Below are 91,307 nucleotides of genomic sequence, written 5' to 3' on the forward strand. Positions count from 1 at the left end.
ATTTGCTGAAGCGCGGCCAGCTGGCCACGACTCGGTACCCGAATTTCTTGACGACCATAGAGCATTGGAACCACCTGATCCCATCCCGAACTCAGCAGTGAAACGATGCATCGCCGATGGTAGTGTGGGGTTTCCCCATGTGAGAGTAGGTCATCGTCAAGATTAAATTCCGAAACCCCTATCTGCGTATGCAGGTAGGGGTTTTGTTTTGGCCGCAGGAAAGTGACCTGCCGAAAAATATAGCCCGACATATGCAACCGCGCGGAGCATGGCTATCATGCGGGCCTCATTGTGAGGCGGGGCTTGCATGCTGACGTTGTTAAAGCTACTTAAAGATGGCCGATTCCATTCGGGCCAGACTCTGGGCGCTGCGTTGGGCGTCAGTCGCAGTGCTGTGTGGAAGCAACTTCAACATCTTGAGGCTGAGCTCGGTTTGTCTATCCATAAGGTTCGGGGGCGTGGTTATCAATTGGCTGCGCCGCTAACGCTACTCGACGCGGATGCGATAAGGCGCCAGTCGGCTTCCTGCGATTGGCCTATCCTGGTTTTCGATTCGATTGACTCCACAAATACTGAAGCGCTACGCGCAATACAGCGCGGGGAGGCTGCGCCTTTTTTGGTGCTTGCCGAGAGGCAAACTGCGGGGCGGGGCCGGCGCGGTCGCAAGTGGGTGAGTCCTTTTGCTGAAAATATCTATTACAGTCTCGTGCTGCGGATTCAAGGTGGCATGCGACAGCTCGAGGGCTTGAGCCTTGTTGTAGGGTTGGCCGTGCTGCAAGCGCTAAGAGAGTCGGGGGTTCAGAGTGCGGGCTTGAAGTGGCCCAACGATCTACTCGTCGGCCAAAAGAAGATTGCAGGGATTCTGCTTGAGTTGGTAGGCGATCCTGCTGATGTTTGTCACGTGGTCCTGGGTGTTGGTATCAATGTGAACATGCAGTCCGCAGATGAGGTTGATCAGCAGTGGACGTCAATGAAGCTGGAGTCTGGTCGGCTATTTGACCGCAACGCACTGGTCGCGCTCTTGGGAATCACGCTGCAGAAATATTTGGATCGACATCAGGTTGGCGGATTCACTGCGATCCAGCGCGAGTGGGAGCAGAATCATTTATGGCAAGGTCGTTTAGTCTCACTGACTGCCGGATCTAACCAGATAGATGGTGAGGTTTTGGGTATTGATAGTCAGGGTGCTCTTCGCCTGAAGGTGGGTGGTGTGGAAAAAGTATTTAGTGGCGGTGAGCTCAGTCTGAGGTTGCGCGATGATTCTTGAGCTCGACTGCGGAAATAGTTTTATCAAGTGGCGGGTGATCACAACCAGCGTCCGGCAAACGATTGGCGAGGGGGTCGTAGATTCCAATGCGGCCTTGCTGGAGAGCCTTCAGGCGCTTGCCGTGCTCTCACTGCGGTACTGTCGGTTAGTCAGTGTCAGAACAGAGGAAGAGACGAGTGCATTGATATCCCTTCTGGAGGAGACGTTTACCGTTTCCGTGGCGAGCGCGGTCCCCGCTCGTGAAATGGGTGGGGTTCGCAATGGCTATGAGGATTTTGAGCGTTTGGGGCTTGATCGCTGGCTCGCAATGCTTGGCGGGTACCATTTGGCTCGGGGCGCATGTCTCGTGCTTGATTTCGGTACTGCGGTAACGGCAGATTTCGTAAGTGGTGATGGTGAGCATCTGGGGGGATTCATCTGTCCCGGAATACCCTTGATGCGGAATCAACTGCGCACGCATACACGCAAGATACGTTACGGCGACCTCGCTGCCGAACGGGCTCTGGAAAGTCTCGTGCCTGGTCGAACTACCGTCGAGGCAGTCGAGCGTGGATGCTCATTGATGTTGCGAGGCTTTGTGCTGACACAGCTTGACTTGGCGCGCAGCTATTGGGGGGCGGACTATTCAGTGTTTCTGACTGGCGGAGATGCTGATCTTGTTTCTGGAATCGTGCCAGAGGCTAGAGTGGTTCCGGATCTCGTGTTTGTCGGCTTGGCTATGGCATGTCCTTTGTCCTGAGGTCTTTATGCGTTGGTTGTTCCTGCTGCTGCTTGTTCTCAACGTGTTCTACTACATCTGGCATCAGCAAGAGGCTCCTCTGCGTGCAAAAGATGTCACACCACTGAGCTTATACCGGGGTGGGCAGCAGGATATAAAGCTGCTTAGCGAGACGGTCGAGGCAAAGGCCGATACGGCCAAAACAGCACCGACTAATAACAGTTGTTTATACCTTGGTGGCTATGGCCGGGAAGAGGTCGCTCGGGCAGTGGAGCGACGTTTAAGCGGGATGGAGATCAACTTCCAGTCCCTGGCGAAAGACCTCCCAGAATTGAACGGATACTGGGTACGCGTAGCCCCCGAGAGTCGGCGCTGGTTGGGTGACGTGCAGTTGCAAAACCTTTCCAGAGAATTCAATGAGTTAAAACATAAAATAATGCCGTGTGAGGGGGTTGCACCTGCCCAATAGTTTGCATAGAATGGCGCCCGCTTCGCAGTGAAGACCTTTACAGGTTGACGCTGAGAAGCGGTGTCAACGCAGCTAAGCTCAGGTTTTTAATGAGAAAATGCTTGACAGAAGGTCGGCATGATATAGAATGCCGGCTCGCTTAGGAGGGGTTCCCGAGCGGCCAAAGGGATCAGACTGTAAATCTGACGTCTACGACTTCGAAGGTTCGAATCCTTCCCCCTCCACCATTTTTAGCGAGAGCTGCAAGCCTCGCGGGTATAGTTTAGTGGTAGAACCTCAGCCTTCCAAGCTGATGATGCGGGTTCGATTCCCGCTACCCGCTCCAAGTTTGCAGATCCTGCAAAGTGTTTCGCTCTTGTAGCTCAGTTGGTAGAGCACACCCTTGGTAAGGGTGAGGTCAGCGGTTCAAATCCGCTCAAGAGCTCCATATAACAAGGCAGATATGAAAATATCTGCCTTTGTTTTAATGGCTTGTTTGACCTGCTCAATTCTTCTCCTGAGGGTGATCTTGATGGCTAAGGAAAAGTTCGAACGTAACAAGCCGCACGTCAATGTGGGTACCATTGGTCACGTTGACCACGGTAAAACTACTTTGACTGCCGCCTTGACCCGTGTCTGCTCCGAAGTTTTCGGTTCGGCAAAGGTTGACTTCGACAAGATCGATAGCGCCCCTGAAGAAAAAGCTCGCGGTATTACCATCAACACCGCTCACGTTGAGTACGATTCGGCAGTGCGTCACTACGCACATGTCGACTGTCCTGGTCACGCCGACTACGTAAAAAACATGATTACCGGCGCGGCTCAGATGGATGGTGCGATTCTGGTTTGCTCGGCCGCTGATGGTCCGATGCCTCAAACCCGTGAGCACATTCTGCTCTCCCGTCAGGTTGGTGTTCCGTACATCGTTGTATTCCTTAACAAGGCTGACATGGTCGATGATGCTGAGCTGCTCGAGCTCGTAGAGATGGAAGTGCGCGATCTGTTGAGCACTTATGATTTCCCAGGTGATGACACTCCGATCATCATTGGTTCTGCGCTGATGGCGTTGAACGGTCAAGACGATAACGAGATGGGTACAACTGCCGTCAAGCGTTTGGTTGAGACTCTGGATAGCTACATTCCGCAGCCGGAACGCGCTATTGATAAGCCGTTCCTGATGCCGATCGAGGATGTTTTCTCGATTTCTGGTCGCGGTACTGTTGTAACGGGTCGTGTAGAGCGTGGCATTGTACGCATCCAGGAAGAAGTTGAGATTGTAGGTCTTCGTGACACTGTCAAAACGACTTGTACTGGCGTCGAAATGTTCCGCAAATTGCTCGACGAAGGTCGTGCTGGTGAGAATTGCGGGGTGTTGCTCCGCGGTACCAAGCGTGATGATGTTGAGCGTGGCCAGGTTCTGGTCAAGCCCGGTACCGTCAAGCCGCACACCAAATTTACTGCAGAAGTTTACGTTTTGAGCAAAGAGGAGGGTGGTCGTCATACGCCATTCTTCAAGGGCTACCGTCCACAGTTCTACTTCCGTACGACTGATGTGACCGGTAACTGTGAGTTGCCCGAAGGTGTTGAGATGGTGATGCCTGGGGATAACGTTCAGATGACCGTTACCCTGATCAAAACCATTGCGATGGAAGATGGTTTGCGCTTTGCAATCCGTGAGGGCGGTCGTACCGTCGGCGCTGGGGTTGTGGCAAAAGTCATCGAGTAAGTTGTTGTAATGTCTTTTTCGGGCCGGCATAATGGTCGGCCTGATTTTGTTTTAGGTCAGTAGCTCAATTGGCAGAGCGACGGTCTCCAAAACCGTAGGTTGGGGGTTCGATTCCCTCCTGACCTGCCAGATTCACTTGGTGGGTTTGGCTTTCTTTTCACAGGATCTTCATAGATGACTCCTAAAGCTGAAGCTCAAGGCTCTCGCTTCGATCTGCTCAAGTGGCTAGTAGTAGTCGCCTTGGTGGTTGTTGGCGTTGTTGGCAATCAGTATTACTCTGCTTCGCCGATCCTGTACCGCGTACTAGCTTTGCTTGCCATTGCTGCTGTAGCTGCCTTTGTAGGCCTGCAGACTGCCAAGGGCAAGTCTTTCTTTGTACTGGTTAAGGAAGCTCGCACCGAGATTCGTAAAGTCGTTTGGCCAACTCGCCAAGAAACCACGCAGACCACATTGATCGTAGTGGCTGTTGTTCTGGTTATGGCGTTGCTGTTGTGGGGTCTTGATTCCCTGCTCGGCTGGCTTGTTTCCTTGATTGTCGGCTAAGGGTGTCCCGTGGCTAAGCGTTGGTACGTTGTGCATGCTTACTCCGGTTACGAGAAGCATGTCATGCGCTCGTTGGTAGAGCGCGTAAAGCTGGCTGGCATGGAAGATGGCTTCGGCGAAATTCTGGTTCCCACTGAAGAAGTGGTTGAAATGCGTAATGGCCAGAAACGCAAAAGCGAGCGCAAGTTCTTCCCAGGTTATGTGCTGGTCCAGATGGACATGAATGAGGGTACCTGGCACTTGGTCAAGGATACTCCTCGGGTGATGGGTTTTATCGGTGGTACTGCTGATAAGCCTGCACCTATCACAGATAAAGAGGCAGAAGCGATTCTGCGTCGTGTTGCTGATGGTAGCGACAAGCCGAAGCCGAAGACGTTGTTCGAGCCAGGCGAGTCGGTGCGTGTCAACGACGGACCGTTTGCTGATTTTACCGGCACGGTTGAAGAGGTTAATTACGAAAAGAGTCGCATCCAAGTGGCAGTGCTCATTTTCGGTCGCTCTACTCCGGTAGAGTTAGAGTTCAGCCAGGTCGAAAAAGTCTAGCTGAGCAAGCATCCCAACCCCGCAGCCCTAGGCTGTGGGGTTTTGTCGTCACTGGGATAAACGCGCAAGTAACCGGGGAGCCTTTCGAGGCGTTCGAACCCGTAATTGGAGTGCCTCATGGCCAAGAAGATTACCGCTTACATCAAGCTGCAAGTGAAGGCCGCTCAGGCTAACCCAAGCCCACCTGTTGGTCCTGCACTGGGTCAGCACGGCGTGAACATCATGGAGTTCTGCAAAGCTTTCAACGCCCGTACTCAGGGTATTGAGCCAGGCCTGCCGACTCCAGTGATCATCACTGTCTACAGCGACCGTAGCTTCACTTTTGAAACCAAATCCACCCCTGCTTCGGTTCTGCTGAAGAAGGCGGCTGGTCTGACTAGCGGTTCCGCTCGTCCGAACACCGTTAAGGTTGGCACCGTGACCCGTGCTCAGCTGGAAGAAATCGCGAAAACCAAAAACGCGGATCTGACTGCAGCTGATATGGATGCAGCCGTGCGCACTATCGCCGGTTCTGCTCGTAGCATGGGCCTTAACGTGGAGGGTGTGTAATGGCTAAGTTGACCAAGCGTCAAAAGGCTATCGCCGACAAAATCGAAGCAGGCAAGTCCTACAACTTTGTAGACGCTGCTGCTCTGCTGGCTGAATTGTCGACTGTAAAGTTCAGCGAGTCGTTCGACGTAGCTGTGAACCTGGGTGTTGACCCGCGTAAATCCGACCAGGTCGTTCGTAGCGCTACTGTGCTGCCGCACGGCACTGGCAAGACTGTTCGCGTTGCAGTGTTCACCCAGGGTCCAGCTGCTGAGGCCGCTCTGGCTGCCGGCGCTGACCGTGTAGGTATGGACGATCTGGCTGCCGAAATGAAAGGCGGCGACCTGAACTATGACGTAGTTATCGCATCCCCGGATGCAATGCGCGTTGTTGGTCAGTTGGGTCAGATCCTCGGCCCACGTGGTCTGATGCCTAACCCTAAAGTCGGTACCGTAACTCCAGACGTAGCTACAGCGGTTAAAAACGCCAAGGCTGGTCAGGTTCGTTATCGCACAGACAAAAACGGCATCATCCACACTTCGGTTGGCAAGGTCGGTTTCGACGCTGTCAAGCTGAAGGAAAACGTTGAAGCCCTGATCGCTGATTTGAAGCGTATCAAGCCAGCTTCCTCGAAAGGCATTTACGTCAAGCGCGTTACCCTGAGCACTACCATGGGCCCAGGTCTGGTCATCGACCAAGGCTCGCTCGACGCGTGAGACACAGACTGGCGCGAGTGATCGCGTCAGTTGAAAAATTGGGGTCCCTGCCTGGCGGGGGCTATCCAAGACCGTAGGCGACGCAAGTCTTAAACCTCAAGCCTACGCAGATGGTGCTCCCGGTTCCTTACCGAATCAGACACCAAAACGACATCCGGCTCCGGCTGGATGAAACGGTAACAAGCAGGAGTTAAACCCGTGGCAATTAAACTCGAAGACAAGAAGGCCATCGTCGCTGAAGTCAACGAGGCTGCCAATGTTGCCCTGTCTGCTGTTGTGGCTGATGCCCGCGGCGTGACAGTGAGCGCTATGACCGGACTCCGTAAAGAGGCTCGTGAAGCTGGCGTTTACGTACGTGTTGTACGTAACACCCTGCTGAAGCGCGCCGTTGCTGGCACTCAATATGACGTGCTCAACGACGTGTTCACTGGCCCGACCTTGATTGCATTTTCGAAAGAACATCCGGGCGCTGCTGCTCGTATCTTCAAAGAATTCGCAAAAGGTCAGGATAAGTTCGAGATCAAGGCAGCTGCGTTCGAGGGCAAGTTCCTCGCAGCTAATCAGATCGACGTACTGGCAAGTCTGCCGACCCGTGACGAAGCAATTTCTCAGCTGATGAGCGTGATTCAAGGCGCAACCAGCAAATTGGCTCGTACTCTGGCGGCCCTTCGCGACCAGAAAGAAGCTGCCGCAGCCTAAGGCTACGCAACTACTTTCAGCGTTTATTGTTTATTTCGATGGCCGCGTAGGCTGTCACCCCAATACAGGAATTTATAGTCATGTCTCTGACTAACGACCAAATCATCGAAGCAATCGGCGAAAAATCCGTTCTGGAAATCGTTGAGCTGATCAAGGCCATGGAAGAGAAGTTCGGCGTATCTGCTGCCGCTGCTTCCGCTGGTCCAGCTGCTGTTGCTGCCGTTGTTGAAGAACAAACTGAATTCAACGTCATGCTGCTGGAAGCTGGCGAGAAGAAAGTTAACGTGATCAAGGCAGTACGTGAACTGACCGGTCTGGGCCTGAAAGAAGCCAAGGCTGTAGTTGACGGCGCTCCTGGCATGGTTCTGGAAGCTGTATCGAAAGACGCAGCTGACAAAGCCAAGGTCACTCTGGAAGAAGCAGGCGCTAAAGTCGAGCTGAAGTAAGCATCGACTTGCACCTCCAGCCCAAGCGTTAAGCAAAAGGCTGATGGCTGGTGGCTCTTGCCACCGGCCTTTTTCCGTTATTGGCAACCGACTGGGTCGATGCTGGTAGCGAGCTGTAACCACCCGATGCGGTGGCGCAAACCATGGGGTTTGCAAGATTTTCTGGCTGCTCCCGTCGGGAGGGGCCAAACAAGCAGGTGACCAAGCTGGGGAACGCTGATGGCTTACTCATATACTGAGAAAAAACGTATCCGCAAGGACTTTAGCAAGTTGCCGGACGTCATGGATGTGCCGTATCTCTTGGCAATCCAGCTGGATTCGTATCGTGAATTCTTGCAGGCGGGAGCGACTAAAGATCAGTTCCGCGACGTGGGCCTGCATGCGGCCTTCAAATCCGTTTTCCCGATCATCAGCTACTCCGGCAATGCTGCGCTGGAGTACGTCGGTTATCGCCTGGGCGAACCGGCATTTGATGTCAAAGAATGCGTGTTGCGCGGTGTGACTTACGCCGTACCTTTGCGGGTAAAAGTGCGCCTGATCATTTTCGACAAAGAATCGTCGAACAAAGCGATCAAGGACATCAAAGAGCAAGAAGTCTACATGGGTGAAATCCCCCTGATGACTGAAAACGGTACCTTCGTAATCAACGGTACCGAGCGTGTAATCGTTTCCCAGCTGCACCGTTCCCCGGGCGTGTTTTTTGACCACGACCGCGGCAAGACGCATAGCTCCGGCAAACTGCTTTACTCCGCGCGCATCATTCCATACCGCGGTTCGTGGCTGGACTTCGAGTTCGACCCGAAAGACTGCGTATTCGTGCGTATCGACCGTCGTCGCAAGCTGCCTGCATCGGTACTGCTGCGCGCGCTCGGCTATACCACTGAAGAAGTGCTCGACGCGTTCTACACCACCAATGTCTTCCATCTGAGCGGCGAAACCCTCAGCCTGGAACTGATTGCTTCGCGTCTGCGTGGTGAAATTGCAGTTCTTGATATTCAGGACGAGAAGGGCAAGGTCATCGTTGAGGCTGGTCGTCGCATTACTGCGCGCCACATCAACCAGATCGAAAAAGCCGGTCTCAAGACCCTGGAAGTGCCTCTGGACTACGTCCTGGGTCGCACTACTGCCAAGGCCATCGTGCATCCGGCAACCGGCGAAATCCTGGCTGAGTGCAACACCGAGCTGAACACCGAAATCCTGGCAAAAATCGCCAAGTCCCAGGTTGTTCGTATCGAAACTCTGTACACCAACGATATCGACTGCGGTCCGTTCGTCTCCGACACTCTGAAGATCGATTCCACCAGCAACCAATTGGAAGCGCTGGTCGAGATCTATCGCATGATGCGTCCAGGCGAGCCGCCAACCAAAGACGCTGCCGAGACTCTGTTCAACAACCTGTTCTTCAGCCCTGAGCGCTATGACCTGTCTGCGGTCGGCCGGATGAAGTTCAACCGTCGTATCGGTCGTACCGAGATCGAAGGTTCGGGCGTGCTGTGCAAAGAAGACATCGTCGCGGTTCTGAAGACTCTGGTCGACATCCGTAACGGTAAAGGCATCGTCGATGACATCGACCACCTGGGTAACCGTCGTGTTCGCTGTGTAGGCGAAATGGCCGAGAACCAGTTCCGCGTTGGCCTGGTACGTGTAGAGCGTGCGGTCAAAGAGCGTCTGTCGATGGCTGAAAGCGAAGGCCTGATGCCGCAAGACCTGATCAACGCCAAGCCAGTTGCTGCGGCGGTGAAAGAGTTCTTCGGTTCCAGCCAGCTCTCGCAGTTCATGGACCAGAACAACCCGCTGTCCGAGATCACCCACAAGCGTCGTGTGTCTGCACTCGGCCCTGGCGGTTTGACTCGTGAGCGTGCTGGCTTTGAAGTTCGTGACGTACACCCGACTCACTATGGTCGTGTATGCCCGATTGAAACGCCGGAAGGTCCGAACATCGGTCTGATCAACTCCCTGGCTGCCTATGCGCGCACCAACCAGTACGGCTTCCTTGAGAGCCCGTACCGTGTGGTGAAAGATGCTCTGGTCACCGACGAGATCGTTTTCCTGTCCGCCATTGAAGAAGCCGATCACGTGATCGCTCAGGCTTCGGCCACGATGAACGACAAGAAAGTCCTGATCGATGAGTTGGTAGCGGTTCGTCACTTGAACGAGTTCACCGTCAAGGCGCCGGAAGACGTCACCTTGATGGACGTGTCGCCGAAGCAGGTAGTTTCGGTCGCAGCGTCGCTGATCCCGTTCCTCGAGCACGATGACGCCAACCGTGCGTTGATGGGTTCGAACATGCAGCGTCAAGCTGTACCAACCCTGCGCGCTGACAAGCCGCTGGTCGGTACCGGCATGGAGCGTAACGTAGCTCGTGACTCCGGCGTTTGCGTCGTGGCTCGTCGTGGCGGCGTAATCGATTCCGTCGACGCCAGCCGTATCGTGGTTCGTGTTGCTGATGACGAAGTTGAAACCGGCGAAGCTGGTGTCGACATCTACAACCTGACCAAATACACCCGCTCCAACCAGAACACCTGCATCAACCAGCGTCCGCTGGTGCGTAAAGGTGATCGGGTTCAGCGTAGCGACATCATGGCCGACGGTCCGTCCACCGACATGGGTGAACTGGCTCTGGGTCAGAACATGCGCATCGCGTTCATGGCATGGAACGGTTTCAACTTCGAAGACTCCATCTGCCTGTCCGAGCGTGTGGTTCAGGAAGATCGCTTCACCACGATCCACATCCAGGAACTGACCTGTGTGGCGCGTGACACCAAGCTTGGGCCTGAGGAAATCACTGCAGACATCCCGAACGTGGGTGAAGCTGCACTGAACAAACTGGACGAAGCCGGTATCGTTTACGTAGGTGCTGAAGTAGGCGCAGGCGACATTCTGGTAGGTAAGGTCACTCCGAAAGGCGAGACCCAACTGACTCCGGAAGAGAAGCTGCTGCGTGCCATCTTCGGTGAAAAAGCCAGCGACGTTAAAGACACTTCCCTGCGTGTGCCTACCGGCACCAAAGGTACTGTGATCGACGTACAGGTCTTCACTCGTGACGGCGTTGAGCGTGATGCTCGTGCACTGTCGATCGAGAAGACTCAACTCGACGAGATCCGCAAGGACCTGAACGAAGAGTTCCGTATTGTTGAAGGCGCCACTTTCGAACGTCTGCGTTCCGCTCTGGTAGGCCACAAGGCTGAAGGCGGCGCCGGTCTGAAGAAAGGTCAGGAAATTACCGACGAAGTTCTCGACGGTCTTGAGCATGGTCAGTGGTTCAAACTGCGCATGGCTGAAGATGCTCTGAACGAGCAGCTCGAGAAGGCTCAGGCCTACATCGTTGATCGCCGCCGTCTGCTGGACGACAAGTTCGAAGACAAGAAGCGCAAACTGCAGCAGGGCGATGACCTGGCTCCAGGCGTGCTGAAAATCGTCAAGGTTTACCTGGCAATCCGTCGTCGCATCCAGCCGGGCGACAAGATGGCCGGTCGTCACGGTAACAAAGGTGTGGTCTCCGTGATCATGCCGGTTGAAGACATGCCGCATGATGCCAATGGCACACCGGTCGATGTCGTCCTCAACCCGTTGGGCGTACCTTCGCGTATGAACGTTGGTCAGATCCTCGAAACTCACCTCGGCCTCGCGGCTAAAGGTCTGGGCGAGAAGATCAACCGGATGATCGAAGAGCAGCGCAAAGTCGCCGAGCTTCGTAAATTCCTCGACGAGATCTACAACCAGATCGGCGGTCGTAACGAAGATCTGGATAGCTTCTCCGACCAGGAAATCCTGGACCTGGCGAAGAACCTGCGTGGCGGCGTTCCAATGGCCACTCCAGTGTTCGACGGTGCCAAGGAAAGCGAAATCAAGGCCATGCTGAAACTGGCAGACCTGCCGGAAAGCGGCCAGATGCAGCTGACTGACGGCCGTACCGGCAATAAGTTCGAGCGCCCGGTTACTGTTGGCTACATGTACATGCTGAAGCTGAACCACTTGGTAGACGACAAGATGCACGCTCGTTCTACCGGTTCGTACAGCCTGGTTACCCAGCAGCCGCTGGGTGGTAAGGCACAGTTCGGTGGTCAGCGTTTCGGGGAGATGGAGGTCTGGGCACTGGAAGCATACGGTGCTGCTTACACTCTGCAAGAAATGCTCACAGTGAAGTCGGACGATGTGAACGGCCGTACCAAGATGTACAAAAACATCGTGGATGGCGATCACCGTATGGAGCCGGGCATGCCCGAGTCTTTCAACGTGTTGATCAAGGAAATTCGTTCCCTCGGCATCGATATCGATCTGGAAACCGAATAACACGTGACGCGAATCGAGAGCGGGGCAGGATTGCCCGCTCTCTGCTCCGCCAGGAGGAAAGGCCTTGAAAGACCTACTGAATTTGCTGAAAAACCAGGGTCAAGTCGAAGAGTTCGACGCCATCCGTATTGGATTGGCATCGCCTGAGATGATCCGTTCGTGGTCGTTCGGTGAAGTTAAAAAGCCGGAAACGATCAACTACCGTACGTTCAAACCTGAGCGTGACGGCCTGTTCTGCGCCAAGATCTTTGGCCCGGTAAAGGATTACGAGTGCCTGTGCGGTAAGTACAAGCGCTTGAAGCATCGCGGCGTAATCTGCGAGAAGTGCGGCGTTGAAGTCGCGCTGGCCAAAGTTCGTCGTGAGCGCATGGCGCACATCGAACTGGCTTCGCCAGTTGCCCACATCTGGTTCCTGAAATCGCTGCCGTCCCGTATCGGCTTGCTGATGGACATGACCCTGCGTGATATCGAACGTGTTCTCTATTTCGAGAGCTATGTCGTTATCGATCCAGGTATGACCACCCTTGAGAAAGGGCAGCTGCTGAACGACGAGCAGTACTTCGAAGCGCTGGAAGAGTTCGGCGACGATTTCGATGCCCGTATGGGTGCTGAAGCTGTCCGTGAACTGCTGCACGCTATCGACCTGGAGCACGAGATTGGCCGTCTGCGTGAAGAAATTCCGCAAACCAATTCCGAAACCAAAATCAAGAAGCTGTCCAAGCGTCTGAAGTTGATGGAAGCCTTCCAGGGTTCCGGCAACCTTCCAGAATGGATGGTGCTGACCGTTCTGCCGGTTCTGCCGCCAGATCTGCGTCCACTGGTCCCGCTGGATGGCGGTCGCTTCGCGACTTCCGACCTCAACGATCTGTATCGTCGAGTGATCAACCGTAACAACCGCTTGAAGCGCCTGCTTGATCTGTCCGCTCCGGACATCATCGTGCGCAACGAAAAGCGTATGTTGCAGGAAGCTGTCGATGCACTGCTCGACAACGGTCGTCGTGGCCGCGCTATCACTGGTTCGAACAAGCGTCCTCTGAAGTCCCTGGCTGACATGATCAAGGGTAAGCAGGGTCGTTTCCGTCAGAACTTGCTCGGTAAGCGTGTTGACTACTCCGGTCGTTCGGTAATTACCGTAGGTCCGACCCTGCGTCTGCATCAGTGCGGTCTGCCGAAGAAAATGGCCCTCGAGTTGTTCAAGCCGTTCATTTTCGGCAAGCTGGAAATGCGTGGTCTTGCTACCACCATCAAAGCTGCCAAGAAGATGGTCGAGCGCGAGCTGCCGGAAGTCTGGGACGTTCTCGCTGAAGTAATTCGCGAACACCCGGTTCTCCTCAACCGTGCACCGACCCTTCACCGTCTGGGTATCCAGGCGTTTGAACCAGTACTGATCGAAGGCAAGGCTATCCAGCTGCACCCTCTGGTCTGTGCTGCGTACAACGCCGACTTCGACGGCGACCAAATGGCCGTGCACGTACCGCTGACACTGGAAGCCCAGTTGGAAGCGCGTGCGTTGATGATGTCGACCAACAACATTCTGTCGCCAGCCAACGGTGAGCCAATCATCGTTCCTTCGCAGGACGTTGTATTGGGTCTGTACTACATGACTCGTGAAGCGATCAACGCCAAGGGCGAAGGTCGTGTGTTCGCGGATCTGCAGGAAGTTGACCGTGTGTTCCGTGCCGGCGAAGCCGCACTGCACGCCAAAGTCAAAGTCCGCATCCACGAAACCGTAAACGATCGTGACGGTGGCAGCGTCAAGAACACCCGTATCGTCGACACAACCGTCGGTCGTGCGCTGTTGTTCCAGGTTGTTCCACCTGGCCTGTCGTACGACGTCGTCAACCAGCCGATGAAGAAAAAGGCGATCTCCAAGCTGATCAACCAGTGCTACCGCGTGGTTGGTTTGAAAGAGACCGTGATCTTCGCTGACCAGTTGATGTACACCGGTTTTGCTTATTCGACCATTTCCGGCGTTTCCATCGGTGTTAACGACTTTGTTATCCCGGACGAGAAAGCCCGCATCATCAATGCTGCAACTGATGAAGTGAAAGAGATCGAAAGTCAGTACGCCTCAGGCCTGGTAACTCAGGGCGAGAAGTACAACAAAGTGATCGACCTTTGGTCCAAGGCGAACGACGAAGTTTCCAAGGCGATGATGGCCAACCTCTCGAAAGAGAAAGTCATCGACCGTCACGGCGTCGAAGTCGACCAAGAGTCCTTTAACTCGATGTACATGATGGCCGACTCGGGCGCACGGGGTTCTGCTGCGCAGATCCGTCAGCTCGCCGGTATGCGCGGCCTGATGGCCAAGCCGGACGGTTCCATCATCGAAACGCCGATTACTGCGAACTTCCGTGAAGGTTTGAGCGTACTTCAGTACTTCATCTCCACTCACGGTGCTCGTAAAGGTTTGGCGGATACCGCATTGAAAACTGCGAACTCCGGTTACCTGACTCGTCGTCTTGTAGACGTGGCGCAGGATCTGGTTGTGACCGAGATCGATTGCGGCACCGAACATGGCCTGGTAATGACTCCGCACATTGAAGGCGGTGACGTTGTCGAGCCGCTGGGTGAGCGCGTGTTGGGTCGTGTCATTGCTCGTGACGTGTTCAAGCCGGGTACCGAAGAAGTCATCGTTCCTGGTGGCACTCTGGTAGACGAGAAGTGGGTCGAGTTCATCGAGCTGAACAGCATCGATGAAGTGATCGTGCGTTCGCCGATCAGCTGCGAAACCCGCTACGGCATTTGCGCTAAGTGCTACGGCCGTGATCTGGCTCGTGGTCACCAGGTGAACATCGGTGAAGCGGTCGGCGTTATCGCTGCCCAGTCCATCGGTGAGCCGGGTACCCAGCTGACCATGCGTACGTTCCACATCGGTGGTGCTGCAAGCCGGACCTCCGCAGCTGACAGCGTTCAGGTGAAGAATGGCGGTACTGTCCGTCTGCATAACCTGAAGCACGTTGAGCGAGTGGATGGTTGCCTGGTTGCTGTGTCCCGTTCCGGTGAGCTGGCAATCGCTGATGACTTCGGTCGTGAGCGTGAGCGTTACAAGCTGCCGTACGGTGCTGTGATTTCGGTTAAAGAAGGTGACAAGGTCGACGCTGGCGCAATCGTGGCCAAGTGGGATCCGCACACTCACCCAATCGTTACCGAAATGAAAGGTACCGTGACCTACGTGGGCATGGAAGAAGGCATCACGATCAAGCGTCAGACTGACGAATTGACCGGTATGACCAACATTGAAGTCCTCGACGCCAAAGACCGTCCAGCTGCCGGTAAAGATATCCGTCCTGCTGTGAAGATGGTTGATGACAATGGCAAGGATCTCTTGCTGCCGGGTACTGACGTAATTGCTCAGTACTTCCTGCCTGCTAACGCCCTGGTTGGTGTAGCGGACGGCGCGAAGATTGCGATCGGTGATGTTATCGCTCGTATCCCGCAAGAGACTTCGAAGACCCGTGATATCACCGGTGGTCTGCCGCGTGTTGCCGACTTGTTCGAAGCACGTCGTCCGAAAGAAGCCTCGATTCTGGCTGAAGTCAGCGGCACCATCGCGTTCGGTAAAGAGACCAAAGGCAAGCGCCGTCTGGTTATCACTCCGAACGACGGTACTGATCCGTACGAAGAGCTGATTCCGAAGTGGCGTCACCTGAACGTTTTCGAAGGCGAACAGGTAAACCGCGGCGAAGTTATCTCCGACGGTCCGAGCGATCCACACGACATCCTGCGTCTGCTGGGTGTGAGTGCGCTGGCCAAGTACATCGTGAACGAGATCCAGGACGTTTATCGTCTGCAAGGCGTGAAAATCAACGACAAGCACATCGAGACCATCTTGCGTCAGATGCTGCGTAAAGTTGAAATCGCTGAGTCCGGCGACTCGACTTTCATCAAGGGCGACCAGATGGAGTTGACTCACGTTCTGGTAGAGAACGAGCGTCTGGCTGGCGACGAGAAATTCGTATCCAAGTTCACCCGCGTGCTGTTGGGTATCACCAAGGCGTCGTTGTCCACCGAATCGTTCATCTCGGCGGCTTCCTTCCAGGAAACCACTCGTGTACTGACCGAAGCGGCGGTTACCGGCAAGCGCGATTACCTGCGCGGCTTGAAAGAAAACGTGGTTGTGGGTCGTTTGATCCCGGCCGGTACCGGTTTGGCTTATCACAGCGAACGTAAGCGTCGTCGTGAAGCAGACAAGCCGCTGCGCGTAAGCGCCAGTGAAGTGGAAGCTGCACTGACCGAAGCGCTGAACTCAAGCGGTAACTGAGTTCTGCACTAAATGAGCGTAAGGCCCTGGCCGCTCCGTTCATCGAATCGAGACAATTTGTCGAGGTTGGATGAGAGGAGACGTCGGGGCCTTGCCTTGACTGGGGGCAAGATCCTCTTTAGACTCTTGTACCCCTAAATTTGGCGGGAATTCGTTCCTGCCATTTTGCTTTTCTTGCAAGACAATAGCGTCGCAAGACAACAGTGGAGCTAGTAGATGGCAACTATCAACCAGCTGGTACGTCAGCCGCGTAAGCGTATCGTCGAGAAATCCGACGTGCCTGCGCTGCAGAACTGCCCGCAACGTCGTGGCGTATGCACTCGTGTGTATACCACCACGCCGAAAAAACCTAACTCGGCACTGCGTAAAGTATGCCGTGTGCGTCTGACCAACGGTTTCGAGGTTTCCTCGTACATCGGCGGTGAAGGCCACAACCTGCAAGAGCACAGCGTGGTACTGATCCGCGGCGGTCGTGTAAAAGACTTGCCAGGTGTTCGTTATCACACCGTTCGCGGTTCTTTGGATACTTCCGGCGTTAAAGGTCGTAACCAGGGTCGTTCGAAGTACGGTACCAAGAAGCCTAAGTAGTAGCGGCTTTTTGTAAAAACTGAATCATCTATTTTTCTGAGTCGATAAGAGTAAGGTCGGAGGCGTCCCGCAAGGGCACCGATTCCGAGCGAACCTGAAGACCGTTTGAGGGCTTATCCATGCCAAGAAGACGCGTAGCAGCCAAGCGCGAAGTGCTTGACGATCCAAAATACGGAAGCCAAATTCTGGCCAAGTTCATGAACCACGTGATGGAAAGCGGCAAGAAAGCCGTTGCCGAGCGTATCGTTTATGGCGCGCTGGAAAAGGTTAAAGAACGCAAGAACAGCGACCCCCTGGAAATCTTCGAGAAAGCTCTCGACGCCATCGCTCCGCTGGTCGAAGTAAAGTCGCGCCGTGTAGGCGGTGCTACTTACCAGGTTCCGGTTGAAGTTCGTCCGTCCCGTCGTAACGCCCTGGCAATGCGCTGGTTGGTAGACTTCGCCCGCAAGCGCGGCGAGAAGTCTATGGCTCTGCGTTTGGCTGGCGAACTGTTGGACGCTGCTGAAGGTAAAGGTGCTGCAGTTAAGAAGCGTGAAGACGTGCACCGTATGGCTGAAGCTAACAAAGCTTTCTCGCACTACCGCTTCTAATTTTAGCGTCACTAATTTTGCGAGGGCTTTATGGCTCGTACAACACCGATTAATCGCTACCGTAACATTGGTATCGTTGCTCACGTGGATGCTGGTAAAACCACCACCACAGAGCGCGTCCTTTTTTACACTGGCAAAAGTCACAAAATGGGCGAGGTGCATGACGGCGCCGCGACCACAGACTGGATGGTTCAGGAGCAGGAGCGTGGTATTACCATTACTTCTGCTGCCATTACCGCCTTCTGGCAGGGTTCCGAGAAGCAGCACAAGGACCAATACCGCTTTAACGTCATCGACACCCCGGGCCACGTTGACTTCACTATTGAAGTTGAGCGTTCCCTGCGTGTTCTCGACGGCGCGGTCGTTGTGTTCTGCGGCACCTCGGGTGTTGAGCCTCAGTCGGAAACCGTATGGCGTCAAGCCAACAAATACGGCGTTCCACGTCTTGTTTACGTAAACAAGATGGACCGTGCTGGTGCGAACTTCCTGCGCGTGATCGGTCAGATCAAGCAGCGTCTGGGTCACACTCCGGTTCCAATCCAGTTGGCTATCGGTTCCGAAGACAACTTCCAGGGTCAGATCGATCTGATGGCCATGGAAGCTGTTTACTGGAATGACTCCGACAAAGGCATGGTTCCAGTTCGCAAGCCTATCCCTGCTGAATTGCAGGAACTGGCTGACGAGTGGCGCGGCAACATGGTTGAGGCTGCGGCTGAAGCCAGCGAAGAGCTGATGAACAAGTACCTCGAAGGTGAAGAGCTCACCAACGCGGAAATCAAGGACGCACTGCGTCAGCGTACTATCGCTGGCGAAATCGTCCTGGCTGTTTGCGGTTCTTCCTTCAAGAACAAGGGTGTTCCCCTGGTTCTCGACGCCGTTATCGACTACCTGCCGGCTCCTTCCGACATTCCTGCCATCAAGGGTACTGACCCGGATGACGAGACCAAGGAAATGGAGCGTCATGCAGATGACAGCGAGCCGTTCTCGGCGCTTGCTTTCAAGATCGCTACCGACCCATTCGTGGGTACTTTGACCTTTGTTCGAGTTTACTCGGGCGTGTTGGCTTCCGGCGACGGTGTGATCAACTCGGTTAAAGGCAAGAAAGAGCGCGTGGGTCGTATGGTGCAAATGCACGCAAACGCTCGCGAAGAAATCAAGGAAGTGCGCGCTGGTGACATCGCGGCCTTGATCGGCATGAAGGATGTCACCACTGGCGAAACCTTGTGCAACGCTGACAAGCCAATCATCCTGGTTCGCATGGACTTCCCGGAGCCGGTTATTTCGGTTGCCGTTGAGCCTAAGACCAAGGACGACCAGGAAAAAATGGGTATCGCTCTGGGCAAGCTTGCTCAGGAAGATCCATCTTTCCGCGTCAAGACTGATGAAGAGACTGGTCAAACGATCATCTCTGGAATGGGCGAGTTGCACCTGGACATCCTGGTTGACCGGATGCGCCGTGAGTTCAACGTCGAAGCCAACATCGGTAAGCCTCAGGTTTCCTATCGTGAGCGCATCACGAAGAACTGTGAAATCGAAGGCAAGTTCGTTCGTCAGTCCGGCGGTCGTGGTCAGTTCGGCCACTGCTGGATCCGTTTTGCTCCTGCTGACGAAGGTCAGGAAGGTCTGCAATTCGTGAACGAAGTAGTGGGCGGTGTGGTTCCTAAGGAATACATCCCGGCTATCCAGAAGGGCATCGAAGAGCAGATGAAGAACGGCGTTGTTGCCGGCTATCCGCTGATCGGCCTGAAGGCTACTGTGTTTGATGGTTCCTACCACGACGTCGACTCCAACGAGATGGCGTTTAAGGTGGCTGCATCCATGGCGACCAAGCAGCTGGCCCAGAAGGGCGGTGGTGAGTTGCTTGAGCCGATCATGGCGGTAGAGGTTGTTACACCTGAAGACTATATGGGTGACGTGATGGGCGACCTTAACCGTCGTCGCGGCATGATCCTGGGTATGGAAGATACGGTTTCCGGCAAAGTGATTCGTGCCGAGGTTCCGTTGGGTGAGATGTTCGGTTACGCAACCGACGTTCGCTCCATGTCCCAAGGTCGCGCAAGCTACTCTATGGAATTCAAAAAATACAATACGGCTCCGTCGCACATCGTCGAAACCGTTACCAAAAAACAAGGCTGATTCAGCCCCTTTAGGCTAGGAGTTAATTGTCGTGGCTAAAGAAAAATTTGACCGTACCCTCCCGCACGTCAACGTTGGCACCATCGGTCACGTCGACCACGGTAAAACCACGCTGACCGCTGCTCTGACTCGCGTCTGCTCCGAAGTTTTCGGTTCGGCCGTTGTTGCTTTCGACAAAATCGACAGCGCTCCGGAAGAGAAGGCTCGTGGTATCACCATCAACACCGCTCACGTTGAATACAACTCGCTGATCCGTCACTACGCTCACGTTGACTGCCCAGGTCACGCTGACTATGTGAAGAACATGATCACCGGTGCTGCTCAAATGGACGGCGCTATTCTGGTTTGTTCGGCCGCTGATGGTCCGATGCCACAAACCCGTGAGCACATCCTGCTGTCCCGTCAGGTTGGCGTTCCGTACATCGTTGTCTTCCTGAACAAGGCTGACATGGTAGACGACGCTGAGCTGCTGGAACTGGTTGAGATGGAAGTGCGCGATCTGCTGAGCACTTACGACTTCCCAGGTGACGATACTCCGATCATCATCGGTTCGGCTCTGATGGCTCTGAACGGCCAAGACGACAACGAAATGGGCACCACTGCCGTTCGTAAACTGGTTGAGACTCTGGACAGCTACATTCCAGATCCAGTCCGTGTTATCGACAAACCGTTCCTGATGCCAATCGAAGACGTATTCTCGATCTCCGGTCGCGGTACTGTTGTTACCGGTCGTATCGAGCGCGGTATCGTCAAGGTTCAGGATCCACTGGAAATCGTTGGTCTGCGTGACACTACCGTCACCACCTGCACCGGTGTTGAAATGTTCCGTAAGCTGCTCGACGAAGGGCGTGCTGGCGAGAACTGTGGCGTGCTGCTGCGCGGCACCAAGCGTGACGACGTTGAGCGTGGCCAGGTTCTGGTCAAGCCAGGTTCGGTTAAGCCGCATACTACCTTCGAAGCTGAAGTGTACGTGTTGAGCAAAGAAGAAGGCGGTCGTCACACTCCGTTCTTCAAAGGCTACCGTCCACAGTTCTACTTCCGGACCACTGACGTGACCGGTAACTGCGAACTGCCGGAAGGCGTTGAAATGGTAATGCCGGGCGACAACATCAAAATGGTTGTCACCCTGATCAAAACCATCGCAATGGAAGACGGTCTGCGTTTCGCTATTCGTGAAGGCGGTCGTACCGTCGGCGCTGGCGTCGTAGCCAAAATCATCGCTTAATAAGTGATGGTCTGAAAAAGCCCCCGCTTAGCGGGGGCTTTTTTATTGGGTTGACACCTATATGGGGCGTCTATAGAATTGCGCCTCCTTTTAACGGGCGTATTGCGCTCGGTGGGAATAGCAGCCGGAGTCTGAAATCCAATGCAAAATCAGCAAATCCGTATCAGGTTGAAGGCTTTTGACCATCGCCTGATCGACCAATCCACCCAGGAAATCGTGGAAACCGCGAAACGTACTGGTGCTCAAGTGCGTGGTCCAATTCCACTGCCTACCCGTAAAGAGCGGTTCACCGTTCTGGTCTCCCCGCACGTCAACAAAGACGCGCGTGACCAGTACGAGATCCGTACTCATAAGCGCGTTCTGGACATCGTCCAGCCAACGGATAAAACCGTTGATGCTCTTATGAAGCTTGATCTTGCGGCCGGTGTGGAAGTACAGATCAGCCTCGGCTAAGACTCGGTCTTAGTCGTGTAACGCTCTGAAATGGGCGGCCATAGCGGGTGAAAGCCCCGTACACTCATGAGGTTTACAACATGACTATTGGTGTAGTCGGTCGTAAATGCGGTATGACCCGTATTTTCACCGAAGAAGGTGTCTCCATTCCGGTCACGGTCATTGAGATCGAGCCGAATCGCGTCACCCAGTTCAAAACTGAAGAGACCGATGGCTATCGTGCAGTGCAAGTCACTGTAGGCGAGCGTCGTGCTTCGCGTGTTACAGCTGCTCAGGCTGGCCACTTCGCTAAGGCGAACGTTGCCGCTGGTCGTACCGTAATGGAATTCCGCCTTGAAGAAGGCGAGTACCAGGCCGGCGATCTGATCAACGCTGAAATCTTCGCCGCTGGTCAACTGGTTGATGTAACCGGTCAGTCCAAGGGTAAAGGCTTCCAGGGTACGATCAAGCGTTGGAACTTCCGCGGGCAAGATAATACCCACGGTAACTCCGTGTCCCACCGCGTTCCAGGCTCTATCGGCCAGTGCCAGACTCCTGGTCGTGTATTCAAGGGCAAAAAAATGTCCGGTCATATGGGCGCTGAGCGCGTGACCGTGCAGTCTCTTGAAGTAGTGCGCGTGGACGCTGAACGCAATCTGTTGTTGGTCAAGGGCGCTGTTCCTGGCGCTACTGGCGGCAACTTGGTTGTACGTCCAGCAGCCAAGGCTCGCGGTTAAGGGGAAGCTGACATGCAATTAAATGTAAATGACGCTCAAGCGATCGAAGTTTCCGAACTGACATTTGGCGGCGAATTCAACGAGACGCTGGTTCACCAAGCAGTCGTGGCCTACATGGCAGGCGGCCGTCAAGGTAGCAAGCAGCAAAAGACCCGTTCCGACGTTCGTGGTGGCGGTAAGCGCCCTTGGCGTCAGAAAGGTACTGGCCGTGCTCGTGCCGGTACTATCCGTAGCCCAATCTGGCGTGGCGGCGGTACCACTTTCGCAGCTCGTCCTCAGGATCACACCCAGAAGCTGAACAAGAAGATGTATCGCGCAGCAATGCGTTCCATCCTTGCTGAGCTGGTGCGTACTGATCGTCTGGTTGTGGTTCAGGACTTCGCTGTTGATGCACCGAAGACCAAAGATCTGCTGAACAAACTGACTGGCATGGGCCTGACTGACGTCTTGATCGTGTCTGAAGTTGTTGATCAGAACCTGTACCTGGCTGCTCGCAACCTGCCACACGTCGATGTACGTGACGTGCAAGGTTCCGATCCAGTTAGTCTGATCGCATACGACAAGGTGTTGATCACCGTGTCGGCCGTGAAGAAATTCGAGGAGCTGCTGGGATGAACCAGGAACGCGTATTTAAAGTTCTGCTCGGCCCGCACGTTTCCGAGAAGGCTACGGTTCTGGCTGACAAAAAAGGCCAGTTCGTTTTCAAGGTTGCAACTGACGCAACCAAGCTGGAAATCAAGAAGGCCGTCGAAAGCCTGTTCAGCGTGAAAGTAGAGCGTGTTACTACCCTGAATGTTCTGGGTAAGAGCAAGCGCACTGCTCGCGGTCTGGGCAAGCGTAATGACTGGAAGAAGGCGGTTATCTCCCTTCAGCCAGGCCAAGATCTCGATTTCAGCAGCAGTGCTGAGTAAGGAAGGGGTGCATCATGGCAATCGTTAAATGCAAACCGACTTCCCCTGGCCGCCGTCATGTGGTCAAGGTGGTCAACCAGGAGCTGCATAAAGGCGCTCCTCACGCACCGCTGCTCGAGAAGAAATCGAAGTCTGGTGGTCGTAACAACAATGGTCGCATTACCACTCGTCACATCGGTGGTGGCCATAAGCAGCATTATCGTCTGGTCGATTTCCGTCGCAACGACAAAGATGGCATCCCAGCCACTGTCGAGCGTATCGAATACGATCCAAACCGTACTGCTCACATCGCTCTTATGTTGTACGCAGACGGTGAACGCCGTTACATCATCGCCCCTAAAGGCGTGAACGCTGGCGACCAGCTGATTTCGGGTGCTTTGGCTCCGATCAAGCCGGGCAACCAGTTGCAACTGCGCAGCATTCCAGTTGGTAGTACCGTACACGGCATCGAATTGAAGCCAGGTAAAGGCGCGCAAATCGCTCGTTCCGCTGGTGCTTCGGCTCAGCTGATCGCTCGTGAAGGTGTCTACGTGACCCTGCGTCTGCGTTCTGGTGAAATGCGTAAAGTGCTGGCTGAATGCCGCGCGACCCTGGGTGAAGTCTCGAACTCCGAGCACAGCCTGCGTTCGCTGGGTAAAGCTGGTGCCAAACGCTGGCGTGGCGTTCGCCCAACCGTTCGTGGTGTTGCCATGAACCCGGTTGACCACCCACATGGTGGTGGTGAAGGTCGTACCTCTGGTGGACGTCATCCGGTATCGCCATGGGGCTTCCCGACTAAGGGCGCGAAGACTCGTGGTAATAAGCGTACCGACAAAATGATCGTCCGTCGTCGCAAGTAAATAGAGGGATACGACAGTGCCACGTTCTCTGAAAAAAGGTCCTTTTATTGATCTTCACCTACTGAAGAAGATCGAAGTGGCGGCGGAAAAGAACGATCGCAAACCAGTTAAAACCTGGTCGCGTCGTTCTATGATCCTGCCACAAATGGTCGGTTTGACCATTGCAGTGCATAACGGTCGTCAACATGTCCCGGTTCTCGTGAACGAAGACATGGTCGGCCACAAACTAGGCGAGTTTGCCGGTACCCGCACATATCGTGGGCACGTGGCAGACAAGAAAGCCAAGCGTTAAGGGGTAAGGAACGATGGAAGTAGCCGCTAAGTTGTCGGGCGCTCGAATCTCCGCCCAGAAAGCCCGCTTGGTCGCCGACCAGATCCGCGGGAAGAAGGTGGGCGAAGCGCTCAACCTGTTGGCTTTCAGCAGTAAGAAAGCCGCCGAGATCATGAAGAAAGTGCTGGAGTCGGCCGTAGCCAACGCCGAGCATAACGAAGGCGCAGACGTTGATGACCTTAAAGTCAGCACCGTTTTCGTCAACGAAGGGCGTTCGCTGAAGCGAATCATGCCACGTGCCAAAGGCCGTGCTGATCGCATCGTCAAGCGGTCTTGCCATATCACTGTCAAGGTTGCTGACAAGTAACGGAGTCGAAGAGATGGGTCAGAAAGTACATCCCATTGGCATTCGCCTGGGAATCGTCAAGGAGCACACCTCCGTCTGGTACGCAGACGGTCGGACTTATGCGGACTATTTGTTCGCTGATCTGAAAGTGCGTGAGTATCTCCAAGACAAACTAAAAAGCGCGTCCGTAAGCCGTATCGATATCCATCGTCCGGCTCAAACAGCACGTATCACCATCCACACCGCTCGTCCGGGTATCGTTATCGGGAAGAAAGGTGAAGATGTTGAGAAACTGCGTCAGGACCTGACCAAACAAATGGGTGTGCCTGTGCACATCAATATCGAAGAAATCCGCAAGCCGGAACTCGACGGTATGTTGGTTGCGCAGAGCGTAGCTCAGCAGCTGGAGCGTCGCGTAATGTTCCGTCGCGCTATGAAGCGCGCTGTACAGAACGCCATGCGCATTGGTGCCAAAGGCATCAAAATCCAAGTGAGCGGTCGTCTCGGCGGTGCTGAAATCGCACGTACTGAATGGTATCGCGAAGGTCGTGTGCCTCTGCACACCCTGCGTGCCGACATCGACTATGCCAACTACGAAGCTCACACCACTTATGGTGTGATCGGTGTAAAGGTTTGGATCTTCAAAGGCGAAGTAATTGGTGGTCGCCAAGAAGAGCTGAAACCACAAGCACCAGCGCCTCGTAAAAAAGCTGCTAAGTAAGGGGTACGCCAAATGTTGCAACCAAAGCGTACGAAGTTCCGCAAGCAAATGACTGGTCACAACCGTGGCCTGGCATTGCGCGGTAGCAAAGTCAGCTTCGGCGAGTTCGCGCTGAAGTCTGTTGCTCGTGGTCGTCTCACCGCTCGTCAGATCGAGTCAGCGCGTCGTGCTCTGACCCGTCACGTAAAACGTGGCGGCAAGATCTGGATCCGTGTATTCCCGGACAAGCCTGTCACCAAAAAGCCACTCGAAGTTCGGATGGGTAAAGGTAAAGGTAGCGTGGAATACTGGGTTGCCCAGATTCAGCCAGGCAAAGTCCTGTATGAAATCGAGGGTGTTACTGAAGAGCTGGCGCGTGAGGCTTTTGCCTTGGCTGCTGCAAAGCTGCCGCTCGCCACCGCCTTTGTTAAACGGACGGTGATGTGATGAAAGCGAACGAACTTCGTGAAAAAGACGCGCCGCAGCTTAACGAGCAACTGCTCGGCCTGCTGCGCGACCAGTTCAATCTGCGTATGCAGAAAGCAACTGGCCAGTTGGGGCAGTCTCACCTGCTCCGGCAAGTTAAGCGTGACATCGCTCGCGTGAAGACTGTGCTCAAACAGCAGGCAGGTAAGTAATCATGGCTGAAGCCGAAAAAACCGTCCGTACGCTGACTGGCCGTGTTGTCAGCGACAAAATGGACAAGACCATCACCGTTCTGATCGAGCGTCGCGTTAAGCACCCGATCTACGGTAAATACGTTAAGCGTTCGACTAAGCTGCACGCGCACGACGAAACCAATCAGTGCCACATCGGCGACAAAGTCACTATTCGTGAAACTCGTCCTTTGGCCAAGACCAAGTCTTGGGCGCTGGTTGATGTTCTCGAACGCGCTGTGGAAGTCTAAGGACTAGGGGTCGGAGAAATTATATGATTCAGACTCAATCCATGCTCGATGTGGCCGATAACAGCGGCGCACGCCGCGTTATGTGCATCAAGGTGCTGGGTGGCTCCCATCGTCGTTACGCTGGTATCGGTGACATCATCAAAGTTACCGTGAAGGAAGCAATTCCGCGCGGTAAAGTGAAAAAAGGCCAAGTGATGACTGCTGTTGTAGTCCGCACTCGTCACGGCGTACGTCGTGCTGATGGCTCCATTATCCGCTTTGATGGCAACGCTGCTGTTCTTCTGAACAACAAGCAAGAGCCGATCGGCACCCGTATCTTTGGGCCAGTGACCCGTGAACTTCGTACTGAGAAGTTCATGAAGATCGTCTCGCTCGCCCCAGAAGTGCTGTAAGGAGATCCGACATGCAAAAGATTCGTCGTGACGACGAGATCATCGTGATCGCCGGCAAAGACAAAGGTAAGCGCGGTAAGGTGCTTAAGGTTCTCGCTAACAACCGTTTGGTTATTGGCGGTCTGAACCTGGTTAAGCGTCATACCAAGCCTAACCCGATGTCGGGCGTACAAGGCGGTATCGTCGAAAAAGAAGCTCCGCTGGATGCTTCTAACGTCGCCATCTTCAACGGCGAAACCAACAAGGCTGATCGCGTTGGTTTCAAAGTAGAAGACGGCAAGAAAATTCGTGTCTTCAAGTCGACCCAAAAAGCGGTTGATGCTTGAACACTGCTAGGTAGAAGACCATGGCACGACTAAAAGAGATTTACTGGAAGGAAATCGCACCGAAACTTAAGGAAGAACTTAAGCTTTCGAACGTGATGGAAGTTCCACGCGTTACCAAAATCACCCTGAACATGGGTCTGGGCGAAGCGGTCGGTGACAAGAAAGTCATCGAGCACGCTGTTGCCGACCTGGAAAAGATCACCGGTCAGAAAGTCATCGTGACTTACGCTCGGAAATCCATCGCTGGCTTTAAAGTCCGTGAAGGTTGGCCGATCGGCGTCAAGGTAACCCTGCGCCGTGAGCGTATGTATGAATTCCTGGATCGTCTGCTGTCGATCTCCCTGCCTAGGGTTCGCGACTTCCGCGGCCTGAATGCCAAGTCCTTCGATGGTCGTGGTAACTACAGCATGGGCGTTAAAGAGCAGATCATCTTCCCGGAAATCGACTACGACAAGATCGATGCTCTCCGCGGTCTGGACATTACCCTGACCACCACTGCCAAGAACGATGATGAAGGTCGCGCCTTGTTGCGTGCTTTCAAATTCCCGTTCCGCAACTGATTGGAGTAGGAAAATGGCCAAGACGAGCATGAAGAACCGTGAGCTGAAGCGTCAGCTCACTGTTGCCAAGTACGCCAAAAAGCGTGCAGCACTGAAAGCTATCATCGTGGATCTGAACGCAAGTCCAGAAGCGCGTTGGGAAGCAACAGTTGCTCTGCAGAAGCAGCCACGTGACGCAAGCGCTTCGCGCATGCGTAACCGCTGCCGCTTGACCGGTCGTCCGCACGGCGTTTACCGCAAGTTCGGCCTCGGCCGTAACATGCTGCGTCAAGCAGCAATGCGTGGCGACGTACCGGGTCTGGTTAAAGCCAGCTGGTAAGTAGCATCTCAAAGTCTCGGTGGAAGGGTTCGCAAGATCCTGACCGCCGGTGACCTTGAACTTGAATCAAGCCCCTTTTGGGGCTTGATTCATTTGTGGGGTGTGTCTAGAATACCCGGCTCGCCTGAGCCCGTGCTTTTTTCGCATGGATGTCCTCGGCGACACGTAGTAGCCGTAAGGCTAATTTTTTTGTATTAGGAGCGTCTAGCCCATGAGTATGCAGGACCCGTTAGCGGACATGCTAACTCGTATCCGTAATGCCCAGATGGCTGAAAAGTCCGTCGTAAGCATGCCATCTTCTACTTTGAAGGTAGCTGTTGCCAAAGTCCTGAAGGACGAAGGTTACATTGCGGGTTATCAGATCAGCAGCGAAATCAAACCACTGCTGTCCATCGAGCTGAAGTACTTCGAAGGCCGTCCGGTCATCGAGGAAGTGAAGCGCGTTAGCCGTCCAGGCCTGCGTCAGTACAAGTCCGTCGATGATCTGCCAAAAGTTCGTGGCGGTCTCGGTGTGTCTATCGTCTCCACCAACAAAGGTGTGATGACGGATCGTGCTGCGCGCGCTGCCGGTGTCGGCGGCGAAGTTCTTTGCACTGTGTTCTAAGGGGGGATAAGCATGTCACGCGTCGCTAAGAACCCCGTTAAGCTGCCAGCCGGTGTCGAAGTCAAATTCGCAGGCCAACAGCTTTCGGTGAAGGGTGCCAAGGGCACTCTCGAACTGAACATCCATTCGTCCGTTGAGATTGTTGAAGAAGCTGGTGAGCTGCGTTTCGCTGCTCGCAATGGCGATCAACAAACTCGCGCAATGGCTGGTACCACTCGTGCGTTGGTAAACAACATGGTCCAAGGCGTAAGCCAAGGCTTCGAGCGCAAGCTCCAGCTGGTCGGTGTTGGTTACAAAGCGCAAGCAAAAGGCACAGTGCTGAACCTGGCTCTTGGCTTCTCGCACCCAGTGGATTATGAACTGCCGGAAGGCATCACCGCTGAGACTCCTAGCCAGACCGATATCCTGATCAAGGGCATCGACAAGCAGCTGGTAGGTCAAGTGGCCGCCGAGATCCGCGACTTCCGTCCACCAGAGCCGTACAAAGGCAAAGGTGTGCGCTACGCGGACGAAGTCGTCCGTCGTAAAGAAGCCAAGAAGAAGTAGGGCATAGCAAATGACCGACAAAAAAGTTACTCGACTGCGTCGCGCTCGCAAAGCACGCCTGAAAATGCACGAACTCGAAGTCGTGCGTCTCTGCGTGTTCCGCTCGTCGCAGCACATCTACGCCCAGGTCATTTCGGCCGACGGCGCCAAAGTTCTGGCTTCTGCCTCGACTTTGGATAAAGAACTGCGTGATGGTGCCACTGGCAACATCGACGCGGCCACTAAAGTTGGCCAGCTGGTCGCTACGCGTGCTAAGGCCGCTGGCGTCTCGCAAGTGGCTTTCGACCGCTCTGGCTTCAAGTACCACGGCCGCGTTAAAGCGCTGGCTGATGCTGCTCGTGAAGCTGGGCTGGAGTTCTAAGTTATGTCAAATAACGACCAAAAGCGCGACGAAGGCTACATTGAGAAGCTGGTTCAAGTTAACCGCGTAGCCAAAACCGTTAAAGGCGGCCGTATCTTCACTTTCACCGCGTTGACCGTGGTTGGTGATGGTAAAGGGCGCGTTGGCTTCGGCCGTGGCAAGTCGCGTGAAGTGCCTGCTGCGATCCAGAAGGCAATGGAAGCTGCTCGCCGCAACATGATCCAAGTTGACCTGAACGGCACCACTCTGCAGTACGCAATGAAGTCCGCTCATGGCGCTTCGAAGGTGTACATGCAGCCTGCTTCTGAAGGTACCGGTATCATCGCTGGCGGCGCTATGCGTGCTGTCCTCGAAGTTGCTGGCGTTCAGAACGTTCTGGCCAAGTGCTACGGCTCGACTAACCCGGTAAACGTGGTTCACGCCACTTTCAAGGGTTTGAAGGCTATGCAGTCTCCTGAATCCATTGCCGCCAAGCGTGGCAAAAGCGTCAAGGAGATCTTCTGATCATGGCTACAGTTAAAGTTACGCTGATCAAAAGCATGACCGGCCGCATCCCTAACCACAAATTGTGCGTTAAGGGTCTGGGTCTGCGTCGCATCGGTCACACTGTAGAAGTAGTTGATACTCCCGAGAATCGCGGGATGATCAACAAGGCTTACTACATGCTGCGTGTCGAGGGTTAATCGATGAAACTCAATGATCTGAGTCCAGCGCCGGGTTCCCGTCGCGAAAAGCATCGTCCGGGCCGTGGTATCGGTAGTGGTTTGGGTAAGACCGGTGGCCGTGGCCACAAAGGTCAGTCCTCCCGCTCCGGTGGCACCATTGCTCCAGGCTTTGAAGGCGGCCAACAGCCGCTGCATCGTCGTCTGCCGAAGTTCGGTTTCGTTTCCCTGAAAGCCATGGATCGCGCAGAAGTGCGTTTGTCCGAGCTGGCTAAAGTGGAAGGCGACATCGTAACCGTGCAGTCCCTGAAAGATGCCAACGTGATCAACGTCAACGTACAGCGTGTGAAAATCATGCTGTCCGGCGAAGTTACTCGCGCTGTTACCATCGGAAAGGGAATCGGCGCCACCAAAGGTGCGCGTTCGGCTATCGAAGCAGCTGGCGGCAAGTTCGAGGAATAAATGGCTAAGCAAGGTGCTCTCTCTGCGCTCGGCAAAGGCGGTATGTCTGAACTCTGGGCTCGTCTGCGTTTTCTGTTCCTGGCGATTATCGTCTACCGAATAGGCGCACACATCCCGGTTCCAGGTATCAACCCGGACCGACTCGCGGACCTGTTTCGACAGAATGAGGGGACCATTCTTAGCTTGTTCAACATGTTTTCCGGCGGCGCGCTGGAGCGGATGAGCATCTTTGCACTGGGGATCATGCCGTACATTTCGGCATCGATCATCATGCAGCTGATGACCGCCGTCAGCCCGCAGCTGGAACAGTTGAAGAAGGAAGGTGAGTCTGGGCGTCGCAAGATTGCCCAGTACACCCGCTACGGCACTGTCGTTCTTGCTCTCGTTCAGGCTATTGGCATGTCCATTGGTCTGGCGGGGCAGGGCGTAGCGTTCACTGGTGACTTTGGCTTCCATTTCGTCGCGGTATCCACTTTTGTGGCTGGTGCGATGTTCATGATGTGGCTGGGTGAGCAGATTACTGAGCGTGGTGTTGGCAACGGTATCTCGATGTTGATTTTCGCAGGTATCGTCGCCGGTCTTCCGAGAGCGATCGGGCAGTCTTTCGAGTCTGCGCGTCAGGGTGACATCAACATTTTCGCCCTGGTTGCAATCGGTTTGCTGGCAGTAGCGATTATCGGTTTTGTGGTGTTCATTGAGCGTGGTCAGCGTCGTATTGCTGTTCACTACGCCAAGCGTCAGCAGGGCCGCAAGGTCTTTGCTGCGCAGACTAGCCACTTGCCGCTGAAGGTGAACATGGCCGGCGTTATTCCGGCCATTTTCGCGAGCAGCATTTTGCTGTTCCCGGCTTCGTTGGGTACCTGGTTTGGTCAGTCTGAAGGTATGGGCTGGCTGCAGGACATCTCGCAGTCGATCGCTCCTGGTCAGCCGTTGAATATTCTGCTGTTTAGTGCAGGGATTATTTTCTTCTGCTTCTTCTATACGGCGTTGATGTTCAATCCGAAAGACGTAGCGGAAAACCTGAAGAAGTCCGGTGCCTTTATTCCGGGCATCCGTCCAGGTGAGCAGTCGGCGCGCTACATTGATGGCGTTCTGACTCGTTTGACCCTGTTCGGTGCTCTATATATGACGGCCGTGTGCTTGTTGCCCCAGTTCTTGGTGGTAGCAGCAAACGTTCCGTTCTACCTTGGCGGGACCTCGTTGCTGATCGTCGTCGTGGTTGTGATGGACTTCATGTCCCAAGTACAATCGCACCTCGTTTCGCACCAGTACGAATCCCTGATGAAGAAAGCCAACCTGAAGGGTTACGGCAGCGGCATGTTGCGCTGAGTACCCATAAGGTTCGAGGAGTTGGTGATGAAAGTTCGTGCATCGGTGAAAAAGCTGTGCCGTAACTGCAAGATTATTCGCCGCGAAGGTGTTGTTCGAGTAATTTGCAGCGCGGAACCGCGTCACAAACAGCGCCAAGGCTGAGTGTGATTGTGCTTCAAGCCCGGCAGCTAGTGCGCTGCCGGGTTGATTATTTGTTATTACAGCGATATTATCTCGCGCCCTATTTCTTGGCTTCCGGGGCGTAGGTAGCTGTCAATTGGAGTCCCACTGAATGGCCCGTATTGCAGGCGTTAACATTCCAGATAACAAGCATACTGTTATCTCGCTGACCTACATCTATGGTGTTGGTCGCACTACTGCGCAGAAAATTTGCGCAGTGACTGGGGTAAACCCAGCCGCAAAGATCAAGGATCTGAGCGACGAGCAGATTGAACAGCTGCGTGGCGAAGTGGCGAAGTTCACCACTGAAGGTGACCTGCGTCGCGAAATCAACATGAAAATCAAGCGTTTGATGGACCTCGGTTGCTATCGCGGTCTGCGTCATCGTCGTGGTCTTCCAGTGCGCGGTCAGCGTACCAAGACTAACGCGCGTACCCGTAAAGGTCCGCGTAAGCCGATCCGCAAGTAATCGCCCCAGCGAATCGACAGGAAATTAATCATGGCAAAACCTGCTGCTCGTCCTCGTAAAAAAGTTAAAAAGACAGTGGTTGATGGCATCGCCCACATCCATGCTTCTTTTAACAACACAATCGTGACCATTACCGACCGTCAAGGTAACGCGCTTTCTTGGGCTACCTCCGGTGGTTCGGGTTTCCGCGGTTCCCGCAAGTCCACCCCGTTTGCTGCTCAAGTAGCTGCAGAACGTGCTGGTCAAGCTGCGCTGGAATATGGCCTGAAAAACCTCGACGTTAACGTCAAGGGTCCAGGTCCAGGTCGTGAGTCTGCTGTCCGTGCATTGAACGGCTGTGGCTATAAGATCGCCAGCATCACCGACGTGACGCCAATCCCGCACAACGGGTGCCGTCCGCCGAAGAAGCGCCGCGTGTAATCCAGGAGATTGTAAAGAATGGCTCGTTACATTGGTCCAAAATGCAAACTCGCTCGTCGCGAAGGCACCGATCTCTTTCTGAAGAGCGGCGTGCGCGCGATCGAATCGAAGTGCAACATCGAAGCAGCACCTGGTATCCACGGCCAACGCCGCGGTCGCCAGTCCGATTACGGCACCCAACTGCGTGAAAAGCAGAAGGTCCGTCGTATCTACGGCGTTCTCGAGCGTCAATTCAGCGGCTACTACAAGGAAGCTGCTGGAAAGAAAGGTGCAACCGGTGAAAACCTGCTGCAACTGCTCGAATGCCGTCTGGACAACGTTGTATACCGTATGGGCTTTGGTTCGACTCGTGCCGAATCCCGTCAGCTGGTATCGCACAAATCCGTCAGCGTTAACGGTCAGACCGTAAACGTGCCGTCGTACCAGGTTCGTGCTGGTGACGTGGTCGCGATTCGCGAGAAAGCAAAGAATCAACTTCGCATTGTCCAAGCTCTCGATCTGTGTGCCCAACGTGGCCGCGTAGAATGGGTAGAAGTAGACACTGAGAAGAAGTCGGGCGTTTTCAAGAACGTTCCTGCTCGCAGTGATCTGTCCGCCGACATCAACGAAAGCCTGATTGTCGAGCTCTACTCCAAGTAAGGGCTAGAAAATAGGTGCATCCATGCAGATTTCGGTAAATGAGTTCCTGACACCCCGCCATATTGATGTGCAGGTTGTCAGTCCAACCCGCGCCAAGATCACTCTCGAGCCTCTCGAGCGTGGTTTTGGCCACACCCTGGGCAACGCGCTGCGACGCATCCTGTTGTCCTCAATGCCCGGCTGTGCAGTGGTCGAGGCCGAGATTGACGGTGTACTCCATGAGTACAGCGCCATCGAAGGTGTACAGGAAGATGTAATTGAAATCCTGTTGAACCTTAAAGGTCTGGCTATCAAGCTGCACGGTCGTGACGAAGTTACGCTGACCTTGTCGAAGAAGGGTTCGGGGGTGGTTACCGCTGCCGATATTCAGCTGGATCATGATGTCGAGATCGTTAACCCCGATCACGTAATCGCTAACCTGGCGTCTAACGGCGCCCTGAACATGAAGCTCACCGTAGCTCGTGGTCGTGGTTATGAACCGGCCGACTCGCGTCAGAGCGATGAAGACGAAAGCCGCAGCATTGGTCGCTTGCAGCTTGACTCTTCGTTCAGCCCGGTTCGCCGTATCGCATACGTGGTGGAAAACGCCCGTGTCGAGCAGCGTACTAACCTGGATAAGCTGGTTATTGATCTGGAAACCAACGGTACTCTGGATCCTGAAGAGGCTATTCGCCGCGCTGCAACCATTCTGCAACAGCAGTTGGCTGCGTTCGTCGATCTCAAAGGTGACAGTGAGCCAGTGGTTGTCGAGCAGGAAGACGAGATCGATCCGATCCTGCTTCGCCCGGTTGACGATCTGGAACTGACTGTACGTTCGGCTAACTGCCTTAAGGCGGAAAACATCTACTACATCGGTGACCTGATTCAGCGTACCGAAGTAGAGCTGTTGAAGACTCCGAACCTTGGCAAGAAATCCTTGACTGAAATCAAGGACGTTCTGGCCTCCCGCGGTCTGTCCCTCGGCATGCGCCTCGACAACTGGCCGCCTGCAAGTCTTAAGAAGGACGACAAGGCGACTGCCTGATCGTCGTAATCACCGAACGTTGTGTTTGGTAAGGAATGAACCATGCGTCATCGTAAAAGTGGTCGTCACCTGAGCCGCACCAGCTCGCACCGCAAGGCCATGTTTCAAAACATGGCGGTGTCGCTGTTCGAGCACGAGCTGATCAAAACTACACTGCCGAAAGCTAAAGAACTGCGTCGCGTTGCTGAGCCGCTGATCACTTTGGCCAAGACAGACAGCCTGGCTAACCGCCGTTTGGCCTTCGACCGTACGCGTTCGAAAGCTATCGTTGGTAAGCTCTTCAACGACCTGGGCAAGCGTTACGCTACCCGTGAGGGTGGCTACCTGCGCATCCTCAAGTGCGGTTTCCGCACTGGCGACAACGCGCCTATGGCGTACGTCGAGTTGGTTGACCGTCCTGTCGGTGGTGAAGCTGTATCCGCTGAGTAAGACGTCAGTCTGAAAACATAAAACCGGGCCTAGTGCCCGGTTTTTTGTTTCCTGAAATAAACCTTTGTCCTGATTCAGGCGTTGGCAGGTCTACATTGTCGCGTTCGGAATGACCCCTCTATTAGTAATTATCTATTGATGTGCGCAAGTTAATGAATTTGTGTGTGGACCGCTGATCGTTAACAATCCTCTCAAGCCGATAGACGGTAGCTAGTGACTGACAGAGGAAGAAATTCATGAGCCAGAATAAAACGCTGACCACCGCCAGTGGTGCACCTGTCGCAGATAATCAGAACTCTCGTTCCGCCGGCCCGCGCGGCCCATTGTTGCTTGACGACTTCCACTTGCTCGAGAAGCTTGCGCATTTCAATCGCGAGAACATCCCTGAGCGTCGAGTGCACGCCAAGGGCTCGGGCGCATACGGAACATTCACCGTTACACGGGATATCAGCCAATACACCAGCGCAAAACTGTTCGAAGCCATCGGCAAACAAACCCCGACCTTCCTTAGATTTTCCACCGTGGGTGGTGAGCGTGGTTCGGCTGATACAGAACGCGATCCGCGTGGCTTTGCGCTCAAGTTTTATACCGAAGAAGGTAACTGGGACATCGTAGGCAACAACACGCCCGTGTTCTTCATTCGGGATCCGATGAAATTCCCGGATTTCATTCACACCCAGAAACGCCTGCCGCAAAGTAACCTCAAAAGTGCGCAGATGATGTGGGACTTCTGGTCTCATTCCCCTGAGGCTTTGCACCAGGTGACCATCCTGTTCTCCGATCGCGGCATTCCCGACGGCTATCGTCATATGCATGGTTTCGGGAGCCACACCTATAGCTTGATCAGTTCCAGCGGCGAACGTCACTGGGTCAAATGGCACTATAAAACCCAGCAGGGCATCAAGAACTTGAGACCGGCCGATGCCGCTCGTTTGGCCGGTACTGACCCGGATTACGCCCAGCGGGATCTGTTCGAGGCGATCGAGCGCGGGGATTTTCCCAAATGGCGTGTGTGCATTCAGATCATGAGCGAAGCGCAAGCAGCGGCTCACTATGAGAATCCGTTTGACGTGACCAAGACCTGGTCGCAGAAAGAATTCCCGTTGATTGAAGTGGGCGAGCTGGAGCTCAATCGCAATCCACAAAATTACTTCGCCGAAGTCGAGCAAGCTGCGTTTGGCCCCAGCAACATGGTGCCAGGTGTTGGCCTTTCGCCTGACCGCATGCTGCAAGGACGCGTTTTCGCCTATGCGGACGCTCATCGGTACCGCATTGGCACCAATCACCAGCAATTGCCGGTGAACGCACCGCGCAGCCCCGTTAACACTTACCAGCGCGACGGCTCCATGGCGTTCGGCAGCAATGGTGGCGCGATGCCGAACTACGAACCGAATAGCTACGTCGAATCGCCAAAACAAGCTCCTCGGTACGCGGAGCCCGCTCTTGCACTGAGCGGTGCGGCTAACCGATACGATCACCGCGAAGATACCGATTACTACAGTCACGCCGGTGCACTCTTCCGCCTGATGAGCGATGAGCAAAAAGCGCTGTTGGTTAGCAACATCGCAGGCGCCATGGCTGGAGTCTCAAGCGATGTGGTTGATCGCCAGCTGCAGCATTTCTTCCGGGCAGATCCGGCGTACGGAGAAGCAATCGCAACCGCGCTGAACGTACAGCTTAACGAAGTCTAAACGAGAAGCAGAACCGCTCACATTTGAGCGGTTTTTGCGTTATTTAAACTACTTTTCTCAGAATATCTTCTCTTTTATCGCGTAAGCAGGGTGACCAAACGGTCGCCTTGGTTCAAACTACAGACTTTCAAGCAGGGAGATGTAGGGCGATGCAAGGCCACCCAGACGTTATCGATTACCTCAACACGTTGCTGACCGGCGAACTGGCCGCGCGTGACCAGTATTTTGTTCACTCGCGGATGTATGAGGACTGGGGATTCACCAAGCTCTATGAACGGATCAACCACGAGATGGAAGAGGAAGCAGGGCACGCCGATGCTTTGATGCGTCGAATTCTGATGCTCGAAGGCACGCCGCGCATGCGTCCGGACGATCTCGATGTCGGCACTACAGTGCCGGACATGCTTGCGGCTGACCTGCGTCTGGAATACAAAGTCCGCGCCGCACTCTGCAAGGGCATTGAGCTCTGCGAGTTGCACCGGGACTACGTTAGTCGCGAGATGTTGCGTATTCAGCTGAACGACACTGAAGAAGATCACACCTACTGGCTCGAGAAGCAGTTGGGGCTGATCAAGCTGATTGGGCTGGAGAACTACCTGCAATCGCACGCCGAGTGATGCTATTGCAGGAGTAAGCTGCTGCAAGAAACGCAATAAAAAGCCCCTGTCACTGATCAAGTGACAGGGGCTTTTTCATGCCTGCAATTTAATCCCGATCTCTTGCCAACAGTGGCTTGAGATAGAACCCGGTATGAGATTGCTTCATCTCCGAGACTTCCTCCGGCGTGCCGACCGCGATGATCTGCCCACCTTTCGAGCCGCCCTCTGGCCCAAGATCCACCAGCCAGTCAGCGGTTTTGATCACGTCCAGGTTGTGTTCGATGACCACTACGGTGTTGCCGTGGTCGCGCAGCCTATGCAGCACGTCGAGCAACTGCTGGATATCCGCGAAGTGCAGACCGGTAGTCGGCTCGTCAAGGATGTACAGGGTCTTGCCCGTGTCGCGCTTGGACAGTTCGCGGGACAGCTTCACGCGTTGAGCTTCACCGCCCGACAGTGTGGTCGCTGACTGCCCGAGCTTGATGTACGAGAGCCCGACGTCCATCAGCGTTTGCAGTTTGCGCGCCAGCGCTGGAACGGCGTCGAAGAACACCCGGGCTTCCTCGATCGTCATCTCGAGGGTTTCGTGGATGCTCTTGCCCTTGTACTTGATCTCCAGCGTTTCGCGGTTGTAGCGCTTGCTCTTGCAGACATCGCAAGGGACATAGATGTCCGGCAGAAAGTGCATTTCCACTTTGATCAGGCCATCGCCCTGGCACGCTTCGCACCGTCCGCCTTTCACGTTGAAGGAGAAACGGCCCGGTCCATAACCGCGTGAGCGCGATTCCGGGACACCGGCGAACAGTTCGCGAATCGGCGTGAACAAACCGGTGTACGTCGCCGGGTTTGAGCGCGGTGTACGGCCGATCGGGCTCTGGTCGATGTCGACGACTTTATCCAGGTGCTCCAGCCCCTTGATGCTGTCGTGAGCGGCTGCTTCCAGCGTGGTCGCGCCGTTGAGGGCCGTGGCGCTCAGCGGAAACAGCGTGTTGTTGATCAGCGTCGATTTGCCTGAGCCGGACACGCCGGTGACACACGTCAGCAAACCGATCGGAATCTCCAGATCGACATTCCGCAGGTTGTTGCCGCGCGCACCCTTAAGCGACAGGGACAACTTCTTGTTGCGTGGCGTCCGCTTGGCTGGCACTGCAATCTTCACCCGGCCCGACAGGTACTTGCCTGTCAACGAATCGGGATGCGCCATGACTTCCGCCGGCGTGCCTTCGGCAACAATGTGCCCACCGTGTATGCCGGCACCCGGGCCGATATCCACTACGTAGTCGGCCAGGCGAATCGCATCTTCATCGTGCTCGACCACGATCACCGTGTTGCCGATGTCACGCAGATGCTTGAGCGTCCCGAGGAGACGGTCGTTGTCGCGCTGGTGCAAGCCGATCGACGGCTCATCGAGGATGTACAAAACCCCAACTAAACCCGCACCAATCTGGCTGGCCAGGCGGATTCGCTGGGCTTCACCGCCGGACAGGGTGTCTGCACTGCGATCCAGTGACAGATAATCCAGGCCGACGTTGACCAGAAACTGCAGACGCTCGCGGATTTCCTTGAGGATCTTGTCGGCAATCTCGCCGCGGCGGCCCGTCAGCTTGAGCACACCAAAATATTCGCACGCATCGCCAATTGGCAGGTTGGTGACTGCCGGCAGGGTTTTTTCGCCGACCCAGACATGCCTCGCTTCACGGCGCAGTCGCGTGCCACGGCAATCCGGGCACGGCTGGGTACTGAGGAACTTGGCCAGCTCTTCACGCACCGAGGCCGATTCGGTTTCGCGGTAGCGCCGATCGAGATTCGGCACGATACCTTCGAACGGATGCGAGCGTTTGACGATGTCGCCACGATCGTTCAGGTACTTGAAGTCGACTTTCTGCGAACCGCTGCCGTGCAGAATAAATTTCTGCTGGTCGGCGGGCAGTTCGTTGAAAGGGACGTCCAGGCTGAATTTGTAATGAGAGGCGAGGGACCCCAGCATCTGGAAGTAATAGACATTTCGCCTGTCCCATCCACGGATCGCCCCCTCGGCCAGTGTCAGATCGCCATTGACCAGGCGTTTGATGTCGAAGAACTGCTTCACACCCAAACCGTCGCAGGTTGGGCAGGCGCCGGCCGGGTTGTTGAAGGAAAACAGTTTCGGCTCAAGCTCGCTGATTGCGTGACCGCAAATCGGGCAGGCGAAACGCGCGGAGAAGATCATCTCTTCACCGGGCTCGTCATCCATTGAAGCGACCAGGGCAATGCCGTCCGCCAGCTTCAGCGCGGTCTCGAAAGACTCCGCCAGACGTTGTTGCAGATCGGCGCGGACCTTGAAGCGGTCAACCACGACATCAATCGAATGCTTCTTCTGTTTATCGAGCTTCGGCAATTCGTCCAGCTCGCACAGCCGTCCGTTGACCCGGGCCCGGACGAAGCCCTGGGCGCGCAGCTCTTCAAATACGGAAAGGTGTTCGCCTTTGCGCTCGCGGATAACCGGGGCCAGCAGCATGAGCCGGCTGCCCTCCGGTTGTGCGAGGACCAGGTCGACCATCTGGCTGACCGTTTGCGCTTCCAGCGGGATGTCATGATCCGGGCAGCGAGGAATACCCACGCGCGCATACAACAGGCGCAAGTAGTCGTAGATTTCGGTGATGGTGCCAACCGTCGAACGCGGGTTGTGCGAAGTCGACTTCTGTTCGATGGAAATGGCTGGCGACAAACCTTCAATGGTGTCGACATCCGGCTTTTCCATCATCGACAAAAACTGCCGGGCATAAGCCGACAGCGATTCGACGTAACGGCGCTGGCCTTCGGCGTACAGCGTGTCGAAGGCCAGGGACGATTTGCCGGATCCGGACAGGCCGGTGATAACGATCAGCTTGTCCCGTGGCAGGGTCAGGTCGATGTTCTTCAGGTTGTGGGTTCGGGCCCCACGAATCAGGATCTTGTCCAAAGTGGCCTCGCTTGGCGGGCGTCGAAAACGTAGCAGTATACGGCCAAATACTGGATGGATGCACACTATCGAATGACCGGGTCGCAGGCTTGCATGAAGACTCTGTCAGCGGAGCGCGTCAAAGCGTCGCGATGTACCCTGTCAATCGATGGGACTGGTAGAATCGCCGCCGGTTCACATGAGGTTTTTCCATGCACGATCCCCACAGCGAACGCATGAGTGGCAGTGAGACCCGCGCAGCAAGCGGTCTGGCCCTCGTGTTCGCCTTCCGAATGCTGGGCATGTTCATGGTGTTGCCGGTGTTGGCGACCTATGGGATGGATCTGGCAGGCGCGACCCCGGCCCTGATCGGTCTGGCGATTGGCGCGTATGGCCTGACGCAGGCACTTTTTCAGATTCCTTTCGGTTTCATTTCCGACCGGATCGGTCGTCGTCCGGTGATCTACCTCGGGCTGATTGTTTTTGCCCTGGGCAGCGTACTGGCGGCCAATGCCGATTCGATCTGGGGCGTGATCGCCGGACGGATCCTGCAGGGCGCCGGGGCCATTTCTGCGGCAGTCATGGCGTTGCTGTCGGACCTGACCCGCGAACAGCATCGGACCAAAGCCATGGCCATGATCGGCATGACGATCGGTCTGTCGTTCGCTGTCGCCATGGTTGTAGGACCCTTGCTGACCCGCGCATTCGGGCTGTCCGGGTTGTTTCTCGCCACGGGCGCTATGGCGCTGCTCGGCATTGTGATCGTGATGTTCATGGTGCCGCGTTCGACCGGGCCGTTGCAGCACCGCGAGTCGGGCGTAGCGCGTCAGGCGCTGATACCAACGTTGAAACATCCTGATCTGCTGCGCCTCGACCTGGGCATTTTTGTGTTGCACGCGATGTTGATGTCGAGCTTCGTCGCCTTGCCCCTGGCCCTGGTCGAAAAAGCCGGGTTACCCAAGGAGCAGCACTGGTGGGTCTACCTCACGGCACTGCTGATTTCTTTCTTCGCCATGATCCCGTTCATTATCTACGGCGAGAAGAAACGCAAAATGAAACGAGTTTTATTGGGCGCGGTGCTGGCGCTGATGCTCACTGAGCTATTCTTCTGGCAGTTCGGCGATAGCTTGCGGGCTCTGGTGATCGGTACGGTGGTGTTCTTCACCGCGTTCAATCTGCTGGAAGCTTCGTTGCCATCGCTGATCAGCAAGGTTTCACCGGCAGGCGGCAAGGGCACGGCAATGGGGGTTTATTCCACCAGCCAGTTCCTCGGTTCAGCGTTGGGCGGGATCATGGGCGGCTGGCTGTTCCAGCATGGCGGTCTGTCGGTTGTGTTCCTGGGATGCGCTGGCCTGGCTGCACTTTGGCTGGCCTTTGCTGTTACCATGCGCGAACCTCCCTACGTAACGAGTCTGCGCGTGCCGCTGTCGCCGGAGGCCATCCGCGAAGCGGGTCTGGTCGAGCGCCTCATGGCCGTTGTAGGGGTAACAGATGCAGTCGTGGTCGCTGATGAAGCGGCCATTTACATCAAATTGGACACCGAACTATTGGATCGCACCACCCTCGAGCGTCTGGTGAACAACCCGACCGCGACAGCGTGCGAAGCCTAGGAGAACGTTATGGCCCGTGGGGTTAACAAAGTCATATTGGTCGGCACTTGCGGCCAGGATCCCGAAGTTCGCTACCTGCCTAACGGTAACGCCGTGACCAACCTGAGTCTGGCGACCAGCGAACAGTGGACCGACAAGCAAACCGGTCAGAAAGTCGAGAAGACCGAGTGGCACCGTGTCTCGATGTTCGGCAAGGTGGCAGAGATTGCCGGCGAATACCTGCGTAAAGGTTCGCAGGTCTACATCGAAGGCAAGCTGCAGACCCGCGAGTGGGAAAAAGACGGTATCAAGCGTTACACCACCGAAATCGTGGTCGACATGCAGGGCACCATGCAATTGCTCGGCGGCCGTCCACAGCAGGGCGATCAGCAAGGCGGGGGCAACAACTATCAGCAGTCCGCCCCGGCCCCGCGCCAGCAGCAGGCTCCGCGTCCGCAGCAGTCGCCGCCCCAGCAGTCCGCACCACAGCAGTCGCGCCCGGCACCACAGCAGGCCGCACCGCAGCCGGCTCCGGATTTCGACAGCTTTGATGATGATATTCCGTTCTAGCGGTTACCTTAGACTTTTTTGTAAAGTTTAGCCCTGAAGCCCCCGCACTGCGGGGGCTTTGCATTTCTACGTGTGTAAAAAATATTTCGACTAGGCTCCTATGGTCAGATACCACGTAGAAACGTAAAGATGGGAGTCCGCCGTGAAGCCCTCAGCGCGCAGGATTAAGTCCTTAAATGGCGAGCGACTCATCGTTCTTGTCGACGAGTCCGGGATGCCTCTGTTCTACCCGGCGCTCTACGTCACAGTGCATATGCGCGGGCGCTCTTTGGCGCTGAACACCATTCAAAATGCGCTCGATGCGATCAAAGCTCTGTACGCCTGGCAGGGCTATTACAGCCATGATATCGAGTCGCAGTTTTCGCGTGGGGAGCTGCTCCAAGCTCACGACGTGCATTCCTTACGCGATTTTATGCAAAGACCGTTGAGCCGCGACAACGGTGGCAATATCGCTACGATCTCAGGTAGATCCAGAACGGTTAGCACAGACAATCAGTACGCGCGTATGTCGGTGATAGCCGACTACCTTGGCTTCCTCGCGGGTCAACTTCAAAGATCATCCACGCACGCTGGTGAAGATACCCAGCGGATGGTTTCGCAGATCAAAGCTAACCGCCCCAGAAAGTCGGCTAAGTCCAACAGAGACAGGGACGAAAAACACCTCGATAACATGCTTCTTGATGCGCTAGAGGACGCCTTGAAGCCAGGTTCGGGTAACAATCCCGCACATGAATATGCCGTTCAGGTGCGCAACGCGTTGATGTTCTCAATTCTGCGTGTCACGGGATTGCGACGCGGCGAATTGCTGAACCTGAAGGTCGAGGATATCGACTTTGCGAAAAATACGCTGAAAGTGGTCAGGCGTCCGGATTCAAATGATGACGCTAGAGCCTATCAGCCGGTGGCCAAAACAAGAGAGCGTACTTTTCCGTTGCTGCCCGAGCTGGTAGATAAAATTCAAGGTTATGTACTCAGTCAGCGCAACAAGGTGCCCGGTGCCAAGAAGCATGGCTATCTGTTTGTCACACATAAATCTGGGGCTTCGCAGGGGCGCCCTTTGTCGAATGCCGCGTTCGGCAAGTTCATGGGTGAATTGAGACTGGTTGTCGAAGGCTGCAACGGAATCCATGCCCACTCGCTACGCCATCACTGGAACTACACATTCTCGGCAATCTGTGAGGGGGTAAACATGTCACCCGAGCGCGAGGAAAAGATCCGTTCATACCTGATGGGCTGGAGTGAGACCTCTGGTACTGCGGCAACCTACAACCTTAGACACATCAAAGAACAAGCCGGTAAAGCGGTGCTGGAGCTTCAATACAGGCATCTTGGTACCGCGCGAAAAGGAGATGGGGCATGAATATGCTGACTTCTCAGGAAAATGCCCCCGAGGAGTTTTATTCAAGGGAGGGGTATAGGATCAGTCTTGATGACGAGCGATGGAAACTGAATAAGGATTTCAGCATCCCTGTATTTGTTCTGGCCAGCGTCATGAACGCCCAAATGTATCTGTCTTTCCGGCAGGTGCTCGCTTTTTATGCAAAGACTAGCGCTCCCGCTCACACAAGGAACCTATTTGAGCGTTGCAAGCACTACATCGAATCAACAGCCGGCCAACCCCTGTTCAGTGTCGAGTCCTTGATTTCGTATCGTTCAATGTTGGATAAAAAAACCGAATGGTATTTGGGGACATTGCGTGGACTTATTAGGCGATGGGCTGATCTTGGGTATATAGGTATCCCGAGCGACACTTTAAATTTAGTGGATCAATGGACTCTTAAAGGCAATGAAAAGGGCTATTCAGTTCAATCTATGTGCCCTGACAGCGGACCATTGACTGACATCGAAATGGAAGGCGTTGTAGCAGCAGTTATCGCGGCCTACGGTGATGATCGCCTAGAGCTCATCGACGCCTCTTACGCAATGACCCTAGCCATGACCGGGCGGCGTCCTGGGCAGATTACCGGATTGAAACTAAAAGACCTGATCCAGCAGTCGGATAGGTACTTCATCAGCTTTCCCCGTGCCAAGCAGCGTCATCAGGCTTGGCGTACGACGTTTAACAAATTCGCAGTCGTCGAAGATTTATGGCTGCTTTTACAACAGCAGGCATTGGCAGTTAAGCAGGCGTTTAGCGCCAGTCTGGGTTTTGACGTTCCAGCCGAGTTTGTTCCCGAACTGCCGCTGTTTCCTGCCTTAGGAGCTATCGACATTAGGTTAGAGCTGAGGACAGAACTCCGGGGGGATCGTCTGCACGCACCGAGCACTTCCGTATATAGCGCAATGGATCGGGTCGCTAAAACGATCAAGCTGGTCAGCGAGCGTACGGGCCTGCCTGTTCACCTTAATCCAACCCGTTTTCGCTATACGCTTGGTACTAATCTCGCTCGCGAAGGCAAAGGCGAATACGTCATCGCTGAAGCGCTGGATCATTCTGATACGCAAAATGCCGGCGTATATGTGAGAAATATTCCGGAAATTGTCGAGCGAATCGACAAGGCTGTTGCACTGCAGTTGGCACCTATTGCGCAAGCGTTCCAGGGTGTACTCGTGATATCCGAAAGTGACGCGAGGCGGGGCGATGATCGAAGTAGTCGAATTTCCAATGGCGCCGCGAACCTCGGCACCTGTGGCAGTTACGGATTTTGTGGCGCATTGGCTCCCATTGCTTGTTATACATGCAACCATTTCCAGCCTTGGCTAGATGGCCCTCATGAAGCAGTCCTGGATCGTTTGATTCAGGAGCGAGACAGCGTCCTGGAACAAACAGAGGACAGAAAAATTGCCTCTGTTAATGATCGCCTGATTCTGGCCGTCAGTGATGTAGTTAACAGATGCGACGCGATGAAAAAGGAAGTTTCCCATGAGTGATGTACATCTCTTCATGCCGGAGCAACAGCGCGACACTAAAGCCAATCTCACTGACTTCATTGAAATGTGTCGTGATCGCCTGACAGTCTTTGGAACTGATCTCGACTGGGGCAGCGACACATGGGCGGGAGTTTGTAATTTTACCGTCATAGGCGCTCCCTCTAGGGGGTTCACTTCCAGTCAAATGCTAGACCCTGAAATTGTTCCTTTCGCTAAATCCTATGTGCGCTACCAACACCAGTACTACTCCAACAGTGGCAGTCGCTGCAAAGAGATAAAGGGTATTCGCTGTGTTGAGAAAGCGCTATTGCAGGTCAAAGGAAAGGCAGATATCACGCTGACAGACCTCAATGTATTGGATGTGGCAGCGCAGGTTGCGCGTGAGTACAAGGCGTCCGCATACCAGGCAGGTTGCAGCCTAGTGAAACTCGTAGAGTTTCTTAACCGGGCGAAGATCATTCCGCACGCGCTTGTCTGGAAAAACCCAATCTTAAAGCCCAACGAGCTGAATCGAACTGATGCAGCAACAAAGGCCAAACGTAGCGCGAAGGTCCCGCCAGAGCATTGTATGGAATACATGGCGGAAATGTTTTCCAATGATTTGCAAGACGCACGTGACCGATTTACTACATCTATATTCGCGCTGCTGATGTGTGCACCGTCCCGTATTGCTGAAGTGCAGGATCTTCCGTTCCACTGCTTACATACTGAGAGCGACAGTCACGGTATTGAACGTCTGGGGCTACGATTTTATGCCGGTAAGGGTTATGGCTCGGATATTAAATGGGTTTCAACGCCGTTTAAGAGTATTGCCACTGAGGCCATACGGCGTTTAGTGGAACTTTCAAGTGAAGGACGTAAGTTAGCGTCTTGGTATGAACAGAATCCCCACCGATTCTATCGGCATCCTGGTTGTCCACGCGTGAAGGAGGATGCCGGTTTGTCTAACGAGCAAGCATGCAGAGCGTTGGGGATTTCAGAAGAAAATCCGGCGGGTTCTTTGTGGGCTTATTTCAAACGTTACTCACCGTTTGCTACTCTTAGGTTAAAGGGAGAACCGTTGACCCTGGCTTTTCTCAATGAATATTGCCACAGTAAACTACCAGATAACTGGCCCTGGTTTGATAAAAAGAAAAACATAAAATATTCCGAAGCTCTGTTGTGTTTTAGAAAACATGAACTACGTAAGGATATGAGAGCCAGTCCAGTTTTGCTTTGGAAGCCCGGCACCATTACGTTCACGAGTGACATGAATTATATCAATGGGCAAGAGAGAAATATCTGGATTCGGCACGGTTACAGGAATCTAGACGGAACTGAGATTTCGATGACGTCCCATCAAGTGCGTCATTATCTAAACACTGCCGCGCAGCGTGGCAGTCTCGCTCAGCTTGATATAGCAAAATGGTCAGGACGGGCGAATATTCATCAGAATGCTACGTACAATCACATGACGGATGATGAGTACGTTGATATGGCTCGACAGGTAGGAGTGGGGGGTGTACTTCAGAAAATCAAACTCAAAGTTCCTGTCACGTTTGCAGATCTGGATGCGATGGGCGAAGGCATTGCTCATGTAACTGAATATGGGTTCTGCGTACATGACTTTTCAATGTTGCCGTGCCAGAAGCATCGCGACTGCTTGAACTGCACTGAGCAAGTTTGCGTCAAGGGGGACGAGGAAAAGCTGGAGCGCTTAAAAAAACAGCGTGAGGGCATTCGCTTGCAGCTTAGAAAGGCAGTGAATGCGTCTGAAGAAAGTGTCTACGGTGCAGACCGCTGGAGCCAGCATCAAATTACTACGCTGGATAGAGTAGACCAGCTTATCGAGATCTTGGAATCGCCGACCACTGCGAATGGCTCGGTAATCCATTTAAGCGTTGATCAGGAGTTCAGCCCGCTCAAGCGTGAGATAGCTGCACACACAGTTGTTGCTGAAAACGGTGCTCCTTCTATATTGATCACTCCTGATATTGATGAGCTTCGCACACTCTTTGGAGTCTAACGATGGCAAAGCATCTAACCCGCAGAGACATCGCTATTCTAGTTAACCAGATTGACGCTTGGGAAGGTAAGTTAGGTTGGGATGCTCTGTGTGACGTGGCTGCGCCTCTAATCGGTGGGAGACCTACTCGACAGACCCTTAGTTCGCACGGTCAGATAAAAGCAGCATTTGGACAAAAAAAAATTCAGTTGAAAACCGGATTTGTTTCAACAAAGAGACCGCCAAGCTTGAATATCGCAGAACAGCGCATCAGGCGCTTAGAAAGCGAAAATGAACGCCTAAAAATGGAAAATTCTAAATTATTAGAGCAGTTTGTGAGATGGCAATACAATGCGTACAAACACGGAGTGACCAAAGATAAGCTTGATGTTGAGCTGCCCAAAATTGACAGATAGACATCTTAAACCGTTGGCTGATGAAACTGCGCTTAAGATTGGGTTGTCGAGGCCTGGAGCAATTCTGAGTCGGCGTTGACGTCCCCTCCGGCGAAGCTCGTTCGAAACCATAGCCCTTGAACTGGGCTAACCTTGTGCACGTAGATCGGTTTACGTCTTACCCGATCCTTAACGATACAGGATGAGGCTATGACTTGTGCTGAAGCTGTAGAGGTCGGGGCTGACTTGGCGTTTGAGGAATGGAATCGGCTCTGGATGATTCAAGGTCACGATGTGATGTGCCGCCTTTGCCTGAGACGTCAAAGGCTAGTCTCGGCTCGTGAAGCTTTTACGCACCGTCGACCTTGTATCTGGTCGATGGCCAAAAAAAAACATTACCCCTGGCAAGCATTGGCCAGCATTCTTCAGCCATTCGACCGGAATCATTGATGCGCCAGTGTGTTCAGTGGGAGGATGCCTAGCTTCAATTTTCGGGTAAGTACTACTGAACAGAGGTGAAATAAACGATGTGGGTGTAACTCAGCACCCTCAAACGCCGGAAGCTGCAACATAAAATATTTGATTCGGTCACATCCGAACGGCTCGACCGGATCGCTCTCATGGGCCAGCGAGCACTGGAGGTTTTTGAGAGTCGGGAAGCCGCTACCCGCTGGATGTCAGTACCCAACCGGTCGTTGGGACATTCAATACCGTTGATGCTGTGCTCGACCGGTCTTGGAGCCGTATAGGTTCGTCGTGTACTTCGCGCACTGTAGTGGGGCAGTCCATCCCGTAGCTGCATTCCATATGGTGCCTTAAGCGCAGCTTAATTTTACTAGCTATATGCCATACTCGCTTCTTGCCGCCCCGTCCATGCGAGGCCGAAAGCTCCTACTCGAGTGAGGCAAGTACTCCTGTGATGTTATCTCGTATTGGTATAGGGACATGCTAAAAAAACTCAGATTAAAAAGATCGGATAATTATGATTGCCATGTAGCTGTCTATCATATGTCTAAGATGGTGATAGCTTATATCCACGGTAATGAACATGAATTAAACTTGGGTAGCGAGCAAGGCCTTGATCAATGGGACGATCTTGTTATTGAGCGCAATGATGGTTCTTTGAAATACTTGCAGGTTAAACGTCAGGCCAAAGATTTTTGTGAGTATGGTATTCTCCGAGGAGTTAAAGCTAGAGGGGATAATAAAGGGGATCCTCATGAGTTATCAGCTTTAGACAAGGCTTTTGTAGGGTTGTCTTCTTTTTATAATAAGATTGACGATCATAAGGCATGTGCCAAAAGATTTTGTCTCACAGTGCCGGCGAATAGCATAAATATAAAGAAAGACTTGGAGTTACGAGTTCTCTCTGAACTTTGCCAGGAGTGTAGAAAAGATAGCGCAACGTCCAGTGGCCTTGAGCAAAGGCTTGATGGCGGGACTCAGGATATAATTACATGGCTTAAGAGTTGGTGCGGCTTCACTAGCGTAGAACAGATTTTATTTGTATTAAAAAAAGTCACTATCGAGGCTGTTGGAGATGAAAGTCAAATTCATGAGTGTACTAACACAATTCTGGCTCAGTGCTTCGATGAGGTAGATTTGGCTAGGGAAGCAATTTATAACTATCTTCATAGTGAAGCAACTGATATAGGGGTGGTTTCTCCGAAACATCTGATCCCTCGATTGGAAGGCTTTTTTAAAATAGATCAGAAGGTTTGGACATTTTACAAGCAAAGTGAAGGGGTGGCCGATTGGCATGTAGATGGACTTGTTGTCAATTCCGCTGCTGATCCACTTAACTATGTCGACTCGTTATGGGAGAACGGGCTGAATCAATCAACTTTAATTGTCAGTAACAGCATACCTTTCTCCATGAGTCCGACAAAAAATGATGCTTTAGTTAAGTCACTTTTTAGGTTGGCTATTCATCTTCCTCGTAACTCGCTTGCTTGCTTTACTGACTCTACTCAAGGGCTTGAAGTTGCTCGATTATCAGTGAATGGTACTCTTGGCACAGGGAAACAAGACGTTAGTGGAAATCAGCTTAACTGGAAAGATCATACCCAGCATCACAATATAGCAAGTGGGCGAAATTTAAAAGATAATCTAGAGCTAGAGCATGAGGCATCACATTTAAATAAAAAAATGGATGATCGGACTTGGCTAAAATTAACAGAAGTTATGCATGTAAATTTGAGAGAGCTCAACGGTGATCTGCGGCCTGCAGTACAAGAGTTATGGAGTAGTTGGCGCTCAATATTAAGCGCGTCGACGTTGGATAGAAATAAGTTCCTGTGCGATATGTTAGTGCTCAATGCCGAGAGAAAACATGTGATATCTGAAATGCGTGTCGGGTTGGCTACGGTTGAGCTTATGGCAGAAAGTATATTGTTTTTGCTTATCGTGGCTGCAGCTATAGGTGGCGCCGATGCGAAGTGGGATGCTATAAGTCCTGACCTTGAAGCTAAGCTAGTTGGACTCAGATATTGGGGAGGGACTGGTCGTGAAATTTTAGTGCGTGAACTTTTCTCTGAGGATGATGATGAGTCAGTAGAGTTAGTCATAGGCGGTGAGGTTAAACCTATTTTGTTGCTCCCCCACATTAAATCTTCCTCTAGTGAGTTCTACTCGGTTTCCCTCAGGGACGATAAGTTTAGCTCCGACTCTCTAATTAGTCCTAAGCGCCCTAAACTGTTAGTCACAAAAGGGAGGAAGCTGGATGGGCTAATCCGGGCTGGCGATCTCAACGCTATTCGTGAAGAATTACAAAAAGAGCTTTCTTTAAAGCAGGCGTCACGAGAAAGAAATATAACGAAGGTCAGTTCGGGTGAGATTATATGAATTGTGATAGCCTGCGGGCGGCCATTTTGGAGCTCGCTCAGAATAGGTTTTTTCTCGCAGAACAAGAGCGTTCTGATTATTTCTATTCCTTAGTTCAGGATGGCGTCTTTGCCAGATCTGTTGTTACATTAAAAAAACACACTGCGGGCTCCGGTGGGAATAAAACTTTATTGCTGGTATGTCTTAGCTCGACAGAGCAAATTGCCCTAGGAGCTAAATGGGCCGCTGATGTAAGAGATGAGTTACCCGAACCAGAAGCGTCGGATCTGTATCTATTTTTATCAGTAGATGGCATTTCTGATGGAGAATGTTCCCGACTAGAAGCTGATGAGCAATTTTGTCGAAAGTATGTGCTTCGACCATACGAAAGCTATTCGAGTTTAGTAATGCGTACATTTCTAGGTCCGCTAGAGGTAGGTGATGAGGCGGTTAGCGTTGCAGATCCTGTTGTTAGTGCGATGAGATCAACCGAGAAAGAACATAACTGGCTGGATTCCCCAATGCAGGAGCATTGGAAGCGGCTTTTTTTGTCGGATCACGAAAGTACAGTTATCGCTAGTCTTCTTATCGACGAAAGGAATCAAGAGGAATAACTATGCTAACTTTGAATTCAATAGAGCTGAGCAATATTCGGCGATTTTCAACTAATGTTAAAATTGAAGTAGGGCCTGGTGCAACGATCTTACTTGCACCGAACGGGACTGGTAAGACTGCTGTGTTTGAAGCTATTGAGCTGGCTCTTACGGGTAATGTTAATAGGCTGGGTGAGGACTTTATTCCTCTCATCAAGGACGGAGAGAACCTAGCGTCCGTCAGATTGAACTTCACTAAGTGGAGTCGCGAGGTTTCTGTTACCGAAAGGGGTATAGTAGAAGTTGTTCCAGGAGAGTTAGATGCGCTTTTTCCTGGTGTGGATCCTCAACACTATCCCTACCTTCTCAGATTAACCCATCTATTAGATCAGCGTGGCAAGCAGTGGTTTTTGCAGGGTACTTCAGAGGAAGCTGGTCAGCAGTTATCGCGGCTTCCTCTAGGTAGAGAGGCGAGCCAGATTTTTCAAAAAATGGTCCCAATTAAACGTGCTCTTACGCAAGAAAAAACAGATGCCTCTGCACAGTTAGATAAATTTTCAACTAGTTTGGGTCGATGGGAGAGCTTGGTATCATCAAGAACTGAATCATTGTCGTCGGTTAAGCCATTAAAGTCGCTTGAGGAGATTTTACTTCTCGTAGGTGCTAATGGCTCCGGACTAACTGGCACAACGTCTGCAGATATGGGCTATGTCCGAGAAGAACTAGGATCTATTAGAAATGCCGTTAATCAGAAATTAACAACTTCTCAACAGAAGCTGTCTAGATTAGTTGATTTTTTTCCGCAGTTAAATCGTCATAAAGAGCTGTTGGATAATAAGTCAAGTAGTGAGGTTGCGATTGGGCAGAAATTAGCCGCTCTTGCTTCATTAAAGCAAGATGTGGAGTTGCTTAATCAAAAGATTTCAACTAATGAAGCTTTGTTAATAAGGGTGGCGTCGGATTGCAGTAAAGCCATTAAGAGGAGCGAGAAAGTTGAGTTCTTAGGGCGAGAGCGTTCTAAAATAGTTGGGCTTAAGAGCTTGTTCGACGAGTTGGTTGTTTTAAAGGAATTAAACGAGGAGAAGAAGCTTTCTAAAAATACGGTTTTTCAAGAGCTTAAGGATGTAGTTGGTAAGCACTCGTATGTTTCTGTTACTTTTGAATATTTAACGCAGCAAGAATTAAAACTTTTAACTGCTCGTGAAGCTTTGGCTCAATTGAAGGGTGCGAGTCAGGATTTTCTCAGAATCTCAGAGCTTATAGAAGAACTACAATCGTCAGCTGCGAGTTCAGATTCGCGCCTGTCATCTATTGTTTTAGACGTTAAAGAGGCCGCGATTAAGCTTGGAGAAGCAAGAGCATTACTGGAAGATCTTGCAAGTTTAGAGGGTAAATTAAAGGCAGCGTTGGCCCAATTATCCACCTGCGTGGATCCGGACTCAGACGATTGCCCCGTATGCAAGTCTCATGTTGGAGCTGCACATATCAGGGATAGCCTTGCGGCTGCAAGTTTAGCGGTCGGACCTCAATATTTAATCGCATCAAAAAATCATGATGATTTGGCTTTAGACCTGGCCGCAAAACGTACGGCTATGGAACTCGAGGAAAGTTCTAGAGCTTTGCTGTCTGCAAAGCTCGATGCGGCGCTAAGAGAACAGTCTATTGCCCAATCTAAAATAGATCTCAGCTATAGTAATGAGCTAATACAGGGTCAGGATATAGCCGGTGCTACTCAGTTGCTTGAGCATCTGAGTGACGAGCTAGATCGTAAACGTTATGAGTTAGAAGCAGAGAAGAAGGCCTTGCCGGTAGTTTCACCACAAGATGTATTGCAATCATTGGAGAGTGAAATACAAAGTATTGAAATCGATGGCGATAGAATCGACTCAAGGCTGAAGGAAGCGGAGATACAGATAGCGTCTGGAACTACCAAAATCGTTGACTTGGAAATGGAACTTTCAGAAATTGAAGTCAGCGAAGAGCTTTCAATTCTTGAAGATAGGAGAGCCACTCTTGCTGCGCAGATAGTTGATGATATTGAACAGCAAACTATTTCTAGTCAAAAGCATAGTGTTGAAGAGAAGGGTTTGCAGTTGATTAAAGACTCTGTCTCAGAAAATAATAAAGCTATAACCAGAATAGAAGCTGAGTGGGACGACTTAGGATTCGACGGTCTGCCGGCACTGGAGGCTGCTACTGCCAGCCAGCTAATTCTAACTCAAGAAACTCACAATGCCGAGAACGAACTAATATCGATAGGTAGGAGTCAGGACGAACTCGCTCGTTGGGGCTGGCACGTTGAATCGGAGAAGCTACAAAATCAGATTGACAGTCTTCGAGGAGATTTATCTGAATCAGCATATCGTATAAAAACGCTTGGCGAGATAGAACATCACGCTAACAGAGTTAATAAGGTGGAGCGGGTTAGATCAGCCTTAGAGGATTTTTCGTCAAAGCTGAAAAGCGAGATTGAGACAGTCCAAGAAAAAATAGCGACTGTAGTTCCACTTTGGAGGACGCTACTTAACCGCATTGTGCGGGAGCCTCGATTTGGAAAGACCGACCTAACATATATTTCAGAGCGAAATAGGTCGAAAGCAAGGGTGCATGTTAAGTTGGGAACTCATGAGGTGGCAGTTGCGAACGTTGCCAGTGAGGCTCAAATGACTGATATACAGCTTGCATTCTTATTGTCAATGTCTCTAACTCACAGCTGGTCTCCTTGGAAGGCACTGTTATTAGATGATCCCACTCAACATCATGACTTAGTGCACTCGGCATCAGTCTTTGATCTTCTGAGAGATTTTATCTCTGATCACGGATACCAAGTCGTTATTGCTACGCATGATGCAGCTCAAGCTCGCTTCTTTTTAAGAAAACTTCTCAATGATGGAATCGAGGCGCGGATCGTAAATCTGCAGCCCTCTGATGAGGGTGTTATAGTAAAGTCCATGTAGTGGCATTCGCTTTCTAAATTAGCAGGGGTTATTAAGCGAAGAGATTATATTTTGAGGGCCATTCCTATGCGAACGATTTACGTCAGGTTATGGCCGTCATCTGCAAAGTCTTAGAATGGACGTCTTTTATTGCTCAAAGATTCTTCTGTCTTACAGAGGGGCGTGTAGCCCTCAGATTTAGTTTTGTAAAGTTTTAGCTTATAGATCTAAAATTTTACCGAAATTTTTGACGAAATATGAAATTTTTGAAGGATTCTTGGATTTAGGTCTGCTTTTAGGGCTCTAAACCGTCTGATTTCTTCAGAAGAATAAATTTCAGGTATTCACAAACGTTCGATTTACACCTGAGAACAAACTGTAAAGTATTGTCCTGAGCCCCCCGCCCTGCGGGGGGCATTTTCGTATAATGTAAAAGCTGATTGTTCGCCATCGACAAGTTTTCTACCATGCAAAAAAGTTAAGAGTGGAGGCTTTATGACGCTGTCGGTCAGAAAGTTTACAGGCAGTGATGGGGAACGCCACGCGATGTTGATGGACGAGGCGGGTATGCCTCTCTTCTATCCCGCACTCTGGGTAACAGTGATCCTCCGCGGAGGGGCACGGGCCGTCAACACGATCCATAACGCACTGAGTGCGATCAAATGCCTCTACGCCTGGCAGGATGTCTACGTTTTAGATGTCGAGGAGAGATTTTCCATAGGCGCACTTTTGAAGGGATCCAAACCCGCGGAAAATTTTTACCCTCATCGCGCCGAGAGATTTTAATTCTATTGGGTTTGCTAATGTAAGAACTTGGCGGCTATTTAAAAGTTTCGCGTATTTTTACTTGCGTCGAGGGATGTTGATTTTAATACCTATCTTCCCAGTTTGCTTAGTTCGTCTTTTATTTTGACACTTAACTTTCCTTTCTCTAGTCTTCGCGAAAATACAATCCATTAAGAAATTAGATAGCCTTGTGATTTGTCATCGAGATTTGCTTGGGCAAACTGTTCAATATGAAGCGCCATACTTTTCTCGCTTTTTTATTTGGTTATTGAGTGGTGTGCTTTTCATCAGTCAATATTATTAAGGTTTCTGGCCGGCCAAGCTGGCAGTAATTCATCGTCTCCATCATTGGATGGTGATTTTTTATCTGTTCGATAAAGTGGCTAGGGGGTAGTGAGGTCAGTTTGGCTAGCTTTTCAAGAATATCTTCGTGCCAATTCGGATTTAGTGAATTTATATTCTTACTTGCCTGAATGTGAATTTCATTATATTGGATGTCACTAATCAGTGCTAAGTCGTCTCTGAAATAATGGAGCATGTCTGTCGTATAGGACATTTTAAAAAATGTACTGATCATGCTTCTCCAGGAAATTGCATTAAAGTCTAGTGTCTTTAAGACTGGCAGGAAGCTGTCTATCCTAAACAAAATTCTAGCCATAAAGATTGCAGACGGCGTCGCTTCTACCGGTAGAAATGTTCCAATAACACTAAGTGCACCTGATCGAAGTAGCCCATTAGCTACAGATGCATGGGAGCCGCTTATTGGGCTGGTCAGACATGCACTGAGCATAACTATAGGAGGGATTCTTGCTTTTTCGTATAAGTCCCATGTGTTTAACTTCTCCGCCCCGATTGCAAGCCAACTAATACCCTCAGGACCGTCATGGTCACCATGACAGTCAAAAATCACAATCGCACCACTGTATCTATTCAATGCAGATATTGTTTCTTCGATTGTTTCGACGTCAATGAATTCTACGGTGAGGCCATGCTTGAACGGGAAAGTTTCAATTGCTACTTGAAGATGGCTTTTAATTGGGTCGCATGGTCGGAATGAACGTATTACTAATATATTCAGTAGTGAGTTTTTGTGTATGTATTTTTTCTGCCCTGCGAAGCTGAGTTGCATTAGCATGTTGCCCGGTGTTGCTGGTATCCTCGATACTTCGTGACTAATCATTAGCGGAAGCTTGTCGAAGTATAGCCACTCTATTGGGGCGTCGCTTATTATTTTGCAAGCACCGCTTTTCGTATTTATGTAATTGATTAGTTTTTTGTCTATGTCGCCGACGAAGTCTTCCAATATTTTTCTAAAGGATTGCTGAAGTTTTTGGCTTGAATTGGGGTTCTCTTTTTTCGAAAGCTGTTCAATTTCCTTAAGCTGTTTCGATCTGAGATTTACACTATTAGGTAACCGAATTGCGGGTAGAAACTCACTGGTGGCTATGATGGCCGCACAAAGGTTAGTTATAAAAAGCTCTTTTTGTCGTGTGGCTATTATTAAATGAACGATCGGGTCATGATATGGATTGTTTTCGTCAGCCCCTTCAACCGATATTCCAGAGTATTGGCGGTTTTTGAATATTCCATTCTTTATTAATTCGCGGTGCCACTTTAATTTTACTTTTCGTAAGATTTGATTCCAGTAAATGCCATTCATATCTTGGTGTTTTGTAAACACGGATGGTGCATATAACACGACTTCCTGGCGGCCGTCATATACTTTAGTGTTTATTATGTTGAATATTGAGTCCGCGTTCTCCAGCATTGCGTCTACATAAGAGTCAGGGTTGGATGCGACTAAGGTTTCTGATTCTGTAAATTCAAAGCCCAGGGCGTGGTGTGTTAGTTCTCCAGCTAGTGTGACGCCGGAAGAGCGATTAGGGAAAGGAGCCTTGAGATTGTAAGTGTTCCTGGTTTTTTTGGACGGGTGTTGAGCTGTTCTGTGTAAGTGAGCTGATATGTATTGATCGAGTAATTGGTATAAGGGTGTGGTTTGGTTTTGAAGGTTTATTACGTCATAGGTGTCATGATCGATGAGGCTTACAATGAGTGGAGGATGTTTAAATTTTTTACAGACTCGTATGACGGATTCTAAATCTATCGGGCGACAAAAGAAAATGCAAAAGCGCTCGCTATGTGTGTCAGGAACGGAATCTATATACGAGGCGCTTATAGGAGTTGCATTCTTGAAAGAAGATTCGCGCCTTGATTCAAGTAGTTGTTCATATGTGTAGAAAATTTCAAATGGAGTATTTGGTGCGCAGCACAGGGCGTGAAATAACAGTATTGATTCTGCTTCTGCTAACCCAGGATGGAACCCCTGAAAGGTAGTGAATTTTTCTTTCGTGAGGGCAGGGATTACAAAAAAATAGTGAATTTCTTCCATGATGACTCCGCTAAGCGTGTTGATCCAGCTATCGAAGCTTAGCTCGCGCAATGTCTATATGCTATTACACGCTCATAGGGAGAACCAAACAGCCAGTCCGATGTGGCTGCTGTCTATGGGCACAATGCCACCATTCAGATACCATTCGCATCAATCGGGATACAGGACAAGCCTAAGGGACTTAACTGTGTCTGAAGCTAGCACTGACAGCGTTTATTAAAAGCGAGCAGGAGCTGTGGCTGAGACGAGCTGGTTGCCAAGGAGGCACTATCCCTGGCCGCCGCTCCATGGGCTGCAGGTCGGCAACAGGGAAGCCACTATGCAAATCGTCGTTCGGGGCAATGGGTTGCACAAGAGCGAGACAAACGCTCTGGATCAGATGCAAAAGCACCTGCGTGAGAGCTGGTTCGGTTACGCATCGGTATTGGTTGCGGATAAGCAAGGTTCGATGGAGTTCGACCTCATTGTCGTGACGCATGACCGCGTGCTCGTGGTCGAACTTAAAGAATGGCACGGCAAGCTGACCAACTATGATGGTAACTGGATCATTACCACCCCGCGTGGCGAGCAGAACAGGGGAAAAAGTGCCTATCACCGCAAGCGAGACCAGGGGTATCGTCTGGCGGCCATTCTCAAAAGAGAAATTGGCCATAAGCTCTCCTACGATCCCTTCGTCGAAGCGCACGTGGTGCTCTGTGGTAGCGCGACACCTGAGCATCTGCCTGAAGGGGAGCGCAAGTACGTTCACACCCTTGAAAACTTTCTGAAGATCGCGGGCAAAGGCTACGAGAGCTTGGTTCAGCAAGTGCGAATGATTAAGTTCGACGAAATGGGCAGGCTAAGGCCCAACAAAGCCCAGCCCATTTTCGACAGCTTCTTTCGGGGTAACCGTGTAGAGCTTGCTGAATTCCAATACCTGGAATACACAGCTGCTCATGCCCCAGACCGCATGCATGATCAGCATCTGTTCAGTGAGTACCCCGCCACCAAAGCCGGCCCACCTGTTGGCAAGGCCATGATGCGTCGGTGGGACTTGGCAGCTTTAGGGCTGGCATTTCACGATGATGAGACATGGCGGCGTGTGGTGACGCGAGAAGACTTTGTCTTTCGCACCGCCAGCGCTGCGAACAGCCCGTTAGAAGATTTTCTTCTCAGGCCTTTGTCCCCGATGGTTGAGGACAACATCACCAGTGACTGCGTCGAATTGTTCGAGATTCGCAAGAACACTCTGCGTCTTGAGCAGCACCTGAATCTGCATGGCCACAAATGGTCGGTTGACGAACGTCTTGACCTGACCAAGGCTTTATTGGCGCCCTTTGCCGAAATGCACAGCATGGGTTTTGCGCATCGGGACATCGACACGCAGAACCTTTGGTACTCCCAGGATTCGCGCATCGTCTTAGCCTCCAGTTTCCATGCCGCCTTCGTGCCTGACAAAGGCACGGTCAAGGATCTGGCCGAACGCCTAAAAAGCAACACGACTCTCCTGCCCGAAGATGTTTATGCCTCACAGGGTGATGTACTCAGCCCGTTTGCCAAAGACGTCTACCTGCTGGCCCTGGTCGCCCACAAGATTTGTTTTCACGGCGCCAAGTTTGTCCTGGAAGAAGGCATTTGCGTATGGCGCTCAGTGGCCAGTGATTCCTTCGATGGCAAGCTGGACGGATTCTTCGCCAAGGCAATGGATCTTGAGCAGAAGAACCGCTTTGCTAATGCTTCTGAAATGCTTGCTGAATTTAACACCCTGGCGATCGGCAAACCGCTGCAATATGACGATACCCAGGAGGTCATGCAGGAGATTGCCAAGGGCGATTTCGTCAAGGCCGATTGGAACCCCTACATGCTGATGAGCTATTTCCCGCCAGCGCGAGGGATCGTTCCTATCAGCACTGCAGAGAAAATGGTTTATCGGTGTGTGTTCGACTCTGAAGAGGCACTATTTAAGTTCTGGCCGAAGGCCGTGGTCGACCTGAACAATCCTGGCACCAACCGCCGTATCCTGCGCATGAGAAAGCGCATCGAGCAGTCTCTTGAGGCCGAATTGCCACTGCCGGCGCTGCTGACTCATGGCATGTTTGCAGGCGGCAATGGACTATTTGTCGTCACGCGCTTCGAGCAGGGCACTGGCTGGCCTGAATTTGTTAAGACTTTGGACAACCTTGAGAAGAAGCTGGAGGCCGCTTCGGCACTCTGCAATCTGCTGATCAATGTGCATGGCCGAGATTTTGCGCACGGGGATCTGCATCCAGACAACATTCTGGTTCGTTCAAGCGGTGAGGGCGAGCCTCTTTCGCTGATGTTCATTGACGCGCTCGATTTTGGTGACACCTCTGATCCCTACAATGTTGAATACGGACCGGCCAACCCGGCCAGCACCGACAGCTTTGGTCGCGACTGCTATGCGCTCTACAAGATCGTAGGCGAGCTACTAGGAGCTGAAGCCCCTACATCTCTGGTCGCCGAGTTAGCTTTGGCTAAAGAGCAGCCGAACGGGATTCCCGTTGCCATTGATCCGCTGATCGAAAGCCTGAAGGCAGAGCTCGACGCTCTTCGAAAGCCTAAGGCAGAAGAATTACCCGCACTTAAATTTGTCGCTGATGTCTTCCGGTGGCCCACAGAAGAGACATTACTTCAGAGCAAGGAGTCCTCGTATTACCTGCAGGTCGAGCATGCTGACCGCAATCCAGAGCTGCTACACATCAGGCTGACCGCACTGGACAGGCGTCTGACATTCAATTTTGATCCCGTGCACCTGACGCTGTCATCGCCTCGGCTCTCCGATGTGTCGTTCAGCGATTACATTTCGGCAGGGCACAAAGCTCAGGCTACCTTCATCCATCCCGTCACCGTTCAAAAAGGTATTTCAACCAAGGCTACCGATGAGGCGTTCGTACGTTTTCTGCTGAGCCAAGAGCCCGTGCAGAGCTTCCTGAAGAAATCCGAGTCGGTGTCAGGCGAAGAGGAGGGCTGTGAGGAAAGTGATGAATTCGCCGATCAGAGCATCAGGCCATCGGCTATCTGGAAGGCAATGCTGGAAACCGAAGGTGACCAGCTCATGCGCGTCGAAATCGAGAATGCCGTTTTTGAAGAGAGCGCTAGTGGCGCGCTACTCATTCCCTATGTGCCGCAAAATGGCCAGGATCTGGACTTCAACGAAGATGCCGGTGATATCGGCATCTATCTGGAGGGCGAGAACCGCCCGTTTGGTGAGGTGGTGGCCGAAGAGTGCAGTTCAACACAAATGGCTGTGCGCATTTTTTCTGCCGGCATTCGCAGCGTCAAACAGAAGCTGACGCCGGGCACGGAGCTTATTTTTGAGTCCAAACTCAACAACGCCTCTCGCGAGCGCCGCAAGAAAGCCATGGAGCGTGTGCTCAACGGAGTGTCCCGAATTGCCCACCTCCCTGTCTACTTCGATCAAGCCGGGGCCCTGCAGTCCAAGGTGACTGGCAAGATCCCGGATGAAGTTGCAATCCGAGAGCGCTACGACTCGGATAAGGGGCAACTCAATCCACGCCAAGTCATCGCTTTCCAGCGGGTCATCTCCGAAGGGCCGATCGGTGTATTGCAGGGGCCGCCTGGCACGGGCAAAACCGCCTTCGTCACCAAGCTTATCCACTACCTATTTGAAAATGAGCTGGCAGGTAACATCCTGCTGGTGGGGCAATCACATGCCTCGGTGGACACGGTCGCGCTCAAGGCCCGCGAACTCTGCTCAGAGCTCGGCACAGACGTCAGCGTCATTCGCCTGGGCCACGAATCGGCCATCGACGATCAGATGCTCCAGTGCCATTCCAGCTCAATACAGCGCCAGATCCGCTTCAAGTTTCAACGTGAGTACGAAAAGCGGATCAATGCTCTGGCTTCCCGGCTTATGCTCAGCCAAGATCTGGTCGAGGAACTGGCCAAGCTACACCGCAGCATCAGTCCGCTTCTCGATCGTATGCGCACCTACATCAAGCAGAAGGACGATATCGCTTCTAAGCGCCAAATAAGCGAAGAAATCCGCATCGAAAGGGTGATGGACTATGACAGCAAGATCAAAAGCTGTGTCGAGTCACTGCAGCATCACATGGACAGCCGGGGCTATGAGTTCACCCTGCCATCGCCCACCGCGCCGGAGTTCTGGCGCGAATTGTCCAGCCAGGTGGCGCGCCAGCACGGTGTGACCAATCAGCTAGCCCTGCAGCGCCTGAACAACCTGATCAGCATCAGCCAGGACTGGATAGATGTTTTGGGCTCGGGAGCGGCCAACTACGACAAGTTTCTGGTCAAGACCTCCCAGCTGGTGTGCGGCACTCTGGTAGGCATCGGAGCGGGAGCCTTGCACATCGAAGAGATGGAGTTCGACTGGGTCATCGTCGACGAGGCAGGCCGCGCGCAAGCGTCGGAGCTAATGATTGCCATGCAATGCGGGCGCCGCGTTTTGCTGGTGGGCGACCACAAACAGTTGGCCCCCATGTACGAGAAAAAACACGTGCGCGCAGTGGCCAGGAAACTGCAGATTGATGAGCGGGAAGTGGTTAAGACCGACTTCGAGCGCGCATTTACTGTGAACAATGGCATTACTCTCGACACCCAGTACCGAATGATTGAGCCGATTGGAAACATTGTCAGCCACTGCTTCTATAAAGGCGAGCTGCACAGCTACCGCAAAAAGGCGGATTCGTGGTGTGACGAACTTCCGTATCCGTTTAATAAGCCTGTCAGCTGGATCGACAGCGGTTCGGGAGAACGCGCGGTCAATGAGGATGAGCCCCAGAAGGGTAAATTCGTCAACAAGCATGAGGTTGCAGTTTGCTTGCACTTGCTGCGTCAGCTCGCAAGACCCGAACACATGGAAAAGCTGAATGCCAAGCGTACGCCGATGAATCCTCAGCCTATAGGTCTGATCACCATGTACCGAGGTCAGAAGCGCTTGATCGAGGAAGAATTGAGTAGGGCTGAGTGGGCGGCGCCGCTTCGAGATGCAGTCAGAATCGATACGGTTGACTCGTACCAAGGTAGCGAAAACACGTTATTAATTCTTAGCTTGGTGAGGAATAATGACAAAGGCCTCCAAGGCTTTCTTGTTGATCAATCGCGAATCAATGTCGCCTTGTCCCGGGCCAAAGATCGCTTAGTCATTATCGGTTCCAAGAAAATGTGGAGCGGGGTGAATGCACCATCTGCGCTAGGAAGTGTGGTCAGTTACGTGACCAAGCAACATGCCAAGTCACCTGATGATTACGAAATCGTAGATGGCACCACTGTGATAGAGGGGCAGCGCCATGAGTGAAGAATATCAAGCCGTTGATGCCTCAGGCTTTCGCATTTGCAACACAATTTCCCTGCTTTTGCCTGCATACCAGTATCAAATAAACTGCTCATGGACGAAGGAAGTCTCCTTGCCTGCGGTGGAGGAGTTCACATGTCGCCTGCTGTTGGCCTTGCAGGAAGTGCTGCCTGGAGAGATTCGTGAGTATTTCGGCTTGTCCAAGCGCGAGTGCGAGGTCTTGATCGAAACTCTCATCCGAAACAAGCTGGCCGTCTACACGAATGACGGGCATTTGACACCTTCAGCGATTCTCACAGATCGTACCAAGGGAAGCACATCGGCCAGTCCGAGTCTCACTAAGTATGAAGAGCGGATTGAGCGCCCGATTTTTGAGTTGCTGACCAAGACCATAATGCCTGCCAGTCAGAACAATCGCACTCGCTGGGGGTTGCCTCAAATTCCGGTGCCGGCGGAAAATAAAGCTTGGTCCGTTCAGGCTGTGGCAGATGCCTTTGGCGATCAGTATCGCGCTTTTCTGGACTTCTCCAAGCTGCCCGAGTCCGAAGCTCGGAAGACCAGGCTCTATAAGGTAGGTGCATGCGATCAGGCGGCTCCAGTGAACATTCAGGTGGATCTGGAAATCGGGCTACTGCCAACCCAGGCGGGCAATGTCGAAGTCATCAAGCGCGTTGCCGAGAAAGTTGGCGGCACTCGCCAGCGCCCCTTAAGTATGGAGCTCGAAGCCAAGATTTCCGACTATCTCAATAGCCTACGGATGCCTAAGGGCGGCATGACCCCCCAAGCCTATTGCGAGGAGTTCGGGGATGAAGTGTTGACCCGCTATCTAGATGACCGAGGCCTGGATATCAACACGTGGCTGATTGATCATAAGGAGCGTAGGACGGGCTACGGCAGCCAAGCCACGAGGGCTATGATCGGACCGATTTATGACAACAACAACCGAATTACTTTGGGGCGGATGCTCGAAGACCTATCTCGGGACTGGCAAGAGGGTCAGGTTCACTCGGCATTGTGGCTGTCGAGCTCTGTGCCTCTGTGGGCAGCTAACGGCACATTGCTCAGCGACTTCTGCCGCAGAACCGCCGAGAAGCTTAGTGAGGCGCCTCACGTCAAAGGTCGGATTACCGCTATCGTCCCATTCGATGAACAAAGGGAGTTCGGCCAGCTGCGCAGCACGTATCACAATCGGATTCCTAACGGGCTTGCTTTCAAAGGATCGGATCTTCAGGACCGGTTTGAGATTTTCCTGGTCCCTGGGCAGTTGGCCGTGGTGCAGTACCACTTTCAGCCCAGTGACGAGAGCGCGGCGACGGTCCCGATTGGTTACATCACCTGTGATCCGCAGCGTGTTGCCCACATTGACAGCTTCCTAAATTCCCGACTGGTGGGGAGAGGTGAGGGCCATGTGGTGTGGAGTGAGGATTCTGAGCGAGACATCGCTAATCATATGGAAAAGGATCGCCTGGAGCTAATCCAGTCCAGTGGGCGCGGACTTCCGATGTCTAGCCAAGTGAAGCTCACAATCAAGAAGCCGCCTAGAAAAATCTAGTGGGTTATAACGGGCTGCTTTAGAATTTTTAAAGTTCTATATGTTCAGCTCAACGGGGCGTTATGTGCATGTGGCGCCTCGGTCGAGGCGCCATACATAAGTGCTCAATTCCATTTTAGGCTGGTGGAGGCGGATGCTACAAACGTGACTCTAGGCCTTCAATGGAAATCGTTTGGCACTCTATGTTCTGAGGCTCAAACCGTTGGTCTGAATTTTAGCGAGGCTCAGACAAGCAGCTTAAAAATACACTTATCGATTTTGTAAAGTTTCCTGAGCCTTGCACGGCATAAATTTACGAAAAACTTTACACTAATAAGGGGTCGGTGTAGTGATGATCCGTCTAATACCCAATAACATATGGGTTTAAGCCCGGTCAGTCGTTCGTCTTGCTGGGTGTCTGGTATTTACAACCGTTCTGATCCACAGCTTCATTCGATCTGAACAAGAAGGCCCGATGCTTACCGCATCGGGCCTTTTTCATGGGCGAGAAGAACTGACTGATGGATTATTTCGCTGCCAAAAACTCAGCCGTAGACACCACACTCGCATAAGCAAACCCCAGCGCCGCCATGAACGCGGCATGCACCTGAGCAGCCGGCACCGTCACACCATTGAACTCCAGATCCCGCGAGGCGCAGGCGTCGTGGATGACGGTGACGGTGTACCCGAAATCCGCAGCGGCGCGGGTGATGCCGTCGATGCACATGTGGCTCATGCTGCCGACAACGACCAGTTCCTTGATGTCCTGCTCGTCGAGGATCGACTTCAATTCGGTTTCGCGGAACGAGTTGACGAAGTGCTTGAGCACCACTGGCTCGTCGGCGCGGTTGAGGACTTTGGGGTGCAGCTTTGCGCCTTCCGAACCTGGGGTGAAGAACGGAGCATCGTCGGAGGTGAATTCGTGACGGATGTGCACCACCGACTCACCGGCGTCACGAAACGCTTCGAGCAATCGTACCGCGTTGTCCGCCGCCGCATCAGCACCGACCAAGGGCCATTTGCCTTGCGCGAAATAGTCGTTCTGGATATCGACTACGATGAGTGCTTGCTTGGCCATGACTGTTTCCTCGAAATGCGTTTGGGTGTGGAATGAAGTATCGGCTCATGCTGTTACGCTGAGGATTGGCCGCACCGACAATAACGAGGGGAAAACTGACAATGACCGCGCATAGGGCTATCGCTGAGCTGGGTGTGCTGATTTATCCCGGTGCGCAAATGGCGGCGGTGCATGGTCTGACTGATCTGTTCGGGGTGGCCAATGCCATCGCTGCCGAGCATCAGGCTATGCAGTTGCCGATACTGCGCGTCACGCACTGGCAAAGCAGCGCGGATCTGCCACCCGTGCGCATCCATGACAGTCATCCCGCGCCGGACCGAGCGCTGGTGGCGCTATTGATCCCACCGTCGATTGGCGGTTTCTCTGAAGGTCAGGCTCCGCAGGCGCTGATTCAGTGGTTGCGTGAGCTGCATGCCAACGGTGCAACGCTGGGCGGTGTTTGCGTGGGTTCGATTCTTCTGGCGGAAAGTGGATTACTCGACGGTCGCAGCGCCACTACCCACTGGACCTCGGCCAAAACCTTCGCCGAGCGATACCCGGCGATCAAGCTCAAGGCAGATACGCCGATCGTCGACGACGGCGATTTGATCACTACGGCCGGGCTGATGGCATGGTCCGAACTGGGTTTGCGTCTGGTCGATCGGTTGTTGGGGCCAAGCATTGCCACGGCCACGGCGCGCTTTCTGGTGGTGGAACACAGCGACAGTGCCAGCCAGTGTGGCAGCAACTTTTCACCCATTCTTAACCACGGCGACGCATCGATTCTCAAGGTTCAGCATTGGCTGCAAGGCAACGGGGCGACTGATGTATCGCTGACAGCGATGGCCGGGCAGGCGGGGCTGGAGGAGCGCACCTTTCTGCGTCGATTTCGCGCCGCGACCGGGTTGAGACCGACTGAATATTGTCAGCATCTGCGAGTCGGCAAAGCCCGGGAAATGCTCGAGTTCACCAACGGCACCATCGACCATATAGCCTGGACTGTCGGGTACCAGGATCCCGGTGCGTTTCGCGCAACGTTCAGGAAGATTACCGGGCTGGCGCCGAGTGAATATCGAGCGCGCTTTGGGGTGACGCCGGTCGCTGTAACCCGGTAGAGATCGCCGCAAGAAAGTACGGAGACAGGTCGTGCAAAAAACCGGAGGCGCACAGCGCTTCGTGCAGAATAAAACAGGCTGTACGCCATTACTTCCTACTGAAGCGCCCGGTTTTCGGGGCGCTTTCGACCTGGCGCTAACTGGCCTGATCTCTGCACCTTCTACACTACATTCATCACGCGTTGATTGGAGGGGAATGCATGACCCCAACAAACCCCAGGAAAATAGTCGTCGCGCATTCGGTGCGACCGCAGGCGCCTCAGCACGAGGTCGACACCAATCGAGCGCTGGCCCGTTGGCTGGCGCAGATTCTCGGCCTCAAATACGGCGGGAGTTACGATCCCGAACAGCACAGCGATCGAGAGCTGTATCTGTTGCCAACCCAAACCCTGGTTGGCGCCGCAGCCGCTCGCGAATTAGGCGTCAACGGCCCCGACGATTTATGGGGTGGCTACGTCGAACACGATTTCATCTGCACCAAGGCCATCAGCCACGGCTTGCTCAACAAAAATGCTAAAGCCCCGCAAGGCTGGTCGCCGCTGTTCTCCGAGCGCGTGCGCAGTGTCGTGCTCGACGGCCTCAGTGTTTTCTCTCTCGCTGATGCGCGCCCAGCAGCGCAGCACTTGCTCCACGCGGGGCCTATCCGTCTCAAACCGGTCCATGCCTGTGCTGGACGCGGTCAGGAAGTGCTGAACAGTCTTGATGAATTAGATGCGGTGCTCGCCCGGCCAGACGCTCAAGCGCTGTTCGATGAGGGCGTGGTGATCGAGCAAGACCTGACCGACGTTGTGACGCACAGCGTTGGCCAGAGCTATATCGGCGACAAAGTGCTGAGTTATTGCGGCGATCAGTACCTGACCGAAGACGCCCATGGCCAGCAGGTTTACGGCGGATCCAACCTGCTCGCGGTTCAAGGGGATTATGACGATCTGCTCGAACTGGAGCTACCTGACGACGTACGTCTGGCCATTCAGCAAGCGCAAATATTCGACAACGCCGCCGATGAGGCCTACCCCGGTTTCTATGCGTCACGGCGCAATTACGACATCGCTCAGGGCCGGGACAGCTCGGGTAAATCACGCAGTGGCGTGCTCGAGCAATCCTGGCGAATGGGCGGCGCCAGCAGCGCCGAAGTCGCGGCGCTGCAGAGCTTCATCAATAACCCTGGGATGCGTGCGATACGCGTGTCTTCGGTGGAAACCTACGTCGACCAGGCGCTACCGGCGGACGCCATTGAGGTGTATCGCGGGCCCGCAGAAAACAGCGACTTCCTTCTCAAGTACGTGACGGTTCAATCCTATGACGGCTAGAAGCGAAACCATTCAGATCGACATCGACGATGAACAAATGAGCGGGACATTCCTCAGCCCCAAGTCAAAGGTTCCCGGCGTGCTTTTCGTACACGGCTGGGGCGGCAGCCAGGAACGTGACCTTGAGCGGGCCAAAGGTATCGCGGGTTTGGGTTGCGTGTGTCTGACGTTTGACCTGCGCGGGCACACCGGCTCGGGCATTCCACTGACGCGAGTGACCCGCGAAGATAATCTGCGCGATTTGCTGGCGGCTTACGATCGCCTGCTCGCGCATCCAGCGCTGGACACGTCTGCCATCGCGGTAGTCGGCACCAGTTATGGCGGCTACCTCGCTTCGATCCTGACGTCGCTGCGTCCGGTGCGCTGGCTGGCGCTGCGCGTGCCGGCGCTGTACCGCGACGAGCAGTGGCACACACCCAAGCGCGATCTGGACAAGCTCGATCTGCGCGATTACCGCAGCACGCTGGTGCGCGCCGACAGCAATCGTGCGTTGCACGCCTGCTCGCAATTTACCGGTGATGTATTGCTGGTCGAATCCGAAACCGACGCCTACGTGCCGCACGCCACGATCATGAGTTACCGCGCGGCGTGTCAGCAGACGCATTCGCTGACGCATCGGATTATCGACGGGGCCGATCATGCGCTGAGTGACCCGGTGGCGCAGCAGGCGTATACATCGATTCTGGTGGACTGGATCACTGAGATGGTGGTGGGTGAGCGGTTAAGCGTTATTCAGTCGGGTTGAGAGTATTGGTGAGTCCATCGCGGGAAGTTCGGGCCGCGAGGGACTCAACACAAATCTCAAGACGGCTTCTTGGCAATCCGCAGCGACTTCGCCTTGGCCTCTACCGCCAAATACATCACCAGCGTGATCAACAACGGCAACAGGAAATAAATCGCCCGATACGCCAGCAACCCGGCCACCAGGCTGCCTCGCGAAGCCTCATGTTGCAGCAGCGCCACGAACACCGCTTCCAGCACGCCCAGACCTGCAGGAATGTGCGTGATTACCCCGGCAATGGCGCTGATCAACAGCACGCCCAGCACCAGCGGATAATCCAGCTTGCTCGGCAACAGTGTGAAAATAACCGCGGCCATCAACGACCAGTTCAGCGCACCCAGCGCCAGTTGCAGCATGGCCATACGCACTGACGGCAGGTTGATTTCCATCCCGCGAATCGTCCACTCCCGGCGCTTGGAAAACTGGCAAGCCGCCAAGTATCCCGCCACAACTAACAGCAGCAGAACGCCAATGCCTTGCAATGCGAGAGTGCTCACCTTCCAGCCAGGCGGCATGCGCACCAGACCACTGCTGAACACGGCCCCGGCGATCAGCATGTAACCAAACCAGTTGGTTGCCAGGCTCAGCCCGAGGATCTTCGCGATGTTGCCCTTGCTCACGCCCAACCGCGAATACAGGCGATAGCGCATCGCGATGCCGCCGACCCAAGCGCTCAGATTAAGGTTGAAGGCATAGCTGATCACCCCCACCGGCAGGATCTGTTTCCAGGTCAGATCCTGGCGAATGTAAGTACGGCCGATCAGGTCAAAACTGGCGTACACCAGAAAGCTCAGCAACGTCACGCTGGCGGCGATGATCAGCGTGCGCACCTTGAAGTCGGCCAGGGTATCCAGCACCTCGTTCCATTCGATGCGCTGCGCGAACATCGTCAACAGCGCAATCAGGGCCAGGAAAAACAGCATCGTCAGCGGTTTTTTCCAGCGGCTCCAGCGCGATTTTGGTTGTTCGGCGTGATTTGCCGATTGCGTTTCAGCGTGGCTCATCAGGTGTCACTCCGCGCGGAATGGGAAAAAGGTTTCAGGCGTGGCTTGTGCGCCGGCAGCCAACCGGCCCATGCCGGGAAATGCCGCAGGAAGTGAAACACCAGAAAACCTACGGTCATGTGCCAGACGCGTCCACGCGGCGACTTGTCGGCGGACATGGCTTTACAGTGGTTCTGGCTGAGGTCTTCGAGCCGCTCGAACAGTTCACGATTGAACGCGCGATCACGAATGAGCACGTTGGCTTCCAGGTTCATCGACAAGCTCAGCGGATCAAGGTTGCTCGAACCGACGGTGCTCCAGTCCTCATCCACCAAAGCGACTTTGCCGTGCAGCGGGCGCTCGCAATATTCGTGAATCTGCACGCCGGATTTCAGCAAGTAGTCATAGGTCATGCGCGCAGCGAGCTTCGCCACCAGCATGTCGGGCTGACCTTGCAGAATCAGCCTGACCTCGACACCCCGCCGCGCTGCATTGCGGATTTCCCGCAGCAGCCGATAGCCGGGGAAGAAGTAGGCATTGGCGATCACGACGCGACGTTGGGCGCTGCGCAATACCTGCCGATAAACCTCCTCGATATCGGTGGTGTGTTCACCGTTGTCGCGATAGACCAGGCGCACCTGACCATCATGATCGGTGAAGGCCATTTCCTGACGGCGCTGCCGGCGCCGTTGCCACCAGTACTTCGCCCGGACCGGACGACCGCTTTGCAGCAGGGCGAAATGATGAATGTCAGCGACGGCAGGGCCCTGAATTTCCACCGAATAATCCTGCTTCGCCTCAGGGCCGAAATCAGCCAGGTGGTCTGCGGAGAAATTGATCCCGCCGATGAAGGCGATGGTGCCGTCAACCACCACGATCTTGCGATGCAGGCGGCGGAACCAGTTGGTGCGAAAGCCCAGATGTTTGGGTGCCGGATCAAACATCTGCACGTGTACGCCGGCCTCGCTCAATGCAGTAAGGTAGGGCGTGGTCAGCTCGCCGCAGCCGAAACCGTCCAGGCTGGCGGTGACGCGGACGCCGCGCTTGGCAGCGTCGATCAGCACTTCCTGCAACTCATTGCCAACCTTGTCTTCAAAGATGATGAAGGTTTCCAGGAGAATTTCACTCTTGGCCTGACGCATGGCCTCGAAGACACGCGGGAAATAAGCTTCGCCGTTTTCCAGCAATTCCACGCGATTGTTGCCCTGCCAGCCATATTCGACATCGACCACACCGGGTTCGCGAACCGGAGGCGTGGTTGAAATGTGCTCAACAGTGGCTTTTTCCATCGGTGCGCTGCTCATAGCTCAATCTCCACCGATAACGGTGCGTGGTCGGAAAGGTGTGACCAGGGTCGCGCGGCGAGAACTTTCGGGCGACAGGCCTTGAGGTTGCGCACATAGATGCGATCCAGGCGTAACAGCGGCATGCGTGCCGGGAAGGTGCGTGCCGGTTTGCCATGGTGTTCGGTAAATACTTCGCGCAAACCGCAAGGCTTCAGCAAGGCATCGGTGCGTTGGCGCCAGTCATTGAAGTCACCGGCGACAATCACCGGCGCATCCTCCGGCAGTTCCGCCAGGCGCTTGCCGAGCAATTTCAGTTGATCATTGCGATGGCTTTCGTGCAGGCCCAAGTGCACGCAAATGGCGTGGACTTCTCGACCGTCACCGGGCAGACGCAGCACGCAATGCAAGATGCCGCGGTTCTCGTGGCCACTCACCGATACGTCAAGGTTGTCGTGGCGAATGATCTGGAATTTCGACAGCAGGGCATTGCCGTGATCACCGTCGGGATACACCGCATTGCGCCCGTAAGCGAATTGCGGCCACAGGGTGTCGGCGAGAAATTCGTACTGCGGCATCGCCGGCCAGTTGCTGTAGCGCTGCGGATGCTGTTCGTGAGTGCCGTGCACTTCCTGCAAGAACACCACGTCCGCCGACACGCTGCGCACCGCTTCGCGCAATTCCGGAAGGATGAAGCGCCGGTTCAGCGCAGTGAATCCCTTGTGGGTATTGACCGTCAGGATCGTGAAGCTGCGAATCGAAACCTCGGTTTCCGGCTGATCATCGGTGGGGCTGAACTGCTCGGTAATGCTCATTGCAGCACTCCTTTGGCAGCAGGTTCGCCCGGTGCAGTGGCGAGATTTTCGTCGAGATGAAAACGCTGCAGCAAACTGCGGGCGTCGTATGGCGCGCGGACCTTGATGTCGTTGTCGAAATAACAAAACACTTCGCGGGACTTGCGGGCTTTGGGCTTCAGGCGAGGCGCGATCAATTGCGCGTCAGCCGGTTGCCCACCGTTGGACCAGGCATCGATGCGGTCGCCCCAGCGTTTCAGCGCTTGGGCGGTGTAACCGCTGGCGTAAAGCTCTTCAGCACCGTGCAAACGCAAGTAGACAAAATCACTGGTGACATCTTCACGGTAGGGCCATTTACCGGCGGTGTCGGCGATCACCAGCGCGGTGTTATAGCGTTTGAGCAAGCGCACGAATGCCGGATCGATAAAGCTCTCATGACGGATTTCCACGGCGTGGCGCAGCGGCTTTTTCTTGTAGGCCTTCATGCTGGCGTGACCGTGCAAATGCGAATCGTGCTGGCGGGCGAGGGCGGCGGCCTGTTCGGTGGTGTGCGGCAGTTGTTTGAGAAAGCTTTCGAACAATTCGGCGTCGAACTTGAAGTTGGGCGGGAACTGCCAAAGGATCGGTCCGAGCTTCTCCTTGAGTTCCAGCACACCGGAAGCAAAGAAATTGGCCAGCGGTAGATGCACATCACGCAAACGTTTTACATGGGTGATAAAGCGAGGAGCCTTGACGCTGAACACGAAGTCTTCCGGTGTTTCCTCGTACCATTGGGCGTAACGTTCAGGCCGTTGCAGGGCGTAAAACGATCCATTGATTTCGATGCTGTTGACGGCCCGCGATGCGAATTGCAATTCGCGCTTCTGGGTCAGCCCCTTTGGGTAGAAATCACCCCGCCAGGGTGTGTAGCGCCAGCCTGAAATACCAATGTGAATCGCCGCCATGTCGCCTCCCGTCTAATGGTCCTCGGTTGCCTCTGTCTTTTGCTGACTGCGCGCAAGGGGTGAAAGTTTCGGTGGCGCTACGGATGGTAATGCTGGTTTGAGAAGGTGGTATGCCTGATAAAGAGTCGCTGAATGTGCCACCGTCTTCGCGAGCAAGCTCTCCTCCCACAGGGATTTGCTACCGCAGGGATATTCGCGAACATTCTTGCTCCCACAAGGTCCGCCGCCGGTCGATTGCCGGGACATCGCCGAACTTGCCGGGCATTTTTTGATCAGTTCCTTACACCTTTTGCGCAGGAGCTCCGCGTTTTGCTCAAATTCAATACCGCTATATTGCTGGGAGCGTTGCTGCTGTTCGGCAGCAATTCATCGTGGGCTGTTTCGCTGCCGGGCGTTCCCGCCGCGACCGCGGAAGCGGAAAAACCCGAGCCACTGGTTCAAGGTGGCCTGCTGGGAGCGATAAGCACCAGCATCGACGATGTTCAGGACAAGCTCGATCTCAATGAAGACCTGGTCGACGCCTGGCGTTTGCGTGCAGATCGAGCGGCCGATGAAGTCGACAAACTGGTCAACCGCCCCTCATCGCGATCGCCAATGAGTGTCGTCGGCGATTTCCTGCTGCTGTCCGGTGTCTGGCTGGGCGCGTTTGCCTTGCTCACCGTGCTCGGCGGCCTTCTGGCCAACCGCCTGAACCAGGGGCGTTGGCTGCGAACCCGGCAACGTAGCCAGGATTTGCTGCATTACGTGCTGCCTTACACGTTGCCGGCGTTGATCTGCCTGCCGCTAACGCTTTACGTCAGCCATTTTCTGCAGGCCTCGGTGGGGCGCGCGCTGGCGCTGTGTTTTGCCTACGCCACCAGCAGCGGCATTTTTTCCACGTCGATGCTGCTCTGCGTGATCGTCATGTTCAACACCGGGCATAAACGCCGGGCAGTGCAGATTATTCGGCGTTACTGCCCGCGTCCGTTGTTCCTGATCGGCTTTCTCGCCGCGCTCAGCGATGCGCTGACCAGCCCGCAGATCGCCCGGCAATTGGGTGGCAACATCACCAGCAGCGTCGCGGTGTTTACCGGGCTGTTCGCTTCAATCATTTTCGGTTTGCTGGTCATTCGCCTGCGGCGCCCGGTGGCACATCTGATCCGCAACCGGCCGTTGACGACGCGGCTCAAGCATCCTTCGTTACAGGAATCGCTGCGAATCTTCTCCGGGCTGTGGTACTGGCCGATTCTGCTGATGGTAATGGTCTCGGCGATCAACCTGATCGGCGTCGGTGAAGACAATCAGAAAGCCCTGCGTTGTGCGTTGTTCACCACCATTCTGCTGATCGCCACGGTGTTCCTCAGCACGGTTTTCCAGCATCTGTTCAAGACCCGCAAGACCGAGGGCGTTCAACGCAGTAGCGCTTACAAGGAGCGTTTTCTGAGTTTGTTGCATGCGCTGTTGCGGATCGTCATGGCCGTCGCGTTCATCGAAATTCTCGGGCGGATCTGGGGTGTTTCGCTGTTCGAATTTGCCGCGCGCAACTCGGTCGGCAGGGCGATCAGTGAATCATTAAGCAGCATTGGCCTGATTTTCCTGGTGACCTGGCTGTTTTGGGTGGTGCTCGATACGGCTATTCAGGAAGCGCTGAAACCACCGGTCAACAAGCGCTCGACGCAGCCAAGCACGCGCATCAAAACCATCCTGCCGCTGCTGCGCAACGCGATCAAAATCATTCTGGTGGTGATCTGCGCGATTACCACCATGGCGAATCTGGGTATCAATGTCGCGCCGTTGCTGGCGGGTGCCGGGGTGGTCGGTCTGGCCATCGGTTTCGGTTCGCAGCAACTGGTGCAGGATGTGATTACCGGGCTCTTCATCATCATCGAGGACACGTTGTCGGTGGGCGATTGGGTGGTGCTCGATTCCGGCCACGCCGGCACGGTCGAAGGGCTGACCATTCGCACCTTGCGCCTGCGCGACGGCAAGGGCTTCGTCCACTCGGTGCCGTTCGGGCAGATCAAGGCCGTCACGAACCAGTCGCGGCAGTTTGCGTATGCGTTTTTCTCGGTGCAGTTCACCTACGACACCGATGTTGACAAGGCCATCGAGCTGATTCGTGAAGCAGGGGATTCGATCCGCGAAGACGCGTTCCTCAAGTACAACCTGCAAGGCCCGCTGGACGTGTTCGGCGTCGACAAGATGGACCTCAACGGCGTGGTGCTGACGGCGCAGTTCCGCACCGTTTCGGGAGGGCAATATGCGGTGAGCCGGGCGTTCAACCAGCGTTTGAAAAAGCTTGTGGATAACTGCCCAGAGGTGCATTTCGCGCAGACTTATCCACAGCAGGTTTTGATGCCGAAGCATGCAGTGGCAGATGATCAAGCGCCGGTGGCCGAAAATTCGCCGGTGATGCTACCGGAGCAACCTAAGGCGCAGTGATGTGATGAGAATCTGATGGCCCCTTCGTCTGTGCGGGCCTCATCGCGAGCAGGCTCGCTCCCACAAGGATTTGTGTGCACCGCCTATCCCCTGTGGGAGCGAGCCTGCTCGCGATAGGGCCGGCGCAGGCGCCATCAATACCCGGTCAATTTCCGGTGCAGTTCAGTCGCCAGCGCCTGGTCCGTTTCCAGCCACACCACCTGCTTGCCGGCAATCACCGCTGCCACCGGCAGACCATCGCGATACACCAGCCGATTGCTCGCCAACGCCGGCACTTTTACGCCGGGCAAAAGTATGCCGGCAAGGTTCAGCGGATCAACGCCGCACACCGCAATCAAACTACCATCGTGCGCTCGGCGGCGCACTTCGCGCAGCAACGGAATCGCCTCCGGCAGCGCAAACTGTTCGCCGGCCAGGCCACTGACAAATCGCCCGCCACGAATCTCGCCGCGCGCTTCCAGACGATGAAACGTGCGCAGCAATTCGCGCCAGCTTGGCAGCCACTCCGCCTCGCGGTCCAGCAAACGCCAGAACACTACGCCGTAGCGCCGAAGCAAGGTCATGGCGATGTGTTCCAGGGTATCGCTGGGCGTCGGCGCCGGTCGCTTGGTCTCAACAATCGGCGCCGCCGGTCCGCGTCGCAGCAGCGCCCAGCGCCCCGCATCGTCCATGCCGCCGATAAAGGCACCACGACCGCGCCGACTGCCGCGCGCCTGACGTTTACTGGCGGGTGTGATCAGTGCGCGAAGCCCGGCGAAGCTGTCAGCGTTCACCAGCCCGGCGCCGACCAGTTCCTGCAGCGCGATCTCGAGTTCGGCACGCAGCAGGTGCGCTTCATGCACCAGCTCATCGAAAAACAGCGCGCCATGCTGGCTGAGCGCTTCGTATACCTTCTGGGTTTTCGCCGACAGTTCGTCGACCGGCGTCTGCTCGGTCAAGCTGCTCCACAACCCGACCTGATTGCGTGGCAACAGTAGAATCGGCGTGCTGCGCAGCGCCGTGCCGGCACCTTTGTTGCGCGCAGTCAATCGGGTCCAGACCAGTTTGCCGCTGCGGCACAGATCATCCAGCCAGGTCGACGAATAGCCTTTGATTCGTGCCGGCAGAATGTCGCTGTCCCACGCCGAAGCGGCGGCGGGGAAGCCCTCGAACTGCGCGACAATGGCCGGCAACACCGCGGCGCCCTGGCCCTGATTCGCCGCCGACAGATGCTGCCAGTCGAACAGAAAACGCATGAAATCCTGCAACGCCACGGGTTCGATTTCCCGCCGCAGACTTTTGACGGTATATCGGTGAATCCGCGCGAGCAGATGCCGTTCGCACCATTCTTCTTCGCGGGCATCCGGACTGAATTGGCCGCGCAGCACATACCCTTCGCTTTCGAGGCAGGCCAGCGCTTGAGTGACCTGAGCAATCGGTAGATCCAACGGCTGCGCGATCGCATTCAGCGGCATCGGACCGAACGCGCTCAGACGCGCGCGAATCACTTCCAGCACGGCTTCGTCCGGCTCCCAGGCTTCATCGAATCCGGGCAGCGCTTGCAGCGGCGGGAATAAACCGGCCTGTGGATAAATCGCTCGCAGGCACGTCAGCCGCTCCAGCGCGACCCACAAGGATTGCTCGGCATTGATCTGCAAACGGCAGGCGCGACCGCTGTCCGCCAGCGCCTTCAGCCATTGCGGCCACTCGGGATTGGCCGAGGCTTCGGCGTCGCTGATGCACGCCAGGCTCATCAGTGCCTCATGCATTTCATCCACGCGGGTCGGCGTCGGCCAGGCTTCTTCGCGCACGGCCTGAATCGCCCCGGCATCCAGCGCGCCGAGGTCGTCGGTGGATTGCGGATCGGTCCAGCGCCGGTTGAGCACGGCTTGCGTACGACGCTCTTCCAGTGGCGCGTCATCGAGAAAGGTGTACGGCCGCGCGCTAAGAATTTCTGCCGCGAGCGGCGAGGGCGCCGGCAGGTCGCGGCTGATCAGGCGAACTTCACCGCTTTCCATGCGCCGCAACAGCGTCAGCCAGCCTTCGCAGTCCATGGCTTCGTGGAGGCAATCGTCGAGGGTCTGTTCCACCAGCGGGTGCTGCGGAATCTCGCGTTCGCCAGCGAGGTTTTCCACGCAGGCGATCTGGTCGGGAAACACACTGGCGATCAAGTCTTCGCTTTTCATCCGCTGGATCTGCGGCGCCACTTTGCGCCCGCCGGTGTAACGCGGCAGCGCCAGCGCCACCCCGGCATTCCAGCGCCAGCGCACACCGAACAGCGGAGCATCGAGCACCGCTTGAATCAGCACATGCTCGGCGCTGTTGCTCGGTAAATAACGCCAAACTTCATCGAGATCAAAGCTGTGGCTGGTGGACAGCGACAGGATGATCGCGTCTTCACTGGCCGCGGCCTGCAACTCGAAATTGAAGGTGCGACAGAAGCGCTTGCGCAGCGCCAAGCCCCAGGCGCGATTGATGCGGCTGCCGAACGGCGTGTGGATGACCAGTTGAGTGCCGCCGGACTCGTCGAAAAACCGTTCCATCAGCAGCGTGTCCTGCGATGGCAAAGCACCGAGGGTCAGCCGCGCACGAGCGAGGTAATCCACCAGTTGTTCGGCGCTGGCGAGGTTCAGCCCGAGGGTGTCGGTGAGCCAGTCGAGCGCCGGTTGCAGGTCGCCAGGGGTGGCGCTGAGCAAGTCATCGAGTTGCGCTTGCAGGCGCGCCACAGCGGATGAAAGTTCGGCACTGCGCCCGGGCGCTTCACCCAGCCAGAACGGAATGGTCGGAGGTTGTCCGTGCGCGTCTTCGACCCGGACCTTGCCGGATTCCACGCGCAGGATTCGATAGGAGGTATTACCCAGCTGGAAAATATCCCCGGCAATGCTTTCCACCGCAAAGTCTTCGTTGACGCTGCCGATGCTTAGCCCTTGCGGTTCCAGCAGGACGCTGTAGTCGGCGTTGTCCGGGATGGTGCCGCCGCTGGTCACAGCGGTCAGCTTGCTGCCCCGGCGACCGCGCAAGGTGCGGGTGACGGCGTCGCGGTGAAGGAATGCGCTGCGAATGCCCTGACGACCGTTGTAGCCCTCGGCGAGCATGTGCAGCAGTGCCTGATAATGTTGTTCGTCCAGTTCCGCGTAAGGCGAGGCTTTGCGGAACATCTCCAGCAGTGCCTGCTCGTGCCATTCCTGGCAGCTGACTTCGGCGATGATCTGTTGCGCAAGCACGTCCAGCGGTGCCTTGGGAATTTGCAGGGTGTCGAGTTCACCGCGACGCACGCAGTCGAGCAGCGCGGTGCATTCGATCAAATCGTCGCGGGTGGTGGCGAACAACCGGCCTTTGGGTGTGCCGCCAACGTGGTGCCCGGAGCGGCCGACCCGCTGCAGAAACGCGGCAATCGAACGTGGCGAGGAAATCTGGCAGACCAGATCCACGTCACCAATGTCGATGCCCAGTTCCAGCGAAGCGGTGGCGATCAGCACTTGCAGTTCGCCGCGCTTGAGCCGTTGTTCGGCGTCCAGACGAAATTCCTTGGCCAGGCTGCCATGGTGCGCGGCGACAGCTTCCTTGCCGAGGCGATCGCTGAGGTGGCGGCTGAGGCGTTCGGCCAGACGCCTTGTGTTGACGAAAATCAGCGTGGTGCGGTGTTCGCGGGCGAGGGCGGCGAGGCGGTCGTAAACCAGTTGCCAGACATCGTTGGACATCACTGCGGTCAGCGGCACGGGCGGCACTTCAATCCCCAGATCGCGAGGGCGCGCATGGCCGATGTCGATGATTTCGCACGGGCGGTCGCGGCCTGCCAGGAAGCGCGAAACCGCTTCGATCGGTTTCTGTGTCGCCGACAGGCCGATGCGCATCAATGGCTGTGCGCACAGCGCCTGCAAGCGCTCAAGGCTCAGCGCCAGGTGGCTGCCGCGCTTGCTGGCGGCGATCGCGTGGATTTCGTCGACGATCACCGTGCGCGTGGATTGGAGCATTTTTCGGCCGGAGTCGGAGCCGAGCAGCACGTAGAGCGATTCTGGCGTGGTCACCAGAATGTGCGGCGGCGTGCGCCGCATCGCCGTGCGTTCTTTCTGCGGCGTGTCGCCGGTGCGCACGGCGGTGTTGATCTCCAAGGGTGGCAGGCCCATCGCGCGCAGTTGTTCAGTAATCCCGGCCAGCGGGTTTTGCAGGTTGATCTGGATGTCGTTGGACAGCGCCTTGAGCGGTGAAACGTAGACCACAAGTGTTTCGTCGGGCAGCCCGGCGTCGGTTTCAAGGCCGCGATGGACCAGGTCGTCAATCACAGCGAGAAACGCGGTGAGGGTTTTGCCGGAACCGGTTGGCGCAGCGATCAACGTCGAGCGATGCTCGCGAATCAACGGCCACGCCCGGGCCTGAGCGGCGGTGACCGCCGGGAACGTACTGTTGAACCAGGCGCTGACGGCGGGGTGAAAACCGCTGAGGGCAGCGTCCGAGGGAATGGGCAGATTCATGGGTAATTTATGCGGGCAGACACCTCAAGTTGCAAGCATCCCTGAACCTTGTAGCAGCTGCCGAAGGCTGCGTCCGAACGTGCCGAGCCAGACGCAGGCTGCGCCAGCTGCTACAGAGACCGTGGCATGCATGAAGCTTGTAGCAGCTGCCGAAGGCTGCGTCCGGCTGCGAAGCAGTCGTTCCAGGGTGATCTTATTGCTCAGGCCGGTGCGTGCCTCTTGGCGACCGCAACGCACCCGGACGCAGCCTTCGGCAGCTGCTACAGGGGTTGGCGTACTTTGTAAGTGACGGTTGCGCTCTAAACCCGCAAAATGCAACGATTCCGGCAACTATCGATAACATCGCCCGCGGGCGCTGTCGATAAAGCCATCGTTCCAATCAGACTGGGCCTGCTGACTCTATGCGAATGCGCCTTATGTTACTGGGTGGCGGGAATGCCCTTGGGCAGGCGCTGATTCGCCTCGGTGCGGAGGAAGACATCGGCTTCCTCGCCCCCCGCCCGCCGCAAGACGGCTGGGATGCCGCGAGCCTCACACAATTGCTCGACGACACCCGCCCGGACGCGCTGATCAACCTCGCCTACTACTTCGACTGGTTCCAGGCCGAAGCGGTCAGCGAACAGCGTCTGTCCGGGCAGGAGCGTGCTGTCGAGCGTCTGGCCGAACTGTGCCAGCATCACAATATCGTTCTGCTGCAACCGTCGAGCTATCGCGTGTTCGACGGTTCGCGCGCGACCGCCTACAGCGAAAAAGATGAACCGGTGCCGCTGGGGCAACGTGGTCAGGCCTTGTGGCGGATCGAACAAAGTGTGCGTGCGACGTGCCCGCAGCATGTGCTGCTGCGTTTCGGCTGGCTACTCGATGACAGCCCCGACGGCACCCTCGGACGCTTTCTCGCCCGCGCCGAAAACCCTGCAGAATTGCTCATGGCCGATGACCGTCGTGGCAATCCGACGCCGGTGGACGATGCGGCGCGGGTGATCATTTCGGTGCTCAAGCAACTCGATTGCGCGGCGCCGCTGTGGGGTACTTACCACTACGCCGGGCACGAGGCGACCACGCCGTTGGCGCTCGGTCAGGCGATTATCACCGAAGCCCGCGCGCTGCATCCGCTGGCCATCGAAGCGCCGACCGCGCAAGCCCACGCCGCGCGCCCGGACGCTGCCGAAGAACCGCAGCACGCGGTGCTGGCCTGCAAGAAAATTCTGCATACCTTCGGGATCAAACCCCGCGCCTGGCGGGCGGCGCTACCGGGCTTGCTGGACCGCTTCTATCGCCACGGCTGACGACTTGGGCATCCGGGTTAACGCATCATCGTTCACGACCATCGCGAGCAGGCTCGCTCCCACAGAAAACGCAATCACCTGTGGGAGTGAGCCTGCTCGCGAAAAAACCAGAGACACAGCTGGGCATCCGGTTTGGCGAGTCATCGTTCACGACCATCGCGAGCAGGCTCGGCCCCACAGAAAGCGCAATCATCTGTGGGAGCGAGCCTGCTCGCGAAAAAAAACCGGAGGCGCCGCTGGGCTTCCGGTTTAAGTGTCGTCGTTCACCACCATCGCGAGCAGGCTCGGCCCCACAGAAAGCGCAATCATCTGTGGGAGCGAGCCTGCTCGCGAAAAAAAACCGGAGGCGCCGCTGGGCTTCCGGTTTAAGTGTCGTCGTTCACGCCTGTTTGCAAATGGGTTAGAACTTGTAGCCCAGACCCACCATGTAGATGAACGGGTCCACATCCACGTTAACCTTGGCGCGAGTGCCCGGGGCCACTGCGTTATTTTCCACGGTGGCTTGGGTGTCGATGTCGATGTAGCGCACCTGGGCGTTGAGCATGATCTTGTCGGTGATCATGTAGTCAGCGCCGACCTGGAACGCCATGCCCCATGAGTTTTTTGCCTTGAAATTGCTGAAGCCATTGGCCTGCGCCTGACTGCCGACATGTTCGTCGTAGATCCAGGTGTAGTTGATGCCGGCGCCGACGTAAGGCTGGAACGCGGATTTGCCGTCCAAGGGGTAGTAAACAACGCTCAAGGTTGGTGGCAGGTGTTTCAGCGTGCCGAGTTTGCCATTGGCTGCGCCCAGAGCGGTGCCCTTAAGCTTCACGTCGTGCTCGAACGGCGAGGCAGCGAGCAGCTCGATCCCCCAGTGGCTGCTGAACATGTACGCGAAGTTCAGGCCCAGTTGTGTGTCGCTGCTCATGGTTGCCTTGCCGCCCAGGTCCGCGCCTTTCAGCGGGCCCTGATCGACCTTGACACTGGAACTGTCGGCTTTCGGATTGACGGTGATTGCACCGGCGCGAACGAGGATGTCACCCGCCTCGTGGGCGTAGGCGAGCGGGGCTGCGAGCGCGAGGGAAATCAGCGAGGCGCCGAGCAAGGACTTGTTCATGGGGGCTCCAAAGGGCATAAAAGAATTCGATGTCCAATGGTAAGGCACCTAAGTATTCGGTCTTTTGACTCAGCTCAATGAAACCGTGATGGTCCATTTTTCTGTGGTGCGGCTCATTGCCTATTTGCGAGCAAGCCCGCTCCCACAGTTGATTCGCATTCCCCCTGTGGGAGCAAGCCAGCTCCGGGCGGCGTTCCGACGATAGCTATCTTCCATCCGAAGAAAAACAACTGGTTTTACTCCGGTAGTTCATCCCACAGATCTCCGACAGTTGATCACTTTTCCCTGTGGGAGCGGGCTTGCTCGCGATAGCTATTTTCAAGCGACGAAAAACCACCGGTTTCACTCCGGCAATTCATACGCATAAATCTTGTCCGCCGCCATCTGATACCCGGCATCTGCGAGTTCGCTGGTCGACGGCTTGACCTGCATCGCGCCTTCGATCCAGTAGGGTTGATACAGCTCGTCAAGCTTCACCCCGACTTCGCTTTTTACGTGCACGATCTGATTGGACGGCGGTGGCGGCACGTGGATGCAGGCGCCGAAATACGGGACCAACAGGAACTCTGTGGTGCGGCCTTCCTCGCTCACTTCCAGCGGCACGATATAGCCCGGCAGACGAATGTTCTGGCCGTCGAGCGCCTTCACCACCGGTGCATTCGGCATGTCCTGCTTGGCGGCGGGGGCGGCTTCGGCGGCCAGCGCGTCGCTCATTTGCGACATGTCATGCAGCGGCGTCATGTTCGGTACTTCCGGCATGGCGTCTGGCGGGATCATTTCCGACCAGGTCAGCTCTTTCGGCTCGGCCGCCCACAGGGGCAGGGCGACCAGCATCAACAGCGCAAGTACAGCGCGGGGCATCATTAACGTCCTCATAGTCGGATCGAAAGGCCATCGGCCAGGGATTGGCGATACGCGCGCCACGCCGGCACGCTGCCCATCAGCAGCGCGGCGACAAGGATGCCACCGAGTAGCGTCCATTCATATTCGCTTGGCCAGGCCAGCGGCAGATACAGGCCGTAATTGGCCTGCACGTAACCCTGCGCGAGGGCGATGCCCGCGTAAAGCAGGGCAACGCCTGCGATCACGCCGGACAGCGCCAACGCAAATGCCTCAAGCACCAGCAACGTTGCGATATGCCACGGCCGTGCGCCTACCGAACGCAGAATCGCCATCTCGCGCCGTCGTTCATTGAGGCTGGTGAGAATCGCCGTCAACATGCCGATCAACCCGGTCAGCACGACGAACAGCGAGACCACGAACAGCGCTTTTTCGGCCGTGCTCATCAGGCTCCACAATTCCTGCAGCGCCACGCCAGGCAGGATCGCCAGCATCGGTTCGCCACGAAACTCGTTGATCTCGCGTTGCAGCGCGAAGGTCGAAATCTTGCTGTTGAGGCCGAGCATGAACGCGGTGATTGCCTGCGGCGTCAGGTCCATGTTGCGCGCCTGATCGGCGCTGATACGACCGGTTCCGCGCGCGGGCACACCGTTATGCCAATCGACGTGAATCGCTTCCATGCCGCCGAGGCTGATGTGCAGCGTGCGATCCACCGGTGTGCCGGTGCGCTTGAGAATGCCGACCACGATGAACGGTTTATCGTCGTGTTTGACCAGGCTGATCACCGCCACGCCATGGGCCAGCACCAGCTTGTCGCCGAGTTTGTAGTGCAGCGCTTCGGCGACTTCGGCACCGAGCACCACTTCGAACGGGTCGCTGGCGAAGGCGCGACCGTCGGCCAGGGCCAGGTGTTGCTGGCGCCCATACTGGTAATGCTCGAAGTAGGCTTCGGTGGTGCCCATCACTCGATAACCGCGATGGGAATCGCCGAGGGACATCGGGATCGCCCACTTCACTTTCGGGTTGTTGGCGAAGTGGTCGAAGCTGTCCCAGCGGATGTTATTGGTAGCGTTGCCGATGCGGAACACCGAATACAACAGCAGGTTGACCGAGCCGGAGCGCGCGCCGACGATCAGGTCGGTGCCGCTGATGGTGCTGGCGAAACTGGCCTTGGCTTCGGTGCGCACTCGCTCCACCGCCAGCAGCAGGCAGACCGACAGGGCGATGGCGAACGCGGTGAGGATCGCGGTAAAGCGGCGGTTAGCCAGGCTGGCCATGGCTAGACGAAACAAATACATCTCAGACCTCGGACGGGGTGGCGGCGCGATTGAGCTGCGCCAGCGACAGGTTGCGATCGAACAGCGGCGCGAGGCTCTGGTCATGACTGACGAACAACAGGCTCGAACCCGCCTCGCGGCATTCGGCGAACAGCAGGCGAATGAAGTTTTCGCGGGCGTCGTAGTCGAGGGCCGAGGTGGGTTCGTCGGCGATTACCAATTCCGGCTGACCGATCAATGCACGCGCGGCGGCGACCCGTTGCTGCTGGCCGATGGAAAGCGAGTCGGCGCGGCGGCCGAGCAGGTTTTGATCTTTCAGCCCGAGGTGGGCGAGCAGGGTGGCGGCGGCCTGATCGACACTGCCGTGACGCTGGATCGCCCGCTCGGCCCGCAGCCTGGAAAAGTGGCAAGGCAACTCGACGTTTTCGCGCACCGAGAGAAACGGCAGCAGGTTGAACTGCTGGAAAATGTAGCCGGTGTGATCGACGCGAAATCGATCGCGCGCACTGGCATTGAGTTCGGTCAGTTCCTGGCCGAGCAAGCGAATGCTGCCGCGATCGGGCTTCTGCACGCCGCCGAGCAAACCGAGCAGGGTGGTCTTGCCGCTGCCGCTGGGGCCTTTGAGGAACAGGGTCTCGCCGGGCTCAAGGCGAAACGCCGGGATGTCCAGCAGAGGCGGGTGACCGGGCCAGCTGAAGCTCAGGTCGGACAGTTCGATGAGTGCTTGGGTCATGGCGCCGGTTTCATTGGGTTGGATACGGTCTCGATTTCAAACTCATACATTCCACCTGTGGGAGCGAGCCTGCTCGCGATGGCGGCGTGTCAGTCAACAAACATTTTGAATGTCCGGACCTCATCGCGAGCAGGCTCACTCCCACAGGGTTTTTGGTGTGATCAGAATTTCAGGGCAGCAGCCTTGGCCGTCACTTCAACGCCTTGCTGGCCGCTCGGGCTGATCAGTTGTACCTGAATTTTCTGGGTCGCCGGGAACGTAGTGAAAATGTTCGCCAGTTCCAGGGTTTTCAGTGCGCCAGGTGCCGCACATTTGAACTGGTAGTGCGCATGAATTTCGCTGTGTTCGTGATGATGCTCGTCCTTGGCGTCTTCGTCGTGATCATCATGGGCATCGGCTTTATCACCGAACAATGGACTCTCCAGTGCCTGGGTCGCAACCACGCACCCGGCGGCTTTTGGCAGATTGAACAGGTTCAGTGGCTTCTCCAGCTGCGCCCTAACGGCAGCCACCTTGGCCTTGTCGGCGTCGGTGGTAGCGGCATGTTCGAAGCCGACCAGGTTCATCGCCGGGCTTTCCAGCTCCAGTTCCAGGGTCTGGCCATCCAGCGCCGCATTCAAACGACCTACGCCGTGTTCGTGGGCGGCGAGGCTGCCGTGTTCATGATCGTGGTCATGTTCTTCAGCGGCGTGAGCAACGGCCAGCGGCAACAGGGCGAACGGCAAAGCGAGCATTAGACGGCGCATGGCAAGTCTCCGGGAAGTGAGGTGAAAAAATTGTTATGTAATCTTATAACGAAAGCGCAAGAGTTTGACCGTCTGCTTGGCGTTGCACAAGTCCCGTGGGAGCATGCAGGTCAGAAATGTGCGGGAGCAGACTCATGTTGCGGATACGCGGAAGCATCGGCGAGTGGCCGGTGGATTTGACCCTGGAGATGGACGATGACGACTGGGCAAGGCTCGGCGCGCAGTTGCAGGTGGCCAAACCTGAAACCGGTGTGACGCCCGCCAAGCCGATGAATCAGGACGATTCGCAGTGGCAGATCGCCAAGGATTTACTGCGCAAGGCCGGGCATCTGAGTGGTCCGGAGTTGCTTGAGCAGCTGGAAGGATTGACCGGCAGTCCAGGCTCCGGGAAGCGCCTGCTAGTGCGCTTGCGCCATTGTGCGGAAGTGAAAGTGACGAGCGGCGGGGATACGCCGCTTTACAGCTGGATTGCGCAATAACCGTAGGAGCCGGCTTGCTGGCGATGAACGATCACGCGGTTTGTCAGACACACCGCGGCGCGCCTATCGCCAGCAAGCCGGCTCCTACAGGGCCGGGGCAAATGCAATACCGCGGTCATTTCCAATGGAGCGATCAATACAACGCAGCGGCGCAGATACGCCGCTGACAGCTGGATGACCGTAGGAGCCGGCTTGCTGGCGATGAACGATCACGCGGTTTGTCAGGCACACCGCGGCGTGGCGATCGCCAGCAAGCCGGCTCCTACGGAGCGGTGGCAGATGCGATGCCGCGGTCATTTCCGATGGAGCGATCAATACAACGCAGCAAACAGCTTGCGGCGGTAGGTGGTCACCAGCGGATGATCGTTGCCCAGCAGCTCGAACACCTGCAGCAACGTCTTGTGCGGCAGGCCTTCGTTGTAGCTGCGATTACGCACGAACAGCTTGAGCAGCGCATCCAGCGCAGCGTCGTATTGCTGGCGCGCCAATTGCTGGATCGCCAGCTGATACACCGCTTCATCGTCCTGCGGGTTTTTCGCCAGTCTTGCTTTCAGGTCCGCGGCATCGGGCAAATCCTTGGCCTGGCCGAGAAACTGGATCTGCGCCTTGGCACCGGCCAGTGCAGCCTTGTGCTCGTCGCTCTTGACCGCGTCGAGTACGGTTTGGGCTTCGCCCAGCTCGCCGCGTTCAGTCAGGCAGCGGGCATACAGGATCAGCGCTTTGGCGTTGGTATTGTCTTCGCCGAGCAGCACCGTAAGCACGGCTTCAGCGTCGGCGAAACGGCTGTCGTCAAATAGCGCCTGAGCCTGTTCAAACGGGTCAGCGGCCGCCGGTGGTGGCATCTGCACGTGCGGTTCCAGCATCGTGCGAACAGCGGATTCCGGTTGCGCCCCGGCAAAACCGTCCACCGGCTGACCGTCCTTGAACAACACTACGGTCGGCAGGCTGCGAATGCCGAATCGAGCGACGATGTCGGGTTCCAGATCGCAATTGACCTTGGCCAGCAGCAACTCGCCCTGATAGCTCTCGGCAATGGTTTGCAGCATCGGCATCAGCACCTTGCACGGCGCGCACCATTCGGCCCAGAAATCCACCAGCACCGGTTTGTGAAAAGAGTTCTCGATCACCGACTGGTCGAAATCGACAGTCGTGGCGTCGAAGATGTACGGCGTTTCCTGACTCATGGGGGATCTCTTGGAAGCGTTGATGGAGCAACTATACGGCTTGGCGGGGTGTGGCTGGAAGCGGGGGGACTTTGGGTATGTGTCATCTGACAGGACTCCTTCGCGAGCAAGCCCGCTCCCACATTGGATCTGCGAACCAGGATTTAGTGATCGACACATGACAAGTGTGGGAGCGGGCTTGCTCGCGAAGCTTTTAGCTAGCCGCGCCGCGCGTGATACAGGCTCACATGCCGAAACTCTTCAGGCTCGGCCAGATCCGGCAATGTCATCGCCTCCAGCCTTTCGATGCGCCGATACATCGGATGACGAAAATCCCTGACCCGCGAATCCGCCACCAGGGCCTCGCGACCCCGGCTCAGAAAATCGTCGAGCAACGGTAGGTTCGCCCGGTCGTAAAGCACGTCTGCCACGAGAATCAGATCAAAGCGATCCGCCTCGGCGAAAAAATTTGTCGAGTAACTGAGTTCCACGCCATTTAGCTCGGCGTTAGCCCGGCATGAAGCGATCGCCAGCGGGTCCAGGTCACAGGCCACCACCTCCAGCGCGCCGGCCTTCACGGCAGCAATTCCCGCGACCCCGGAACCTGCGCCAAAATCCAGCACGCGTTTGCCTTTGACCCACTGCGGGAACTCGGCAAGATAGCGTGCGACCGCCAGGCCGCTGGCCCAGCAAAAACTCCAGTACGGCGGTTCATGCAAGATCCGTCGGGTTTCTTCCGGGCTGAAGGCGCGGTCCATGTTGTCGCCGTCGATCAGCCAGAGCTTCAGCGCGGTACCCGGCAATTGGCAGGGCGCCAGCTGAGCGTCACCCAGCAAATCACTCAACGCCTGTTGCAGGTCAAGCGGTGCAATCATGGCGCTTTGACGAACTGCAGTTGCCCCATCGCCTGAGTCGTCGGCTGGGTGATGACTTGCGACGGCAGGTGCAGAATCAACTGCCCGGACTGGCTGGCGCGACCACGCAGTTCAACGCGGGCACCGACCGGGAACGATTGCGGATTGAAGCGCAGGCGGAACGGCAAAATCTGATTGGTGCCGATCAGGCTGGAACTGGCGAGCAATTGTTGCGGGCGGTCCTGGTTATCGATCACCAGCAGCGCCAGCTCGACTTCGGCGCCGGTCGGCACGCCTTGCAAGGTGCCACTCAATTCACGCTGATGCGCGGGCAGCGGACCGAGATCGGCGGCCTCCTTGGCTTTTTTCTGCGCCTGCTGCGGCGCGGGGCCGGGCTTGGGCGGTTGCGGCTCGGTCTTGGGAGCATCACTGCTACAAGCCACCAGCAGGCTGAAAAGACTGAGCAAAACAAGCGGGCGTAACGACATGGGCGGCTCCAGCAGGGTAAATCCATCTATAGGCCGTCTGTATACCGCAAACCCTATGGCTTGTCTTGCCACCGGGATGCGCTACCATGGCCCTCCCTTTTTTTGTTGCCTGCCACCATGCACTGTCCCTTCTGCGGTGCCAACGACACCAAGGTCATCGACTCGCGTCTGGTCGCCGAGGGCGAACAGGTCCGCCGCCGGCGCGAATGCCTGGCCTGCGGCGAACGTTTCACGACGTTCGAGACTGCCGAACTGGTGTTGCCGCGCCTGATTAAAACCGACGGCAGCCGCCAGCCGTTCGACGAAGAAAAACTCCGTGCCGGCATGCAGCGTGCGCTGGAAAAGCGCCCGGTAAGTGTCGAGCGCCTCGAGTCGTCGCTGGTGCACATCAAACACAAACTGCGCGCCACCGGCGAACGCGAGGTCAAATCCCTCGTGGTCGGTGAACTGGTGATGGCCGAGCTGCAAAAGCTCGACGAAGTCGCCTACATTCGTTTCGCCTCCGTGTATCGACGCTTCCAGGACCTCAACGAGTTCCGCGAAGAGATCGATCGCCTGGCCCGTGAGCCGGTGAAAGAATGACCAACCCCGCCGAACAGTCCATCCTCGACGCCCATTACATGGCCCGCGCCCTTGAGCTGGCGCGCAAGGGGCATTACACGACGCACCCAAACCCGCGCGTCGGTTGCGTGATCGTGCGCGATGGGCTGATTGTCGGCGAAGGCTGGCACGAGCGCGCCGGCGAACCCCACGCCGAAGTGCATGCGTTGCGTGCCGCTGGCGACAAGGCGCGAGGTGCTACGGCCTACGTGACGCTCGAGCCGTGCAGCCATCACGGGCGCACGCCGCCCTGTGCCGATGCGCTGGTGAATGCCGGTGTTGCACGGGTGGTTGCAGCCATGCAGGACCCCAATCCTGAAGTCGCCGGGCGTGGCCTTCAGCGCTTGTCCCAAGCCGGCATTGCCACCCAGAGCGGCGTGCTGGAAGGCGAGGCGCGCAAGCTCAACGAAGGTTTTCTCAAGCGCATGGAACACGGCCTGCCGTTCGTGCGAGTGAAGTTGGCCATGAGTCTCGACGGCCGCACGGCGATGGAAAGCGGCGAGAGCCAATGGATCACCGGCACGGCGGCGCGCTCGGCGGTGCAACGCTTGCGTGCGCAAGCCAGCGTGGTGCTCACCGGCGCCGACACGGTGCTGGCGGACAACGCCCGCTTGACCGTGCGTGCGGATGAATTGGGCCTGGACGCCGCGCAAACGGCGCTGGTCATGAGTCGCCCGCCGCTGCGCGTGCTGATCGACGGCCGTCTGCGCGTGCCGCTGGATGCGCCGTTTTTCAAGGCAGGTCCGGTACTGGTCGCCACCTGCATGGCCATTGAAGAACAGTACGCCAACGGGCCGGAATGCCTGATCGTGGCTGGCGAAGATGGCTTGGTCGACCTGCGCAAGTTGCTGGTCGAACTCGCCCATCGCGGGGTCAACGAAGTGCTGGTCGAAGCTGGCCCGCGTCTCGCCGGTGCTTTTGCTCAGCAAGGGCTGGTGGACGAATTCCAGATATTCATCGCCGGCAAGTTTCTCGGCTCCTCGGCACGTCCACTGCTGAACTGGCCACTGGCGCAGATGAAAGACGCGCCCGAGCTCAAAATCACCGAAATCCGCGCGGTTGGCGATGACTGGCGAGTCACTGCCATTCCTTCGCCGGCGGCCGGCGTATAATTCCCGGCCTGCGCCACGCGTCGGCCCTGTTCTCGAGGAGAACTCCATGTTTACCGGCATCATCGAATCCATCGGCAGTATCCGTGCGTTGACCCCTAAAGGCGGAGATGTTCGCGTTCACGTAGCAACCGGCAAGCTCGATTTGAGCGACGTCAAACTGGGCGACAGCATTGCGGTCAACGGCGTCTGCCTAACGGCGGTCGAGCTGCCAGGCAACGGTTTCGCTGCCGACGTCAGCCGCGAAACACTCGACTGCACCGCGATGAACGACTTGAAAAGCGGCAGCCCGGTCAACCTGGAAAAAGCCCTGACCCCGACCACTCGCCTCGGCGGGCACCTGGTCAGCGGTCACGTCGATGGCGTCGGCGAAGTGGTTGCCCGCAGCGAGAATGCGCGCGCTGTGGAATTCCGCATTCGTGCGCCGAAAGAACTGGCCAAATACATCGCGCATAAAGGCTCGATCACCGTCGACGGCACCAGCCTGACCGTGAATGCGGTCGATGGCGCCGAGTTCCTGCTGACAATCATTCCGCACACCCTCAGCGAAACCATCATGGCGTCCTACCAGCCAGGCCGTCGGGTCAACCTGGAAGTCGACTTGCTGGCGCGTTATCTGGAGCGGCTGCTATTGGGGGACAAGGCTGCAGAGCCGGCAAAGTCTGGCAACATTACTGAAAGCTTTCTGGCCCAAAACGGCTACCTCAAATCCTGAAGCTCAATTTTTGAAAGAAGGGGGGTGCCTAGTGGCGCTCAATAGCATCGAAGAACTGGTAGAAGACATCCGCCAAGGCAAGATGGTCATCCTCATGGATGACGAAGACCGCGAGAACGAAGGCGATCTGATCATGGCTGCCGAGTGCTGCCAGGCCGAGCACATCAACTTCATGGCCAAGCATGCCCGTGGCCTGATCTGCATGCCGATGAGCCGCGAGCGCTGCGAACTGTTGAAGCTGCCGCTGATGGCGCCGCGCAACGGTTCCGGGTTCGGCACCAAGTTTACCGTGTCGATTGAAGCTGCCACCGGGGTCACCACCGGCATCTCCGCGGCCGACCGTGCGCGCACCGTGCAAGCGGCTGCCGCGAAAGACGCCAAGGCTGAGGACATCGTCAGCCCCGGCCATATTTTTCCGCTGATGGCCCAGGCCGGTGGCACCCTCGCGCGCGCCGGTCACACTGAAGCAGCGTGCGACCTGGCGCGCATGGCCGGTTTCGAGCCGAGCGGCGTGATCTGCGAAGTGATGAACGACGACGGCACCATGTCCCGTCGCACCGAGCTTGAGGCTTTCGCGGCCGAGCACAACATCAAGATCGGCACCATCGCCGACTTGATTCACTACCGGATGATCCACGAACGTACCGTTCAGCGGATTGCCGAGCAGCCGCTGGACAGCGAACTGGGCCAATTCAATCTGGTGACCTATCGTGATTCCGTGGAAGGCGACGTGCACATGGCCCTGACCCTGGGCAAGGTGTGCGCTGAGGAACCAACGCTGGTGCGCGTGCACAACATGGACCCTCTGCGCGACCTGTTGATGGTCAAACAACCGGGCCGCTGGAGCCTGCGTGCCGCCATGGCCGCCGTGGCCGAGGCCGGCAGCGGCGTGGTGTTGCTGCTGGGTCATCCGCTGGATGGCGACGTGTTGCTCGCGCACATCCGTGAAACCGCTGATCATGCACCCGTGAAAAAACCGACCACCTACAGCATCGTCGGTGCCGGTTCGCAGATTCTTCGCGACCTGGGTGTACGCAAAATGCGCCTGATGAGTGCGCCGATGAAATTTAATGCGATATCCGGTTTCGATCTGGAAGTTGTAGAATACGTGCCCTCCGAATAATGACGCGCAGATTTCGGCATTGTTGACTTGGAAACATTGTGGCGAGGGAGCTTGCTCCCGCTGGGTTGCGTAGCAGCCCTCTGTTTTGGGGCCGCTACGCAGCCCAGCGGGAGCAAGCTCCCTCGCC

The 91,307-nt window shown here is 55.2% G+C and carries 85 protein-coding genes, 4 tRNA genes and 1 rRNA gene; 74 read left to right on the forward strand and 16 right to left on the reverse strand.

Features of this window, described 5'->3' with window-relative positions; translation table 11 throughout:
• Positions 1-46: 46 nt before the first annotated feature.
• The 51 genes from rrf (at position 47) to bfr (ending at position 36,885) form a co-directional block, all read left to right on the forward strand.
• A 5S ribosomal RNA gene (gene rrf, locus DU29_RS0109520) occupies positions 47-162 on the forward strand.
• A 145-nt stretch (positions 163-307) separates the two neighbouring features.
• Positions 308-1,267 (forward strand): bifunctional biotin--[acetyl-CoA-carboxylase] ligase/biotin operon repressor BirA, encoded by a 960-nt coding sequence (birA, locus tag DU29_RS0109525; RefSeq protein ID WP_028621534.1) that lies wholly within the window; start codon positions 308-310, stop codon positions 1,265-1,267.
• Complete coding sequence (locus DU29_RS0109530; protein WP_028621535.1) at positions 1,257-2,006, forward strand: pantothenate kinase; 750 nt, start codon at positions 1,257-1,259, stop codon at positions 2,004-2,006. The genes birA and DU29_RS0109530 overlap by 11 nt, the downstream gene beginning before the upstream one ends.
• A gap of 7 nt (positions 2,007-2,013) precedes the next feature.
• Positions 2,014-2,454 carry a hypothetical protein gene (locus DU29_RS0109535; RefSeq protein WP_028621536.1) on the forward strand — a complete coding sequence of 147 codons (441 nt, stop codon included), beginning with the start codon at positions 2,014-2,016 and terminating at the stop codon, positions 2,452-2,454.
• A gap of 142 nt (positions 2,455-2,596) precedes the next feature.
• Positions 2,597-2,681: transfer RNA gene (locus DU29_RS0109540), tRNA-Tyr, on the forward strand.
• Positions 2,682-2,705: 24 nt separating this feature from the next.
• Positions 2,706-2,779 (forward strand) — tRNA-Gly (locus tag DU29_RS0109545).
• 26 nt (positions 2,780-2,805) lie between these two features.
• Positions 2,806-2,881 (forward strand) — tRNA-Thr (locus tag DU29_RS0109550).
• Between the two features lie 84 nt (positions 2,882-2,965).
• On the forward strand, positions 2,966-4,159 hold the full coding sequence (gene tuf, locus DU29_RS0109555; RefSeq protein ID WP_028621537.1) for an elongation factor Tu: 1,194 nt from the start codon (positions 2,966-2,968) through the stop codon (positions 4,157-4,159).
• A 53-nt stretch (positions 4,160-4,212) separates the two neighbouring features.
• A tRNA-Trp gene (locus DU29_RS0109560) sits at positions 4,213-4,288 on the forward strand.
• 45 nt (positions 4,289-4,333) lie between these two features.
• Positions 4,334-4,702, forward strand: a complete 369-nt coding sequence (secE, locus tag DU29_RS0109565) for a preprotein translocase subunit SecE (protein ID WP_009045851.1) — start codon at positions 4,334-4,336, stop codon at positions 4,700-4,702.
• A gap of 9 nt (positions 4,703-4,711) precedes the next feature.
• Complete coding sequence (nusG, locus tag DU29_RS0109570; RefSeq protein ID WP_007896622.1) at positions 4,712-5,245, forward strand: transcription termination/antitermination protein NusG; 534 nt, start codon at positions 4,712-4,714, stop codon at positions 5,243-5,245.
• A gap of 117 nt (positions 5,246-5,362) precedes the next feature.
• The gene (gene rplK, locus DU29_RS0109575) at positions 5,363-5,794 is read left to right on the forward strand and encodes a 50S ribosomal protein L11 (RefSeq protein WP_003210097.1); all 432 of its coding nucleotides are present in this window, start codon (positions 5,363-5,365) and stop codon (positions 5,792-5,794) included.
• A complete protein-coding gene (gene rplA / locus DU29_RS0109580) occupies positions 5,794-6,489 on the forward strand; it encodes a 50S ribosomal protein L1 (RefSeq protein ID WP_028621538.1) in 696 nt (231 codons plus the stop codon). The genes rplK and rplA overlap by 1 nt, the downstream gene beginning before the upstream one ends.
• 198 nt (positions 6,490-6,687) lie before the next feature.
• Positions 6,688-7,188 carry a 50S ribosomal protein L10 gene (rplJ, locus tag DU29_RS0109585; protein ID WP_028621539.1) on the forward strand — a complete coding sequence of 167 codons (501 nt, stop codon included), beginning with the start codon at positions 6,688-6,690 and terminating at the stop codon, positions 7,186-7,188.
• An 80-nt stretch (positions 7,189-7,268) separates the two neighbouring features.
• Positions 7,269-7,634, forward strand: coding sequence for a 50S ribosomal protein L7/L12 (gene rplL, locus DU29_RS0109590; protein WP_028621540.1), 366 nt, complete (start codon positions 7,269-7,271; stop codon positions 7,632-7,634).
• A 219-nt stretch (positions 7,635-7,853) separates the two neighbouring features.
• A complete protein-coding gene (rpoB, locus tag DU29_RS0109595) occupies positions 7,854-11,927 on the forward strand; it encodes a DNA-directed RNA polymerase subunit beta (RefSeq protein WP_028621541.1) in 4,074 nt (1,357 codons plus the stop codon).
• A gap of 64 nt (positions 11,928-11,991) precedes the next feature.
• Positions 11,992-16,191 carry a DNA-directed RNA polymerase subunit beta' gene (gene rpoC / locus DU29_RS0109600; RefSeq protein WP_028621542.1) on the forward strand — a complete coding sequence of 1,400 codons (4,200 nt, stop codon included), beginning with the start codon at positions 11,992-11,994 and terminating at the stop codon, positions 16,189-16,191.
• A 216-nt stretch (positions 16,192-16,407) separates the two neighbouring features.
• Entirely contained in the window at positions 16,408-16,779 is a 372-nt protein-coding gene (rpsL, locus tag DU29_RS0109605; protein WP_002555494.1) for a 30S ribosomal protein S12, read from the forward strand.
• A gap of 119 nt (positions 16,780-16,898) precedes the next feature.
• A complete protein-coding gene (gene rpsG / locus DU29_RS0109610) occupies positions 16,899-17,369 on the forward strand; it encodes a 30S ribosomal protein S7 (RefSeq protein WP_002555493.1) in 471 nt (156 codons plus the stop codon).
• Positions 17,370-17,399: 30 nt separating this feature from the next.
• Positions 17,400-19,505, forward strand: coding sequence for an elongation factor G (gene fusA / locus DU29_RS0109615; protein WP_028621543.1), 2,106 nt, complete (start codon positions 17,400-17,402; stop codon positions 19,503-19,505).
• A gap of 31 nt (positions 19,506-19,536) precedes the next feature.
• Positions 19,537-20,730 (forward strand): elongation factor Tu, encoded by a 1,194-nt coding sequence (gene tuf, locus DU29_RS0109620; RefSeq protein ID WP_008145495.1) that lies wholly within the window; start codon positions 19,537-19,539, stop codon positions 20,728-20,730.
• A 141-nt stretch (positions 20,731-20,871) separates the two neighbouring features.
• On the forward strand, positions 20,872-21,183 hold the full coding sequence (gene rpsJ / locus DU29_RS0109625; RefSeq protein WP_003186070.1) for a 30S ribosomal protein S10: 312 nt from the start codon (positions 20,872-20,874) through the stop codon (positions 21,181-21,183).
• 80 nt (positions 21,184-21,263) lie between these two features.
• Complete coding sequence (rplC, locus tag DU29_RS0109630; RefSeq protein WP_003186059.1) at positions 21,264-21,899, forward strand: 50S ribosomal protein L3; 636 nt, start codon at positions 21,264-21,266, stop codon at positions 21,897-21,899.
• Positions 21,900-21,911: 12 nt separating this feature from the next.
• Positions 21,912-22,514 (forward strand): 50S ribosomal protein L4, encoded by a 603-nt coding sequence (gene rplD, locus DU29_RS0109635; protein WP_007896707.1) that lies wholly within the window; start codon positions 21,912-21,914, stop codon positions 22,512-22,514.
• Positions 22,511-22,810, forward strand: coding sequence for a 50S ribosomal protein L23 (rplW, locus tag DU29_RS0109640; protein WP_002555488.1), 300 nt, complete (start codon positions 22,511-22,513; stop codon positions 22,808-22,810). Before rplD ends, rplW begins: the two co-directional genes overlap by 4 nt.
• Before the next feature lie 14 nt (positions 22,811-22,824).
• Positions 22,825-23,649, forward strand: a complete 825-nt coding sequence (rplB, locus tag DU29_RS0109645) for a 50S ribosomal protein L2 (RefSeq protein ID WP_008030897.1) — start codon at positions 22,825-22,827, stop codon at positions 23,647-23,649.
• Between the two features lie 16 nt (positions 23,650-23,665).
• Entirely contained in the window at positions 23,666-23,941 is a 276-nt protein-coding gene (rpsS, locus tag DU29_RS0109650) for a 30S ribosomal protein S19 (RefSeq protein ID WP_002555486.1), read from the forward strand.
• A gap of 13 nt (positions 23,942-23,954) precedes the next feature.
• Positions 23,955-24,287: a 50S ribosomal protein L22 gene (rplV, locus tag DU29_RS0109655; protein ID WP_003103908.1), complete on the forward strand. Its 333-nt coding sequence runs from the start codon at positions 23,955-23,957 to the stop codon at positions 24,285-24,287.
• 13 nt (positions 24,288-24,300) lie between these two features.
• Positions 24,301-24,987 carry a 30S ribosomal protein S3 gene (gene rpsC / locus DU29_RS0109660; protein WP_003176422.1) on the forward strand — a complete coding sequence of 229 codons (687 nt, stop codon included), beginning with the start codon at positions 24,301-24,303 and terminating at the stop codon, positions 24,985-24,987.
• Positions 24,988-24,999: 12 nt separating this feature from the next.
• Positions 25,000-25,413, forward strand: a complete 414-nt coding sequence (gene rplP / locus DU29_RS0109665) for a 50S ribosomal protein L16 (RefSeq protein WP_028621544.1) — start codon at positions 25,000-25,002, stop codon at positions 25,411-25,413.
• Complete coding sequence (gene rpmC, locus DU29_RS0109670; RefSeq protein ID WP_008030901.1) at positions 25,413-25,604, forward strand: 50S ribosomal protein L29; 192 nt, start codon at positions 25,413-25,415, stop codon at positions 25,602-25,604. The genes rplP and rpmC overlap by 1 nt, the downstream gene beginning before the upstream one ends.
• 2 nt (positions 25,605-25,606) lie before the next feature.
• The gene (gene rpsQ, locus DU29_RS0109675) at positions 25,607-25,873 is read left to right on the forward strand and encodes a 30S ribosomal protein S17 (protein ID WP_003176419.1); all 267 of its coding nucleotides are present in this window, start codon (positions 25,607-25,609) and stop codon (positions 25,871-25,873) included.
• Between the two features lie 23 nt (positions 25,874-25,896).
• Entirely contained in the window at positions 25,897-26,265 is a 369-nt protein-coding gene (gene rplN, locus DU29_RS0109680; RefSeq protein WP_002555479.1) for a 50S ribosomal protein L14, read from the forward strand.
• A gap of 11 nt (positions 26,266-26,276) precedes the next feature.
• Entirely contained in the window at positions 26,277-26,591 is a 315-nt protein-coding gene (gene rplX / locus DU29_RS0109685) for a 50S ribosomal protein L24 (RefSeq protein ID WP_003176416.1), read from the forward strand.
• A gap of 20 nt (positions 26,592-26,611) precedes the next feature.
• Positions 26,612-27,151, forward strand: a complete 540-nt coding sequence (gene rplE, locus DU29_RS0109690; RefSeq protein ID WP_028621545.1) for a 50S ribosomal protein L5 — start codon at positions 26,612-26,614, stop codon at positions 27,149-27,151.
• A 13-nt stretch (positions 27,152-27,164) separates the two neighbouring features.
• The gene (gene rpsN, locus DU29_RS0109695; RefSeq protein ID WP_028621546.1) at positions 27,165-27,470 is read left to right on the forward strand and encodes a 30S ribosomal protein S14; all 306 of its coding nucleotides are present in this window, start codon (positions 27,165-27,167) and stop codon (positions 27,468-27,470) included.
• Between the two features lie 211 nt (positions 27,471-27,681).
• Positions 27,682-28,074: a 30S ribosomal protein S8 gene (rpsH, locus tag DU29_RS0109700; RefSeq protein ID WP_003186040.1), complete on the forward strand. Its 393-nt coding sequence runs from the start codon at positions 27,682-27,684 to the stop codon at positions 28,072-28,074.
• Between the two features lie 12 nt (positions 28,075-28,086).
• Positions 28,087-28,620 carry a 50S ribosomal protein L6 gene (rplF, locus tag DU29_RS0109705; protein WP_003176412.1) on the forward strand — a complete coding sequence of 178 codons (534 nt, stop codon included), beginning with the start codon at positions 28,087-28,089 and terminating at the stop codon, positions 28,618-28,620.
• Positions 28,621-28,630: 10 nt separating this feature from the next.
• Entirely contained in the window at positions 28,631-28,981 is a 351-nt protein-coding gene (gene rplR / locus DU29_RS0109710; RefSeq protein WP_017341069.1) for a 50S ribosomal protein L18, read from the forward strand.
• Between the two features lie 3 nt (positions 28,982-28,984).
• Entirely contained in the window at positions 28,985-29,485 is a 501-nt protein-coding gene (gene rpsE / locus DU29_RS0109715; protein WP_003186035.1) for a 30S ribosomal protein S5, read from the forward strand.
• A 2-nt stretch (positions 29,486-29,487) separates the two neighbouring features.
• Positions 29,488-29,664, forward strand: a complete 177-nt coding sequence (gene rpmD / locus DU29_RS0109720; protein WP_028621547.1) for a 50S ribosomal protein L30 — start codon at positions 29,488-29,490, stop codon at positions 29,662-29,664.
• A 3-nt stretch (positions 29,665-29,667) separates the two neighbouring features.
• Entirely contained in the window at positions 29,668-30,105 is a 438-nt protein-coding gene (rplO, locus tag DU29_RS0109725) for a 50S ribosomal protein L15 (protein ID WP_010467269.1), read from the forward strand.
• Complete coding sequence (secY, locus tag DU29_RS0109730; protein WP_028621548.1) at positions 30,106-31,434, forward strand: preprotein translocase subunit SecY; 1,329 nt, start codon at positions 30,106-30,108, stop codon at positions 31,432-31,434.
• Between the two features lie 27 nt (positions 31,435-31,461).
• The gene (rpmJ, locus tag DU29_RS0109735; protein ID WP_002555468.1) at positions 31,462-31,578 is read left to right on the forward strand and encodes a 50S ribosomal protein L36; all 117 of its coding nucleotides are present in this window, start codon (positions 31,462-31,464) and stop codon (positions 31,576-31,578) included.
• A gap of 130 nt (positions 31,579-31,708) precedes the next feature.
• On the forward strand, positions 31,709-32,065 hold the full coding sequence (gene rpsM, locus DU29_RS0109740) for a 30S ribosomal protein S13 (RefSeq protein WP_003186020.1): 357 nt from the start codon (positions 31,709-31,711) through the stop codon (positions 32,063-32,065).
• A gap of 30 nt (positions 32,066-32,095) precedes the next feature.
• Complete coding sequence (gene rpsK / locus DU29_RS0109745; protein WP_002555466.1) at positions 32,096-32,485, forward strand: 30S ribosomal protein S11; 390 nt, start codon at positions 32,096-32,098, stop codon at positions 32,483-32,485.
• 18 nt (positions 32,486-32,503) lie between these two features.
• On the forward strand, positions 32,504-33,124 hold the full coding sequence (gene rpsD, locus DU29_RS0109750; RefSeq protein WP_003210056.1) for a 30S ribosomal protein S4: 621 nt from the start codon (positions 32,504-32,506) through the stop codon (positions 33,122-33,124).
• A gap of 22 nt (positions 33,125-33,146) precedes the next feature.
• Positions 33,147-34,148: a DNA-directed RNA polymerase subunit alpha gene (locus DU29_RS0109755; protein WP_003186012.1), complete on the forward strand. Its 1,002-nt coding sequence runs from the start codon at positions 33,147-33,149 to the stop codon at positions 34,146-34,148.
• Between the two features lie 42 nt (positions 34,149-34,190).
• Entirely contained in the window at positions 34,191-34,577 is a 387-nt protein-coding gene (gene rplQ, locus DU29_RS0109760) for a 50S ribosomal protein L17 (RefSeq protein ID WP_007896790.1), read from the forward strand.
• A gap of 236 nt (positions 34,578-34,813) precedes the next feature.
• Entirely contained in the window at positions 34,814-36,268 is a 1,455-nt protein-coding gene (locus tag DU29_RS0109765) for a catalase (RefSeq protein WP_028621549.1), read from the forward strand.
• Between the two features lie 149 nt (positions 36,269-36,417).
• The gene (gene bfr, locus DU29_RS0109770) at positions 36,418-36,885 is read left to right on the forward strand and encodes a bacterioferritin (RefSeq protein ID WP_028621550.1); all 468 of its coding nucleotides are present in this window, start codon (positions 36,418-36,420) and stop codon (positions 36,883-36,885) included.
• Between the two features lie 88 nt (positions 36,886-36,973).
• Here the strand turns inward: bfr and uvrA are convergent, their stop codons facing one another.
• Positions 36,974-39,808: an excinuclease ABC subunit UvrA gene (gene uvrA / locus DU29_RS0109775; protein WP_028621551.1), complete on the reverse strand. Its 2,835-nt coding sequence runs from the start codon at positions 39,806-39,808 to the stop codon at positions 36,974-36,976.
• A gap of 191 nt (positions 39,809-39,999) precedes the next feature.
• On the opposite strand from uvrA, the gene DU29_RS0109780 reads away from it, so the two are divergent.
• From DU29_RS0109780 to DU29_RS0109835, 11 genes are all read left to right on the forward strand, one after another.
• Complete coding sequence (locus tag DU29_RS0109780) at positions 40,000-41,397, forward strand: MFS transporter (RefSeq protein WP_028621552.1); 1,398 nt, start codon at positions 40,000-40,002, stop codon at positions 41,395-41,397.
• A 9-nt stretch (positions 41,398-41,406) separates the two neighbouring features.
• Positions 41,407-41,946, forward strand: coding sequence for a single-stranded DNA-binding protein (locus DU29_RS0109785; RefSeq protein WP_028621553.1), 540 nt, complete (start codon positions 41,407-41,409; stop codon positions 41,944-41,946).
• A gap of 142 nt (positions 41,947-42,088) precedes the next feature.
• Positions 42,089-43,306, forward strand: coding sequence for a tyrosine-type recombinase/integrase (locus DU29_RS0109790; RefSeq protein ID WP_028621554.1), 1,218 nt, complete (start codon positions 42,089-42,091; stop codon positions 43,304-43,306).
• Positions 43,303-44,817, forward strand: a complete 1,515-nt coding sequence (locus DU29_RS0109795) for a site-specific integrase (RefSeq protein ID WP_028621555.1) — start codon at positions 43,303-43,305, stop codon at positions 44,815-44,817. Before DU29_RS0109790 ends, DU29_RS0109795 begins: the two co-directional genes overlap by 4 nt.
• Positions 44,810-46,822 carry an integrase gene (locus DU29_RS0109800; protein ID WP_028621556.1) on the forward strand — a complete coding sequence of 671 codons (2,013 nt, stop codon included), beginning with the start codon at positions 44,810-44,812 and terminating at the stop codon, positions 46,820-46,822. The genes DU29_RS0109795 and DU29_RS0109800 overlap by 8 nt, the downstream gene beginning before the upstream one ends.
• 2 nt (positions 46,823-46,824) lie before the next feature.
• On the forward strand, positions 46,825-47,217 hold the full coding sequence (locus tag DU29_RS0109805; protein WP_028621557.1) for a hypothetical protein: 393 nt from the start codon (positions 46,825-46,827) through the stop codon (positions 47,215-47,217).
• 599 nt (positions 47,218-47,816) lie between these two features.
• Positions 47,817-47,945 carry an MbcA/ParS/Xre antitoxin family protein gene (locus DU29_RS1000000133700; protein WP_081832463.1) on the forward strand — a complete coding sequence of 43 codons (129 nt, stop codon included), beginning with the start codon at positions 47,817-47,819 and terminating at the stop codon, positions 47,943-47,945.
• Between the two features lie 196 nt (positions 47,946-48,141).
• Positions 48,142-50,040 carry an ABC-three component system protein gene (locus DU29_RS1000000132265; RefSeq protein ID WP_152635533.1) on the forward strand — a complete coding sequence of 633 codons (1,899 nt, stop codon included), beginning with the start codon at positions 48,142-48,144 and terminating at the stop codon, positions 50,038-50,040.
• Positions 50,037-50,633, forward strand: coding sequence for an ABC-three component system middle component 1 (locus tag DU29_RS1000000132270; RefSeq protein WP_152635534.1), 597 nt, complete (start codon positions 50,037-50,039; stop codon positions 50,631-50,633). The genes DU29_RS1000000132265 and DU29_RS1000000132270 overlap by 4 nt, the downstream gene beginning before the upstream one ends.
• A 2-nt stretch (positions 50,634-50,635) precedes the next feature.
• A complete protein-coding gene (locus DU29_RS0109830; protein WP_028621560.1) occupies positions 50,636-53,569 on the forward strand; it encodes an AAA family ATPase in 2,934 nt (977 codons plus the stop codon).
• 474 nt (positions 53,570-54,043) lie between these two features.
• The gene (locus tag DU29_RS0109835; RefSeq protein WP_028621561.1) at positions 54,044-54,334 is read left to right on the forward strand and encodes a hypothetical protein; all 291 of its coding nucleotides are present in this window, start codon (positions 54,044-54,046) and stop codon (positions 54,332-54,334) included.
• A gap of 265 nt (positions 54,335-54,599) precedes the next feature.
• On the opposite strand, the gene DU29_RS0109840 is transcribed toward DU29_RS0109835, so the two are convergent.
• A complete protein-coding gene (locus tag DU29_RS0109840) occupies positions 54,600-56,723 on the reverse strand; it encodes a CHAT domain-containing protein (protein ID WP_033050410.1) in 2,124 nt (707 codons plus the stop codon).
• Positions 56,724-57,042: 319 nt separating this feature from the next.
• On the opposite strand from DU29_RS0109840, the gene DU29_RS0109845 reads away from it, so the two are divergent.
• Together DU29_RS0109845 and DU29_RS0109850 are read left to right on the forward strand one after the other, a co-directional pair.
• Complete coding sequence (locus tag DU29_RS0109845) at positions 57,043-62,001, forward strand: AAA domain-containing protein (protein ID WP_028621563.1); 4,959 nt, start codon at positions 57,043-57,045, stop codon at positions 61,999-62,001.
• A complete protein-coding gene (locus tag DU29_RS0109850) occupies positions 61,994-63,550 on the forward strand; it encodes a hypothetical protein (RefSeq protein ID WP_028621564.1) in 1,557 nt (518 codons plus the stop codon). The genes DU29_RS0109845 and DU29_RS0109850 overlap by 8 nt, the downstream gene beginning before the upstream one ends.
• Before the next feature lie 505 nt (positions 63,551-64,055).
• Here the strand turns inward: DU29_RS0109850 and DU29_RS0109855 are convergent.
• Positions 64,056-64,607: a cysteine hydrolase family protein gene (locus tag DU29_RS0109855; RefSeq protein WP_028621565.1), complete on the reverse strand. Its 552-nt coding sequence runs from the start codon at positions 64,605-64,607 to the stop codon at positions 64,056-64,058.
• Between the two features lie 101 nt (positions 64,608-64,708).
• On the opposite strand from DU29_RS0109855, the gene DU29_RS0109860 reads away from it, so the two are divergent.
• The 3 genes from DU29_RS0109860 to DU29_RS0109870 all read left to right on the forward strand — a co-directional run bounded on the left by DU29_RS0109860 (position 64,709) and on the right by DU29_RS0109870 (position 67,756).
• Positions 64,709-65,701: a GlxA family transcriptional regulator gene (locus DU29_RS0109860; RefSeq protein ID WP_028621566.1), complete on the forward strand. Its 993-nt coding sequence runs from the start codon at positions 64,709-64,711 to the stop codon at positions 65,699-65,701.
• Positions 65,702-65,901: 200 nt separating this feature from the next.
• Entirely contained in the window at positions 65,902-67,011 is a 1,110-nt protein-coding gene (locus DU29_RS0109865; protein WP_028621567.1) for a DUF3182 family protein, read from the forward strand.
• Complete coding sequence (locus tag DU29_RS0109870; protein WP_028621568.1) at positions 67,001-67,756, forward strand: alpha/beta hydrolase family protein; 756 nt, start codon at positions 67,001-67,003, stop codon at positions 67,754-67,756. Before DU29_RS0109865 ends, DU29_RS0109870 begins: the two co-directional genes overlap by 11 nt.
• Positions 67,757-67,812: 56 nt before the next feature.
• Here the strand turns inward: DU29_RS0109870 and DU29_RS0109875 are convergent, their stop codons facing one another.
• The 4 genes from DU29_RS0109875 to DU29_RS0109890 are packed head-to-tail and all read right to left on the reverse strand — an operon-like array spanning position 67,813 to position 71,796.
• Positions 67,813-68,796, reverse strand: a complete 984-nt coding sequence (locus tag DU29_RS0109875) for a lysylphosphatidylglycerol synthase domain-containing protein (protein ID WP_028621569.1) — start codon at positions 68,794-68,796, stop codon at positions 67,813-67,815.
• Positions 68,796-70,079, reverse strand: coding sequence for a cardiolipin synthase ClsB (gene clsB, locus DU29_RS0109880; protein ID WP_028621570.1), 1,284 nt, complete (start codon positions 70,077-70,079; stop codon positions 68,796-68,798). Before clsB ends, DU29_RS0109875 begins: the two co-directional genes overlap by 1 nt.
• A complete protein-coding gene (locus DU29_RS0109885; RefSeq protein WP_028621571.1) occupies positions 70,076-70,873 on the reverse strand; it encodes an endonuclease/exonuclease/phosphatase family protein in 798 nt (265 codons plus the stop codon). The genes clsB and DU29_RS0109885 overlap by 4 nt, the downstream gene beginning before the upstream one ends.
• On the reverse strand, positions 70,870-71,796 hold the full coding sequence (locus tag DU29_RS0109890) for a DUF72 domain-containing protein (protein ID WP_028621572.1): 927 nt from the start codon (positions 71,794-71,796) through the stop codon (positions 70,870-70,872). Before DU29_RS0109890 ends, DU29_RS0109885 begins: the two co-directional genes overlap by 4 nt.
• 309 nt (positions 71,797-72,105) lie before the next feature.
• On the opposite strand from DU29_RS0109890, the gene DU29_RS0109895 reads away from it, so the two are divergent.
• Complete coding sequence (locus DU29_RS0109895) at positions 72,106-74,217, forward strand: mechanosensitive ion channel family protein (RefSeq protein ID WP_028621573.1); 2,112 nt, start codon at positions 72,106-72,108, stop codon at positions 74,215-74,217.
• A gap of 134 nt (positions 74,218-74,351) precedes the next feature.
• On the opposite strand, the gene DU29_RS0109900 is transcribed toward DU29_RS0109895, so the two are convergent.
• Positions 74,352-78,668: a DEAD/DEAH box helicase gene (locus DU29_RS0109900; RefSeq protein ID WP_028621574.1), complete on the reverse strand. Its 4,317-nt coding sequence runs from the start codon at positions 78,666-78,668 to the stop codon at positions 74,352-74,354.
• Between the two features lie 401 nt (positions 78,669-79,069).
• On the opposite strand from DU29_RS0109900, the gene DU29_RS0109905 reads away from it, so the two are divergent.
• On the forward strand, positions 79,070-79,954 hold the full coding sequence (locus tag DU29_RS0109905) for a sugar nucleotide-binding protein (RefSeq protein WP_028621575.1): 885 nt from the start codon (positions 79,070-79,072) through the stop codon (positions 79,952-79,954).
• A gap of 400 nt (positions 79,955-80,354) precedes the next feature.
• Here the strand turns inward: DU29_RS0109905 and DU29_RS0109910 are convergent, their stop codons facing one another.
• The 5 genes from DU29_RS0109910 to DU29_RS0109930 all read right to left on the reverse strand — a co-directional run bounded on the left by DU29_RS0109910 (position 80,355) and on the right by DU29_RS0109930 (position 84,649).
• A complete protein-coding gene (locus DU29_RS0109910) occupies positions 80,355-81,053 on the reverse strand; it encodes an OmpW/AlkL family protein (RefSeq protein WP_028621576.1) in 699 nt (232 codons plus the stop codon).
• 342 nt (positions 81,054-81,395) lie between these two features.
• On the reverse strand, positions 81,396-81,914 hold the full coding sequence (locus tag DU29_RS0109915) for a DUF3299 domain-containing protein (RefSeq protein ID WP_028621577.1): 519 nt from the start codon (positions 81,912-81,914) through the stop codon (positions 81,396-81,398).
• 11 nt (positions 81,915-81,925) lie between these two features.
• Positions 81,926-83,191 carry an ABC transporter permease gene (locus DU29_RS0109920; protein WP_028621578.1) on the reverse strand — a complete coding sequence of 422 codons (1,266 nt, stop codon included), beginning with the start codon at positions 83,189-83,191 and terminating at the stop codon, positions 81,926-81,928.
• A 1-nt stretch (position 83,192) separates the two neighbouring features.
• Complete coding sequence (locus tag DU29_RS0109925) at positions 83,193-83,903, reverse strand: ABC transporter ATP-binding protein (protein WP_028621579.1); 711 nt, start codon at positions 83,901-83,903, stop codon at positions 83,193-83,195.
• A 161-nt stretch (positions 83,904-84,064) separates the two neighbouring features.
• Complete coding sequence (locus DU29_RS0109930) at positions 84,065-84,649, reverse strand: DUF2796 domain-containing protein (RefSeq protein WP_028621580.1); 585 nt, start codon at positions 84,647-84,649, stop codon at positions 84,065-84,067.
• Between the two features lie 134 nt (positions 84,650-84,783).
• On the opposite strand from DU29_RS0109930, the gene DU29_RS0109935 reads away from it, so the two are divergent.
• Positions 84,784-85,128 carry a hypothetical protein gene (locus tag DU29_RS0109935; protein WP_028621581.1) on the forward strand — a complete coding sequence of 115 codons (345 nt, stop codon included), beginning with the start codon at positions 84,784-84,786 and terminating at the stop codon, positions 85,126-85,128.
• Positions 85,129-85,439: 311 nt separating this feature from the next.
• On the opposite strand, the gene trxA is transcribed toward DU29_RS0109935, so the two are convergent.
• The 3 genes from trxA to DU29_RS0109950 all read right to left on the reverse strand — a co-directional run bounded on the left by trxA (position 85,440) and on the right by DU29_RS0109950 (position 87,633).
• Positions 85,440-86,312, reverse strand: coding sequence for a thioredoxin (trxA, locus tag DU29_RS0109940; RefSeq protein ID WP_028621582.1), 873 nt, complete (start codon positions 86,310-86,312; stop codon positions 85,440-85,442).
• A 197-nt stretch (positions 86,313-86,509) separates the two neighbouring features.
• Positions 86,510-87,166: a class I SAM-dependent methyltransferase gene (locus tag DU29_RS0109945; protein WP_028621583.1), complete on the reverse strand. Its 657-nt coding sequence runs from the start codon at positions 87,164-87,166 to the stop codon at positions 86,510-86,512.
• The gene (locus DU29_RS0109950; RefSeq protein WP_028621584.1) at positions 87,163-87,633 is read right to left on the reverse strand and encodes a YbaY family lipoprotein; all 471 of its coding nucleotides are present in this window, start codon (positions 87,631-87,633) and stop codon (positions 87,163-87,165) included. Before DU29_RS0109950 ends, DU29_RS0109945 begins: the two co-directional genes overlap by 4 nt.
• Before the next feature lie 117 nt (positions 87,634-87,750).
• Here DU29_RS0109950 and nrdR point away from each other — a divergent pair, with 117 nt between their 5' ends.
• From nrdR to ribBA, 4 genes are read left to right on the forward strand one after another with little or no spacing between them, the layout of a single operon-like run.
• Positions 87,751-88,215, forward strand: a complete 465-nt coding sequence (gene nrdR, locus DU29_RS0109955; RefSeq protein WP_003228656.1) for a transcriptional regulator NrdR — start codon at positions 87,751-87,753, stop codon at positions 88,213-88,215.
• Positions 88,212-89,345 (forward strand): bifunctional diaminohydroxyphosphoribosylaminopyrimidine deaminase/5-amino-6-(5-phosphoribosylamino)uracil reductase RibD, encoded by a 1,134-nt coding sequence (ribD, locus tag DU29_RS0109960; RefSeq protein ID WP_028621585.1) that lies wholly within the window; start codon positions 88,212-88,214, stop codon positions 89,343-89,345. Before nrdR ends, ribD begins: the two co-directional genes overlap by 4 nt.
• A 46-nt stretch (positions 89,346-89,391) precedes the next feature.
• Positions 89,392-90,057, forward strand: a complete 666-nt coding sequence (locus DU29_RS0109965) for a riboflavin synthase (protein WP_028621586.1) — start codon at positions 89,392-89,394, stop codon at positions 90,055-90,057.
• Between the two features lie 31 nt (positions 90,058-90,088).
• Positions 90,089-91,180 carry a bifunctional 3,4-dihydroxy-2-butanone-4-phosphate synthase/GTP cyclohydrolase II gene (gene ribBA / locus DU29_RS0109970; protein WP_028621587.1) on the forward strand — a complete coding sequence of 364 codons (1,092 nt, stop codon included), beginning with the start codon at positions 90,089-90,091 and terminating at the stop codon, positions 91,178-91,180.
• Positions 91,181-91,307 lie beyond the last annotated feature (127 nt).

The organism is Pseudomonas sp. Ant30-3, from assembly GCF_000690905.1.
GTDB lineage: Bacteria > Pseudomonadota > Gammaproteobacteria > Pseudomonadales > Pseudomonadaceae > Aquipseudomonas.

Coding starts and splice junctions, on each gene's coding strand:
- DU29_RS0109950 (WP_028621584.1), bottom strand. CDS start 87,633: ATGTCGTTACGCCCGCTTGTTTTGCTCAGTCTTTTCAGCCTGCTGGTG.
- DU29_RS0109875 (WP_028621569.1), bottom strand. CDS start 68,796: ATGAGCCACGCTGAAACGCAATCGGCAAATCACGCCGAACAACCAAAA.
- rpsD (WP_003210056.1), top strand. CDS start 32,504: ATGGCTCGTTACATTGGTCCAAAATGCAAACTCGCTCGTCGCGAAGGC.
- fusA (WP_028621543.1), top strand. CDS start 17,400: ATGGCTCGTACAACACCGATTAATCGCTACCGTAACATTGGTATCGTT.
- rpsE (WP_003186035.1), top strand. CDS start 28,985: ATGTCAAATAACGACCAAAAGCGCGACGAAGGCTACATTGAGAAGCTG.
- rpmC (WP_008030901.1), top strand. CDS start 25,413: ATGAAAGCGAACGAACTTCGTGAAAAAGACGCGCCGCAGCTTAACGAG.
- DU29_RS1000000132265 (WP_152635533.1), top strand. CDS start 48,142: ATGCTAAAAAAACTCAGATTAAAAAGATCGGATAATTATGATTGCCAT.
- rplR (WP_017341069.1), top strand. CDS start 28,631: ATGACCGACAAAAAAGTTACTCGACTGCGTCGCGCTCGCAAAGCACGC.
- trxA (WP_028621582.1), bottom strand. CDS start 86,312: ATGAGTCAGGAAACGCCGTACATCTTCGACGCCACGACTGTCGATTTC.
- rplQ (WP_007896790.1), top strand. CDS start 34,191: ATGCGTCATCGTAAAAGTGGTCGTCACCTGAGCCGCACCAGCTCGCAC.
- DU29_RS0109910 (WP_028621576.1), bottom strand. CDS start 81,053: ATGAACAAGTCCTTGCTCGGCGCCTCGCTGATTTCCCTCGCGCTCGCA.
- DU29_RS0109935 (WP_028621581.1), top strand. CDS start 84,784: ATGTTGCGGATACGCGGAAGCATCGGCGAGTGGCCGGTGGATTTGACC.
- DU29_RS0109890 (WP_028621572.1), bottom strand. CDS start 71,796: ATGGCGGCGATTCACATTGGTATTTCAGGCTGGCGCTACACACCCTGG.
- DU29_RS0109780 (WP_028621552.1), top strand. CDS start 40,000: ATGCACGATCCCCACAGCGAACGCATGAGTGGCAGTGAGACCCGCGCA.
- DU29_RS0109945 (WP_028621583.1), bottom strand. CDS start 87,166: ATGATTGCACCGCTTGACCTGCAACAGGCGTTGAGTGATTTGCTGGGT.
- DU29_RS0109755 (WP_003186012.1), top strand. CDS start 33,147: ATGCAGATTTCGGTAAATGAGTTCCTGACACCCCGCCATATTGATGTG.
- rpsC (WP_003176422.1), top strand. CDS start 24,301: ATGGGTCAGAAAGTACATCCCATTGGCATTCGCCTGGGAATCGTCAAG.
- rplA (WP_028621538.1), top strand. CDS start 5,794: ATGGCTAAGTTGACCAAGCGTCAAAAGGCTATCGCCGACAAAATCGAA.
- DU29_RS0109860 (WP_028621566.1), top strand. CDS start 64,709: ATGACCGCGCATAGGGCTATCGCTGAGCTGGGTGTGCTGATTTATCCC.
- rplD (WP_007896707.1), top strand. CDS start 21,912: ATGCAATTAAATGTAAATGACGCTCAAGCGATCGAAGTTTCCGAACTG.
- DU29_RS0109845 (WP_028621563.1), top strand. CDS start 57,043: ATGCAAATCGTCGTTCGGGGCAATGGGTTGCACAAGAGCGAGACAAAC.
- DU29_RS0109900 (WP_028621574.1), bottom strand. CDS start 78,668: ATGAATCTGCCCATTCCCTCGGACGCTGCCCTCAGCGGTTTTCACCCC.
- rpsJ (WP_003186070.1), top strand. CDS start 20,872: ATGCAAAATCAGCAAATCCGTATCAGGTTGAAGGCTTTTGACCATCGC.
- DU29_RS0109885 (WP_028621571.1), bottom strand. CDS start 70,873: ATGAGCATTACCGAGCAGTTCAGCCCCACCGATGATCAGCCGGAAACC.
- rpoB (WP_028621541.1), top strand. CDS start 7,854: ATGGCTTACTCATATACTGAGAAAAAACGTATCCGCAAGGACTTTAGC.
- clsB (WP_028621570.1), bottom strand. CDS start 70,079: ATGAGCAGCGCACCGATGGAAAAAGCCACTGTTGAGCACATTTCAACC.
- rplK (WP_003210097.1), top strand. CDS start 5,363: ATGGCCAAGAAGATTACCGCTTACATCAAGCTGCAAGTGAAGGCCGCT.
- DU29_RS0109835 (WP_028621561.1), top strand. CDS start 54,044: ATGACGCTGTCGGTCAGAAAGTTTACAGGCAGTGATGGGGAACGCCAC.
- rplL (WP_028621540.1), top strand. CDS start 7,269: ATGTCTCTGACTAACGACCAAATCATCGAAGCAATCGGCGAAAAATCC.
- rpsN (WP_028621546.1), top strand. CDS start 27,165: ATGGCCAAGACGAGCATGAAGAACCGTGAGCTGAAGCGTCAGCTCACT.
- bfr (WP_028621550.1), top strand. CDS start 36,418: ATGCAAGGCCACCCAGACGTTATCGATTACCTCAACACGTTGCTGACC.
- DU29_RS0109765 (WP_028621549.1), top strand. CDS start 34,814: ATGAGCCAGAATAAAACGCTGACCACCGCCAGTGGTGCACCTGTCGCA.
- DU29_RS0109530 (WP_028621535.1), top strand. CDS start 1,257: ATGATTCTTGAGCTCGACTGCGGAAATAGTTTTATCAAGTGGCGGGTG.
- birA (WP_028621534.1), top strand. CDS start 308: ATGCTGACGTTGTTAAAGCTACTTAAAGATGGCCGATTCCATTCGGGC.
- rpsM (WP_003186020.1), top strand. CDS start 31,709: ATGGCCCGTATTGCAGGCGTTAACATTCCAGATAACAAGCATACTGTT.
- ribD (WP_028621585.1), top strand. CDS start 88,212: ATGACCAACCCCGCCGAACAGTCCATCCTCGACGCCCATTACATGGCC.
- DU29_RS0109865 (WP_028621567.1), top strand. CDS start 65,902: ATGACCCCAACAAACCCCAGGAAAATAGTCGTCGCGCATTCGGTGCGA.
- secY (WP_028621548.1), top strand. CDS start 30,106: ATGGCTAAGCAAGGTGCTCTCTCTGCGCTCGGCAAAGGCGGTATGTCT.
- DU29_RS0109850 (WP_028621564.1), top strand. CDS start 61,994: ATGAGTGAAGAATATCAAGCCGTTGATGCCTCAGGCTTTCGCATTTGC.
- DU29_RS0109805 (WP_028621557.1), top strand. CDS start 46,825: ATGGCAAAGCATCTAACCCGCAGAGACATCGCTATTCTAGTTAACCAG.
- DU29_RS0109925 (WP_028621579.1), bottom strand. CDS start 83,903: ATGACCCAAGCACTCATCGAACTGTCCGACCTGAGCTTCAGCTGGCCC.
- rpsG (WP_002555493.1), top strand. CDS start 16,899: ATGCCAAGAAGACGCGTAGCAGCCAAGCGCGAAGTGCTTGACGATCCA.
- tuf (WP_028621537.1), top strand. CDS start 2,966: ATGGCTAAGGAAAAGTTCGAACGTAACAAGCCGCACGTCAATGTGGGT.
- rpmJ (WP_002555468.1), top strand. CDS start 31,462: ATGAAAGTTCGTGCATCGGTGAAAAAGCTGTGCCGTAACTGCAAGATT.
- rpsK (WP_002555466.1), top strand. CDS start 32,096: ATGGCAAAACCTGCTGCTCGTCCTCGTAAAAAAGTTAAAAAGACAGTG.
- DU29_RS0109840 (WP_033050410.1), bottom strand. CDS start 56,723: ATGGAAGAAATTCACTATTTTTTTGTAATCCCTGCCCTCACGAAAGAA.
- rpsL (WP_002555494.1), top strand. CDS start 16,408: ATGGCAACTATCAACCAGCTGGTACGTCAGCCGCGTAAGCGTATCGTC.
- rplN (WP_002555479.1), top strand. CDS start 25,897: ATGATTCAGACTCAATCCATGCTCGATGTGGCCGATAACAGCGGCGCA.
- rplB (WP_008030897.1), top strand. CDS start 22,825: ATGGCAATCGTTAAATGCAAACCGACTTCCCCTGGCCGCCGTCATGTG.
- DU29_RS0109800 (WP_028621556.1), top strand. CDS start 44,810: ATGAGTGATGTACATCTCTTCATGCCGGAGCAACAGCGCGACACTAAA.
- DU29_RS0109785 (WP_028621553.1), top strand. CDS start 41,407: ATGGCCCGTGGGGTTAACAAAGTCATATTGGTCGGCACTTGCGGCCAG.
- rplC (WP_003186059.1), top strand. CDS start 21,264: ATGACTATTGGTGTAGTCGGTCGTAAATGCGGTATGACCCGTATTTTC.
- DU29_RS0109870 (WP_028621568.1), top strand. CDS start 67,001: ATGACGGCTAGAAGCGAAACCATTCAGATCGACATCGACGATGAACAA.
- DU29_RS0109830 (WP_028621560.1), top strand. CDS start 50,636: ATGCTAACTTTGAATTCAATAGAGCTGAGCAATATTCGGCGATTTTCA.
- DU29_RS0109905 (WP_028621575.1), top strand. CDS start 79,070: ATGCGAATGCGCCTTATGTTACTGGGTGGCGGGAATGCCCTTGGGCAG.
- rplV (WP_003103908.1), top strand. CDS start 23,955: ATGGAAGTAGCCGCTAAGTTGTCGGGCGCTCGAATCTCCGCCCAGAAA.
- DU29_RS1000000132270 (WP_152635534.1), top strand. CDS start 50,037: ATGAATTGTGATAGCCTGCGGGCGGCCATTTTGGAGCTCGCTCAGAAT.
- DU29_RS0109930 (WP_028621580.1), bottom strand. CDS start 84,649: ATGCGCCGTCTAATGCTCGCTTTGCCGTTCGCCCTGTTGCCGCTGGCC.
- DU29_RS0109795 (WP_028621555.1), top strand. CDS start 43,303: ATGAATATGCTGACTTCTCAGGAAAATGCCCCCGAGGAGTTTTATTCA.
- rplE (WP_028621545.1), top strand. CDS start 26,612: ATGGCACGACTAAAAGAGATTTACTGGAAGGAAATCGCACCGAAACTT.
- DU29_RS0109535 (WP_028621536.1), top strand. CDS start 2,014: ATGCGTTGGTTGTTCCTGCTGCTGCTTGTTCTCAACGTGTTCTACTAC.
- nrdR (WP_003228656.1), top strand. CDS start 87,751: ATGCACTGTCCCTTCTGCGGTGCCAACGACACCAAGGTCATCGACTCG.
- DU29_RS0109965 (WP_028621586.1), top strand. CDS start 89,392: ATGTTTACCGGCATCATCGAATCCATCGGCAGTATCCGTGCGTTGACC.
- DU29_RS0109915 (WP_028621577.1), bottom strand. CDS start 81,914: ATGCCCCGCGCTGTACTTGCGCTGTTGATGCTGGTCGCCCTGCCCCTG.
- DU29_RS0109855 (WP_028621565.1), bottom strand. CDS start 64,607: ATGGCCAAGCAAGCACTCATCGTAGTCGATATCCAGAACGACTATTTC.
- secE (WP_009045851.1), top strand. CDS start 4,334: ATGACTCCTAAAGCTGAAGCTCAAGGCTCTCGCTTCGATCTGCTCAAG.
- rplW (WP_002555488.1), top strand. CDS start 22,511: ATGAACCAGGAACGCGTATTTAAAGTTCTGCTCGGCCCGCACGTTTCC.
- DU29_RS1000000133700 (WP_081832463.1), top strand. CDS start 47,817: ATGGGCCAGCGAGCACTGGAGGTTTTTGAGAGTCGGGAAGCCGCTACC.
- rplX (WP_003176416.1), top strand. CDS start 26,277: ATGCAAAAGATTCGTCGTGACGACGAGATCATCGTGATCGCCGGCAAA.
- DU29_RS0109920 (WP_028621578.1), bottom strand. CDS start 83,191: ATGTATTTGTTTCGTCTAGCCATGGCCAGCCTGGCTAACCGCCGCTTT.
- rplP (WP_028621544.1), top strand. CDS start 25,000: ATGTTGCAACCAAAGCGTACGAAGTTCCGCAAGCAAATGACTGGTCAC.
- rpsQ (WP_003176419.1), top strand. CDS start 25,607: ATGGCTGAAGCCGAAAAAACCGTCCGTACGCTGACTGGCCGTGTTGTC.
- rplO (WP_010467269.1), top strand. CDS start 29,668: ATGAAACTCAATGATCTGAGTCCAGCGCCGGGTTCCCGTCGCGAAAAG.
- rplF (WP_003176412.1), top strand. CDS start 28,087: ATGTCACGCGTCGCTAAGAACCCCGTTAAGCTGCCAGCCGGTGTCGAA.
- rpsH (WP_003186040.1), top strand. CDS start 27,682: ATGAGTATGCAGGACCCGTTAGCGGACATGCTAACTCGTATCCGTAAT.
- rpmD (WP_028621547.1), top strand. CDS start 29,488: ATGGCTACAGTTAAAGTTACGCTGATCAAAAGCATGACCGGCCGCATC.